General features: G+C 31.2%; 107 protein-coding genes and 1 riboswitch (1 of these 108 running past the window's edge). Of the genes, 48 read left to right on the forward strand and 59 right to left on the reverse strand.

What is annotated here, in order from left to right:
• Positions 1 to 217 precede the first annotated feature (217 nt).
• Positions 218 to 1,033, forward strand: coding sequence for a hypothetical protein (locus LX78_RS11195; protein ID WP_109682755.1), 816 nt, complete (start codon positions 218 to 220; stop codon positions 1,031 to 1,033).
• An 85-nt stretch (positions 1,034 to 1,118) separates the two neighbouring features.
• Here LX78_RS11195 and LX78_RS11200 read toward each other — a convergent pair whose 3' ends face one another.
• The 8 genes from LX78_RS11200 to LX78_RS11235 form a co-directional block, all read right to left on the reverse strand.
• Entirely contained in the window at positions 1,119 to 1,820 is a 702-nt protein-coding gene (locus LX78_RS11200) for a sulfite exporter TauE/SafE family protein (RefSeq protein WP_109682756.1), read from the reverse strand.
• A 104-nt stretch (positions 1,821 to 1,924) separates the two neighbouring features.
• Positions 1,925 to 2,371, reverse strand: a complete 447-nt coding sequence (locus tag LX78_RS11205) for a FixH family protein (protein ID WP_109682920.1) — start codon at positions 2,369 to 2,371, stop codon at positions 1,925 to 1,927.
• A 45-nt stretch (positions 2,372 to 2,416) separates the two neighbouring features.
• A complete protein-coding gene (ccoG, locus tag LX78_RS11210) occupies positions 2,417 to 3,841 on the reverse strand; it encodes a cytochrome c oxidase accessory protein CcoG (RefSeq protein ID WP_109682757.1) in 1,425 nt (474 codons plus the stop codon).
• 87 nt (positions 3,842 to 3,928) lie between these two features.
• Positions 3,929 to 4,804, reverse strand: coding sequence for a cbb3-type cytochrome c oxidase N-terminal domain-containing protein (locus LX78_RS11215; protein ID WP_109682758.1), 876 nt, complete (start codon positions 4,802 to 4,804; stop codon positions 3,929 to 3,931).
• Positions 4,801 to 4,986 carry a CcoQ/FixQ family Cbb3-type cytochrome c oxidase assembly chaperone gene (locus tag LX78_RS11220; protein ID WP_109682759.1) on the reverse strand — a complete coding sequence of 62 codons (186 nt, stop codon included), beginning with the start codon at positions 4,984 to 4,986 and terminating at the stop codon, positions 4,801 to 4,803. The genes LX78_RS11215 and LX78_RS11220 overlap by 4 nt, the downstream gene beginning before the upstream one ends.
• A 6-nt stretch (positions 4,987 to 4,992) precedes the next feature.
• Positions 4,993 to 7,182, reverse strand: coding sequence for a cytochrome-c oxidase, cbb3-type subunit I (gene ccoN / locus LX78_RS11225; RefSeq protein WP_109682760.1), 2,190 nt, complete (start codon positions 7,180 to 7,182; stop codon positions 4,993 to 4,995).
• 6 nt (positions 7,183 to 7,188) lie between these two features.
• Positions 7,189 to 7,380, reverse strand: coding sequence for a cbb3-type cytochrome oxidase assembly protein CcoS (gene ccoS, locus LX78_RS11230; protein WP_109682761.1), 192 nt, complete (start codon positions 7,378 to 7,380; stop codon positions 7,189 to 7,191).
• Positions 7,381 to 7,460: 80 nt separating this feature from the next.
• On the reverse strand, positions 7,461 to 9,836 hold the full coding sequence (locus LX78_RS11235) for a heavy metal translocating P-type ATPase (RefSeq protein ID WP_109682762.1): 2,376 nt from the start codon (positions 9,834 to 9,836) through the stop codon (positions 7,461 to 7,463).
• Positions 9,837 to 9,943: 107 nt separating this feature from the next.
• Between LX78_RS11235 and LX78_RS11240 the strand changes: the two genes are divergently transcribed.
• Positions 9,944 to 10,621: a Crp/Fnr family transcriptional regulator gene (locus tag LX78_RS11240; protein WP_109682763.1), complete on the forward strand. Its 678-nt coding sequence runs from the start codon at positions 9,944 to 9,946 to the stop codon at positions 10,619 to 10,621.
• Between the two features lies 1 nt (position 10,622).
• Here LX78_RS11240 and LX78_RS11245 read toward each other — a convergent pair whose 3' ends face one another.
• The 12 genes from LX78_RS11245 to LX78_RS11300 all read right to left on the reverse strand — a co-directional run bounded on the left by LX78_RS11245 (position 10,623) and on the right by LX78_RS11300 (position 29,653).
• On the reverse strand, positions 10,623 to 11,195 hold the full coding sequence (locus LX78_RS11245) for a YdeI/OmpD-associated family protein (protein ID WP_109682764.1): 573 nt from the start codon (positions 11,193 to 11,195) through the stop codon (positions 10,623 to 10,625).
• A gap of 4 nt (positions 11,196 to 11,199) precedes the next feature.
• On the reverse strand, positions 11,200 to 12,840 hold the full coding sequence (locus tag LX78_RS11250) for a M1 family metallopeptidase (RefSeq protein ID WP_109682765.1): 1,641 nt from the start codon (positions 12,838 to 12,840) through the stop codon (positions 11,200 to 11,202).
• A gap of 79 nt (positions 12,841 to 12,919) precedes the next feature.
• On the reverse strand, positions 12,920 to 14,185 hold the full coding sequence (locus tag LX78_RS11255; protein WP_109682766.1) for a nuclear transport factor 2 family protein: 1,266 nt from the start codon (positions 14,183 to 14,185) through the stop codon (positions 12,920 to 12,922).
• A gap of 192 nt (positions 14,186 to 14,377) precedes the next feature.
• Complete coding sequence (locus LX78_RS11260) at positions 14,378 to 16,186, reverse strand: acyl-CoA dehydrogenase family protein (RefSeq protein ID WP_109682767.1); 1,809 nt, start codon at positions 16,184 to 16,186, stop codon at positions 14,378 to 14,380.
• A 35-nt stretch (positions 16,187 to 16,221) separates the two neighbouring features.
• A complete protein-coding gene (locus LX78_RS11265) occupies positions 16,222 to 16,554 on the reverse strand; it encodes a four helix bundle protein (protein WP_281267912.1) in 333 nt (110 codons plus the stop codon).
• Positions 16,555 to 16,622: 68 nt separating this feature from the next.
• The gene (locus LX78_RS11270; protein ID WP_109682769.1) at positions 16,623 to 17,813 is read right to left on the reverse strand and encodes an acetyl-CoA C-acyltransferase; all 1,191 of its coding nucleotides are present in this window, start codon (positions 17,811 to 17,813) and stop codon (positions 16,623 to 16,625) included.
• A gap of 3 nt (positions 17,814 to 17,816) precedes the next feature.
• Positions 17,817 to 20,210 (reverse strand): 3-hydroxyacyl-CoA dehydrogenase/enoyl-CoA hydratase family protein, encoded by a 2,394-nt coding sequence (locus LX78_RS11275; RefSeq protein WP_109682770.1) that lies wholly within the window; start codon positions 20,208 to 20,210, stop codon positions 17,817 to 17,819.
• A gap of 22 nt (positions 20,211 to 20,232) precedes the next feature.
• Positions 20,233 to 20,691, reverse strand: a complete 459-nt coding sequence (locus LX78_RS11280) for a MarR family winged helix-turn-helix transcriptional regulator (RefSeq protein WP_109682771.1) — start codon at positions 20,689 to 20,691, stop codon at positions 20,233 to 20,235.
• A 120-nt stretch (positions 20,692 to 20,811) separates the two neighbouring features.
• Complete coding sequence (locus LX78_RS11285) at positions 20,812 to 22,581, reverse strand: AMP-dependent synthetase/ligase (protein ID WP_109682772.1); 1,770 nt, start codon at positions 22,579 to 22,581, stop codon at positions 20,812 to 20,814.
• A gap of 119 nt (positions 22,582 to 22,700) precedes the next feature.
• Positions 22,701 to 26,435, reverse strand: a complete 3,735-nt coding sequence (gene purL / locus LX78_RS11290) for a phosphoribosylformylglycinamidine synthase (RefSeq protein ID WP_109682773.1) — start codon at positions 26,433 to 26,435, stop codon at positions 22,701 to 22,703.
• 149 nt (positions 26,436 to 26,584) lie between these two features.
• Positions 26,585 to 28,432, reverse strand: coding sequence for an endonuclease (locus LX78_RS11295; RefSeq protein ID WP_109682774.1), 1,848 nt, complete (start codon positions 28,430 to 28,432; stop codon positions 26,585 to 26,587).
• 6 nt (positions 28,433 to 28,438) lie between these two features.
• On the reverse strand, positions 28,439 to 29,653 hold the full coding sequence (locus LX78_RS11300; RefSeq protein WP_109682775.1) for an RsmB/NOP family class I SAM-dependent RNA methyltransferase: 1,215 nt from the start codon (positions 29,651 to 29,653) through the stop codon (positions 28,439 to 28,441).
• 101 nt (positions 29,654 to 29,754) lie between these two features.
• Between LX78_RS11300 and LX78_RS11305 the strand changes: the two genes are divergently transcribed.
• Complete coding sequence (locus tag LX78_RS11305) at positions 29,755 to 30,798, forward strand: WD40/YVTN/BNR-like repeat-containing protein (RefSeq protein ID WP_109682776.1); 1,044 nt, start codon at positions 29,755 to 29,757, stop codon at positions 30,796 to 30,798.
• A gap of 26 nt (positions 30,799 to 30,824) precedes the next feature.
• Here LX78_RS11305 and LX78_RS11310 read toward each other — a convergent pair whose 3' ends face one another.
• The 7 genes from LX78_RS11310 to LX78_RS11340 all read right to left on the reverse strand — a co-directional run bounded on the left by LX78_RS11310 (position 30,825) and on the right by LX78_RS11340 (position 37,805).
• Positions 30,825 to 31,271 carry a sensor of ECF-type sigma factor gene (locus tag LX78_RS11310; protein ID WP_109682777.1) on the reverse strand — a complete coding sequence of 149 codons (447 nt, stop codon included), beginning with the start codon at positions 31,269 to 31,271 and terminating at the stop codon, positions 30,825 to 30,827.
• A 10-nt stretch (positions 31,272 to 31,281) separates the two neighbouring features.
• Entirely contained in the window at positions 31,282 to 31,779 is a 498-nt protein-coding gene (locus LX78_RS11315; RefSeq protein WP_109682778.1) for a hypothetical protein, read from the reverse strand.
• A 32-nt stretch (positions 31,780 to 31,811) separates the two neighbouring features.
• Positions 31,812 to 32,354 (reverse strand): RNA polymerase sigma factor, encoded by a 543-nt coding sequence (locus LX78_RS11320; protein ID WP_109682921.1) that lies wholly within the window; start codon positions 32,352 to 32,354, stop codon positions 31,812 to 31,814.
• Positions 32,355 to 32,633: 279 nt separating this feature from the next.
• Complete coding sequence (locus LX78_RS11325) at positions 32,634 to 34,484, reverse strand: ABC transporter ATP-binding protein (protein WP_109682779.1); 1,851 nt, start codon at positions 34,482 to 34,484, stop codon at positions 32,634 to 32,636.
• On the reverse strand, positions 34,484 to 36,214 hold the full coding sequence (locus LX78_RS11330) for a phospho-sugar mutase (RefSeq protein WP_185117712.1): 1,731 nt from the start codon (positions 36,212 to 36,214) through the stop codon (positions 34,484 to 34,486). Before LX78_RS11330 ends, LX78_RS11325 begins: the two co-directional genes overlap by 1 nt.
• A gap of 76 nt (positions 36,215 to 36,290) precedes the next feature.
• Positions 36,291 to 37,238, reverse strand: a complete 948-nt coding sequence (locus LX78_RS11335) for a glycosyltransferase family 2 protein (RefSeq protein WP_109682780.1) — start codon at positions 37,236 to 37,238, stop codon at positions 36,291 to 36,293.
• Between the two features lie 39 nt (positions 37,239 to 37,277).
• Complete coding sequence (locus tag LX78_RS11340; RefSeq protein WP_109682781.1) at positions 37,278 to 37,805, reverse strand: DUF4199 domain-containing protein; 528 nt, start codon at positions 37,803 to 37,805, stop codon at positions 37,278 to 37,280.
• A 177-nt stretch (positions 37,806 to 37,982) separates the two neighbouring features.
• Here LX78_RS11340 and LX78_RS11345 point away from each other — a divergent pair, with 177 nt between their 5' ends.
• Positions 37,983 to 38,234: a type B 50S ribosomal protein L31 gene (locus LX78_RS11345; protein WP_109682923.1), complete on the forward strand. Its 252-nt coding sequence runs from the start codon at positions 37,983 to 37,985 to the stop codon at positions 38,232 to 38,234.
• A gap of 134 nt (positions 38,235 to 38,368) precedes the next feature.
• The gene (locus LX78_RS11350; RefSeq protein WP_109682782.1) at positions 38,369 to 39,544 is read left to right on the forward strand and encodes a GlmU family protein; all 1,176 of its coding nucleotides are present in this window, start codon (positions 38,369 to 38,371) and stop codon (positions 39,542 to 39,544) included.
• A gap of 3 nt (positions 39,545 to 39,547) precedes the next feature.
• Here the strand turns inward: LX78_RS11350 and LX78_RS11355 are convergent, their stop codons facing one another.
• The gene (locus LX78_RS11355) at positions 39,548 to 41,128 is read right to left on the reverse strand and encodes an ABC transporter substrate-binding protein (protein ID WP_109682783.1); all 1,581 of its coding nucleotides are present in this window, start codon (positions 41,126 to 41,128) and stop codon (positions 39,548 to 39,550) included.
• A 54-nt stretch (positions 41,129 to 41,182) separates the two neighbouring features.
• Here LX78_RS11355 and LX78_RS11360 point away from each other — a divergent pair, with 54 nt between their 5' ends.
• Positions 41,183 to 42,031 carry a T9SS type A sorting domain-containing protein gene (locus LX78_RS11360; protein WP_109682784.1) on the forward strand — a complete coding sequence of 283 codons (849 nt, stop codon included), beginning with the start codon at positions 41,183 to 41,185 and terminating at the stop codon, positions 42,029 to 42,031.
• 90 nt (positions 42,032 to 42,121) lie between these two features.
• Positions 42,122 to 43,450 carry a tRNA (N(6)-L-threonylcarbamoyladenosine(37)-C(2))-methylthiotransferase MtaB gene (gene mtaB / locus LX78_RS11365; RefSeq protein WP_109682785.1) on the forward strand — a complete coding sequence of 443 codons (1,329 nt, stop codon included), beginning with the start codon at positions 42,122 to 42,124 and terminating at the stop codon, positions 43,448 to 43,450.
• Between the two features lie 37 nt (positions 43,451 to 43,487).
• On the opposite strand, the gene LX78_RS11370 is transcribed toward mtaB, so the two are convergent.
• Entirely contained in the window at positions 43,488 to 43,784 is a 297-nt protein-coding gene (locus tag LX78_RS11370) for an N-acetyltransferase (RefSeq protein ID WP_109682786.1), read from the reverse strand.
• A gap of 120 nt (positions 43,785 to 43,904) precedes the next feature.
• Here LX78_RS11370 and LX78_RS11375 point away from each other — a divergent pair, with 120 nt between their 5' ends.
• Together LX78_RS11375 and LX78_RS11380 are read left to right on the forward strand one after the other, a co-directional pair.
• Positions 43,905 to 44,579 (forward strand): alpha/beta hydrolase family protein, encoded by a 675-nt coding sequence (locus tag LX78_RS11375; RefSeq protein ID WP_109682787.1) that lies wholly within the window; start codon positions 43,905 to 43,907, stop codon positions 44,577 to 44,579.
• Between the two features lie 42 nt (positions 44,580 to 44,621).
• A complete protein-coding gene (locus LX78_RS11380; RefSeq protein WP_109682788.1) occupies positions 44,622 to 45,548 on the forward strand; it encodes a lytic transglycosylase domain-containing protein in 927 nt (308 codons plus the stop codon).
• A 54-nt stretch (positions 45,549 to 45,602) separates the two neighbouring features.
• Here LX78_RS11380 and LX78_RS11385 read toward each other — a convergent pair whose 3' ends face one another.
• A complete protein-coding gene (locus tag LX78_RS11385; RefSeq protein ID WP_109682789.1) occupies positions 45,603 to 46,172 on the reverse strand; it encodes a tetratricopeptide repeat protein in 570 nt (189 codons plus the stop codon).
• A gap of 1 nt (position 46,173) precedes the next feature.
• On the reverse strand, positions 46,174 to 47,058 hold the full coding sequence (locus LX78_RS11390; RefSeq protein WP_109682790.1) for a DUF6263 family protein: 885 nt from the start codon (positions 47,056 to 47,058) through the stop codon (positions 46,174 to 46,176).
• Between the two features lie 171 nt (positions 47,059 to 47,229).
• Here LX78_RS11390 and rpmH point away from each other — a divergent pair, with 171 nt between their 5' ends.
• From rpmH to LX78_RS11410, 4 genes are all read left to right on the forward strand, one after another.
• Positions 47,230 to 47,391 (forward strand): 50S ribosomal protein L34, encoded by a 162-nt coding sequence (gene rpmH / locus LX78_RS11395; protein ID WP_109682791.1) that lies wholly within the window; start codon positions 47,230 to 47,232, stop codon positions 47,389 to 47,391.
• Positions 47,392 to 47,501: 110 nt separating this feature from the next.
• The gene (gene carB, locus LX78_RS11400; protein ID WP_109682792.1) at positions 47,502 to 50,354 is read left to right on the forward strand and encodes a carbamoyl-phosphate synthase large subunit; all 2,853 of its coding nucleotides are present in this window, start codon (positions 47,502 to 47,504) and stop codon (positions 50,352 to 50,354) included.
• Between the two features lie 74 nt (positions 50,355 to 50,428).
• Positions 50,429 to 50,953 carry an ankyrin repeat domain-containing protein gene (locus tag LX78_RS11405; protein WP_109682793.1) on the forward strand — a complete coding sequence of 175 codons (525 nt, stop codon included), beginning with the start codon at positions 50,429 to 50,431 and terminating at the stop codon, positions 50,951 to 50,953.
• A gap of 2 nt (positions 50,954 to 50,955) precedes the next feature.
• Positions 50,956 to 51,738, forward strand: a complete 783-nt coding sequence (locus LX78_RS11410; protein ID WP_109682794.1) for a T9SS type A sorting domain-containing protein — start codon at positions 50,956 to 50,958, stop codon at positions 51,736 to 51,738.
• 51 nt (positions 51,739 to 51,789) lie between these two features.
• Here LX78_RS11410 and LX78_RS11415 read toward each other — a convergent pair whose 3' ends face one another.
• The 7 genes from LX78_RS11415 to LX78_RS11445 all read right to left on the reverse strand — a co-directional run bounded on the left by LX78_RS11415 (position 51,790) and on the right by LX78_RS11445 (position 57,926).
• Positions 51,790 to 52,494: a DUF3307 domain-containing protein gene (locus LX78_RS11415; protein ID WP_109682795.1), complete on the reverse strand. Its 705-nt coding sequence runs from the start codon at positions 52,492 to 52,494 to the stop codon at positions 51,790 to 51,792.
• Complete coding sequence (locus tag LX78_RS11420) at positions 52,491 to 53,105, reverse strand: SatD family protein (RefSeq protein ID WP_109682796.1); 615 nt, start codon at positions 53,103 to 53,105, stop codon at positions 52,491 to 52,493. The genes LX78_RS11415 and LX78_RS11420 overlap by 4 nt, the downstream gene beginning before the upstream one ends.
• Positions 53,106 to 53,197: 92 nt before the next feature.
• Positions 53,198 to 53,566 (reverse strand): 6-phosphogluconate dehydrogenase, encoded by a 369-nt coding sequence (locus tag LX78_RS11425; protein WP_109682797.1) that lies wholly within the window; start codon positions 53,564 to 53,566, stop codon positions 53,198 to 53,200.
• Positions 53,567 to 53,575: 9 nt separating this feature from the next.
• Entirely contained in the window at positions 53,576 to 54,898 is a 1,323-nt protein-coding gene (gene rmuC, locus LX78_RS11430; protein ID WP_109682798.1) for a DNA recombination protein RmuC, read from the reverse strand.
• A gap of 61 nt (positions 54,899 to 54,959) precedes the next feature.
• Positions 54,960 to 55,754: an ABC transporter ATP-binding protein gene (locus LX78_RS11435; RefSeq protein WP_109682799.1), complete on the reverse strand. Its 795-nt coding sequence runs from the start codon at positions 55,752 to 55,754 to the stop codon at positions 54,960 to 54,962.
• Positions 55,755 to 56,783 carry a FecCD family ABC transporter permease gene (locus tag LX78_RS11440; RefSeq protein WP_109682800.1) on the reverse strand — a complete coding sequence of 343 codons (1,029 nt, stop codon included), beginning with the start codon at positions 56,781 to 56,783 and terminating at the stop codon, positions 55,755 to 55,757.
• A complete protein-coding gene (locus LX78_RS11445; protein WP_109682801.1) occupies positions 56,784 to 57,926 on the reverse strand; it encodes an ABC transporter substrate-binding protein in 1,143 nt (380 codons plus the stop codon). It abuts the gene before it with no gap.
• 204 nt (positions 57,927 to 58,130) lie between these two features.
• Positions 58,131 to 58,335, forward strand: a riboswitch (cobalamin riboswitch).
• Between the two features lie 67 nt (positions 58,336 to 58,402).
• Between LX78_RS11445 and LX78_RS11450 the strand changes: the two genes are divergently transcribed.
• Positions 58,403 to 60,331, forward strand: coding sequence for a TonB-dependent receptor plug domain-containing protein (locus LX78_RS11450; protein ID WP_109682802.1), 1,929 nt, complete (start codon positions 58,403 to 58,405; stop codon positions 60,329 to 60,331).
• A 38-nt stretch (positions 60,332 to 60,369) separates the two neighbouring features.
• Here LX78_RS11450 and LX78_RS11455 read toward each other — a convergent pair whose 3' ends face one another.
• A complete protein-coding gene (locus LX78_RS11455; protein WP_109682803.1) occupies positions 60,370 to 61,791 on the reverse strand; it encodes a S41 family peptidase in 1,422 nt (473 codons plus the stop codon).
• A 134-nt stretch (positions 61,792 to 61,925) separates the two neighbouring features.
• Here LX78_RS11455 and LX78_RS11460 point away from each other — a divergent pair, with 134 nt between their 5' ends.
• Genes LX78_RS11460 through LX78_RS11475 form a run of 4 tightly spaced genes read left to right on the forward strand, consistent with a single transcriptional unit; the run spans position 61,926 to position 64,069 of the window.
• A complete protein-coding gene (locus LX78_RS11460) occupies positions 61,926 to 62,435 on the forward strand; it encodes an RNA polymerase sigma factor (RefSeq protein ID WP_109682804.1) in 510 nt (169 codons plus the stop codon).
• Positions 62,422 to 62,898 (forward strand): hypothetical protein, encoded by a 477-nt coding sequence (locus tag LX78_RS11465; RefSeq protein ID WP_109682805.1) that lies wholly within the window; start codon positions 62,422 to 62,424, stop codon positions 62,896 to 62,898. Before LX78_RS11460 ends, LX78_RS11465 begins: the two co-directional genes overlap by 14 nt.
• Before the next feature lie 23 nt (positions 62,899 to 62,921).
• The gene (locus LX78_RS11470; protein WP_245881521.1) at positions 62,922 to 63,521 is read left to right on the forward strand and encodes a DUF4252 domain-containing protein; all 600 of its coding nucleotides are present in this window, start codon (positions 62,922 to 62,924) and stop codon (positions 63,519 to 63,521) included.
• Between the two features lie 5 nt (positions 63,522 to 63,526).
• Positions 63,527 to 64,069 (forward strand): DUF4252 domain-containing protein, encoded by a 543-nt coding sequence (locus LX78_RS11475; RefSeq protein ID WP_109682806.1) that lies wholly within the window; start codon positions 63,527 to 63,529, stop codon positions 64,067 to 64,069.
• Between the two features lie 53 nt (positions 64,070 to 64,122).
• On the opposite strand, the gene LX78_RS11480 is transcribed toward LX78_RS11475, so the two are convergent.
• The 3 genes from LX78_RS11480 to LX78_RS11490 form a co-directional block, all read right to left on the reverse strand.
• Positions 64,123 to 64,359 carry a hypothetical protein gene (locus LX78_RS11480; protein WP_109682807.1) on the reverse strand — a complete coding sequence of 79 codons (237 nt, stop codon included), beginning with the start codon at positions 64,357 to 64,359 and terminating at the stop codon, positions 64,123 to 64,125.
• A gap of 4 nt (positions 64,360 to 64,363) precedes the next feature.
• Positions 64,364 to 65,707: an adenylosuccinate lyase gene (gene purB, locus LX78_RS11485; RefSeq protein ID WP_109682808.1), complete on the reverse strand. Its 1,344-nt coding sequence runs from the start codon at positions 65,705 to 65,707 to the stop codon at positions 64,364 to 64,366.
• A 97-nt stretch (positions 65,708 to 65,804) separates the two neighbouring features.
• Complete coding sequence (locus tag LX78_RS11490) at positions 65,805 to 66,368, reverse strand: adenylosuccinate lyase (RefSeq protein ID WP_109682809.1); 564 nt, start codon at positions 66,366 to 66,368, stop codon at positions 65,805 to 65,807.
• Between the two features lie 37 nt (positions 66,369 to 66,405).
• Here LX78_RS11490 and LX78_RS11495 point away from each other — a divergent pair, with 37 nt between their 5' ends.
• Both LX78_RS11495 and LX78_RS11500 read left to right on the forward strand, forming a co-directional pair.
• Positions 66,406 to 66,879 carry a heme-binding domain-containing protein gene (locus tag LX78_RS11495; protein ID WP_109682810.1) on the forward strand — a complete coding sequence of 158 codons (474 nt, stop codon included), beginning with the start codon at positions 66,406 to 66,408 and terminating at the stop codon, positions 66,877 to 66,879.
• A gap of 91 nt (positions 66,880 to 66,970) precedes the next feature.
• Positions 66,971 to 68,203, forward strand: coding sequence for a glycosyltransferase family 4 protein (locus LX78_RS11500; RefSeq protein WP_109682811.1), 1,233 nt, complete (start codon positions 66,971 to 66,973; stop codon positions 68,201 to 68,203).
• 1 nt (position 68,204) lies between these two features.
• On the opposite strand, the gene LX78_RS11505 is transcribed toward LX78_RS11500, so the two are convergent.
• From LX78_RS11505 to LX78_RS11515, 3 genes are all read right to left on the reverse strand, one after another.
• Positions 68,205 to 70,133 carry an adenylate/guanylate cyclase domain-containing protein gene (locus tag LX78_RS11505; protein ID WP_109682812.1) on the reverse strand — a complete coding sequence of 643 codons (1,929 nt, stop codon included), beginning with the start codon at positions 70,131 to 70,133 and terminating at the stop codon, positions 68,205 to 68,207.
• A gap of 23 nt (positions 70,134 to 70,156) precedes the next feature.
• Positions 70,157 to 70,654, reverse strand: a complete 498-nt coding sequence (locus LX78_RS11510) for a hypothetical protein (protein WP_109682813.1) — start codon at positions 70,652 to 70,654, stop codon at positions 70,157 to 70,159.
• A gap of 256 nt (positions 70,655 to 70,910) precedes the next feature.
• Positions 70,911 to 71,468 carry a thioredoxin family protein gene (locus LX78_RS11515; RefSeq protein WP_109682925.1) on the reverse strand — a complete coding sequence of 186 codons (558 nt, stop codon included), beginning with the start codon at positions 71,466 to 71,468 and terminating at the stop codon, positions 70,911 to 70,913.
• 146 nt (positions 71,469 to 71,614) lie between these two features.
• Here LX78_RS11515 and LX78_RS11520 point away from each other — a divergent pair, with 146 nt between their 5' ends.
• From LX78_RS11520 to LX78_RS11530, 3 genes are read left to right on the forward strand one after another with little or no spacing between them, the layout of a single operon-like run.
• Positions 71,615 to 71,950 carry a tRNA-binding protein gene (locus LX78_RS11520; RefSeq protein ID WP_109682814.1) on the forward strand — a complete coding sequence of 112 codons (336 nt, stop codon included), beginning with the start codon at positions 71,615 to 71,617 and terminating at the stop codon, positions 71,948 to 71,950.
• Position 71,951: 1 nt separating this feature from the next.
• A complete protein-coding gene (locus tag LX78_RS11525) occupies positions 71,952 to 72,866 on the forward strand; it encodes a bile acid:sodium symporter family protein (RefSeq protein ID WP_109682815.1) in 915 nt (304 codons plus the stop codon).
• On the forward strand, positions 72,863 to 73,894 hold the full coding sequence (locus tag LX78_RS11530) for a lysophospholipid acyltransferase family protein (protein ID WP_245881522.1): 1,032 nt from the start codon (positions 72,863 to 72,865) through the stop codon (positions 73,892 to 73,894). The genes LX78_RS11525 and LX78_RS11530 overlap by 4 nt, the downstream gene beginning before the upstream one ends.
• Positions 73,895 to 73,952: 58 nt before the next feature.
• On the opposite strand, the gene LX78_RS11535 is transcribed toward LX78_RS11530, so the two are convergent.
• Positions 73,953 to 74,342 (reverse strand): PUR family DNA/RNA-binding protein, encoded by a 390-nt coding sequence (locus LX78_RS11535; RefSeq protein WP_109682816.1) that lies wholly within the window; start codon positions 74,340 to 74,342, stop codon positions 73,953 to 73,955.
• Between the two features lie 134 nt (positions 74,343 to 74,476).
• On the reverse strand, positions 74,477 to 76,252 hold the full coding sequence (locus LX78_RS11540) for an ABC transporter ATP-binding protein (RefSeq protein WP_109682817.1): 1,776 nt from the start codon (positions 76,250 to 76,252) through the stop codon (positions 74,477 to 74,479).
• Positions 76,253 to 76,397: 145 nt separating this feature from the next.
• Between LX78_RS11540 and LX78_RS11545 the strand changes: the two genes are divergently transcribed.
• The 4 genes from LX78_RS11545 to yajC all read left to right on the forward strand — a co-directional run bounded on the left by LX78_RS11545 (position 76,398) and on the right by yajC (position 79,488).
• Positions 76,398 to 77,501, forward strand: coding sequence for a Glu/Leu/Phe/Val family dehydrogenase (locus tag LX78_RS11545; protein ID WP_109682818.1), 1,104 nt, complete (start codon positions 76,398 to 76,400; stop codon positions 77,499 to 77,501).
• 130 nt (positions 77,502 to 77,631) lie between these two features.
• Positions 77,632 to 78,576: a transcription antitermination factor NusB gene (gene nusB / locus LX78_RS11550; RefSeq protein ID WP_109682819.1), complete on the forward strand. Its 945-nt coding sequence runs from the start codon at positions 77,632 to 77,634 to the stop codon at positions 78,574 to 78,576.
• Between the two features lie 50 nt (positions 78,577 to 78,626).
• Positions 78,627 to 79,196 (forward strand): DUF1573 domain-containing protein, encoded by a 570-nt coding sequence (locus LX78_RS11555; RefSeq protein ID WP_109682820.1) that lies wholly within the window; start codon positions 78,627 to 78,629, stop codon positions 79,194 to 79,196.
• 4 nt (positions 79,197 to 79,200) lie between these two features.
• Positions 79,201 to 79,488, forward strand: a complete 288-nt coding sequence (gene yajC / locus LX78_RS11560) for a preprotein translocase subunit YajC (RefSeq protein WP_109682821.1) — start codon at positions 79,201 to 79,203, stop codon at positions 79,486 to 79,488.
• Positions 79,489 to 79,541: 53 nt separating this feature from the next.
• On the opposite strand, the gene LX78_RS11565 is transcribed toward yajC, so the two are convergent.
• From LX78_RS11565 to pepT, 3 genes are all read right to left on the reverse strand, one after another.
• Positions 79,542 to 80,138, reverse strand: a complete 597-nt coding sequence (locus LX78_RS11565) for a YdeI/OmpD-associated family protein (protein ID WP_109682822.1) — start codon at positions 80,136 to 80,138, stop codon at positions 79,542 to 79,544.
• Between the two features lie 17 nt (positions 80,139 to 80,155).
• Positions 80,156 to 82,228: a prolyl oligopeptidase family serine peptidase gene (locus LX78_RS11570; RefSeq protein ID WP_109682823.1), complete on the reverse strand. Its 2,073-nt coding sequence runs from the start codon at positions 82,226 to 82,228 to the stop codon at positions 80,156 to 80,158.
• A 79-nt stretch (positions 82,229 to 82,307) separates the two neighbouring features.
• Positions 82,308 to 83,549, reverse strand: coding sequence for a peptidase T (gene pepT, locus LX78_RS11575; protein WP_109682824.1), 1,242 nt, complete (start codon positions 83,547 to 83,549; stop codon positions 82,308 to 82,310).
• Between the two features lie 204 nt (positions 83,550 to 83,753).
• On the opposite strand from pepT, the gene LX78_RS11580 reads away from it, so the two are divergent.
• The 5 genes from LX78_RS11580 (at position 83,754) to LX78_RS11600 (ending at position 92,071) form a co-directional block, all read left to right on the forward strand.
• Positions 83,754 to 86,096, forward strand: a complete 2,343-nt coding sequence (locus tag LX78_RS11580; RefSeq protein WP_109682825.1) for a TolC family protein — start codon at positions 83,754 to 83,756, stop codon at positions 86,094 to 86,096.
• 12 nt (positions 86,097 to 86,108) lie between these two features.
• Entirely contained in the window at positions 86,109 to 87,197 is a 1,089-nt protein-coding gene (locus LX78_RS11585; protein WP_109682826.1) for an efflux RND transporter periplasmic adaptor subunit, read from the forward strand.
• A 5-nt stretch (positions 87,198 to 87,202) separates the two neighbouring features.
• Complete coding sequence (locus LX78_RS11590; RefSeq protein ID WP_109682827.1) at positions 87,203 to 90,316, forward strand: efflux RND transporter permease subunit; 3,114 nt, start codon at positions 87,203 to 87,205, stop codon at positions 90,314 to 90,316.
• Positions 90,317 to 90,319: 3 nt separating this feature from the next.
• Positions 90,320 to 90,991 carry a potassium channel family protein gene (locus LX78_RS11595; RefSeq protein ID WP_109682828.1) on the forward strand — a complete coding sequence of 224 codons (672 nt, stop codon included), beginning with the start codon at positions 90,320 to 90,322 and terminating at the stop codon, positions 90,989 to 90,991.
• 63 nt (positions 90,992 to 91,054) lie between these two features.
• Complete coding sequence (locus LX78_RS11600; RefSeq protein ID WP_109682829.1) at positions 91,055 to 92,071, forward strand: quinone-dependent dihydroorotate dehydrogenase; 1,017 nt, start codon at positions 91,055 to 91,057, stop codon at positions 92,069 to 92,071.
• A gap of 47 nt (positions 92,072 to 92,118) precedes the next feature.
• On the opposite strand, the gene LX78_RS11605 is transcribed toward LX78_RS11600, so the two are convergent.
• A complete protein-coding gene (locus LX78_RS11605) occupies positions 92,119 to 94,020 on the reverse strand; it encodes a T9SS type A sorting domain-containing protein (RefSeq protein ID WP_109682830.1) in 1,902 nt (633 codons plus the stop codon).
• Between the two features lie 126 nt (positions 94,021 to 94,146).
• On the opposite strand from LX78_RS11605, the gene LX78_RS11610 reads away from it, so the two are divergent.
• The 7 genes from LX78_RS11610 to LX78_RS11640 all read left to right on the forward strand — a co-directional run bounded on the left by LX78_RS11610 (position 94,147) and on the right by LX78_RS11640 (position 100,523).
• Positions 94,147 to 94,764 (forward strand): LysE family translocator, encoded by a 618-nt coding sequence (locus tag LX78_RS11610; protein WP_109682831.1) that lies wholly within the window; start codon positions 94,147 to 94,149, stop codon positions 94,762 to 94,764.
• A gap of 40 nt (positions 94,765 to 94,804) precedes the next feature.
• Complete coding sequence (locus LX78_RS11615) at positions 94,805 to 95,668, forward strand: hydroxymethylglutaryl-CoA lyase (RefSeq protein WP_109682832.1); 864 nt, start codon at positions 94,805 to 94,807, stop codon at positions 95,666 to 95,668.
• A gap of 173 nt (positions 95,669 to 95,841) precedes the next feature.
• A complete protein-coding gene (locus LX78_RS11620; protein WP_109682833.1) occupies positions 95,842 to 97,020 on the forward strand; it encodes a porin in 1,179 nt (392 codons plus the stop codon).
• A 107-nt stretch (positions 97,021 to 97,127) separates the two neighbouring features.
• Positions 97,128 to 97,655, forward strand: coding sequence for an FMN-binding protein (locus LX78_RS11625; protein WP_109682834.1), 528 nt, complete (start codon positions 97,128 to 97,130; stop codon positions 97,653 to 97,655).
• Between the two features lies 1 nt (position 97,656).
• Positions 97,657 to 98,151, forward strand: coding sequence for a hypothetical protein (locus LX78_RS11630; RefSeq protein WP_109682835.1), 495 nt, complete (start codon positions 97,657 to 97,659; stop codon positions 98,149 to 98,151).
• Positions 98,152 to 98,341: 190 nt separating this feature from the next.
• Positions 98,342 to 99,814 carry an IMP dehydrogenase gene (gene guaB / locus LX78_RS11635; protein WP_109682836.1) on the forward strand — a complete coding sequence of 491 codons (1,473 nt, stop codon included), beginning with the start codon at positions 98,342 to 98,344 and terminating at the stop codon, positions 99,812 to 99,814.
• A 55-nt stretch (positions 99,815 to 99,869) separates the two neighbouring features.
• Positions 99,870 to 100,523 carry a sterol desaturase family protein gene (locus tag LX78_RS11640; RefSeq protein WP_109682837.1) on the forward strand — a complete coding sequence of 218 codons (654 nt, stop codon included), beginning with the start codon at positions 99,870 to 99,872 and terminating at the stop codon, positions 100,521 to 100,523.
• Position 100,524: 1 nt separating this feature from the next.
• Here the strand turns inward: LX78_RS11640 and LX78_RS11645 are convergent, their stop codons facing one another.
• Entirely contained in the window at positions 100,525 to 101,109 is a 585-nt protein-coding gene (locus LX78_RS11645; RefSeq protein WP_109682838.1) for a phosphatase PAP2 family protein, read from the reverse strand.
• 62 nt (positions 101,110 to 101,171) lie between these two features.
• Complete coding sequence (locus LX78_RS11650; RefSeq protein WP_109682839.1) at positions 101,172 to 101,846, reverse strand: SIR2 family NAD-dependent protein deacylase; 675 nt, start codon at positions 101,844 to 101,846, stop codon at positions 101,172 to 101,174.
• A gap of 109 nt (positions 101,847 to 101,955) precedes the next feature.
• Between LX78_RS11650 and LX78_RS11655 the strand changes: the two genes are divergently transcribed.
• Genes LX78_RS11655 through LX78_RS11670 form a run of 4 tightly spaced genes read left to right on the forward strand, consistent with a single transcriptional unit; the run spans position 101,956 to position 104,811 of the window.
• Positions 101,956 to 103,155, forward strand: a complete 1,200-nt coding sequence (locus LX78_RS11655; RefSeq protein WP_109682840.1) for a CHRD domain-containing protein — start codon at positions 101,956 to 101,958, stop codon at positions 103,153 to 103,155.
• A gap of 59 nt (positions 103,156 to 103,214) precedes the next feature.
• Entirely contained in the window at positions 103,215 to 103,868 is a 654-nt protein-coding gene (locus LX78_RS11660) for a TrmH family RNA methyltransferase (RefSeq protein WP_109682841.1), read from the forward strand.
• Positions 103,869 to 103,905: 37 nt separating this feature from the next.
• The gene (locus tag LX78_RS11665) at positions 103,906 to 104,433 is read left to right on the forward strand and encodes an SRPBCC family protein (protein WP_109682842.1); all 528 of its coding nucleotides are present in this window, start codon (positions 103,906 to 103,908) and stop codon (positions 104,431 to 104,433) included.
• A gap of 3 nt (positions 104,434 to 104,436) precedes the next feature.
• Positions 104,437 to 104,811 carry a VOC family protein gene (locus tag LX78_RS11670; RefSeq protein WP_109682843.1) on the forward strand — a complete coding sequence of 125 codons (375 nt, stop codon included), beginning with the start codon at positions 104,437 to 104,439 and terminating at the stop codon, positions 104,809 to 104,811.
• A 36-nt stretch (positions 104,812 to 104,847) separates the two neighbouring features.
• Here the strand turns inward: LX78_RS11670 and LX78_RS11675 are convergent, their stop codons facing one another.
• The gene (locus LX78_RS11675) at positions 104,848 to 105,627 is read right to left on the reverse strand and encodes a carboxypeptidase-like regulatory domain-containing protein (RefSeq protein ID WP_109682844.1); all 780 of its coding nucleotides are present in this window, start codon (positions 105,625 to 105,627) and stop codon (positions 104,848 to 104,850) included.
• An 86-nt stretch (positions 105,628 to 105,713) separates the two neighbouring features.
• On the reverse strand, positions 105,714 to 107,576 hold the full coding sequence (locus LX78_RS11680) for a DEAD/DEAH box helicase (RefSeq protein WP_109682845.1): 1,863 nt from the start codon (positions 107,574 to 107,576) through the stop codon (positions 105,714 to 105,716).
• Positions 107,577 to 107,888: 312 nt separating this feature from the next.
• Between LX78_RS11680 and LX78_RS11685 the strand changes: the two genes are divergently transcribed.
• Complete coding sequence (locus tag LX78_RS11685) at positions 107,889 to 108,521, forward strand: YceI family protein (RefSeq protein WP_109682846.1); 633 nt, start codon at positions 107,889 to 107,891, stop codon at positions 108,519 to 108,521.
• 96 nt (positions 108,522 to 108,617) lie between these two features.
• Here the strand turns inward: LX78_RS11685 and LX78_RS11690 are convergent, their stop codons facing one another.
• Positions 108,618 to 108,989, reverse strand: a complete 372-nt coding sequence (locus LX78_RS11690; protein WP_146192577.1) for a hypothetical protein — start codon at positions 108,987 to 108,989, stop codon at positions 108,618 to 108,620.
• Positions 108,990 to 109,574: 585 nt separating this feature from the next.
• Positions 109,575 to 110,150, reverse strand: coding sequence for a non-canonical purine NTP diphosphatase (locus LX78_RS11700; protein ID WP_109682848.1), 576 nt, complete (start codon positions 110,148 to 110,150; stop codon positions 109,575 to 109,577).
• A 79-nt stretch (positions 110,151 to 110,229) separates the two neighbouring features.
• Between LX78_RS11700 and LX78_RS11705 the strand changes: the two genes are divergently transcribed.
• Positions 110,230 to 111,258, forward strand: a complete 1,029-nt coding sequence (locus LX78_RS11705) for a DUF4421 family protein (protein ID WP_109682849.1) — start codon at positions 110,230 to 110,232, stop codon at positions 111,256 to 111,258.
• Positions 111,259 to 111,266: 8 nt separating this feature from the next.
• On the opposite strand, the gene LX78_RS11710 is transcribed toward LX78_RS11705, so the two are convergent.
• Both LX78_RS11710 and LX78_RS11715 read right to left on the reverse strand, forming a co-directional pair.
• On the reverse strand, positions 111,267 to 111,491 hold the full coding sequence (locus LX78_RS11710; protein WP_109682850.1) for a VF530 family protein: 225 nt from the start codon (positions 111,489 to 111,491) through the stop codon (positions 111,267 to 111,269).
• Positions 111,492 to 111,501: 10 nt separating this feature from the next.
• Entirely contained in the window at positions 111,502 to 112,767 is a 1,266-nt protein-coding gene (locus LX78_RS11715; RefSeq protein ID WP_109682851.1) for a DEAD/DEAH box helicase, read from the reverse strand.
• A 170-nt stretch (positions 112,768 to 112,937) separates the two neighbouring features.
• Between LX78_RS11715 and LX78_RS11720 the strand changes: the two genes are divergently transcribed.
• The 3 genes in view from LX78_RS11720 to LX78_RS11730 are tightly spaced (at most 50 nt apart) and all read left to right on the forward strand, a layout consistent with a single transcriptional unit that may run on beyond the window.
• The gene (locus tag LX78_RS11720) at positions 112,938 to 113,174 is read left to right on the forward strand and encodes a hypothetical protein (protein WP_109682852.1); all 237 of its coding nucleotides are present in this window, start codon (positions 112,938 to 112,940) and stop codon (positions 113,172 to 113,174) included.
• Between the two features lie 3 nt (positions 113,175 to 113,177).
• Complete coding sequence (locus tag LX78_RS11725; protein ID WP_109682853.1) at positions 113,178 to 114,575, forward strand: TIGR00366 family protein; 1,398 nt, start codon at positions 113,178 to 113,180, stop codon at positions 114,573 to 114,575.
• 50 nt (positions 114,576 to 114,625) lie between these two features.
• Positions 114,626 to 115,343: the beginning of an AMP-binding protein gene (locus tag LX78_RS11730; protein WP_109682854.1), read on the forward strand. Its footprint extends 926 nt past the window's final position; 718 of the gene's 1,644 nt are visible here — the first part of the coding sequence; its start codon is at positions 114,626 to 114,628; the stop codon falls past the right edge of the window.

The raw sequence follows: 115,343 nt of genomic DNA on the forward strand, positions 1-115,343 counted from the left end.
AAGTCTAAATGCTTCACCGTGTATAGTAACCTTAATTCTCTCTTTTGTTCTTTCTGATTATTACTTAAATTTAGTGAATTACAAACTTAAGACGTATATAATCCATTGCTAGTGAGAGCCTACTTACGAAAATCCTCGCGGATTTTCTATTCGGTTTTTATTTGCTAAATTACGTGCTAAACCACGCAACGTATCATATACAAAACCGTTAGTGGCAATGATGAAAAAAATCCTGCAAATCATTATAATATCTGTTTATACTTCGAGTTTTTCGCAAGTTCAAATTGACACATCTGTTGTAAAATCAATAAGATATAAATGGTCGATAAGTAACAAAAAAAAAGATCCGGTACTTTTGACAATTTTAACGGAGTATAAAAGTGGATTTTACAAGAAAGACATTGTCAGAAATAATAATATGTCATTTACGACTATTTCGAAAGGAAAAATTTGCGACAAAAGAGAAGATGGTAATTCAAAAATTTATATTCATAAATCAAATTTTGGGCTTACAAAATTTCACTATGATAATTACCAAAACCTTGACAGTATTATCCTTTTGAAATATAATCCTGAATTAAAAAAAACTAAATTTATTGTAGAAAAGGAATACAAAAGAAAAGGCAAATTAAAATATATAATCGATAAATACAATGGTAAGAAAAATTACAAATACAATCAATTTGGGCAGTTAAAAACTATTGAACATTATAACACAGAATCAACTTTATATAAAATAAGTCATTACAAAAATGGCCTTTTAATTTCGGAAACAAAACCAAAATATAGGAGTGAGATTACATATGAATATAGTAAAGATAATAAGCTAATAAAAAAATCTGGTAGTTATACAGTAACACAATACGAATACAACGACTTCGGACTAAAAAAAATTGAAAGAATTTCTAGGAAAAATAATGTTGTGATGAACTATACTCTATACTTTTATAATGAAAATGGAACTTTAGAACGGAAAAAATATTTTGGTAAAAATGATCATTTAATTAATGATTTTATCTATGAATACAAATAACTGTACACAACAAAGAACTGAATTAAAATCAAGCTTCATTTTAGCAAGAACAAAACTTGTTTTACCAACACAATTAGTATTATTCTTATTCGCAATCCATGTCGCCTTCAACCATTTCAACAACTGGAGCAGGAGAGAGGTAAGGAATTCCTAATCCCAATCCACGAATAATAAATAGTAATCCTATAATAACAACAAAAACAGGAATAGCTTTTTGTATGCGTTGCTTGATAGTTGCATTTAAAAATTTACCTAAGTAAATAGCTGTTGTCATTAACGGAATGGTTCCTAAACCAAATAGAAACATATATAAACCACCTTGTATAGCACTTGCTGTAGCTAAAGAGCCAAATACTGCCATATATACTAATCCACATGGCAAAAAGCCGTTTAAAAAGCCAATAGTTAAAAAGGTATCTGCAGTTTTCTTTTTTAAAGCTTGACCTAATGCAGATTTTACTTTAGAGATAAGCTTATATATAGGTTTCGAGAAATTATATTTATTAAAAGTCTTTGTTGGAATTAATACAATTAAAATCATAATAACACCAATTACAATAGATAGTTGCTGTTGGATTCCAAAAATATATAAGCTTTTACCAACCAACCCAAATACAAGTCCAATCAAGCTATAAGCCAGTAGTCTCCCAAAGTGATACGTAAAAATTTGTATGATTTTTTTAAAAGAATGTGTTCTGTCTACAGGTAACATAAAGGCTATAGGACCACACATGCCAACACAATGAAAACTACCAAGAAGACCTAATAAAAGTGCAGACCAAAGCATGTTTTAGAAATTATATATTTGTATGTCAGGTCGAGCGCAGTCGAGACCTATTTTTTAATTAAATATTTAAATGACCTCTCGACTGCGCTCGAGAAGACATTAATTTAATACATAATCTCTTTTTTATATAAATAGGATGTTTCTTTATATTGCCAATCTACTTTCAAATTCCATCTGCCATCTAACAATTTATTGTTTGGAATAAGCATTTGGTTGTTGGAAATTGAAATTGGCATATCGAAATCTAATTTTTTATTGGATGTTCTGTATAAAGATACCTTTCCAGTAATATCTTGAGAGTCTAAATTTTCAGGAAAAGTGATTATTAAGCCATCTTCAGTCTTTTTCCAACTAATGTTTTCTGTTAATTTATTAGAATTTTCTTCTTTGTCTATCTCATCTTGAAACCCTAATTCTGCTTGATAGTATTCCTCAATAACCAAATCATGATCGTACTTGCTATCTGTATTCATTTTAATAATAAAATACATAATAAAGCTAATAAAGCATATAAAAGCAATAACAATTCCTGTTCCCCAATTTATTTTCATATTCATTTCCCACGAAAGTGGGAATCTTTTTAATTAAACTTTATTTTAATGATAACTTCTTGGTGCTAAAAAGTTAACTGTAGTGGTTTCAATTAATTCGTCTCCACTATAAACTTCAAGCATCAATTTGTTTTTATCTCCTTCAAGTTCTTTTTTATCAATTTCGATAAATAGTGTGCCTTCAGCTAAACCTTGCATTGGAACTTTAAATGTATTTGAATTAGATACCAGTTTTACTTCTCCTTTATATTTTCTAAGTTTAAAACTAACATCTTCAATTTCTCTACTAGTTTTATTTATTAATTTATAAGTAAATACATTACTAATAATATCTCCTTCTTTATGTTCGTAAAGTTGTCCAGGCAGCCTTAAAACAGTAGCTTCAACATCATTTCTTAATAATAACATACCAAAAAGAACACCAGTTAATATAACAAGAACAGCAATATAGCCTTTCATTCTTGGAGTAATACGGAACTTTTCTTTCTTTTCAATTTCGTCCTCACTGGCATATCTAATTAAACCTTTTGGAAGGTTAATACTTTCCATAATATGGTCACACTCATCAATACAAGCTGTACAGTTAACACATTCTAATTGTGTACCATTTCTAATATCAATTCCTGTAGGACATACATGTACACATTGTAAACAATCAATACAATCTCCATGACCTAGAGCTTCTCTATCTTCATTTTTTCTAAATTTCTTTCTACCACTTTCGCCTTCTCCTCTCTTATGGTCGTAGGCAACAATAATCGATTTGTTATCTAGAAGAACTCCTTGCAGTCTTCCATAAGGACATGCAATTATGCAAACTTGTTCTCTAAACCAAGCAAAAACAAAATAGAATACAGCAGTAAATATTAGTAGAGGAAATAGAGTTCCAGTATGTTCTAATGGACCATCTTTAATATATTGAATAAGTTTATCGCTACCTATCAAGTATGCTAAAAAGACATTAGCAATTATAAATGAAATAAGCAGAAATATAAACCACTTTAAGCTACGTTTCTTGATTTTTTCTGCATTCCAATGTTGTCTATCTAGTTTTCGTTGTTTGTTTCTGTCTCCATCTATCCAATATTCTATTCTACGAAAAACCATTTCCATAAATATGGTTTGAGGACAAATCCAACCACAGAATATACGCCCAAACCCAACAGTAAAAAGTGCAATAAAAATAACACCAATTATCATGGAAACTACAAACAGATGAAAATCTTGAGGCCAAAAAGGAAATCCGAATATATTAAAACGTCTTTCTAATATATTAAACATTAGAAATTGATTGCCATTAATTTTAATAAATGGTGAAGCTATAAAGAAAGCTAATAAGAAATAGCTAACTATTTTTCGGTATTCATAGAGTTTACCACTAGGTTTTTTTGGGTAGATCCAAGCACGTTTACCTTCCTCATTAATAGTGCCTATCGAGTCTCTAAACGACTCATTTTCTGGAATTTCCATAATACTAAATTATAGATTCAAGAATTAAGACATTTGGTTGGAAGATATGGTCTTAATTCTTGAATCTAGTTTTTAAAATCTTAAATTTTATTCTTTCCAAATCTCACCTTCTGCTTCTTTTGGTTTAGCAGGTGTGGTGCCTTTAAATTGTAAAAGATAACTTGATACTTGTGCAATTTCTGAAGGTTTTAAACTTTGCTTCCAGGCAATCATCCCTTTACCATTTCTACCTCCTTCTGAAACTGTTTTAAAAATACCTTTAATGTCACCACCAAGAATCCAATATTCGTCTGTTAAGTTTGGTCCAATACCACCTCCACCATCTGCCATATGGCAAGCAACGCAGTTGGCTTCATAAATAGCTTTACCATTACTTAAATCTGATGCACTAGTTAATAACTCTACAGTGTTAAAATCTACTAAATCTTTAGCCGTTTTTTTGTATTCTTCTATTGCAATTTTTGCTTCAGCATATTCTGTTTCTAATTCATCGTATTGGTTTTCACCATTAAACACTTCGAATCTCACTAAATAAACAACAGCAAAAACTATAGATGCATAAAAAGCATATAACCACCAAGGTGGTAAATCGTTATCAAGCTCACGAATACCATCATAGTTATGGTCTAATATAATTTCATGTTCTTCTTTAATAGGTTTTTGACCTAAGGATTTTTCATATAAAGATTTAATCCAAGTAATAAACTTTGGAGTTTTAGTTTCTTTTGCATCAAATCTTGCTTTACCTTTTTCATCTAAACTTTGGTATAAAATATTTTCTAATGCATTTACTATGGCTTCAATGGCAATTAATAGAAAAAGTACAAAAACCAAAAATAATAGTACCATGGGATACTCTATAAATGCAGGTTGTCTACCAGAATTGGCAAAGTATTCTACTAGTCCGAAAATGATAAAGAATACAACTGGTACTCTTACCCATGAAGGGATTAAATTTCTCATAATGTTTGGTCTTTTTGGTTATCTAATGGTATGTTACTTACTTCATTAATATAGTCTTTTTTAGCAGTAAAAACCCACCAAAAAAGCACTACAAAGAAAATGAAAAATATTAGTAAGGAAATGATTGGGAATATCTCTATTCCTGCAATACTTTCCATATGATTTTTTACAAATTTTAGCATGACTTGTTAGTTTTGAGTTGATGAAACTTCTACATCTTTAGCTTTAATATCTGTACCTAATCTTTGTAAATAAGCAATTAAAGCTACAATTTCGCGATTACGCATTTCAACAAAGTCTTCTCCTCCAGACTGCTTGTCTGCTTCATAAGTTTCAGCAAAATCTGGATCTGAATAAAGGTTTTTCTCAATTTGAGTCCCTTGATCTAACATATGTTGTTGTGCATTTGCTATATCTTCTTCAGTATATGGAACACCAAGTTTTACCATGACTTCCATTTTAGTTTCTGTATTAGATTTGTCGAGTTCGTCTCTAACTAACCATTGATAGGCTGGCATGATAGAACCAGAAGACGTACTTTGTGGATCGTACATGTGATTTAAATGCCAATTGTCTGAATATTTTCCACCTATACGATGTAAATCTGGTCCAGTACGTTTACTTCCCCAAAGAAATGGATGATCATAAACATATTCTCCTGCTTTAGAGTACTCTCCATAACGCTCTACTTCACTTCTAAATGGACGTATCATTTGCGAGTGACATCCAACACAACCTTCACGAATATAAATATCTCTACCTTCAAGTTCTAACGGAGTATAAGGTTTTACACTAGATATTGTTGGAATATTAGATTTCACCATAATGGTAGGTACAATTTGAACAATACCTCCAACTAAAATTGCTAGTGTAGCGTATATAGTAAGTTTTATTGGCTTACGTTCTATCCAAGTATGCCATCCTTCACCTGCAACACGTCTTTTAGATACATTTTGTAATGCAGCAGCTTCAGCTAATTCGTCTGTTACAACACTTCCTTTTCTTATAGTTACAATTACATTGTAAACCATGATTAACATTCCTGTTAAGAATAAAGTTCCACCAATAGCACGCATCCAGTACATTGGCATAATTTCAGAAACAGTTTCTAAAAAGTTTCCATAAACTAAAGTACCATCTGGATTAAATTGTTTCCACATACTTGCTTGTGTAAAACCTGCAACATATAGTGGTAACGCATACATAATAATACCTAAAGTTCCAATCCAGAAATGAAAGTTGGCTAATGCTAAAGAATGTAATTTAGTCTTAAATAGTTTTGGTATTAAGAAGTAAATCATTCCAAAGGTTAAGAACCCATTCCAAGCTAAAGCGCCAACGTGAACGTGTGCAATAATCCAATCTGTAAAGTGACCAATAGCATTTACATTTTTAAGTGATAACATTGGTCCTTCAAAAGTTGCCATACCATAACCAGTAATAGCTACTACCATGAATTTTAAAACTGGATCTGTACGTACTTTATCCCAAGCACCACGAAGGGTTAATAGTCCGTTTATCATTCCTCCCCAAGATGGCATTAATAACATAACAGAGAATGCAACTCCAAGGTTTTGAGCCCATTCTGGTAAAGCTGTATATAATAAATGGTGAGGTCCAGCCCAAATGTATATGAATATTAAAGACCAGAAGTGTATTATAGAAAGTCTATATGAATACACAGGTCTGTTCGCTGCTTTTGGAACAAAATAATACATTAAACCTAAGAAAGGAGTGGTTAGGAAAAATGCTACAGCATTATGTCCATACCACCATTGTACTAGAGCATCTTGAACACCTGCATAAACCGAATAACTTTTTAAACCACTTACTGGAAGCTCTAAACTGTTAAATATATGTAGTACTGCTACTGTTACAAACGTTGCAATGTAAAACCAAATAGCAACATATAGATGTCGCTGTCTTCTTTTAATCATGGTACCAATTAAATTAGCACCAAAAACCACCCAAACAATTGCAATTGCAATATCGAAAGGCCATTCTAATTCGGCATATTCTTTAGATGTTGTATAACCTAAAGGAAGCGTAATTGCAGCTCCAACAATTATTAATTGCCAACCCCAGAAATTTATTTTACTTAAAGTGTCGTTAAACATCCTAGCTTTTAATAATCGCTGAGTAGAGTAGTAAACACCTGCGAAAATAGCATTTCCTACAAAGGCGAAAATAACTGCATTAGTATGTAATGGTCTTAAACGACCAAAACTTAACCATGAAATACCATCGGTTAGATTTGGGAATAAAAACATAAATGCTAGTAGTAGACCTACCAACATTCCTACAACTCCCCAAAGCATCGTAGCATAAAGGAAATTTTTAACGATCTTGTTATCGTAATAAAACTGCTGTACTTCCATAATAGTTTAATTAGTCTTTTTTGGTTTTTTATTTGTTGTTTTAGTTTGTTCTTTTACAAGTTCATCATCAAAAAGCATTCTTACTGAAGGAGTATAACTATCATCAAACTGTCCACTTCTTACTGCAACAATAAATGCAATAAAAAACAGAACAGCGACTATAATACTGATACTTAATAAGATGTATATAACACTCATACCTATTTGAAGTTATAGCTCAAAATTACATTCGAGACTGTTTAAAAAACATGATTATTGTCATGTTTACCTATTTGTAATCATTCTAATTTTCTGCCTAATAAGTTTGTAGCAATAGTAGTAAATACTACAATGCTAATAGAACTTAAAGGCATTAATATGGCAGCAATTACAGGTGCTAATTGTCCAGTAACTGCAAAATAGAGTCCTATAATATTATAAATAAATGATAAAACAAAACTCCACTTAATTATTTTTATAGCACTTTTAGATGCTTTAATGTATTTATTTAATTTATTAAATTTTGAAGCATCTAAAATGGCATCGCAAGCAGGAGAGAAAACATTAACATTTTCGGAAATTGAAATCCCTACATTGCTTTGTGCTAAAGCTCCAGCATCATTAAGGCCATCGCCAACCATCAATACTTTGGCTCCTTCGGTTTGATGATATTTAATATACTCCAATTTATCGTCTGGTTTTTGATTAAATATGAGCTTAGTCTTCGAAGGTAATAATTTTTTTAGATTTTCTAGCTCTCCTTCATTATCTCCAGACAAAATTACTAAATCATAATCTTTTTTTAGTGTATTAAAGAGTTTAGAAATACCTTTTCTATAATTGTTGTAAAATGTGTATTTTCCTTTATAATTATTATTTGTGCTAATATGGACTGTTGTGTTTAACACTTTTGTGTCTGAAGTGTTTCCAACAAAACTAGCTGAACCAATTTTAATTTGATTGTTGTTATGGGATGCTTCAATGCCTTTACCCAAATGCTCTTCAAAATGATTTAATGTAATAATGTTGTGCTCGTCTAAGATATTATAAAGAATTCTACTTAATGGATGATTTGAGCCACGAAGCGTATTTTTTAAAAGTATTTCTTCTGAATTAGATAATGCTTCACCTTCATATGTTGCTGTACTTCTTTTATTAGTTGTAATGGTGCCTGTTTTATCGAAAATAATGGTATTTATTTCTGCTAATTGTTCAACTACCGAAGCATTTTTTACATAAAACTTAAGCTTTCCAAATATTCGTAATAAATTTCCAAATGTGAATGGTGCCGAAAGTGCAATGGCACAAGGACAAGCAATAATAAGTACTGCTGTAAAGACATTCATGGCTTTAGAAGCATCAAAATACAACCAATATGCTGTGGCTATAAATGCAATACTTAATACTGCAAAAGTAAATTTTTTACTTATAGAATTAGTTAATGTTGTAAAGCCATCTTCTTTGTTTTTACTAAACACATCGTTACTCCAAAGTTGTGTTAAATAACTTTGTTCAACTGTTTTTAGAACATCCATTTCTATAACTCCAGATGTTTGCTTACCTCCAGCAAAAAGTTTATCTCCAGATGTTTTCGAAACAGTTTCAGATTCGCCTGTAACAAAACTATAATCTATAGAAGCCTTGCCACTTATTAAAATACCATCTACAGGAATTAATTCTTCATTTCGTATAAGTAGTCTATCTCCTTTTTTAATATCGTAAACCTGAATTGGAGTTTCTTTTCCATCAGGAGAAACTTTAGTAACAGCAATTGGGAAATAAGATTTGTAGTCTCTTTCAAAAGATAGAAAGGCATAGGTTTTCTGCTGAAAAAAGCGACCTAATAATAAAAAGAATACTAATCCAGTTAAGCTGTCAAAAAAGCCAGACCCTAAATCGAAAATAATTTCAGCTGTACTTCTAATAAACAACACAGCGACTCCTAATGCAATAGGAACATCTATATTCAATAAATTTGAACGAAGTCCTTTATATGCAGAAGTAAAATAATCTTGAGCTGAATAAAAAACCACAGGAAGTGAAAAAGCAAACATGAGCCAACGAAACAAATGTTTGTATTGTTCTAACCAGAATTCGCCAACTTCAAAATACTCTGGAAACGATAAAAACATCACATTCCCAAAAGCAAAACCTGCAATTCCTAATTTGTAAATTAAAGATCTGTTTATCTGTTCTTTTCCAGTCTTATAATCGTCTAAACTTATGTAAGGTTCATATCCAATAGAGCTTAACAATAAAACAACTTCTTTTAACGAACTATTTTTAGTGGAATAGGTAATGCGTACATTTTTCTTTCCAAAGTTAACTTGAGAAGAGGATATGTTTGGGTTTAATTTATTGAGATTCTCTAGTATCCAGATACACGAACTACAATGTATATGAGGAATGTAAAGCGTTACAATTTGAATATAGTTATCGTTAAATTCAATTAATTTATCGATAATGTTTTGCTGATCTAGGAAGTCGTATTTGCCTTGAATTTCTTTTGGAATTGCTCCAGGTGAAGCTTGTAAATCGTAATAACATGTTAGGTCGTTTTCAGAGAAAATTTCATATACAGTTTTACAGCCATTACAGCAGAATGATTTCTCTTGAAAGATAATAGCTTGATTATTACAAGAATCGCCACAGTGGAAACACAAAGTATGTTCCATAATATTATTTGCTCATTTATACCTTTTGCAAAGGTTAAAAGATAGTAAGAATTTTGATATGATAATTGTCATGTTTTGATTAATTTTACAAAATATTCAAAACAGGTATGAGTAAGTGCGAACAATGTATTATCAGACAATTTAATTCTTTAAAATCTTTAACTAAAGATGATTTGATTAGAATAGCTGGTTGCAAAACTTCAAGAATTATCAAAAAAGGGGAAACCATTTTTGAAGAAGGAGAAACTCTAAATGGTGTTTACTGTGTTAGAGATGGTATCTGTAAGCTTTCTAAATTAAGTGCTAATGGTAAAGACCAAATTGTAAAATTGGTTGTAAAAGGAGATTTATTAGGTCAACGATCTATAATAGGAGAAGAAGCAGTTAACTTAAGTGCAGTTGCTTTAAACGATATGGAAGTTTGTTTTATTCCAAAATCTGAAATTATGGGAAGTTTAAAAAGTAATTCAGATTTTTCTATGGATGTACTTAAACAAATGGCTCACGATTTAAAAGAATCGGACAATATTATTGTAAACATGGCTCAGAAATCTGTAAAACAACGTTTAGCTGAAGCTCTATTATACATACATAAAAACTTTGGTGTTAATGAAGAAGGTATTTTAAATATAGTACTTTCTAGAGAAGATTACGCAAGCGTAGTTGGTACAGCTACAGAATCTGCCATAAGAGTTTTATCTCAGTTTAAAAAAGAAGGTTTAATTTCCACTTCAGGAAAACAAATTAAATTAGAAGATTTAGAAGGCTTAAATCGCGTAGAATAAATTACCAATTACCTCTACTTTTAATATTTGCTTCGCATAATTTTATTATTTCTACAATACGTTTTTGTCTAGTAGTTTCTCTCTTAGCTTGATTTAACCAATACAGATAGCTTTTTCTATACGAAGGTGCAAAATTTTGAAAATTTGTAAAAGCTTTAGGTGTTCTATTAAATGCTTTTTGTAATTCTAGAGGAATAATACCTTTTTCCACATCATCTAAAGCAGTCCAAGAGCCATTTTGTTTTGCTATTTTTATTTTTTCTAATCCACTTTCATGCATTAAGTTTAAAATAATAAGCTCTTTAATGTATTTTTTGTTTAATGCACTCCAAACACTTTTCGGGTTTCTAGGAGTAAAATATTGACGTCTTTTTCCATTTCCTAAACTTTTAACTGTAGAATCTATCCAGCCAAAACAGAGAGCTACTCTAACAGCTTCTTCCCAACGCATACTGTCTTTTTCATGGTCTACTTTATAAAAAATTAGGTAAATGCCACTTGTTGTTTTATGGTTTTGTTGCAACCAATTGCGCCATTCTGTATCAGTTTTAAAATAAATTTCAGGAATAGACAAACTACTAAAGTTTTAATGTATCAACATAAAAATCTGGATCTACTACAATATCTTCTCCTTCAATAGCCATGGTTTTCCATTCAGCATTTGGAAAAATCCATTGTTCTTTTTCATCAATGGTTACTTGAATTGGCATGTCGAATTTCTCAACAATGTTTATCCACCTATATTTTAATTCATTGTTTTCTATGGAATATTCTAATGTTGGAACTCGAGTATCTCTCAGATATTGATTGAAAAATTCGGTTAAATCAATTCCTGATTGTTGACTTATATAATCTTCAATTTGCTGTGTTGTAACCGTTTGATGATAAAAAGTTTTATTTAATCCACGTAAAATTTGTCGCCACTTTTCATCGTCTTCAATAAGCTGTCTTAAGGTGTGTAACATGTTTCCACCTTTAATATACATATCTCCAGAACCTTCTTTGTTAACGTTGTAATATCCAATTATTGGTCTGTCGTTTCTAATGCCTTTACGTGTGCCAATAACATATTCTGCACCAGCTTCTTTCCCGTAATAATATTCTACAAATAAATTTTCAGAGTAGTTTGTAAAACTTTCATGAATCCACATGTCTGCAATGTCTTTATAGGTAATGTTATTAGCAAACCACTCATGTCCAGATTCGTGAATAATAATGAAATCGAATTTTAAACCCCATCCTGTTCCTGATAAATCATTTCCTAAATAACCATTTTTATATTGGTTGCCATAAGTTACAGAACTTTGGTGTTCCATGCCTAAATAAGGTACTTCAACTAATTTAAAACCATCTTCGTAAAACGGGTAAGGTCCAAACCAATGCTCAAAAGCTTTCATCATTCTTGGTGCATCTTTAAAGTGATTTTTTGCCCTAACAAGATTGTCTCTTAGTACATAATAATCCATATCTAAAGGACCATTTTCACCTTCGTAGACTTCCGAAAAATGCACATAATCTCCAATATTTACATTCACACCATAATTATTAATTGGGTTGCTTACAAACCAATGGGAAGTAACAGTATTGTCACTTTGTTTTTCAATACTTCTTAATCTCCCATTAGACACATTTGTTAGATTCTTAGGTACATTGACACTAATTAGCATACTGTCAACCTCGTCGTACATATGGTCTTTATTTGGCCACCAAACACTAGCTCCTAAACCTTGACAAGAAGTTGCAATAAATGGAATGCCATTTTTATCTTCTTTCCACGAAAAACCACCATCCCAAGGAGCACGTATAGCTTCTTTTGGTTTCCCTTCGTAATACACATCAACAGATTGGATACTTCCTTTTTCTTGTTCTGCAATTAAAGTGATAAAATGGGCATTTCCATCATGTCTAACTTGTAATTCTTCACCATTTTGAACCACTTTGGTTATAATTAAGGGTTCTTGCAAGTCAACTTGCATTACAGAATAAGGCTTTAATACTGTATATTGAATGGTGTTTTTTCCAGAAATAGACTTTGTTTCAGGAGCAATTTTAACATCTAAGTGATAGTAAGTTAAATCCCACCATTCACGTTCTGGAGTAATGGTTCCTCTTAAAGTATCTTGATGTGTGAAATTATTTTTTTCAGTAAGTAGTTCTTGTCCTTTTATTGTGAATGAAAATAAGAATATAAAGGCAAAAAGAGGAAACGCATTTTTCATGTGAAATATTTTCCACTAAATTAATGAAAATAAAAAAAGCCGTTTCAATTTGAAACGACTTTTTATTTTACTACAGTAATTATTCTTTTGGATAACGGTTAATATCCTTATGTTGCCAAATAAGATTTACAACACTCCATTTCCCATCTAGTTTAATTAAATGTAAATATTCTACCCAATTATCTGAAACCAATTTAACATTAGCAATACGATTATAGATATCGAGTATGGTAATGTTATTAGTTGGATTAAATGGAAATTTTGTGTTTGATTTATTCCATGAAGTTGCAAATTCTATCATTTGAGCTTTAGTTGTTGCTTTAGCATATTCTTTTTTTGTAGATCTATCCCAACCAATACTAATCTTATTTAAACTATCATTCATGACTTCTTTCATTAAATCTGGTTTTAAATCTTGAAGGGCTATTAAATAACCAGTTGCTATTCTTTTAATTTCTAGAGAATCTTTTTGCGATGCTTTTGATGCTAATTCAATTTTAGAATTGGTTGGAATCTCTCTAACTCGAATTCGTTCTTTGTTCACATCAAATTGTTCAAGCTCAATATAGTTTCCAATGCTGTCGTATTTTTTCTCTCCATAAGCAAAACCCCATTGATTAGTTACTAAATTATTGTTTGCATCATGGTAACTGTAAGTTACATGGTTTCCATTGTCATCATATACATCTTGATAAGAAGCAGTTCCTTTATCATTATTTATAATATTTAATTTAGTATCTAAATTATAATGTGCTTTTGGTTGTCCTTTTTTATCTAATAAGATTCCAGTTGTTCCAAATTGAAAATATGGCGATAGAGGTACAGATTCGTTTTTTAAGTTAAATCTATTTTCTATTATTAACTTTTTGTGTTTTTCCCACTTATATTCTGCAATTCCCCAATTAGATTCCATAGGATTATTATCTACATCGTAAAATTGAAGCTTCGTTTTTAAACCTTTATTATTATATGTGTATACTTCTTTAAAGACATCTCTGTCGTTAGAGATACGTTTTCCATTTTTATCATAAAACACTCTAACTTCTTGCCCTTCTGGATAAGTTATTTCAACTTTATAAACGCCTAAGGAGGCTAAAGGATGTTGTCTTTCATAATAATAATGGTTATTTATAATCTCTGTGATTTTTCCAGAGTCATTATATTTAAATGTATAATGAGAAGTTGACTTAGCAGTTTCCTTGTTAATAGAATATGTTCCAGCTAAATCTATATAAGGAGAAACATGATTATATTTTAAGTGTCTAAAATATTTGGTTGAAGAATCGTTTTGTGAGTATAAAGTTGAAGTAATGCATAGTACTAGACATAATTTTAATAATTTCATGAGTGATTAATTTAATGTAATAATGTTTTGATTAAGATGAATTTATTCTAGATAAAATTAATTCTTCCAGTTCTGCACAATAATGGTACCAAAAATATTAACCAGTTTTTATCAACTTAATTTCTGAGTTTATTAAAAACAAAAAAACCGTTTCCCTAGAGAAACGGTTTTAACTTCTAACTAAACTTAATTTTAAAAGCAATATTTGTTTTCAGCTTTTACTTTCTCAGCAATAGCTTTACGTAAATCTACGATGTCTGGATAGTTTGCATATTTTACAAAACGTTTTAATCCCATAAGTAACATACGTTGTTCGTCTCCTTCAGCAAAAGAAATAATACTTTCTTTTCCATTTTTCTCTACGATTGAAACAGCATTATACAAGTATAATTTTGCCATTGCAATTTGTACAGCTTGAGCATCTTCTCCAAAACGCTTAGCATTTTTCTCAGTTCTTAGTATGGTTGATTCTGCCATATAGATTTCAATTAAGATATCTGATGCAGCAATCAACAATTGTTGATGACCATCTAATTCTGGACCGAATTTTTGTACAGCAGATCCTGCAACCATTAAGAAAACTTTCTTAAGCTTGGCAATCATCTCTTTTTCTTCAGCAAATAATTCAGAATAATCTGGCGTATCAAATGATGGAATTCCCATTAATTCATCTTGAACTTTTTGAGCAGGACCTAATAAATCTACATGACCTTTCATGGCTTTTTTAACAAGCATACCTACAGAAAGCATTCGGTTAATTTCGTTTGTTCCTTCGTAAATACGAGCAATTCTAGCATCTCTCCATGCAGCTTCCATAGGAGTTTCTTCTGAGAATCCCATACCACCAAAAATTTGAATACCTTCATCTGCAGCATTTTGAACATCTTCAGAAACAGCTACTTTTAAGATAGAACATTCAATAGCATATTCCTCTACACCTTTTAGTTCTGCTTCTTGATGTGTGTTTCCTGCAGCTTGACGCAATGCAATTCTATCTTCAATATTTTTTGCAGCTCTATATGTAGCCGATTCTCCTGCATAAGCACTTGCAGCCATTTCAGCTAATTTGTACTTGATAGCACCAAAATCTGCAATTGGCGTGTTAAATTGTTTACGCTCGTTTGCATATTGAACAGCAGTTGTTAGAATACGTCTTTGAGAATCTAAACAAGCTCCTGCTAATTTAATACGTCCAATGTTAAGTGCATTCATGGCAATTTTAAAACCTTCACCACGACCAGCTAACATATTTTCTACAGGAACAACAGTGTCGTTATAAAATACTTGACGTGTAGATGAAGCACGAATACCTAATTTGTGTTCTTCTTCTCCTAAAGTGATTCCGTTAGGATTTGCTTTATCGTATTCAACTATAAATCCTGTGATATTTTTATCGTTTTCAATACGAGCAAAAACAATCATTAATTGACAGAATCCAGCATTAGAAATCCACATTTTCTGACCATTAATTTTATAAGATTTTCCATCTTCAGATAGCGTAGCAGTTGTTTTTCCAGAATTGGCATCACTACCTGCTCCTGGCTCTGTTAAGCAGTATGAACCAAACCACTCACCAGTAGCTAGTTTTGGTACATATTTTTGTTTTTGTTCTTCGGTTCCATAAAGTGTAATTGGCATAGTTCCAATTCCTGTATGAGCACCAAAAGCTGTGCTGAAAGAACCAGTACCACTAGAAATGTAATCGCAAACCAATAGAGTAGATACAAATCCCATGTCTAATCCACCATAAGCTTCTGGAACTGCAACACCTAAAAAGCCAAGTTCACCAGCTTTCCCCATCACTTCTTCAGTTAAGGCATAATCTTTTGCTTCAAAACGAGCTTTATGTGCAATAATTTCTCGTTCGTTGAATTCTTGAACGGCTTCCTTCATCATTTTTTGCTCTTCTGAAAAATCTTCAGGAGTAAAAACGTCTTCGCATTTTGTTTCTTTAACTAAGAATTGACCTCCACGTAAGATGTCTTTTTCTGTTGCTTCCATATTGTTTTAAGATTTATAGATTCAAGAGTCAAGAATCAAGACGATGTTAGTCCAGATTTAAAACTTGATATCATTTTTTGTATTTGTTTTATTTTTTGTTCTAATTCTTTAAATTTTTCTTCAGAAATGTAACTTTCATTAAAAGCTACATTTAGTTGTGTTTCCCATTCGAATGCTGAACCTAAACTATGTTCTAAATAAGTAGCAAAATGTTTGTCTGAACTTTTACTTGTTCCTTCAGAAATATTAGAAGGAATTGATACTGCACATCTATTCATTTGACTCATTAACCCATAAGTTTCAAACTTTGGAAAACATCGAGTTAGTTTGTACGACTCTGAAACCAATTGCATACTTTCTGTCCAAATTTTTAATTTCTTGAAATTGCATCGTCTTTTATTTTCAGTCTTGGTTCTTGACTCTTTTCGTCTTGTTTCTACTTAAGGAATTCAAATATGCCACAAGCACCTTGACCAGTTCCTACGCACATAGTTACTGCACCATATTTACCTACCATATTTTGTTTACGCATTTCATCAAATAATTGGACAGATAATTTTGCTCCAGTACAACCAAGTGGATGGCCAAGTGCAATAGCTCCACCATTGACATTAATGATATCTGGATTTAAGTTTAATTCGCGAATAACAGCTAAGGATTGTGAAGCAAAGGCTTCGTTTAACTCAATAAGCGCTAAATCTTCTTGTTTTAAACCTGCTAATTTCAATGCTTTTGGAATAGCTTTTACAGGTCCAATTCCCATGATACGAGGTTCAACTCCAGCTGCTGCATAATTTACTAATCGCGCAATAGGTTCCAAACCTAATTCTTTAACCATATCCTCACTCATAATCATTACGAATGCAGCTCCATCACTCATTTGTGATGAGTTTCCTGCAGTTACACTTCCACCAGCAGCAAATACAGCTCTTAGTTTAGCTAAAGCTTCTTTGCTTGTTCCAGCTCTTGGACCTTCGTCTTTTGTTACAGTATAAGATTTTGTTGCTTTTTTACCGTTTTCATCAATATAAGTTTGTTCCACTTCAATAGGAACTATTTGATCTTGAAAACGATTTTCAGCTTGAGCCCTTAACGCTTTCATATGTGAATTATAAGCAAACTCATCTTGATCCTCACGCGATACATTAAACTGATTTGCAACAGCTTCTGCTGTATTTCCCATTCCCCAATAATAATCTTCATGACCAGCTTTAACTGTGTCGTAATTTAATTCTGGTTTGAAGCCTGTCATTGGAACAGCACTCATGCTTTCTGCTCCTCCTGCAATAATGCAATCTGCCATTCCAGCTTGAATTTTTGCTGATGCCATGGCAATTGTTTCAATTCCTGAAGCACAAAAACGATTGACAGTAACACCAGGAACATCCACGCTTTCTAGACCAATTAATGAAATAAAACGTGCCATGTTCAATCCTTGTGAGCCTTCAGGCATTGCGTTACCAACAATAACGTCATCAATGCGCTTCTTGTCTAAATTTGGCAATTCTTTCATCATGTGTTTGATGGTTTCTGCTGCCAATTCATCAGTTCTTTTAAAACGGAACACGCCTTTTGGTGCTTTACCTACGGCCGTTCTGTATGCTTTTACTATATATGCTTGTTTCATTTTTTAGTTTCTTAAAGGTTTACCTGTTTTCAACATGTGCTGAATTCTTTCTAATGTTTTTCTTTCAGTACAAAGTGATAAGAATGCTTCTCGTTCTAAATCCAATAAATATTGTTCACTTACTAAAGTTGGTTCCGATAAATCTCCTCCAGCCATGACGTAAGCTAATTTATTAGCTATTTTTTGATCGTGTTCGCTAATGTAATTACTGTCTTCCATAGAATCTGTTCCTACTAAAAACATTCCTAAGGCTTGCTTACCAAGTACTTTAACGTCTGTACGTTTTACAGGTTGCGTATAACCAGCTTCTGCCATAATTTTTGCGTAGGCTTTTGCCGTTGCAATTTGTCTGTCTTTATTAACGACTACCACATCTTTTCCTTTTTGAAGAATGCCTAAATCGAAAGCTTCGTATGCCGAAGTGGCTACTTTAGCCATTCCGATTGTTAAGAAATATTCTTGCAAAACATTTAATTTAACGTCACCTTTCTTGAAAGTATCAGAAGCTCTTAATGCCATTTCTTTAGAACCTCCACCTCCAGGAATCACACCAACACCAAATTCTACAAGTCCAATGTAAGTTTCGGCAGCTGCAACTACTTTATCTGCATGCATAGAAAGTTCACAACCTCCACCAAGTGACATGCCATGAGGCGCAGCAACTGTTGGAATAGACGAATAACGCATACGCATCATAGTATCTTGGAAATATTTTATGGCCATGTTAAGCTCGTCGTATTCTTGTTCGGCAGCCATCATGAAAATCATTCCAATGTTAGCTCCAACAGAGAAGTTGGCAGCTTGATTACCAATAACCAAACCTTGGAAATCTTTTTCAGCTAAATCCACAGCTTTATTTAAACCTGCAAGAACGTCTCCTCCAATGGTATTCATTTTAGATTGGAATTCGCAATTCAAAATACCATCTCCTAAATCTTCGATTACAACACCAGAGTTCTTAAATACTTCTTTAGATTTTCTAATGTTATCTAAAATGATGAATGCATCTTGACCTGGAATTTTTTCTTGAGACTTAGAAGGAATGTTGTAGAAATATGTTGCTCCATCTTTAACTGTGTAGAACGATTTATTTCCTGCAGCAATCATCTCATTAACCCAAGTATTAGGTTCTAAACCTTCAGCTTTCATTAATTCAATACCTTTTTCAACTCCAATGGCATCCCAAATTTGGAAAGGACCATGTTCCCAACCAAATCCAGCTTTCATAGCATCGTCAATTTTATAAAGTTCATCTGAAATTTCTGGAATTCTGTTGGCAACATAAGCAAACATAGCAGCGAAATTCTTTCTGTAAAATTCACCAGCTTTATCTTTTCCTGAAACCAGAATTGGAAAACGGTCAACAACCTTGTCAACTGTTTTGGTTAATTCTAGAGTTGCAAATCTTGCCGATTTTTTATCTCTATATTGAAGGGTATTTAAATCTAAGGTTTTAATAATTTTTCCTTCTTTCTTGTAGAATCCTTGACCAGTTTTACTTCCCAACCATTTGTTCTCCATCATTGTATTGATGAATCCAGGAAGTTTAAAAAGATCATGAGCCTCATCATTTGGGCAGTTGTCGTAAATCCCGTTAGCAACATGTACTAAGGTGTCTAGACCAACGACATCAACTGTTCTGAAGGTTGCCGATTTTGGACGACCGATTACTGGACCAGTCAATTTGTCGACTTCTTCAACCGTTAAATCCATTTCTTTTACTTGATGAAATAAACTTTGAATTCCAAAAATCCCAATTCTATTTCCAATAAAAGCAGGTGTGTCTTTAGCTATTACAGAAGTTTTTCCAAGGAATTTTTCACCATATTCATTTAAGAAGTCTAAAACATCTTGAGATGTTTTAGGTCCTGGAATAATTTCGAACAATTTTAGGTAACGAGCCGGATTAAAAAAGTGTGTTCCACAGAAATGTTTTTGGAAATCTTCACTTCTGCCTTCACTCATAAACTTAATAGGAATACCAGATGTATTTGATGTAATTAATGTACCTGGAGTTCTGTATTTTTCAAGTTTTTCGAAAACTTGTTTTTTAATATCAAGTCTTTCAACTACAACTTCCATGATCCAATCTACATCTTTTACTTTCGAAATATCATCATCTAAATTCCCAGTTGTAATTCTACTTGCAAAAGAAGTATGATAAATAGGAGCCGGTTTCGATTTTAAAGAAGCAGTTAAAGAATCGTTTACAATTCTATTTCTAACTACTTTATCTTCTAAAGTTAGACCTTTAGCTTTTTCTACATCGTTAAGTTCTCTTGGAACAATGTCTAGCAATAGCACATCTACACCAATATTGGCGAAATGACATGCAATACCACTTCCCATAATTCCGGAACCAATAATTGCTATTTTTTTTATGCGTCTTTTACTCATTTTATTCTAAATGATTTATCTATTAATAATTTGTGTTGTTTACTTCGTTGGTATAGATTTTTTTGTTAGTAACCAGATCGTTTATAGTGTCTGCTACTTCGTAAAATGTGTTTAATTTATCTAACGGAATATTTTTTCTAATAGCTTCGTTAAATTTTAAAACACGATCTCTAGAGTATCCTCTTTTCTCTTTTCCAAATTCAGTTAAATAAATTAATACACCTCGACCATCTTCTGGATTCGGTTTTCTTTCAATTAAACCACGCGTTTCCATGGTTTTTAATATTCTAGAAAGACTAGTGGCTTCCATGCCCATTTTTGGTCCAAGAGAGGTTGAAGGCGTTCCTTTTTCTGGATCTATACTTAATAAAGTAAATCCAGTTGCCATAGTACTTTCGAACTTTGAAGCTTCTTCATTGTACATTTTTTGAACTGCTAACCAGGTAGTTCGTAATACATAGTCTATGGTTTTTTCTTTCATATTTAGTGTTTATGAATTCCAAAGATAAGTAAAATTTACTATGCACGCATAATAAATTGTAAAAATTTATCATGGTAATGAGCAAAAAAAAACTCCTTAATAGAATAAGGAGTTTGAAGATTAAGGACGATATATTTTTTCTATAAGGTCTTTGTAAATTTCTTTAATAACCTTTCGTTTCATTTTCATCGTAGGAGTAAGATGACCATCTTCTATTGTCCAAGCATTAGGAGTTATTTCGAATTTTTTAATTTGTTCCCAATGACCAAACTTTTCGTTGGCTTCGTCTATTTCTTCTTGAATTCTGTCTCTTAATTTTTGGTTAGAAGCTATATCTTTATTAGAACTGAAGGATAGATTATGTCTTTTAGCCCATTCTTCTATAAACTCATAATTAACTTGAATTAATGCAGCAGGCATTTTCTCTCCTTCACCAATAACCATAATCTGCTCAATAAATCGAGATTGCTTGAATTGGTTTTCTAGAAGGGCAGGAGCAACATATTTACCTCCAGAAGTTTTAAACATTTCTTTTTTTCTATCAGTAATTTTCAGGAAACCATCTTTATCTATTTCTCCAATATCTCCTGTATGGAAATAATTATCTGTAAATACTTCGGCTGTTTTTTCTGAATCTTTATAATAACCTTTCATGACGTTTGGACCTTTTACTAAAATCTCACCATCATTAGCTATTTTTACTTCCACATTATCAATAACTCTTCCTACAGTTCCTATTCTAAAGCCACCATTACGCATATCGTTTACCGAAATCACTGGAGATGTTTCGGTTAAACCATAACCTTCCATAATTGGCATTTCGGCTGCAGCAAAAATTCTAGTAAGTCTTGGTTGTAAGGCTGCACTACCTGAAACCATTAAATCTAATTGACCACCTAATCCTTCTTTCCATTTACTAAAAATAAGCTTCCTAGCTAGTTTAAGTTGTTTTTCGTACCACCAACCATTGGCTCCATAAGGTTCATATTTTAAACCTAAATTTACAGCCCAAAAGAAGAGTCCTTTTTTAATAGTAGAAAGTTCACTTCCTTTTGCAACAATCTTATCGAAAACCTTTTCATATAATCTAGGAACAGCTGTCATTACATTTGGCTGTATCTCTTTTAAGTTATCACTCATTTTCTCAATTGACTCTGCAAAATAAACTTCTACACCACAATATTGATATAGATAAAGTATCATGCGTTCAAAAACGTGACAAACTGGAAGAAAACTTAAGGATTTTGAATTGCCATAATCAAAAGGTACACGTTTTTCACTATCTAAAACATTTGACACTAAATTATTGTGTGTTAACATAACACCTTTTGGTTTTCCAGTAGTTCCAGAGGTGTATATTAAAGTTGCTAGATCGTCTTTAGTGACAACAGCTTTTCTCTCTTCAACATCATTTTGATTACTAGTATCTTTTCCTAATTCTAAAACCTCTTTCCAGCTTTTTTCGTTTTTAACGTCATCAAAGGTGAAAATGCCTTTTAATTTCGTTTTGTCTTTTACCTTATTTAATTTTTCTAATATTTCAGCATCAGATACAAAACAATAAATTGCTTCAGAGTGATTTAAAATATATTCGTAGTCTTCTTTACAGATGGTAGGATAAATAGGGACATTTTGTGCTCCTGTCTGTAACACTCCAATATCGAGTACATTCCATTCGGTTCTATTTGTGGATGAAATGACTGCTATTTTATCGTTAGGCTTTATACCTAAGCGCAATAATCCTCTACTAATCGCATTTGCCTGATCAATATAGTCTTGAGTTGAAATGGATTGCCACTCACCTTGATATTTAGAAGTGAATGCTTTTTTTAGGTTATATGTTTCTAATTGGTATTGTGGTATATCAAAAAGTCGAGAGATTTCAGTCATCTTTATATGCGGTTTGAAGACTTGCAAATTATGAAAAAAAACTGATATTAAAATGACTCTACAAAAAAAGGAGCTTGAAATATCCAAGCTCCTTGATTAGTAATTAATTATGTTTTAATTTATTTGTTCTCAATCCATTTTCTAGCATTCACAAAAGCTTCTAACCAAGGCGAAACTTCGTCTTTTCTATTTTCAGGATAGTTAGCCCAATTCCATTGGAAGGTGGAACGTTCAATATGTGGCATGGTTACTAAATGTCTTCCTGTTTTATCGCACATCATAGCAGTATTGAAATCTGAACCATTTGGATTATTTGGATATCCTTCATAGCCATATTTTGCAACAATGTTGTAGTTTTCTTCAGACTCAGGTAAACTAAATTTACCTTCTCCATGAGAAATCCATACGCCTAATTCTGTTCCTGATAAAGTAGATAACATGATGGAGTTATTTTCTTGAATTTTTACAGAAGTAAATGAACTTTCGTGTTTTTTAGAATTGTTATGAACTAATTTCCCATGAACTTTATGTTCTGGATTTACCAATTCCAATTCCATCCAAAGTTGCGCACCATTACAGATACCAACAGAAAGGGTGTCTTCTCTTTTGAAGAAATTCTTTAAGGCTGTATTTGCTTTTTCGTTATATAAAAAGGCTCCAGCCCAACCTTTTGCAGAACCTAAAACATCTGAATTTGAAAATCCTCCAACAGCTCCAATAAACTGTATGTCTTCTAGAGTTTCACGACCAGAAATTAAATCGGTCATGTGTACGTCTTTGACATCGAAACCTGCTAAATACATGGCGTTTGCCATTTCACGTTCAGAGTTTGAGCCTTTTTCACGTAAAATGGCTGCTTTAGGTTTTACTCTTATCTCCTCGAGCGTAGTCGAGAGGTTATCAAGAGATCTCGACTGCGCTCGACCTGACAACACATCTTCTATTTTTCCTGTAAAATGTTTAGGAAAAATATATTGTAAAGGTTGCTTTTTATAATTATCAAAACGGTTTTGAGCTAAACCGTTAGCCGTTTGTTTTTGATCGAGTAGGAAGGATGTTTTGTACCAAACATCACGTAAACGTGAAACTGTTAAAGTGAAAACTTCATTGTTATTAATGAAGCTTAATACGTCGCTTTCTTGAACTTTTCCTATGTTGAAGAATTCAATATGAGCATCAGTTAATACTTGTTCAATAGAATCATCTTTTGATTGAAAAACAATACCAGCATTTTCAGAGAATAAGAGTTTTATAGAATCTTCTTCACCTAAATTGGTTAGGTCTAATTCAGCACCTAAATTAACATCAGCAAAACACATTTCCAGCAGTGTAGTAATTAAACCACCTGAAGCTACATCATGTCCAGCAACAATTTTATCTGTTTTAATTAAATCTTGGATGGTATTAAAAACTTTTTTTACAAAATTAGTATTTGTAATATCTGGAGTTTCATTACCAATAGCATTTAAAGATTGATTGAATGAACTTCCTCCTAGTTTAAAGTTGTCTTGAGATACATTTATATAATAGATATTACCTGCGTTTTTTTGAAAAACAGGCTCTACAACTTTGGAAATATCGTTACAGTTGCCAGCAGCAGAAATAATAACTGTTCCGGGAGAAATAACATCTTCATTAGGATATTTTTGTTTCATGGAAAGCGAATCTTTACCAGTTGGAACATTAATCCCTAAATCGATAGCAAATTCTGAAACTGCTTCAACTGCTTCATAAAGTCGTGCATCTTCACCTTCATTTTTACAAGGCCACATCCAGTTTGCAGATAGCGATATACTTTGTAAACCATCTTTTAAAGGTGCCCAAATAATGTTGGTTAACGATTCTGTAATAGCATTTCTACTTCCAGCTTTGGGTGATATTAATCCAGAAATTGGTGCATGACCAACAGAAGTAGCAATACCTTCTTTTCCTTTATAATCTAAAGCCATAACACCACAATTATTTAATGGTAATTGTAAAGGTCCAGCACATTGTTGTTTAGCAACTTTCCCACCAACACAACGGTCTACTTTGTTAGTTAGCCAGTCTTTACAAGCCACAGCTTCTAACTGTAAAACTTGCTCTAAATAAATATGGAAATTCTTAGATTTATAACGAGGGTTCTTATATTTTCTTACAACTGTTTTGTCTGTCATGATGGTTTTAGGAGAGCTACCAAACATATCTTCAAGAGCTAAATCCATTGGTTTTTCGCCAGTAGCTTTAGATTCAAAAGTAAATCTGTTATCACCTGTAACATCACCAACAGTGTACATTGGTGAACGCTCACGTTCTGCAATTTTATTTAGTGTATCAATATGTTTTTCGGCAATAACTAATCCCATTCTTTCTTGAGATTCGTTGCCAATAATTTCTTTTGCTGAAAGAGTTGGGTCTCCAACTGGCAATTTGTCTAAGTCGATTTTACCTCCAGTATCTTCAACTAATTCCGATAAACAATTTAAATGACCACCAGCTCCATGATCGTGAATAGAAACAATAAAATTTTCATCACTTTCTACCATGCCACGAACAGCATTTGCTGCACGTTTTTGCATTTCTGGGTTTGAACGTTGTACAGCGTTTAGTTCAATTCCTGAGGCAAATTCTCCTGTATCTGCAGAAGAAACAGCAGCGCCTCCCATTCCAATTCTGTAGTTTTCACCACCAAGTATGACTATTTTATCGCCTACTTTTGGAGTATCTTTTATTGCTTGTTCCGCTTTTCCGTAGCCAATACCACCAGCTTGCATGATGACTTTATCGTATCCTAATTTTCTGGCTTCAGATATGCTTGAAGATGAGTTTTCTTCGTGTTCAAAAGTTAAAACGGAACCACAAATAAGTGGTTGTCCAAATTTATTTCCAAAGTCTGATGCGCCATTACTCGCTTTTATTAAAATATCCATTGGTGTTTGGTACAACCAAGGTCGTGCTTTCATTTTTTCTTCCCAAGGACGTGTTTCTTCTAATCTGGAATAAGACGTCATGTACACAGCTGTTCCAGCTAGTGGTAAAGATCCTTTTCCTCCAGCCAATCTATCGCGTATTTCACCACCAGAACCTGTTGCAGCTCCATTAAAAGGTTCAACTGTTGTTGGGAAATTATGAGTTTCTGCTTTAAGAGAAATAACAGAGTCAAATTCTTTTATTTGATAATAGTCTGGTTTATCTGCTGTTTTTGGAGCAAATTGCTCTACCCTTGGACCTTTTACAAAAGCAACATTGTCTTTGTATGCTGAAACAATATCGTTAGGATGCTGTTTAGAGGTTTCTTTTATTAATTTAAAAAGTGATGAAGGTTTTTCTACACCATCTATTACAAAAGTTCCATTAAAGATTTTATGACGACAGTGTTCTGAATTTACTTGTGAAAAACCAAACACCTCAGAATCTGTTAATGGTCTCCCTATTTTTTTTGAAACATCTTCTAGATACGTTACTTCTTCGTCACTTAATGATAATCCTTCTGCTTGATTGTAAGCTGAAATATCTTCAATATTAAGGATTGCTTCAGGTTGTATGTTTATAGTAAATGATTCTTGATTCAATCCATCATATTTTTCAGAAATCATTGGATCAAAATCTTTGAAGTCTTCAGAAATTGCTTTAAATTCTTCAATTCTGATGATGCCTTCGATTCCCATATTTTGGGTAATTTCAACAGCATTCGTACTCCAAGGAGTAATCATGGCTGCACGAGGACCAACAAAAAAAGCATCCAGAGATGCTTGTTCTATTTTTGGCTGATTGCCAAATAACCACACTAATTTAGAGGTAGTTTCAGTTGATAATTCTTTTGTTGCTTGAACAGCAAAAATTTTACTGTTTTGGTTTCCGAAGAAATGAATCATTATGTATAAGTTAGATTATGTTGTTTTTTATAAAGTGCAAATTTACTTTTTTTCAATGTAATTATTACTATTTAAATTATTGAAAATTTTGAGTTATTCACGCTGTTATTAACTAAAAAAAAAGCGACTCGTTAAAGTCGCTTTCATATTTATCTTTTTATAAGTTTCTTACTTATAGTTGAATTATCTTGAGTTAGTTTCAGAATATACACACCAGAGTTGAGGTTGTCTAACTGAATGCTTTGAGACTGCTGTATAGTTTTAGTAAAAACTCTTTTTCCTAAAATATTGTAAATCTCAACCTGAGTTTCTTTAGAATCATTAAACTGAATGTTCAAGATGTTAGAAACTGGATTTGGATAAATTGTAATGTTATTTAAATGGTAATCGTTTACGTTTAAGTCTGTATAACACGTCCAAGATAAATCGTCAAAAACGACTCTATTACTTGTTACACTATTGCCATCGATTACAATAGTAACATTATCTTCAATATTTATATTTGGAATAGTTGTAGTTTGAATAACATCTTGGTCTCCATAAATTATAGTGCCAACTACATTGCCGTTTACTTTTAAATTGAAAGTACCACCTGAACCTCCAAACACACGTTTTGTAGTTACGGTAAGACTACCAATACCTCCAGAAGTAGTTGGAGCAGTAAGGCTTCCGTTTCTAATTGTAATGGCTCTATTAGTTAAAGTCTGGTCTGTTCTTGCATCTGTTGCTATCCAGTTTCCACCTTCATCACCAGTCCAATTTCTTGTTTGATAGCCACCATCATTTGCTGGAATATTTTCAAAAGTTTCTGCTAAACAATTAACACCTACGCCATTGTTAGTGGTAGTTTCACAAGCTTGATTACTAAATCCAGATTCATTTCCAGTGGCATCTTTTGCTTTAATTGTAAAGCAATATTCGGTATCTGGATCTAGACCTGTTACAGTAAATGTATTTGTAGTTGAATTATAGCTATTTGTTCCATCTATATAAATATCATAAGAAGCTACTGCTATATTATCTGTAGAGGCAGTCCATGTTAAATCTATAGATATATCTGTTGGGTTAGAAGCGACAAGGTTTGTTGGGTCTGTAGGAGCTTCTGTGTCTGGAGTTGGGTTCCAAATTAGTGCTACCCAGTCTTGATGATCTACAAATGGGTTTCTATTACCTTGGTGATTGTAGTAAATGTTATTGTTTCTATCTTGTTCTTTTTGAGAAACAGGATCCATTTCATGCCAAGTCATTAAAATACTTAAAAAGGTATCGTCAAGTACTTTGTCTGAACTACCATCAAACATGTCATATGCTCCCCAATTATCAATTTGATTTTCATAACGGGTTGCAAAATAAAAATAGATACGAGCTATGTCTCCTTTAAATTCATCTATAGGTTCGAAAACAGTTCCTGTATAACCAGAAGAATAACCAGAATTTAAGTTTCCACCTAGTTTAGATCCATTTGAGGTTGGATTTGTAATACCACTTTGAGATGCTAAATTGTTATCATCAACTCTTCCAAAAGGGTAACTTCCTCTAAAGCCATTGACACGACCATCTGTTGGCATAAGAATATGCGCATCACTTTTCATTGGTGGTGCCTCACTAAAAACTGATTGTGGAATAACATGTTCCTTATTATAGCAATCTCCTTCATTGGTATAATTCCCACACTCATCTGATGTTGGGGAGAAATTATAAGGGTCATTAGGCGTATTATCGCCATCGTTAGGAATTTCAGAATATATATCTAAAATTGTATAACTACCAGAAGGTGGATTTATTATAGATTGATCATAATACAAATCAAGATCATAATTAGAAATAAAACCATCCATGGCATTGTAACCTTGATCGTTATGATTATTAATAATATTATATAATTGTGTTTTTAATGTGTAACCAGTTCCAGTTGCAGTATCGTAATAACCAGTTGGAATTTGAGCAAATGTTGTAGCTGAAATTAATAATAATAGTAAGGTGTAAAATTGCTTCATTTGTTTTTATTTTTTCTTTTCTAATAAGGCCATGTAAAATCCGTCAAATCCTGATTTGTGAGAAAAGACACTTTTATCTTTTACAAAAGTAAAATCTTTTCCCATTTCTGATGTTAAAAAAGCATCCACTTGATTTTTGTTTTCTGAAGGTAATATAGAACATGTAGCATAAACCATTTGTCCACCTGTTTTTACCATTCTCGAATATTGTTGAAGGATTTCTTGTTGTGTTTTTTTAATATTTTCTATAAATTCTGGTTGCAATTTCCATTTTGCATCTGGATTTCTACGTAATACTCCTAATCCTGAGCATGGAGCATCTATAAGCACACGATCTGCTTTATCGTATAATTTTTTAATGACTTTAGTTGAATCTATATGTCTTGGTTCTATATTATGAGCACCATTTCTTTTAGCTCTTCGTTTTAATTCTTTTAATTTATTGTCATAGATGTCTAAAGCGATAATCTGGCCCTTATTCTCCATAAGAGAAGCCAAGTGCAATGCTTTTCCTCCAGCTCCAGCACATGCATCAACCACACGCATTCCAGGTTCTACATTTAGGAATTCTGCTACTAATTGAGATGAGGCATCTTGTACTTCAAAATGACCATTCTGAAAAGCTTCTGTAGAGAAAACATTTGCACGTTCTTTTAGTTTTAAGGCATTTGGATAGTCTTTTAAAAATTCGGTTTCAATGTCTAAATCGAATAATTCTGATTGTAGTTTTTCTTTAGTTGTTTTAAGAGTGTTTACTCTTAAAACAACATCTGCCTGCTCGTTTAAAGCAGCTATTTCTTTAGTCCAAACGGCTTTGCCTAGTTCTTTTTCTCCTAATTTGTCTAACCAATCTGGAATGGATTCTTTGAATTTTCTAATCTTTGAAAGTTCGTCAAAACGTCCTTTAATTTTTCGTGTTGGTGTGTTTTCAAAATATTTCCAATCTGGTAATTTAATACCTCTTAAAGTAGCCCAAACTGCAAAAATACGCCATAAGTCTTCCCGACTGTAAGGTTCCTTAACTTCCGCAATTTCAGCGTACAGACGTTTCCATCTAACTATTTCGTAGGTTGTTTCTGCAACAAAAGCTCTATCTCTAGCTCCCCAACGTTTATCGCGTTTTAATAACTGCTGGATAACTTTATCTGCATATTTTTCTTCATTGAAGATTAAAGTTAAACCATCAATAGTTGCAAAACATAAATTCCTGTGTAATCTCATTTTAATTTTATAAGCCTGCAAAGTTACGTTAATTGCCTCGAATTCACGAATGTTTTTATTATTTAGATGAATAGACTTATCTTTCCTCAAAAATTTATAAAATGAGATACTTTATTTGTTTTGTTATATGTAGTGGATTATTGATTTCTTGTGAAGAAAAGCAGTCTTTTATTCCTAGAGATTTTAATTCAATAGAAATGGAAACTATTTTAGAAGATTCTTTGTTAAGTATTCGAGCTATTGATATTTTAGATGATGAAAGTTTGTCTTTTGCTGCTAATTACGGAACTTATGGGTTATATAATCCATCTAAAAAAAGCTGGCAAGTATCTAAACAAGAATATGATTCGTTGCAACTTGAATTTAGATCTGTTGCCCATAACTCATCTGATTTTTTTATGTTGAGTGTTGGCAGCCCTTCTATGCTGTTTAAGACAGGGAATCAAGGCAGTATGGATTTGGTTTATTTTGAAGAACACCCAAAAGCTTTTTATGATTCGATGGCTTTTTGGAATGACCAAGAAGGAATTGCTATTGGTGATACTACAGATAATTGTTTGAGCATAATAATTACAAGAGATGGTGGAAACACCTGGAAGAAACTATCTTGTAATGAATTACCTTCAGGTAAAGCTGACGAAGGTGCTTTTGCAGCTAGTAATACAAATATTGCTATTATAGGTGATAATACTTGGATAGCAACAACTGCAGGAAGAATTTATTATTCTAAAGATAGAGGCTTGAATTGGGAAGTATTTGAAACTCCAATAGTTAAGGATAAAGAGACAGAAGGTATCTATTCAATCCATTTTTATGATGACATGAATGGTTTTGCAATAGGAGGAGATTATACCAATCCTGATGACAATTTAGCTAATAAAATGAAGACTGTAGATGGAGGGAAAACATGGCAATTAGTTGCAGAAGGACATACTCCTAGTTATAGAAGTTGTGTGCAATATATTCCAAATAGAGAAGGGAAGGAGCTTGTATCTGTTGGTTTTAATGGTATTGATTTTAGTAATGATGGTGGTAATTCTTGGAAAAGTTTAAGTAAGGAAGGCTTTTATACCATTCGATTTTTAAACGATAGCGTGGCTTATGCTGCAGGACAAAGAAGGATAAGTAAATTAACTTTCAAATAAAAAAAAGGAGCCAATTGGCTCCTTTTTTATGGTTTTGATTTTCCTTCAGGACGATGTCTTTTTCTATACTCTTCAAACATTTTACGTTTAAAACTTTCTTCGGCTTCCCGTAATTTAATTATTTTTTTAGAGGTTAACACGCTCTTTAATTCAGACATATAGTTTCTGTTAAGTTCGTAGCGTGTTTTAGCTAATGCTTCCATGTCGTCAATTATTTTTTTAGCGTCACTCTCTGTTAAGGTCTCAAAATCGATGTTTTTTCTTTTTTCATGAATTTCACTACGAAGTTTATCTTGCTCGTTTTCATAAGTGTTGTAGATAGGCCAGAATTTTTCAGCTTCAGGAGTAGTTAAATCTAATGCTTCAGTTATGTAAGCAATTTTAAGGGTTTTTATTTTTTCGTGTTTATCATTTTGCGAATATGTTGTTAGAGATACAACTAATGCAAAAAGAGTTATAAGTATGTTTTTCATAGCTTTATTATTAGTCTGTATATAAGTCGTTAAGTTCTAAATTATCGTTTATATAATCTTGTATGGTTTCATCAGAAAAGTCAATGTCATAAAAGCTTTCATCAATAAAATCTGTATTATTAAATAAGGAAGCTAATTCTTCATCATCAAGATTTTCATTTAAAATATAATTTTCTACAGCTTCTATGTCAAGTGAGTCGTAACTAGATTTACTTTCGAAAACAGATAAGTTAAACATTAATACTATTGCTGCTGCTACACTTGTTACTGTAACTATTGTGCGTTTTGAGAATAATGAAAAAACTTTACTTTTCTTGTTTTCTTGTAATTTATTTAAAAGTGTGTTTTCTAAAGTATCAAAGTAAGTGTCGGGAACTTTAAACCCAGTTTCTTTTATTTTTTCCTTCAGTAAAGTATTACTTATTATACTGTCTTCTAAATTAGAAAAATAGTTATCAGGAGTCTTAAATCCTGAATTTGTTATGTTATGTATTTTGCTTTTTTTCATCTATTATATAGACTCTTTTAATTTTTAAAGGTTTAATTATTACTTAAGTAGGCTTCTATTTTTTTTACTGCTATGTGGTAAGAAGCTTTTAAAGCTCCTTCGCTAGTTTCTAATATTTGTGACATGTCTTTATATTTAATATCCTGAAAATATTTCATATTGAATACTAATTGTTGTTTCTCTGGTAAAGTTGTAATAGCTTGCTGTAATTTATACTGAATTTGGTCTCCTTCAAAATATACATCTGCTTTTAGATTATCTATGGCAAATTGTTGAAATTCTTCGTTTGTAATTTGTAATTGTTTAGCTCTTTTTTTTATAAAGGTTAAAGATTCGTTAGTTGCAATTCGATACATCCAGGAATAGAGTTTGCTATCTCCATTAAAGTTATGAATATTTTTATAAACTTTAATAAAAGTGTTTTGGAGGACATCGTCTGTATCGTCATGAGATTTAACAATATTACGAATATGCCAATATAAACGTTCTTTATATAGAGACACTAACTCTCTAAACGCAGTTTCTTTATTGCTGTTTGATTTTAGTTGTTCTAAAAGATTTGATTCCTCAGTCACATACATATTTTAATGTTAGACACTTCAAAATACTAAAAGTTTAATGTAAAAAAATGTTAAAAAGTTAAATAGTTGTAAATCAACACAATAAATTATAAAACATCGATAAACTGCATGAATAAAGCGATGAGTAACATTTTTTATTTGGTTTATCTAAATATTTGTTTTATGTTTACATCAACCAACCTACTTATTTGTTAGTTTTCCCCAAGTCTAACAATAGCAAAAAAGGACAATACGTAAGTGTTGTCCTTTTTTAATTTATATAATTTAATGTTTTTATGAGTCAAAGCTTTGCATATCCACAAGCTTTTTATAGATTCCATTTTTAGCAATAAGCTCGTTGTGTTTGCCTTGTTCGGCAATTTCACCTTTTTGCATCACGACTATTGTGTCTGCATTTTGAATGGTAGATAATCTATGTGCTATTACAACAGATGTTCTGTTTTTCATCATGTTTTCTAAAGCTACTTGCACTAAGCGTTCGCTTTCAGTGTCTAATGCTGAGGTTGCTTCGTCTAGAACCATTATTGGTGGATTTTTTAATACAGCTCTAGCAATACTTAATCGCTGTTTTTGTCCTCCAGATAGTTTGTTTCCCGAATCTCCAATATTAGTTTCAATTCCTTTTGGTAAGTCTTTTACAAATTCCCAAGCATTAGCAATTTTTAAGGCTTCAATAACTTCTTCGTCTGTAGCATCTTCTTTTCCTAATAGAATGTTATTCTTAACTGTGTCGTTAAATAGAATGGAATCTTGAGTAACCAATCCCATTAAGCCACGAAGCGAATGGATGTTCATATCCTTGATGTCAATACCATCTATTTCTATATTTCCTTCGTTTACATCATAAAAACGAGTTAACAAATTGGCTATGGTGCTTTTTCCGGAACCAGATTGTCCAACAAGAGCAACAGTTTTTCCTTTAGGAACTTCAATTGAAAAGTTCTTTAAGACGTTATCATCTTCGTATCTAAAATCGATATTTTTTATAGATATACTTTCGTTAAAGTCCTCTTTTATAATGGCATTTTCTTTAGAATCTATGGTGTTTTCTTGTTCTAGAACTTCAAAGACACGTTCGGCTGCTGCCAATCCATTTTTAACTGAATATGACGCTTTAGAAATAGCTTTTGCTGGAGTAAGAATATTATATGCTAATCCCATATAAGCCAAAAATGCAGCACCAATTAATACAGGTTCTCCATTTGGTAGTTTTTCTATTAATACCATTTGTCCTCCATACCATAACAAAGTTGCAATAGTAATAATCCCTAAAAATTCACTTAAAGGTGAAGCCAAAATATTTTTGTTTCCAATATTATTTGCTAATGCTAAAATTCTATTTACAGATCCTTGAAATTTCTTTATAAACGTATTTTCGCCATTGTAACTTTTAATAACTTTTAAACCACCAAGAGTTTCTTCAACTAAAGAAATAAAATAACCAGATTCTCTTTGTGCTTCCGTAGATTTTGCTTTTAATGATTTTCCAATTTTAGAAATAATAAACCCAGAAATAGGAATAAAAATAAAGACAAATAAAGTTAGCTGAACACTAATCTTAAACATGAAAAAGATGGTGAAAATAATAGTTAAAGGCTCTCTTACTATTAATTCTAATATGGCAAAGAAGGAATGTTGTACTTCTCCCATATCTCCAAGTATTCTAGCCATAATATCTCCTTTTCTTTTTTCTGAATAAAAACCAACAGGAAGAGAGATAATTTTTTTAAACATCTTTAGGCGTAAATCTTTAAGAACACCATTTTTTAAAATCATTAAATTATAAGAAGCTAAGTAGCCAAAAAGATTTTTAAATAAGAAGGTTGAAATAACTAAGCAAATAACAAGTAAAAGGGCATATTTTGGACCTTCTGTTTTTGTTAGTTCTGAAATGTAAAAATACAGGAGGTCTTTTCCATAGCTAGTAATTTCGAAGATAGTAGTATATTGAGGTTTACTTGGTATATCTTCAGTTTCACCAAAAAGCACCTGCATCATAGGAATAAGTGCTATAAAAGAAAGAGAGCTAAATAATGCGTAAAGAATATTAAATACAATGTTCCATATAATGTTGCCTTTATATGGTTTTGTAAATGGGATTATTTTCTTTAAATTCTGATCCATTAGTTTAGTTTCATGTCATTTATAATGGCATCGATTTTAGTTTCTAGTTGTTTTTCGGTTTCAATAAATGCCGAAACAGATTCTAATTTTGTATTTGCACTAATATAGAACTTAATTTTTGGTTCTGTACCACTTGGACGTAGTGCTATCTGGCTTCCATCTTCAGTATAATAAATTAACACATTAGATTTTGGAATAGCAATATGCTCTTCAGTTCCAGTAATTGGATTTTTAGCTATAGAACTTTGATAATCTTCAATTTTAACAACTTTCGAATTATTAATGACTGAAAGTGGTTTTTTTCTGAAATCAATCATCATTTGCTTAATTTCTTGAGCACCTTCAATTCCTTTTTTTGTTATAGAAATTAGGCGTTCTTTATATAGTCCATGAGATACATAAAGTTTGATTAACTCATTATAAAACGAACTTCCGTTAGCTTTAGCTTGAGCTGCAATTTCGCAAGCTAGTAAAGTAGCTGTAACAGCATCTTTATCTCTAACAAAATCGCCAACCATAAATCCGAAACTTTCTTCGCCACCACCAACAAAGTCTAGTTCTGGGAAGTCTTTAATCATTTTAGCAATCCATTTAAAACCAGTTAAACCAATTTTGCACTCCACACCATAAGCATTGGCAAGAACTTTCATCATAGGAGTTGAAACTATGGTAGAACCAATAAACTCTTTCCCTTTAATTTTTCCGTGAGATTGCCATTGTTTTAACAAGAAATCAGTCATCATTAACATGGCTTGATTTCCATTTAGCAAAGTCAATTCTCCATTAAAATCTCTAACAGCCACACCAACACGATCGCTGTCTGGATCTGTGCCAATTACAATGTCTCCTTGAACTTTATTTGCTAAATCTATAGCCATTTTAAGCGCTTCTGGTTCTTCAGGATTAGGTGAAGCTACAGTTGGGAAATCGCCATTTGGTTCTGCTTGTTCTTTAACTATATGAAGATTGTTGTAACCTGCTTGTTTTAATGTTTCAGGAATAATGGTAATAGAGGTTCCGTGTAACGAGGTAAACACAACGTTTAAATTATCTTTAGCTTGTTGAGGTGTATTAAAACTTCCGTTTTTAATAGAAGCTTTTATAAATACATCGTCTACTTCCTTTCCTATATAATGGATTAAAGTTTCGTTTGCTTCGAATTTAATTTCAGAATAATCTAAGTTATTTATTTCGTTTATTATTTCTGCATCTTGAGGTGGCACTAATTGACCACCATCTTGCCAATATACTTTATAACCATTGTATTCAGGTGGATTGTGTGATGCTGTTAAAACAATGCCACAATGGCAATCTAAATGTTTTAAAGCAAAGGATAATTCTGGAGTTGGGCGTAAATCTTCAAATAAATATACTTGAATGTTATTGGCTGAAAAAACATTGGCAACAAGTTTAGCAAGCGATTTACTATTGTGTCTGCAATCGTAAGCAATAGCAACTTTTAGTTTTTTGTTAGGGAATGATTGATACAAGTAATTGCTTAAACCTTGTGTGTTCTTACCTAAGGTGTATTTATTAATTCTATTAGTGCCAATTCCCATGACGCCTCTCATGCCACCAGTACCAAATTCCAAATTTTTATAAAAACTTTCTTTAAGCTCTTTTGGGTTGGTAGCAATTAATTTTTTTATATGTGCTTGTGTATCATTATCAAAAGCTGGTGTTAACCACGTATTTACTCTTTCTAATAATTCAGGTTCTATGTATATCATGTTTAAAAAAAATGTGATGCAAAAATAAGTAATTCAAAAAAGATAAGATGAAATTACCACTAATTAGTTTAAGGTTTTACAAATTCAATTCGTCTTTAATTAAATAGCGTTTTTTGTCTTGTTTGGTTCTTAAAATAATTTCACCTAAAAATCCAGCTACAAAAAATTGCGTTCCAATTATCATGGTTACTAAAGCGATGTAAAATTGTGGACGTTGTGTTATTAATCTTCCAAAAGGATTTAAAAATAATTTATCTATACCAAGATATATAGCAAATGCAAAACCAATGGCGAACATTAAAACACCAAGTGCGCCAAATAAATGCATAGGTCTCTTGCCAAAACGTGATAAAAACCAAATGGTGATTAGGTCTAAAAAGCCATGTATAAATCTATCCATTCCAAATTTAGTAACTCCATATTTTCTAGCTTGATGTTGTACTATTTTCTCTCCAATATTAGAAAAGCCTGCATTTTTAGCTAAAACAGGAATGTATCTGTGCATTTCTCCATTTACATCTATGTTTTTAATTACATCTTTGTGGTAAGATTTTAAGCCACAATTAAAGTCATGAAGCTTAACACCAGAAGTTTTACGAGCTGCGTAATTAAATAATTTTGAAGGAAGGTTTTTAGAAATTACAGAATCGTAGCGTTTCTTTTTCCAGCCAGAAACCATGTCATATTTGTCTGAAACAATCATATTGTATAGCTCTGGAATCTCTTCTGGATTATCTTGAAGATCTGCATCCATTGTTATTACAACGTCTCCTTGGGCTTTTTCGAACCCTGCATGTAAAGCCTGAGATTTGCCAAAATTTTTAAGAAACCGAATCCCTTTAACATTAGTGTCTTTCTTTGCTAAATGCTTTATTGTTTTCCAAGAATTATCTGTACTACCATCATCGATAAAAATGATTTCATAAGAAAAAAGATTGGATTGCATAACATTTGCAATCCAATCATGTAATTCGTTTAATGAGTCTTGTTCATTAAGTAGTGGTATAACTACTGATATATTCATGAAATTGTTTTAAAATCGCTTTTAGCAAAAATAGAGAATTTATTCAGTTTCAGGATTATTTTTCTTAACTATTAAAGCAACAATAAGCCCAAAAATACTATAAAATAATAGTCTCCAAACATAAGCTTTTAATTGTTCAACTAGAGCAAAATTGTTTTTCTTTTCGGCTTCCAAAAGTGCTTCTTGAATAACTTCCTGAGGTGCGCCAAAGCCTTCCATAGCTTCTTTAGTCATGATAAGAATTTCTTCATTTAAAAATTGAGCTGCATCTGGATCAACAAATGTAAAAATCACAATTCCTATAATAGTAGCAATAAAACTCCCTACAGCTACAGTAATAAAATAAGCGCTAAAAGCTTGTTTAAAACTTAGAAACCCTTGTTGTTGTTTAAATTTTATAGCTGAATAAGCACCAAGGCCTAATGCTAATAAAAATAAAGGAATACCAACCCACCATTTAGTAAAAAGCTCTAAATTTAGTGCGTACATTAAAACTGTAATTACAGATAATATAAGACCTAAAATAAGACCGTTATTAATTGATAACGTTTTTAAAGATTTTTCCATTTTTTATGTTTTGTTTAGTTAAATTTATAGAAAGTTAGTAAACAAATATAGGAAAACGTTACAGCTTTTTTTGGAAAATTTATAAATCTTAAAAAAATAAAAACAAAAGTATTGCTCATTTGTAAAAATTCCTTAAATTTGCACCTCGAAAATAGTATACAATAAAAGCAATTAGTGATGAAAAAAGATATACATCCAGAAAATTATAGAATAGTAGCCTTTAAAGATATGTCTAACGACGATGTATTTTTAACTAAATCTACTGCTAATACAAATGAAACTTTAGAGGTTGATGGTGTAGAATATCCATTAGTAAAAATGGAGATTTCTAGAACATCTCATCCATTTTATACTGGTAAATCTAAATTAGTAGATACTGCTGGTCGTATTGATAAATTCAAAAACAAATACGCTAAATTCAAAAAATAATTTAGTTCAACAATATATATTAAAGCCTTCGGATTTTTTTCGAAGGCTTTTTTTGTTTCTTTAATTACCTTACTTTTGATTATATAATTTTTTGTTTAAGAAAAAACCTTAAACATCTAACTTTAATCATTCTCATGAACTATATACTTTTCGATGGTCCTTCACGTAATAATTTACTGCCATTTACATATACACGTCCAGTTGCAGATATAAGAATAGGTATTTTAACCATTAGAGAAAAATGGGAAACATATTTAGAGTTTACAACCACAACAGTAACAGAAGAATATTTGTCAGACAAGTATCCAATGGTTGAAATGGAAGAGAATGTTATGATTAATGCTTCATTTTTACCAAATCAGGAATTAGTAGAAATGATAAAAAACCTGGAGACTAACCAGGCTATTTTTAAGGACGAAGATGTTATTGCTTTTTTTACAAAAAACACACAGGAAGATATAGATTTGGATAGTTATGAAGCTATTGAGTATCATGAAAATGTTTTGAAAATTGAACACACTTGGGATATTTTTTCTAAAAATGGTGAAGCCATTCTGGAAGATTTCGAATTACTAACTAATAACAGAAAATCTCAACCAATTCCTGCAACTGTTAACACTATAAAGGCAGAATCTATTTTTATTGAAGAAGGCGCCAAATTGAATTTTGTAACTCTTAATGCTACAAATGGCCCAATTTATATTGGAAAGGATTCAGAAATTATGGAAGGCAGTTTGATTCGTGGGCCTTTTGCATTATGTGAAGGTGCAACAGTGAAAATGGCTGCTAAAATTTATGGACCTACAACTGTTGGTCCATTTAGTAAAGTTGGAGGAGAAGTAACCAATTCAGTCATTTTTGGGTATTCAAATAAAGGACATGATGGATATTTAGGGAATTCTGTAATAGGTGAATGGTGTAATCTTGGTGCAGACACTAATAATTCTAATTTAAAAAATAATTATGCAGAAGTAAGACTTTGGGATTATCAAACGGAAAGTTTTGCTAAAACAGGATTGCAATTTTGTGGACTTATGATGGGAGACCATAGTAAATGTGGTATCAACACTATGTTTAATACAGGAACTGTTGTTGGTGTAAGCGCCAATATTTTTGGAAGTGGTTTTCCTAGAAACTTTGTTCCAAGCTTTTCTTGGGGAGGAAGTAATGGTTTTACAACATACTTAACTAAAAAAGCTTTTGAAGTTGCCCAAGTAGTTATGTCTAGAAGAGATATTGAATTCTCAGAACAAGATGCAGCAATTATGGAACATATTTTTGAGGAGACAAAAAAGTTTAGAAGAAACTAATCTCTAATTTTTTTTAACGTATTTCAATTCCAATAAATTAATTGGATTAATACCAAGACCCTCAATGTTTTTTCTTGTAAATCTTACTACTTCATCATAGAATAAAGGTACAATTGGAGCTTCTTGCATGATTAGGCTATCCATTTTTGTATATAAAGATTCTCTTTGTAATGTATTTGTTTCTGTAAATGCTTGTTGGTACCATTCATCGAATACATTGTTTTTAAAATGCGTATAATTTGGTCCATTTGGCGCAAAATTATTACTGTAATAAAGTGATAAATAGTTTTCAGCATCAGGATAATCAGCAACCCAACTAGCTCTAAACATATCTAGTTTCCCATTGGCTTTGGCATCTTTTAAGGTAGCTGCAGGAATAACATCAACATTTACTTGGAGTCCAATTTTCTGTAATTCACGCTGAATATATTCACAAAAACTTAAGTAGTTACTAGTAGTAGTAATTGTTATTTCAGGATTTTGAATGCCAGATTCAGTTTTAAATTGCTCAATTAATTGCTTTGCTTTTTCAGGATGATAAGTAAATCCAATAGATTCACTATAACCTGGTAACCCTTTAGGAATAAAACCTCCATTTGCAGGAATACCTATACCATTTCTGAGGTAAATCATCATTTTTTCTCTATCAAAACCATAATTTATAGCTTTTCGGATTAATGAAGATTGAATTTCAGGAATACTGGAATCCATAAAAAAAGCAAGGTATTCTGTGTTTAAGTATGGACTTCTTAACATATTTACATCTTTTAAATATGATTCTTTAAGGTTTCCATTAGCTGTTAAAATTTCATCTTTATAAGAAGCGTCTAAACCTGAAACATAATCAATATTGCCTTGAGCAAATTGTAGAAATTCACTTTGTTTATCTGGTAGAAAAGTAATGGAAACAGCTTCTAAAAAAGGTAATTTATTTCCATTCTTGTCTTTTTCGAAGTAATTATTGTTTTTTCTAAATACTAATTTAATATTTTCTTCCCATCTTTTAAATTTAAAGGGACCAGTTCCAATAGGATTAGAACGAAAATCACTTTTATAATGTTCCACAATTTCTTTAGGAACAACAGAACAATATTTCATAGTAAGTAGTCCTAAAAATGCTGGAAATGGTTGTTTTAATTGAAATTGAAAAATGGTGTCATTTATTGCCTCAAATTTTTCAACTTTATTTAAAACCCAACTACCTGGAGAAGCAATTTGTTTATCTAGTAAACGGTCGAAACTATATTCAAAATCTGATGCAATTACAGTTCTGGTTGAATCTTTTCCAAATAAAGCATGTTTATGAAAAAGAACATCGTTTCTTAATGTAAATGTATAAGTAAGAGCATCATCAGAGAGATTCCATTTTTTCGCGATGCATGGTTTAACATTTAATTTATTGTCCATTTGAACCAACCCATTAAAAATCTGATTAACTGCCCAAATATCTGCATTGTCTTTAGCAAAAGCAGGATCTAGGGAACCTATATTCTTGTGTTCATTATATTTAAATACGGATTCAAAGTCTTCATTTTTATTGGTACAAGCTACAAGAAGTAAGAAAAACAGATATTTAAATTTCATTTATTAGTAAAATAGTTTATATTTATTCGTTTTTAACACAAAATTTTTAAAATTATGAAAAAAAATTACATTCTTTTTTTATTTATGGTATTATTTGTTTGGGTTGGTCAAGCTCAAATAGTTTTAACACAATCTAATGACCCTGTAGGCGTCACAGATGGAGGTGTGGCTTGTTGGTCTTCAGGTTCTGGAGAGTATAGAGAAAACTCTTTTTATAGAGCATATAATTTAGCGGACTTTTCTGTTACTGAAGATTTTCAAATTAGTTCAGTAGAATATGGACAAGGTGCTGCAGACGATGGTAAAGTAATTACGGTTAATATTTATACTGCAAGTTCAGATGATTTAACTACAGCTACTTTAACTCTTATTGAAACTGCAACACATACGTCTAGTTCAGCAGATGATTTAACATTGATTTCTGTACCTATTTCAGCAACCATTCCTGCAGGATCAACAATAGCATTCGAAGTAATGGCTGGAGATAGTGGAACCAATATTGGAGAAACTTTCTTTCCTGGTATTAATGCAGGAGGAGAGAACGATGATAGTTATATCAAATCTGAAGGTTGTAGTATAAATACTCCTTCAACATTATCATCAATTGGTTTTGGAGACAACCAATATGTCATGAATGTTGTTGGTGATGTTTTAGGTGTTGAAGAATTTTCTTTAGAGAATAGTGTTTCTATTTTCCCAAACCCTACTAGTAATATTATTACAATTGATACTTCAAATAAAATTACTGTTAATAGTTTAGAGTTATATAATATTGTTGGCAAGCAAGTTATTAAAACAAACAATGTTAGCACTTTAGATTTATCAGAACTAAGTTCTGGAGTATATATGCTAAGAGTAATAACTGATTCTGGAACATTAACTAAAAAAATTATTAGAAACTAATTTAGATAATACCGAATATATAAAAAAGAGCGCTTTATTTAAATAAAGCGCTCTTTTTGTTTAATTTTGCAGCGTTTTATAATTCAAATTATGCTTAAAAAAAGGGTCGCATTTTACACACTAGGTTGTAAGCTCAATTTTTCGGAAACATCAACAATAGCTAGAAATTTTCAAAACGAAGGGTTTGATCGCGTTGATTTTAAAGAAGTTGCAGATGTTTATGTTATTAATACCTGTTCTGTTACTGATAATGCCGATAAACGCTTTAAAACCATTGTAAAGCAAGCTCAAAAATTAAATCCAGAAGCTTTTGTTGCAGCTGTGGGTTGTTATGCCCAATTAAAACCTCATGAATTAGCTGATGTAGATGGCGTAGATTTGGTTTTAGGAGCTACTGAGAAATTTAAAATTACCGACTATTTAAATGATTTAACGAAGAACGATTTAGGAGAAGTACATTCTTGCGAAATTGAAGAAGCAGATTTTTATGTTGGGAGTTATTCCTTTGGAGATAGAACAAGAGCTTTTTTAAAAGTACAGGATGGTTGTGATTACAAATGCACCTATTGTACAATTCCTCTTGCAAGAGGGATTTCTAGAAGCGATACATTAGGCAATGTTTTAAAAAATGCAGAAGAAATTTCTAAAAAGAATATAAAAGAAATTGTACTTACTGGAGTTAATATTGGCGATTATGGTAAAGGCGAATTTGGCAATAAAAAACATGAACATACATTTTACCAATTAGTTAAAGAATTAGATAATGTGGATGGAATAGAAAGATTGCGTATTTCTTCTATTGAACCAAATCTTCTAAAAAACGAAACGATAGAGTTTGTTTCAAAAAGTAATTCATTTGTACCTCATTTTCACATTCCTTTACAAAGTGGTAGCAACCAGATATTAAAGTTAATGCGTCGTAGATACTTAAAAGAATTGTATGTAGATCGTGTAGATAAAATAAAAGAAGTCATGCCTCATGCATGTATAGGTGTTGATGTTATAGTTGGTTTTCCAGGTGAAACAGACGAATTGTTTTTAGAGACCTATAACTTTTTAAACGATTTAGATATTTCCTATTTACATGTATTCACTTATTCTGAAAGAGATAACACCTTAGCTGCTAGTATGAATGACGTTGTGCCAAAAAACATAAGAACCAAAAGAAGTAAAATGCTAAGAGGTTTATCAGCAAAAAAGCGTCGTGCATTTTACGAAAGTCAGCTAAATACTAAAAGAAAAGTCTTATTTGAAAGCGAGAATAAAGAAGGGTATATTCAAGGTTTTACTGGAAATTATGTAAAAGTAAAAGCGCCTTGGAATCCAAGGTTAGTAAATACCTTACATGAAGTAGAGCTTACTAAGATAGACGAAGATGGCTTGGTAAGGTTAGAATTTATAAAAGAACTAGCAGTATAAAAAAAATCCGAAGTTTTAGCTTCGGATTTTTTATGATTTATATTCTTACACCTACTGGAAGCATACGTTTATATTTTCTATTCTTTCGAACAAATTTTGCAATTTCAGGACTAGTAGGAACAACGCTTAAATTACGTTCTTCAATATCCTTAAAAACGATTACTAAAAATTCATTTTGAAATTCTTCAGAATTAATTTCATCTGGAATAATAAGTTTGGTTAAAAAAATCTTTCGTTCTTGTAATGAATATTCAATCTTAGCTAAAGAATCGTCAATTTTTAATTCATACTGGCGTAAAAAGTCATTATCCACAAGTTCAGATGCTTCAATCATAATAAGAATGTTTTTTATTTAAAAGGAATTTTAGGAGTCAGCACTATTTTTCAATAGTTTTGTAACGCAAATTTACGAAAAAATATTGTAAAAAATCATTATTTGCCTACTTAAAAGCTTATGAGTCAAGATATCATACACGTTTATTTTATGCCAGGAATGGCTGCAAGTTCTTTGATTTTTGAAAACATAAAATTACCAGAGAATCAATTTCAGATGCATATGTTAGAATGGATAATGCCTTCTGAGAATGAGACCATTGAGCATTATTCAAAGCGAATGACAGAACATATTAAGCATGAAAATGTGGTGTTAATTGGTGTGTCTTTTGGAGGAATTATAGTTCAAGAAATGAGTAAGCTAATTAAATTAAGAAAGCTCATTGTTGTTTCAAGTATTAAAACAAAGCATGAATTACCAAAAAGAATGAAACTAGCCAGAATAACTAAGGCATATAAAATAATGCCTACAAGTCTAGTAAATAATATAGATGCTTTGGCAAAATATACTTTTGGAAAAACTATAAAAAAAAGAATTGCTTTATATAGAAAATATCTTTCTGTTACTAATAAACAATACATAGATTGGGCATTGAAGCAAGTTATTTGCTGGAATCAAGATAAAAGTATTCCTGAAGCCATACACATTCATGGAGAAAAAGATGCTGTTTTTCCTCATCGTTGTTTAGGAGACTGTATCACTGTTAAAGGAGGTACACATGTTATGATTATCAATAAATATAAGTGGTTTAACGAAAATTTGCCAAAGTTAATTTTAGATGAAGATTTGGCTTAAAATTTGCTGTAAATTTCATAAATTTATAAAAACAATTTAAAGATGAAATGGGTTAAGAATGTATTCGCTTTTTTTGGGTTACTAAGCATAACAATGCTATTTGTATATGCATTGCAAGATGCACCTACAGACGAGAATTTTGAAAAAAAATTAATTAACGACTATAACGTCTATGCACTTCAAATTCCAGACCATCTTGACTTTGCTGGAGAAGCATTGCCTTTAGATAATCCAGACATTTATGAGCGTATGGATAGAGAATTATTGGTAAATACCTATTGGCAATCTAACGGGTTGTTAATGTTTAAACGAGCACATAAATATTTTCCTATAATAGAACCAATTCTAGAAAAAAATGGAATTCCAGAAGATTTTAAATATTTGGCAGTTATAGAAAGTGGATTAATGAACGTAGTCTCTCCTGCTGGTGCAAGAGGCGTTTGGCAAATAATGCCAAGTACAGGAAGAGAATATGGCTTGGAAATAAATGATAATGTAGATGAACGTTACCATTTAGAAAAATCTACTGAAGTAGCTTGCGAATATTTAAAAAAATCTAAAGAACAACTAGGTTCTTGGACTTTAGCTGCTGCTGCTTATAATGCTGGAAACGCTGGTGTTTCTAGAAGACTAGAAGAACAAGATGTTAAAGATTATTACGATTTGCTTTTAGGAGAAGAAACAGGTAGGTATTTATTTAGAATTGTTGCGTTAAAAGAAATTTTAAAGCATCCAGATAAGTATGGTTTCAATTTTAGAGAGAAAGATTTATATACTGAAGTACCAACTTATAAAGTTGAAGTAGATACTGCTGTAACAGATTTTGCTGCTTTTGCAAAAGGATTTGATATTAATTACAAGATTTTGAAAATTCATAACCCTTGGTTAAGGGAACCAAATTTGAATAATAAATCAAGAAAACAGTATTTTATAGAAATTCCAAAGGAAGGATATTATAAAGAGAATTAAAAAAGAAAGCCTTAACAAATTTGTTAAGGCTTTCTTTTTATAAATAGATATTTATTAACGGCGTCTTCCACCTCTTTGCTGGTGTCCACCAAAATGTTGATTAGGCATTTGAGCTTTTTTCATATTGTCCTTCATCATTTTTATCTGCTCATCTAGCATGTTTCTTTTGTCAAGTTTCTGGGCTTCTTTAAGAAGGATATTTGCTTCGTTTTTTCTACGTTTACTAAATGCAATTCCTGCTAAATTTAATTTTGCCATAGCCATATCATGATCCATAGATAAACCTAAAGTTACTGCTTTCTTAAAGTATCTCTCAGCTTCATTCATGTTTTCTTGCGAAACCATAATACCATGTAAATAATAAAAATAACCTTGTTGTTTTTTTACAAGCGCACTTTCAGGATGTTTTATTTTATCCAACCATTTTTTAGCTCCTACAAAATCTTGTTTTCGTAAACGCATAAAGGCAAGTAAGATAAATTCATTCTTAAAATAAAGAAAAATAAATATGGTAGACAAAAGAAGAAACATAATACCATTTCCTATATAACTTTCAGTAAAAAGATAGATAGCATAAGCAATTATTAGTCCAGCAATTATTAATTTAAATACTTTATTGTACATATTATTTAATTTTAAATGTTGTTTTAGATGTTATTTTTGTTGGTATTTCTACGTTGCTCATTTGTTTCATAACAGTTACTCCTTCTGTATTAGAAGTTACTGTTATAAGTTGAGCAAAACCAGTTTTTTTATTTGCAATAATGCTTGTGTCTTGAGTCCCTTTTAATGTCATGATATGGGAATCTTCTTCTGCAATCAAAGACACATTGCTTTTTGCAGATAATTCAATGTTTTTACTCCAGTCTTTTAATGTCCAGTTATTTTCTGCAATTAAGTCTCCAGTATATTTATTTGTCCAATGGTCACCTACAATTACTTTTTTTGTAGGATAGAAGTATGTCATTTGTTCAAAGCTTCTAGAAAGGCTTTCGCTACCAAATTCTTTCTTCATGGCTTCAACCATAAGTTCTTTAGTAAATTCATCGGTAATTCCAGCATCAGAAATCATTTTATTAATCATGGCTTCTGTTCCAGTTATTTTTTTTATTTCACCAGTTTTCAGCATTTCCATTTTTAAGGTCGATTTTGTTAATCCTGAAAATATTTTTGCTTCTAAATCGTCTTCTTTTATGTCGTTATTGGTGTCAATATTCATTAATTCTCCATAAATATTTGATGTAGACTTTAATTTAAACCTATTAAATTTGAAATTTATTATATAAGAACTATCTGTAATTGCCTTAACAATAAATGTAAAATCACCTTCTAAATGATTAGTCATTTCATGTTTAGAGTCTTCCATGTTTTGAACTATATCTTGTGCAGAAGTTTGTGTAACTGTCATGTTATCACCTATATTAAGATTGTATTCTAGAGTATTTTGGCTATAAAGAATACTAGATAATAGCAAAAAGGAGTAAGATATTTTTAGAACTAATTGGTTCATTAAACAAGGTTTGATTTTGGAGTACAAAGAAACTAAATTTTTATTGAAAAAATATTTTTAAAATAAGGTTTGTCAAATAAAAAAGGGTTTGTATATTTGCGCTCAGTTTTAGACAAAGTGTTAAAACAGATTGTTTAGATATAATAAAGAAGATTTTAAAAACATAAGACAATGCCAAAAAGAACATTTCAGCCATCAAAAAGAAAGAGAAAGAATAAACATGGCTTTAGAGAAAGAATGGCTTCTGCCAATGGTAGAAAAGTACTTGCTCGTAGAAGAGCTAAAGGAAGAAAGAAAATATCTGTATCTTCTGAAGCTAGACATAAAAAATAATGATTAACAATTGTTGATATATAAAAGGTGTTACTTAACGGTAACGCCTTTTTTTATATCTAGTATTTTTTAATTTTGCAAACACAACTATAACCATATAATATTTAAAAATGCCTAAAAATTCAAACCTTAAATCTATATTAATTATTGGTTCTGGCCCAATAGTCATTGGTCAAGCATGTGAATTTGATTATTCAGGAACTCAAGCATTAAGATCCTTAAGAGAAGATGGAATTGAAACTGTTTTAATAAATTCAAATCCAGCAACTATTATGACTGATCCTTCTATGGCAGATCATGTGTATTTGTTGCCTTTAACTACAAAATCTCTGGTTCAAATATTAAAAGAACATCCACAAATTGATGCTGTTTTACCAACTATGGGAGGACAAACTGCTTTAAATTTATGTATTGAAGCAGATGAAAAAGGCATTTGGGAAGATTTTGGTGTTGAAATTATTGGTGTTGATATTGATGCTATTAATATAACAGAAGATAGAGAACAGTTTAGAGAATTAATGCTAAAAATAGGCATTCCAATGGCACCTCAAGCCACTGCAACATCTTATTTAAAAGGTAAAGAAATTGCTCAGGAATTTGGTTTTCCTTTAGTTATTAGAGCTTCGTTTACTTTGGGTGGAGCAGGAGCATCCTTTGTCTATAAAGAAGAAGATTTTGATGAATTATTAACTCGTGGATTAGAAATTTCTCCTATTCATGAAGTTATGATTGATAAGGCCTTGATTGGTTGGAAAGAATATGAACTTGAGCTATTACGTGATGCTAACGATAATGTAGTTATTATCTGTTCTATTGAAAATATGGATCCAATGGGAATCCATACAGGAGACTCTATAACAGTTGCTCCTGCAATGACTTTGAGTGATAGAACCTATCAAAAGATGCGTGATATGGCAATTCATATGATGCGAAGTATTGGAGATTTTGCAGGTGGTTGTAATGTGCAATTTGCTGTTAGTCCAGATGAAAATGAAGATATTATTGCAATTGAAATTAATCCACGTGTATCTCGTTCTTCAGCTTTAGCAAGTAAAGCTACTGGTTATCCTATTGCAAAAATAGCAGCTAAATTAGCTATTGGTTATCATTTAGATGAGTTAGATAATCAAATTACAAAATCTACTTCAGCTTTATTTGAGCCAACATTAGATTATGTAATTGTAAAAATACCACGTTGGAATTTCGATAAATTCGAAGGAAGTGATAGAACTCTTGGGCTTCAAATGAAATCTGTTGGTGAGGTTATGGGAATTGGACGTTCGTTTCAAGAAGCGCTTCATAAAGCTACACAATCTCTTGAAATTAAGCGAAATGGTTTAGGAGCAGATGGAAAAGGTTATAAAGATTACGACCAAATTATCAGTAAATTAACTTATGCAAGTTGGGACAGAGTTTTTGTAATTTATGATGCCATCCAAATGGGAATTCCTTTAAGCAGAATTCATGAAATTACTAAAATAGATATGTGGTTCTTAAAGCAATATGAAGAATTATACTTGCTTGAAAAAGAGATATCCACTTTCAAAATAGATACTATTCAAAAAGATTTGTTGTTGGAAGCTAAACAAAAAGGCTATGGTGACAGGCAAATTGCACACATGCTAAATTGTTTAGAAAGTCAAGTGTATAACAAACGTGAAGAATTAGGTGTTAATCGTGTTTATAAATTAGTAGACACGTGTGCAGCTGAGTTTAAAGCGCAAACACCTTATTATTATTCAACGTTTGAAAGTGATGTAGAGACTACAGATGGAAAGCGTTTTGCAGATAATGAAAGCGTAGTTCCAGATAAGAAGAAAATTATTGTACTTGGTTCTGGTCCAAATAGAATTGGTCAGGGAATCGAGTTTGATTACTGTTGTGTACATGGTGTTTTAGCAGCTGCTGAATGTGGTTACGAAACAATAATGATTAACTGTAACCCTGAAACGGTTTCAACCGATTTCGATACAGCTGATAAATTGTATTTTGAACCAGTTTTCTGGGAACATATCTACGATATTATTAAACATGAAAAACCTGAAGGTGTTATTGTACAGCTTGGAGGTCAAACAGCATTAAAACTAGCCGAAAAGCTAGATAGATACGGAATTAAAATTATTGGAACAACTTATCAATCTCTTGATTTAGCAGAAGATAGAGGTTTGTTTTCAAATTTACTTAAGGAAAATAATATTCCTTACCCTCAATTTGACATAGCAACAACAGCAGACGAAGCAGCTGCAATTGCTGATGTTTTAGATTTTCCTATTTTAGTTAGACCATCTTATGTTTTGGGAGGTCAAGGCATGAAAATTGTAATTAATAAGCAAGAATTGGAAGAGCATGTTGTCGATTTGTTAAGACAAATGCCAGGAAATCAATTGTTATTAGACCATTATTTAGATGGAGCAATAGAAGCAGAAGCAGATGCTATCTGCGATGGTGAAAATGTTTATATCATTGGTATAATGGAGCATATTGAACCATGTGGAATCCACTCTGGTGATAGTAATGCTACTTTACCACCTTTTAATTTAGGTGAATTTGTGATGCAACAAATTAAAGATCATACAAAAAAGATAGCTCTAGCTTTAAATACTGTTGGTCTAATTAACATTCAGTTTGCTATAAAAGACGATATTGTATATATAATAGAAGCCAATCCAAGAGCTTCTAGAACAGTGCCTTTTATTTCTAAGGCATATGGTGAGCCTTATGTTAATTATGCTACAAAAGTTATGTTAGGAGAGAAGAAAGTAACCGACTTTAACTTTAATCCTCAATTAAAAGGCTATGCTATTAAGCAACCTGTTTTCTCTTTTAATAAATTTCATAATGTGAATAAAAAGCTAGGTCCAGAGATGAAAAGTACTGGAGAAAGCATTTTATTTATTGAAAGTTTAAAAGACGACGAATTTTATAATTTATACTCTAGACGTAAGATGTATTTGAGCAAATAATGGTTTATTCGACAAAACGTATCTTATAATTTGTTAATAATTATTACTTTAGCATAAGAAATCGAATCTATTACATGAACCGAAAACTTGTTTTATTGATTGGTTGTTTTTTAGCAACGGTTTTTGTTTTTGCTCAAGATAATATTTTTGATGTTGCTCGTTCTGGAACAGTTGAAGAAATTAAACAATTAATGTCTATCAATCCTGACACTATTAATGTTATTAATGATAGAGGTTTTTTTCCTTTAACGCTATCCTGTTATAATGGAAATGAAGCTGTTGGATTATTTTTAATAAATCACGTTAAAAATATTAATGGAGATAGTAAATATGGCACACCATTAATGGCAGCTGTATTTAAAGGACAAGTTACTTTGTCTCAGGCCTTGTTAGAAAAAGGTGCAAACCCAAATATTGCTGATGTTAATAAAACAACACCTTTGCATTATGCCGTTTTATTGAATAATGAATCGTTGATTTATCTTTTAATGGATTTTAACGCTGATGCAACATTAAAGGACAGTAGAGGAAAAACAGCTTTAGATTATGCTTTAATGGACAATAATAAAAAGATTATAGAATTATTAGAAAATAAATAATTATGAAAAAAATTACTTTATCCTTTATTGGAATTTTTACACTAATAACCTCACTTACTTTCAGTCAGACGTATTCTACAGGTGTTATCGAATTGCTCAATGATGGTAATAATTTATATACAGCACAAATAGAAGTTACAACTAGCTTGGTAACATTAACCTTAAGTGGTCCTGATAATAAATATTTAGGATTGGGTTTTGATGCTATGAGTATGACAGCTGGAAAAGATGTTGTTATTTGGTTAAACGATGGCACTTTTAAACTTACAGACAGATCTTTTTTAGGTGTTGGAGCAGAACCTGCGTTAGATGTGGAACAAGATTGGACTATTATCTCTAATACTAGCTCTGGTGGACAAAGAAATGTGGTAGCTACAAGATTACCAGATACAGGAAATTCAGATGATTTTGTATTTTCAACTTCAGCTTCTTCAATAGATTTAGTTTGGTCGTTTGAGGATACGTCTTCTTATACTTTAGGTTGGCATGGTATATTAAATAGAGGAATGACTAGAGAATCATTTACACTAAGTGCTCCAAGTTTAACTAAAACAGATTTTAAAATTTATCCAAATCCAGGAAAAACGTATCTAAATATTCATTTACCTGAATTTAATGCTGATGCTTACCTTGAAGTTTTCGATATCTTAGGTAAAAAAATATATGCAAATACACTTGGTGCTATAAATAATAGAATTTCAGTCTCTAAATGGCCTACAGGAGTGTATATAGTTAGGGTAACTTTAGGAGAACAATCTATTACCAAACGGTTTATAAAACAGTAGTTTTATTTTATATATTATATTTAAACCATCAGATTTCTGATGGTTTTTTTATTAGATTAAATAGAGGTAGCCTATTCCTGTAAGTATAGCAATACCAAAACTAATTAGTGTTCCTATTAAAATATATTCGGTTAGTTTTCGGTGTTTACTTTCTTTTAAATCACCAAATCTAAATACAGATTTAGCAGTTATTAAAAAACCAACAGCTTCCCAATGATTTGTAATAATAAATATGAAGACGAGCAAACGCTCTAACATGCCAATATATCTTCCAGCATCTTCTAATGATTCGTTTCCACTTGTTAGCTTTTCAATATTCCATTTACTAAAAATAGTCATCATGAGTATGGAAACTGGTTGGGTTAGAAAGAGCACACAAGTAATAAGCAATAAGGTGCTTTCTGTAAAAAAAGATTCAGAAGTAAATTGATTATCTGTAAAGAGATAATAAGCTGTAAAAATAACTATAATATGAAGGATTTGATCTAGAAAGAACCATAAACGTCTTGTTTTTTTCTTTTGAAATATCAATTTGCTTGCATCTATTATATAATGAGTTATTCCTATGGTAAGTATTATTGGCCAAAGAGTTACATCCCAGAGTATTAAAAACAGTAAGGCAATATGTATGGCTATATGTGCATAAAGTATGGGTGATTTTAATTTCTTTTTTTCTTTTTCTTTTACAGTTTTTTTAGATTGAAAAACAAAATCACCAATTAAATGAGCCAAAAAAAGTTTGATTAAGAGTATCATAATGTCAATTTAGCTAGTTTACTTTTATACATTTGGTTTAACTCCAAGATTTCATCTAGATTAGCACGTTTCATTCGTTTACTTACAGCATCTTGACTAATACCAATTATTTCTGCAATTTCTTGTTGAATTTTACTTGGATGATTTAAATGAACTTTTACAATTTCGGCAGAATTCGATGTCCAATTATCCATTCCAATTAAAGCTAATTTAAAGTATAAATTTAATTCGTTGTCTAAATTATGATTATTAGTTTTAATTTTTAGGTTTAGCTTTTCTCTTTTCAAGAATTCTATTAACGTTCCTGAGTTTTGAAATGCCGTTCCGTTGGATTCGGTAACATTATTGCCTTCAAAAGTCTTGTTCCCAATGCCTATTGCCATCCGTACATCCAGACCTTTAATTGTTTTAATACATGCTTTTATATAAACTGCACTTATAAAACTCTGTAGATAATCTCTAACTTCTATTTGAAAACTATCTCCTCTATAGATATCCCAATAGTGTGAGTCTGGTTCTAATTTGGATAGAGCTTGTTTTAAGGTTTCTAACCATATATCAGGCTGCGTATCTCTAGATTTAATAATATCTCCTGTTATAACACTAGTCATAATTGTTTTATTCCTTTTAAGTGGAATAAGTAAATATATGCCATTTATATGGAATAAACAATTATATTCCTTTAAAAAGGCATATTTTTAAATTATAAGCGTCTGTTGCTTCTTTCTAGGTCTTCTTCGACTTTGGTGATAAAGTACTTGGTGTCACCTAACCAGAAAAACGTTTTATAACGCTCAAAATAATGGAGTTTTACATATTTTCCTTGTAAGCGTTGTAAATCGGAAATAACTTCTTTTTTACTATTTTCAACAGAGAACATGAACATCTGTCCTTCTGATACTCCTTGGCTTATTTCACCTTCCCAAGTTTTAATAAGCACACCTTTATTACTAAATTTAACTAATTCGCCAGCACGAATTCCTTCACTATAAGTTGCAAAATAAATGAATGCAAAATATCCAGATAAAGCTAGGACAATAATAACTAAGAATTTTATTAGAAATTTTTTCATAATATAATTTTATTCTTCATCATCTTCAGCACGTTTTAAAATGCTTTCCGGAAGAGATTTTTTTGCTTTTGCTCCTAATTTTTTCAATTTTTGAACACTAGTAATTAGGTTTCCTTTTCCTTCAACTAACTTATTCATTGCCGAAGAATAATCTTTTTTTGCATCGTCTATTTTTTTGCCAACTCCAGTTAAATCTTTGACTAGTCCTTCAAATTTGTCGTAAAGCGCTCCTGCTTGTCTTGCAATTTCAATAGCATTTTGTTGTTGTTTTTCATTATTCCACATCGTGTCTATAGTTCGAAGCGTAGCTAAAAGTGTAGAAGGTGTAACAATAACAATGTTTTTTTCGAATGCTTTATTATATAAAGAGTTATCTTCATTAATTGCAATGGCAAAAGCAGGTTCAATAGGAACAAACATAAGCACAAAATCTGGTGATTCTATATCATATAAATCTTCATATTTCTTCTCAGATAGTTGATCAACATGTTTTCTTATAGAGTTTACATGTGCTTTTAAAAATTGAGGTCTATTTTCTTCATCAGCATTAACATAACGTTCATAATCTGTTAAAGATACTTTACTATCAATAATCATTCGTTTATTGTCAGGAAGGTGCAATACCACATCTGGAAGCACACGAGAACCATCTGAAGTTGTAAAACTTTGCTGTACAAAATATTCTCTGTCTTTTTCTAATCCAGATTTTTCTAAGACTCTTTCAAGCACTAATTCTCCCCAATTCCCTTGCATTTTACTATCGCCTTTTAAGGCTTTGGTTAGGTTTGTGGTTTCTTTTGTCATTTGAAGATTTAGGTCTTTTAATCCTAACAATTGTTCTTTTAAAGCCGAATGCATGCTAATGCTTTCTTTTTGTGAGTCTTCTACTTTTTTCTCAAAAACCTGTATTTTCTCTTGTAATGGGTTTAATATTTGCTTGATATTTTCTTTATTCTGAAGTGTAAACTTTTCAGATTTTTCATCAAGAATTTTAGTAGCTAAAAGTTCGAAGTCTTTACGTAATTGTTCTTGTTGTTTTGCAAGTTCTTCATCACGTTTTAAGTTTTGTTGCTGTAGGTTTTCGTATTCGGTATTTCTTCTTGTTAATTCTGAATTTAGAAACTCTTTTTCACGACGAATCTCATCACGTTCACCTTCAATTTTAGACACATTTTGTTTAAGCTCGTCAATAGTTGAATTTAACTGATTTTGACGTTCTTCTAGAGTGCTTTGCTCGCCTTTGCTTTTAAGCTTAGTTATGGTTATGCCAAGATAAGTACCAATACCACCAGAAATTATTATAGCTAGAATGAGAATAAGACTGTCGTTCATTTAAATATAGTTGATTCTCAAAGATACATTACTTGTCCTGTAAGTCAAAGCAAAAAATCGCTTACTTTTTAACTCTAAAACTCCCAGTTTGCTCATCAAAAATTATTAAATCTTGAGGAAAAAGCGCATTAAAAGTCCCGTTTGAAATGAGGTTGCAAGGTTGATCTGTAATAACATCATTTTTGGTCATAACTATCATTTTGTCACAAAGTTGAATAGCTAAATCTATTTCGTGTGAGGAAAATAGGATGGTTTTATTAGTTTCTTTAACTAGTTTTTGAAGGAGTTTTAGAATATAAGCTTTGTGATACATGTCTAAATGTGTGGTTGGTTCATCTAGAATAATCAAATCAGTATCTTGTGCTAATGCACGAGCAATTAATACTTTTTGAAGTTGTCCGTCGCTTAATTCAAAACACTTCTTGTGTTTTAAGATTTCAATATTTGTTAGCTCTAAAGATTGATTAACAGTTTCTATATCTTCCGTAGATAAATTACCAACCCAATTGGTATAAGGATGTCTTCCTAAAGCCACCAATTCGAAAACTGATAGATTTTTTGAGGCAATAGGGTCTGTTAAAACAAGGCTCATGGTTTTTGCCAGTTCACCAGAAGTGTATTCAGAAAGTAATTTACTATTTATAAAAATCTTGCCATTTAAACCGTTCTGGACATTTGTTAACGTGCGTAACAAAGTAGATTTCCCAATACCATTAGCTCCAACCAAACCAATAAGTTCACCTTTGTGCAATTCAATATTAATGTTTGAAGCAATAACAGAATCAGTTTTTTTAGATTTGTAACCTATAGAAAGATTCTGTGTTTTTAATATGTTATGTTGGTTAGCTTTATCCATTTAAAATATCATTTTACGTTTTCTAACTAATAGCCAGATAACCACTGGAGCTCCAATTAATGATGTTATGGCATTAATTGGCAAGGTATAATCACTTGTTGGTAATTGAGCAATACTATCGCAAATTAGCATGATAATAGATCCAAATAAAAAGACTGCTGGCAATAATATCTTATGGTTTGATGTATTAAAAACCTGTCTGGTAATATGAGGAATTGCCAAGCCTATAAAAGCAATTGGACCTGCAAAAGCTGTTATGGTTCCAGCCAATAAGCTGGTAGCAATAATAATAATGAAACGACTTTGTTTGATATTTAGGCCTAAGCTTTTTGCATAATTTTCACCTAATAATAAAGTGTTTAACCCTTTAATAGAAATAATACTTAGTAATAGACCTAAACAATAGATAATAAAAAAGATAAAAACCTCATTCCAAGATAAATTTCCCAAACTACCAAATCCCCAAAAAATGTATTGTTGTAATTGTTCAGCAGAACTAAAGTAGGAAAGAACACTTACCACAGCTGCTGTAATGCTACCAAACATCAAACCTATAATAAGAATGGCCATGGTGTCTCTTACTTTTGATGAAACAACCAAAACTGCTAAAAGCACTAAAAAACTCCCCAAACTTGCAGCTATTACTATAGTCCATTTAGAAACTAAAAGTGTTGCAAAAACACCTCCAAAAATTCCAGATCCTAAAATAACTAAGGCAACACCTAAACTAGCTCCAGAACTAATACCTAGAACAAATGGTCCAGCTAATGGATTCCTAAATAGCGTTTGCATTAATAATCCAGAAATGCCTAATCCAGAACCAACCAGAATAGCAGTTATTGCTTTTGGTAATCTGTAATCCTGAATGATGTATTGCCAATTATCATTCTCAATGGTACCCAAGAAGCTATTAAAAATTTCTTTTGTTGGAATTGAAACTGAGCCCAAACTAATATTCAGAAAAAAACAAATAATCAATAGGAAGATTAATGCTATGAATGAAAGTGTATATGTGTTTGTTTTAGGCAATTAATCTAGGGGTTTAAAAAAGTAAGGTTTATAATTATTTAAAAGTTCTGGATGGCAGATTTTAATGATATCTTTCAAGACTAAATCTGGTCTTGCAATACCTAATTCGTAATATAAAACACCACCAGTTTTTCCTGTTGTATTTGCAATCGTATAAATTGTTTTATTTTTAAAAGCATCAAATTTTGTGTAATGCTGATTTGCTTTTTCTAATGCTTCATAAGATGTGTAATACGAAGGATTAATCCAAATTTCAGCATTTTTAGCTCTTTCAAAAACAACTTCAAAATTTAGTGAGATACTACCAGTTCCTTCTGTTTCATTCCAAAGATAATTTACATTTGCATCTTTTAAAATTTGTGCTTCTGTACTAGTGCCATTAGGTAAATACCAAATGTCTTTGTGCATAGCTCCACTTAAAACGCTTGGTTTGTTTAGAGCATTTGAAGCTAAAGATTTTGCTTCTAAATAATTTTTTTCAATCGATTTAAAAATGGAATCAGCCTTTTGTGCTCTATTATAGAGCACACCAAAAAACTTAATCCATTCGGCTTTTGCTAAAGGCGAATGTTCCACCCAATCGCCATTATAAATTACTGGAATACCAGATTTTTTAATGGTTTCAAACGTTTTGTTATTGCCATCAATTCCAAAACCAACTACAACATCTGGTTGTATTTCAAGTAAAACTTCAGTATTAATGCCTTCATTTTTACCCAATTCTCTAATGTTTCCATTATCAATTCTTGTTCTTGTTTTTTCAGATGAAATATAATCTGTTCCAGGAAAACCTACTAAGGTTTCTTCAACTTCTAAAAGTTCTAAAGCAGGAATGTGAGTGGTTGAAGTCACAACCATTTTTTCTATAGGAATAGTAATAACACCATCAAAATCATCCTTATTTAATGTGATTTTCGAAGCCATGTTTTTTTGTACTAAAGCATAACGATATGTTTTATCAGATTTTGGCCAAGGACTTTTTATAGTTAATGTGCTGAAATTTTCATGATGAGTTATATCAAATCCTTCAGAATAAGATAAATTACTCGTAGCTACATCTAATTTTACAGGATGCTGTATTTCCTTGTCCTTGCAATTAAATAGTAGAATGAAAACACTAATAAAAATAAATCTAGAAATCATAAATTATGTAACATTTGTAACTGTCTAAATATACTTGAGGTTTTAATTTTGTAAAAAACGTAACCATGAGAGACGGTTCAAATTTAACAATATATATAGTAGCAGGAATTATAATATTCCATTTTTTAATTGGTTTTATTTATCTTATTTATAAACTGAATAAGAAAAAGTAAATTTTCCTCAGATATGCTTTTAATTTCAATTACTTTTGTAGAGAATTTTGGTTCTTATCAAATTTATTTGATGGATTAAAAGGGAATCTGGTGCGATTTTTATAATCAATTCCAGAACTGTTCCCGCAACTGTAGGCTATAAAGCTTCATGTAAAACTTCAAGTCACTGGATTATTTCTGGGAAGACATAACATGAAGACGCAAGTCAGGAGACCTGCCATTTTCAACAAAAAATAAGTCAAACTTTCGGGACAAAAGTTAGGTGTGATTTTCATGCTATTCTCGAGTAATTATTAGTTAAAAATGAACAAAAAAAACTATTTTTTTGGTGTACTTTGTAGTATGTCATTATTTTCTGTTGCACAGCAACAAGTAGATTCTACTCCTGTAGAAAAATTAGAAGAAGTGGTAATAACAGATTCTAAATTTGATTTAAATCGAGAAGATTCTGGAAAGGTTATTACCAAAATCACACAGAAAGAGTTGGAACAATTACAAGGAAAATCGATTGCTGAAATTATTAATACCACAGCAGGTATTGAAATTAATGGTGCTAACAGTAATGCTGGTCAAAATTTGAATTACTATGTTAGAGGAGGAAAAAACAGACAGGTATTAATTTTAATCGATGGTATAGCTGTTTCTGACCCTTCACAGATAGCAAACGATTACGATTTGCGTTTATTGAATGCCAATCAGGTTGAATCTATAGAAATATTAAAAGGAGCTTCAAGCACATTGTATGGTTCTGGTGCAGCAACTGCTGTTATAAATATAAAATTAAAGGAGGCCTCTAAAAAGGCTATATCTGCAAACTTTAGAAGTATTTTTGGAACCAATCAATCTCAAGAAGATAACAACTATAACATCAATAATTTTCAAAATAATGTTTCTGTAAATGGAACTATTAATAAGTTTAGCTATTTAGCGAGTTTTGGAAATCAATATACCGATGGATTATCTGCTCTTGCAAGTGGAACAGAACCAGATGCTTTTAATTCTATCAATGGAAACCTGAAGTTGGGTTACATCTTTTCTGATGCTTTTAAAATAAACATATACGGAAGCATGGATAAATTTAAAGCCGATTTTGACGATGGTTTTTCTGGAGTAGATACAGACGATCTTTCAACTACAAAACAACAACGCTACGGACTTTCGCCTGAATACACATATAATAATGGAAGTGTTACATTAAACGCTGCTTATAACAAAGTGGAACGAGACATAGAATCCAGTTATCCTGCGATGTTTAATGCAGAAAGCTTTAATGGAGATTTATATAATAAATACAATTTTAGCGATAAATTTTACACTGTTTTAGGAGTCAACTTTCAACAAAACAATATGGAGAGTTTTTCTATTCCTTATGGTGGAACAGATTTCGAACAAGGTATTAATCCAGACAATGCCGAATATACCAATATCGATCCTTATGCGAATGTGGTTTATGTTTCAGATTTTGGTTTGCATGTTAATGCTGGAGCTCGTTTAAATAATCATAGTGAATACGGAAATCATCTAGTTTATAGCTTAAATCCTTCATTTACAAAGAACTTCAGTTTTGGTTATTTAAAAGGTCTAGCAAGTTACAGCACAGCTTATATTACGCCTTCATTGTATCAGCTTTTTGATCCTTTATATGGAAACACCAATTTAAAACCTGAAGAAAATGCTACGTTTGAAGTTGGAGCAGAAATTCAATTGAAAGATAAAGCAACTATAAGTGTGGTATATTTTAATAGGGAAGAGGAGAATTTTATCGATTTTGTATACTTAGGTAGTTGGACTTATCAATATCAAAATGTGGATGAAAAATTTACGGCAAGTGGAATTGAATTTGTTGCAGATTACAATATAACAAAAACGTTGAAGCTAACGGCTAATGCTACTTATACGCAGGTAGATGAAGATTTAAGCTTAAGAATTCCTGAGTTTAAAGTGAATGGTTTATTAGGATATCAAGTATGTGAAAACACCTTTATGAGTTTATCATATCAGTTTACAGACGATAGAACAGATTCGTTTTATAACGATTTAACCTATATGAATGAAGAAGTGAATTTAAAAAGTTACAATCTGTTAGATTTTTACATCAGTCATAACATTTTAGATAATAAAATGAAACTTTTTGCGAATCTCACCAACATTTTTAATGAGGGTTATCAAGAATTGTATGGCTATTCTACAAAAGGTAGAAATGTGAATATTGGATTTAGTTTAACTTTATAGAATATAAAAAAAGCCACTTACTAGTGGCTTTTTTATTATCAATCAACATACATTTGATTTTTTGTTAAAGTAAAATCCTTACTGTCGCCAACAACTTCCATGTTGCTATACGGTTGCAAGGAAATCCGACCAGTATCAATAATATGCTGTAAAGCAATGGCTAATAAAGTTTCATCTGGATTACCTAGAACACCTAAGTTTCCATAGTTTTCTGAAGCTATAATGTCTGGATCTAATCCATTGTTATAATCTGTATAACCAACAGTATTTAAAGTTTTTAATACCAATGGCTGCATGGCATAGGTATGAATTGGATTTATATCACTATTACTAAAATCTGGTGAATCGTAAAGAGTTATAGAAGCTTGATATTTCCCAGTTGTTGTTCCACCAATTTGCACCACGTCTATATAAGGATTTAAACAGTTTATTACCAATTCGCTAGCAGAAGCTGTGCTTTTTGTTGTTAAAACATAGACTTTTGCTAATTGCAAACTGTTTAAAGAGATTCCATCGTCATTATCTGTAAAATTATATATTAAATCATTTGGATCTATTTGACTTTGAATCTCGCTATTCCATTGTTGTGTAGCAAAAGTCTGTCCAGTAAACTGTCCAGTTATCATACTAGACAATAAAATAGCTGTATTTACCGAGCCTCCAGAGTTATACCTTAAGTCCAAAACTAAATTCTGAATGTTTTGAGATTGAAAATAATTAAAGGTTTCGTTTAATTGCGAATCGAAATCTCTTGTAAAACCATTATACATTAAATAGCCTACATTTTGGTTGTCAACTTCTAAAATCTGTTTTATAAAAATAGGATTTTCAGTATATGGTGTTTTTGTTAGGTTGATACTTTGGTTGGTTGGTTCAATAGAGTCATCGTCGGTTTCTGGAGTCCCATTATCGTTATAGGTTGCTAGGTTTATAGTATAATTATTCGGACTTAATAAGGTTCTGTAATTATCTAAATTTAATGAAGTTCCGTTTACAGCATGAAAGATTAATCCTCTTTGCAACCCTTTGTTTTCAGCGTCTGTGTTTGGTAACACATAACGTACATAACCAAAAACTTCAGAACTTGTGCTTGAAAAACGAACCAAGCCAAACTCCATTCCGTTGTTATAAGTAGTTCCGTTAAGCTGCTGTTGCAATTCAATATAATTATCTGTTATCCAACTAAACCTATCAATGGTTGGTCTTTGGTAGATTAGGCTTTCAAATAAATCTTCAGGAGAAGAAAAACTGTTTAAAAAACTTTCATATTCAGAATCATTAAATCTATCATTAGCTAAATCAGGCACGTTATCTTTATATAGATAATAGGTATTTAAGCCCTTCCAGACAAAATCGTTTAAATCTCTAGTAGAAACAGGATTGTCGTCCAAGTCTTCAAAACATCCAATAGTAACAAAAGATAATATAAATAATATGAATAATAATTTTATAGATTTCATAGTGGTTTAGCAACTTTTTCAGTTTAAAAATACTTACTTTATCTTAGATTAAAAATATTTTTGTAACAAATCAATAAATGTATCGTCGTAATAATAAGCAGGCATAAACCAACTGTAGAAAACCAAACAAAACTATGACACAGGCAGAATTTTTAAATATTGTCATGCCATTTAAAGATAAAGTCTTTCGCTTAGCGAAACGCTTATTAGTTTCGAAAGAAGAAGCTGAAGATGCTACGCAAGAAATTTTGTTAAAACTGTGGAATAATAAAACAAAAATTGAAGAATATAAAAATGTGGAAGCATTTTCTATGACGATGACTAAGAATTTTTGTTTGGATAAATTAAAATCTAAACACGCACAAAATTTAAAAATTGTACATAGTAATTATCAAGACAATAACACGTCTTTGCAGAAGCAGATTGAATTAAACGATAGTGTTAATTGGGTAGCAAAAATAATAGAGGATTTACCTGAACAGCAAAAAATGGTTATTCAATTACGAGATATAGAACAATACGATTTAGATGAGATTGCACAAATGTTAGACATGAACAATACAGCAGTAAGAGTAGCCTTATCTAGAGCAAGAAAATCAATAAGAGAAAAATTAACTAATACGCATAGTTATGGTACTAAATAATATAGAAAAATTACTTGAAAAGTACGAAAACGGTGAAACAACCCTAAAAGAAGAGCAGCAGTTAAAAAGCTATTTTTCTCAAGAAACTGTAGAGCCTCATTTAGAAATGTACAAACCTATGTTTGCCTACTTTTCAGTAAATCAGAAAGAAACGTTTACCAAAGCCGTTCCATTAAAAACTAAGAGAAGCTTTAATTACAAATGGATTTCGGTTGCAGCAGTAGCAGTTCTTATGTTAGGTTTCTATTTTAGTATGCCTATGTTTCAACAAGAAGAAGATTTAGGAACTTACGATGATCCAATGTTGGCTTATAACGAAGTAGTTAAATCTTTAGAGTTAATTTCAAGCAGTTTAAATAAAGGAACTGAAAAAGTGGGTTATTTAAATGGCTTAAATAACGGTGTTTCTAAGGTTGGTTACCTTAATGAAATGGAAAATTCAACCAAAATAATTTTTAAATAAAACAATATCAAAAAACGAACAAAATGAAAACAACAAATAAATTAAAAACAAGTAAAATGAAGAATAAAGCAATCCTTTTCTTAATGGCAATCATGTTATTTCCATTAACATCTATGGCACAAGATATTTTCTCTAAGTACAGCGAAAATCCAGATGTAACGTATGTGTCTATTAAACCAAAAATGTTTCAAATGTTAGCTAAAATGGATATCAATTCAGACGATCCTGAAGCTCAAGAGTACATTAATATGGTAAACAGTATAACAAGTTTTAAAGTTATAACTACAGATAACAAAGCTATTTCAGCTGATGTTTCTAAATGGGTTCAATCTCGTAAAAGTTCACTTGAGGAATTAATGGAAGTTAAAGATGATGGTGTTAATATGACTTTTTATGTAAAACAAGGCAGAGATGAAGATCATGTAAGCGAATTTCTAATGTTTGTAGATGGTTTAAGTGCCATTACTAAAGATGCAAATATTAATATGAATGGTGAAAAACGTGAGTTTGAAACGGTTGTGGTATCCTTAACTGGAGACATCGATTTAAATCAAATCTCTAAGCTTACACAGAAAATGAACATTCAAGGAAGTGAGCATTTAGATAAAAAAGGTAAAAAATAAGAACTATGAACTCATCAATCAAAAAGTTATTATTCAGCTTACTAGCATGTATTGTGCTAGTAAGCTGTAATAATGGCGAATCTCTACAAACTTATTTTGTAGATAACCAGGAGATGCCAGATTTTCTATCGGCAGATCTACCTACTACAATTGTGAAAATAGATGAATCTACTTTATCTAAAGATCAAATAGAAGCTTATAATTCTGTAAAGAGATTAAACTTTTTAGGTTATAAGATTAAAGAAAACAATCTAGAGGACTATACTTTAGAACTTTCTAAAGTGAAATCTATTTTGAACAATAAAAAGTATAACGACCTTATAGAATTCAACGATAAAGCAGCTAAAGTGGTTGTTAAATATATTGGAGATGACGATACAGCCGATGAGTTTGTTGTTTTTGCAAGCTCGAAAGATATGGGTTTTGGAATAGTAAGAATTTTAGGAGACAACATGCGTCCTGAAAAAATGGCAACTCTTGTTGATGCGTTGCAAAATGCAGATTTCGACGAGTCTCAACTAAATGGAATTACAGATTTTTTTAAATAAATAGTTAGTTAAAGTTAAGTGTAAAAAAGGCTTCTATATTTAGAAGCCTTTTTTTATATATTATCGTTACTAAAAACATTAGGACTGCTTTTGCTGTCCTCAAACTCATTTGTAACAGCATCTTTTTCTTCAATAGGTTTTTGCATTACCAGATTGACAACTATCAATACAAATAGCAAGGCAAGAACAGCTATAATGACATAATTATCTAAAATCCCAAGAATTCCAGAAATTGAAAAACCAAAAACAACTATGGCACAAAGAATAAGAGATTGTTTGTCTGTAAACATAAGTTTAAATACCAGTGTAATTACTTGGCGTTATAGATTTTAATTCTTTTTTTATTTGATCTGAGACCTCTAAGGTATCAATAAAATTTGAAATAGATATTTTGTTGATTATTTCGTTTGTTCTAGTAAGTCCTTTAAGAGCTTCATATGGATTCGGATAAGCCTCACGACGTAATATGGTTTGAATAGCTTCTGCTACTACAGCCCAATTATTTTCTAAATCTTCAGCAAATTTACTTTCGTTTAAAAGTAATTTATTCAAACCTTTTAAAGTAGATTTAAAACCAATAAGCGTATGCCCAAAAGGTACGCCTACATTTCGTAAAACAGTACTATCTGTTAAATCACGTTGTAATCTAGAGATTGGAAGTTTGGCAGATAAATGCTCAAAAACAGCATTTGCTATTCCTAGATTGCCTTCACTATTTTCAAAATCAATCGGGTTTACTTTATGTGGCATAGCAGAACTACCAATTTCACCAGCTTTAATCTTTTGTTTAAAATAATCCATAGATACATAAGTCCAAAAGTCTCTGTCTAAATCTATAATTATTGTATTTATACGTTTTAAACAATCAAACAAAGCAGCCATATGGTCGTAATGCTCAATTTGTGTTGTAGGAAATGAATGTTGCAATCCTAATTTTTCTTGAACAAATTTATTACCAAAAGCTCTCCAGTCAATATTTGGATAAGCTACTTTATGTGCATTAAAATTACCAGTTGCTCCACCAAATTTCGAAGCACTTGGGATATCGTTTAGTAAATTAAATTGTTCTTCTAATCTAACAACAAACACAGCAATTTCTTTTCCTAATCGCGTAGGAGAAGCAGGTTGACCATGTGTTCTTGCTAACATTGGAATGTTTGCCCACTCTTCAGATAATTCTTTTAGTTTTTTATGTAGAATAAAATATTCAGGAACATATACATTGTTCATAGCCTCCTTAATACTTAATGGAATGGCTGTATTGTTAATGTCTTGAGATGTTAATCCAAAGTGGATAAATTCTTTATATTCTGAAATGCCTAAAGCATCAAATTTATCTTTTATAAAATACTCAACAGCTTTTACATCATGATTAGTAACTTTTTCAATCTCCTTTATAGCTGAAGCATCTATAGGTGTAAATTTTTTATAGATAGCACGTAACTCATCAAATAATTTAGAATTAAAAGATTCAAGCTGAGGTAAAGGTTGCTCGCAAAGAGCAATAAAATATTCAATTTCTACTTGTACACGATATTTTATTAATGCTTCTTCCGAAAAATAAGGAGCTAATTCGTTTACTTTATTTCTGTAACGTCCATCAATAGGAGAAATAGCATTAAGAGGTGATAAAGACATGTTCTGTGTTGTTTTTAGAAGATGCAAAGATAAGAAAATGATTTGCTATAGACGATTTATGATTTATGAATTTTGAAGATATTTAATTATTGCTAAGCTACTTTTTTACCTTTTTTATAATATGTTTAGCTCTAGCTTTAAATCCGGAACTCTGCATTTGGAAATCGCGTTCTAAAATCATAACTAATTCAGGATGAATCCAATCAATATCTCTACCAAGTAAATAAAGTGAATTCATAGAATAAGCTTTTGGAGCAATCTTCTCATCGTTAATCATATAATCAAAACACAATTCTACAATTCGATCAATATGAGTGGGTTTTAGTGCAGATTGAATTTTATTTTCTTGTTTAGAATAAATAGCTTTTACTAAATATTCACATATTTTGGCAACAGGTCTTACTGCAGAATCTAAATGAACCTTATGCATATTTAAAGTAAAGACATCTAAATGAGGAATAATAGCTTCTAACTTTTCATTGCACATAAACTCTAAAACCCAAGCAGCTCTACAGGATATTTTATCATTAACCATAAATAAGATTTCTAGTAATTCTGGTAATAAATCAGGATTATTTATAACAAGATTAGCGTAATACTGTCGTTTTTCACGTGAGTGATTTACATAATTTAATTCGTTATAAAGTTGGTCTTTTGTCACTATTAATTCTTATTTTTAATATCTGAAATTAATTAAAATGAAAACTACAAAAAAAATATTATTAGGCTTACTAATTGTATTCATTATTGCTCAATTTTTTGGTCCAGAAAGAAATGAAGGAGAATTAGCTTCGGTAGATGCTTTTTTAGCTGAAACAAATCCACCAGAAAACATTCAAGCTATATTAAGAGAAAGCTGTTTTGATTGTCATAGTAATGTTACCAGATACCCTTGGTATAGTAATATTACTCCAGTAAATTATTGGATGGCAGATCATGTAAAGCATGGAAAAAAGCATTTTAATATGTCTAATTGGGAAGGGAATTCTGTAAAGAAAAAAGACCATAAGCTTGAAGAGCTTATAGAAATGGTTGAAGAAAAAGAAATGCCACTGCCTTCTTATACTTGGACTCATACAGAGGCTAAACTGTCTGAAGCTCAAATTCTGGATATAGTAGAATGGGCAAAACAAGTTCGTTTTAAATATAGTTTAGTGCCAAAGCCAGAATAATTTTCAAATTCCAAAAAAAATAAATAACAAGTTCCAATTTAATATGAATACTTTGGAATTTAGAAATTGACAATTGAGGTTTTAGATTTTTATGGATAAAAATTTACTTATTATAGGATTTGTTTGGCCAGAACCTAATAGTTCTGCTGCTGGCAGTAGAATGTTACAACTTATTGACTTATTTAAATCCGAAAATTACAACATTACTTTTGCAACTCCATGTTCTAAAAGTGACAATGCTTTTAATCTTGAAACGATAGAGGTAAAGCAGGTGTCTATTGAATTGAATCATTCTAGTTTTGATGATTTTATAAAAAAACTTAATCCAAATGTTGTTTTGTTCGATAGATTTATGATGGAAGAACAATTTGGCTGGCGAGTTACAGAACAATGTCCAAATGCTTTACGTATTCTAGATACAGAAGATTTGCATGGCTTACGTAAAGGAAGACAATTAGCATTAAAGGAAGGAAAACCATTCAATTTAGAATATTTGTTTAACAATACTTCAAAACGAGAAATAGCAAGTATTTATAGATGCGATTTAAGTTTGATTATTTCTGAAGCAGAAATGGAAATTCTTAAATCAGACTTTAAAGTGCCAGATACACTTCTGTGTTATTTACCCTTTATGATTGAAAAAATTTCAAAGGCTGAAATAAAAAAACAATCAGGTTTTAATTCAAGACAACATTTTATAACCATTGGAAATTTTCTTCATGAACCAAATTACAATGCAATTTTATATTTAAAAGAAACGATTTGGCCTTTAGTTAGAAAGCAGTTACCTAAAGCAGAGTTGCATATTTATGGAGCTTATGTATCTCAAAAAGTAAATCAGTTGCATAATCAAAAAGAAGGCTTTTTAATTAAAGGTTTTGCTGAAGAAGTTTCTAAAGTTATGCAAGAAGCAAAAGTATGTTTGGCTCCTATACGTTTTGGTGCAGGATTAAAAGGAAAATTAATTGATGCCATGCAACATGGAACCCCTTGTGTAACAACAAATATTGGAGCAGAAGGAATGTTTGGTGAGTTTGAGCCCAATGGTTTTATAGAAGATAATCCACAAGAATTTGCAGACAAGTGTGTTGCTTTATATGAGAATGAGATACTTTGGAATGAAAAGCAACAAAACGGCTTTGAAATTATCAATAAGCGTTTTCAAAAATCTGTATTTCAATCAAAATTTTTAATACAAATCCAATCTATAGAAAAAGATTTAGAAACACATCGTTTAAACAACTTTACTGGACTAATGCTTCAGCATCAAATTATGCAAAGCACTAAATATATGAGTAAATGGATTGAAGAGAAGAATAAATGATTTATTGTAGGACTGGGTTTTCAATATGATTTAAGTTCATGAAATTATAAAAAGTTTTATCCTTTATTCTATTAGCAAAATACATTTTCATACTCCCTTTATTTTTTACTTCAATTTCTCCTCTATATTCACATGTAATAGCATCTTTAATTAACTGATATGTGTTTTCAGCGATATTTATTTTTCCTGGTTCTGATGTAGATTCCATTCTAGAAGCTACATTAACAGTATCTCCCCAAATATCATAAGCAAACTTTTTTGTGCCAACAACACCAGCTACAACTGGTCCAGTATTAATACCTAAACGAATGTCAAAATGAGCGATATCTTGATTCATTGAGTTTTTAGTTTCCTCAACAAATTGAATAATTTCAAAAGCTGCTAATGTTATTTTAATTGCGTGATCTTTTGTTGGAAAAGGAAGCCCACCAGCACACATATAAGAATCGCCAGCAGTTTTAATTTTTTCAAGCTTGTACTTTTCAATTATGGTATCGAATTTTGAAAAATAGAAGTCAACACTTTTAACTAATTTTTCAGGAGTAAGATTCTCAGAATAGCTAGTAAAGCTTTTAAAATCGGTAAACAAAACACTTGCAGATTCAAAGCGCTTGGCTTTTACTTTCCCTTTTTCTTTAAGCTCTTTTGCTGTTTCTTCTGGAAGGATGTTTAGTAGTAGGTTATCTGATCTATTTCTTTCTTCTTCAATAATTAATTTGGTTTTACTTATATACTTATTGCGTCTGAATAATCCCAATGCTATCAAAGCAATAAGAAATAAAGCAATAATTGTAGCTATAGCTAAATTTTGTCGATTTTTCTTTTGCTGACTTAATAAATCCAATTCAAATTGTTGGTTCAATTGTTTTTGAGTCAGTAAATCAACTTCTGACTGTTTTTGAGAAATCTCATAATCTGTTCTTAGCTCAGCAATTTTTTGTACTTTTTCAATATCGGAAATACTATCTTTTACTGCAGTATAGTTTTTATAATGGATTAATGACTTTTTAAAGTTACCAGATTTTTCATATAATTTAGATAATTGTAGATTTGCATCGCATATTTGCTCTTTCAAACTATACTTGTCTGCTAATTCAAGACTTTTTTTTGAATAGTTTAAAGCTTCATTCCAATTGTTTTTTGATAAATATATGTCTGACATATAAGTGAGATATACTGAAATTGGGTAGTAAAGCTCCAACTGTTCCATGATATTTATAGCTTCATTAATATTTGCTTCAGCTAAATCATCCTTTCCTTGTTCCGCATAGACCATTCCCATATTTCCTAAAACAAATGCATTACCTTCTAAAGAGTTTAATTTTCGAAATATGAGTCCAGATTCCATAAAATGTTCTATTGCTAGATCATATTCATTATTCATAAAATATTCATCTCCCAGATTAGACAATCCATTAGCAAAATTTAATGAATCTCCTTCTTTTTTTAATAAATCTATTCCAATTTTATAATACTGAATAGCATTATCATGATTTCGCATGATAGAATAAACATCAGCTATAGAAATATTTGCTAGACCTAAATCGCGATCAATTTTATTATTAGCAGCAATGTTTGCTGCTTCAAAATAACTCTCTAGAGCCTGAGTTAAATCACTTTTTAACCTTAAAGAGGTGCCTTTATGTAAGTAACCAAGAAATAGATAATCACTAGAATTTATAAGTTTGGCATTTTCAATGAGTTCTAAACTATATAGTAATTTTTTTTGTGGATCTGGATGATTTTGTGCTAGTTCTTTTAAAATAGAAATTTTTTCATGATTTTCATAGCCATTCATTCTATAAACAGACTCTAAACTATCAGAAAGTGTAATATTCTGGCTGATACTATTTATTGAAAAGCAATAAAAACCTATAACTAAACAGGCCTTTAATGTTTTAAGGGAATGAAATGTTGTATAAAATATCATTTTGTAAATAGAACTTAAGACTGTTAAGGTTTGACAGTAATTTTAGGGTCTATATTAAAAGTTCCATTTCGTTTAGAACCATTATTATACACAGTAAACTTAATAGTATACTTTTCCATCTGGCCATTAGTTCCTAATTGTACAACACCTAAAACTTCTTCAGGAGATTGATTATTCCCATTTAAGACATTTGTTCCAAAAACATTGTCACCACCATGATAGTTAATGGATTTTACATTTACTACATCTGTTCCTGGATTAGAACTTGAAACTCCTCTCCAGATAATGGTGTCTCCAGCACTAACCGTAATGTTAAAATCTTCAATATTACCTTCAGAGGTAGTAATATCCATATCAGGAGATTCAGAAGTGAAATAACATACATCTAATTTGTTTTGACGTGTAATTTGATCTGTATCAACATGAATGGTTACATAATGTACTTGTTGAGCAAATGAGTTTGTAATTCCAAAAAACAAGATAGCAACAAGTGTTTGAAATAATCGGTTAAAATTTTTCATTTTAAAATATTTAGTTGGTTAGATGTATTTTGCAAAATTTAGCAAAATTAATATAGCATTTACCTAAAGAAATAGATTTAAGTGCAGTATAATAAAAAAGGGGAGTGCATAATATAAAATGAAATATAGTAAATAATAACTTACAAAAAAAACATAATTCACTCTAAGTCTTGAATTTATGCAAAAAAATTAATCACAGTCCTAAGTGAATATGAGTTTTATAAAGGAAAATTGATTGAAGCTAAACTTCTTCAAGTTATTCTTTCCACTTTATATTACATCCAATACTTGGTTTTTGAATAGCAGTATTTTCCTTATTTTCAATAATACAATTTAATGCATGACGTATATCTGTTCCAGTTACTGGAATATTATTTCCAGGCCTTGAATCGTCTAGCTGACCTCTATAAGTTAATTTTAAATCTTGGTCAAATACATAGAAATCTGGAGTACAGGCTGCATCATAGGCTTTTGCTACTTCTTGAGTCTGATCGAATAAGTATGGAAAAATAAAACCTTGTTCAATAACATTCTCTTTCATTTTATTAGGAGCATCTTCAGGATAATTTTCAATATCATTACTAGAGATAGCAATAAAATTAACACCTTTACTTTTATAGTCTTTTGCTAGTTTACTTAGCTCGCTATTTACATGTTTTACAAAAGGACAATGGTTACAAATAAACATAATAACGGTTGCGTGGATTCCTTTTAATTCTCTTAAAGAATATTTTTTTTCAGTTACTGTATCCACAAGATTAAAAGAAGGAGCTTGAGTTCCTAAAGGAAGCATGTTTGAAGGTGTTCTTGCCATATTTATATATTTTAAATAATAACCTACAATTTTATAATCAATATTCCAAATAGACAAGAATTAGTTTGATATACTTATATTGCAAAAACATATAGCTATCAAACTATATATTATAAAATATTAACCAACCAATTTAACTGTTTAAAATGAGTGATGTCATTCAGTTTGACGACTTTGTAAAAGTAGATTTACGCGTAGGAACCATCTTAGAGGTTTCAGATTTTCCAGAAGCAAGAAATCCAGCCTATCAATTAGTTATTGATTTTGGAGATTTAGGAATTAAAAAAACATCAGCACAAATAACCACACTTTATAAAAAAGAAGATTTGTTAAATAGACAAATAGTTGCTGTGGTAAATTTTCCAAGTAAGCAAATAGCTTCTTTTATGAGTGAATGTTTGGTTTTAGGAGCTGTAGATGGAAAAAATGTTATTCTTTTAAATCCTGAAACAAAAGTTAAGAATGGATCAACTGTAGCATAGTATGTTAGAACTAGATAGCGTAAAAATAAATTTCGATAGTCAAGGTCTTTGGGTTTTAAATGTAGCCCTTGCAGTTATTATGTTTGGAGTAGCTTTAGGAATTAAATTTGATGATTTTAAGCGCTTATTAAAACAGCCTAAACTTGTTTTAATTGGTGTATTACTCCAGTTTGTATTATTGCCTTTTATCACTTATCTGTTAATTGTTATAATAAACCCAATGCCAAGTATCGCTCTTGGAATGATGATGGTTGCTGCATGTCCAGGTGGAAATATTTCAAATTTCATGACGCATTTGGCAGATGGAAATACGGCATTATCCATAAGTTTAACTGCAGTTGCAACGTTTATTGCAGTGTTTATGACTCCTTTTAATTTTCAGTTTTATGGAAATTTATACGAACCAACATCGTTGCTACTTCAGCAAGTTGAATTAAATCCGTTTGAACTTTTAGAATTAGTGACTTTAATCCTTGGACTACCATTAATTGCAGGTATGCTTTTTAGAGCTAAATATGAAAAACTAGCGATTCTATTATCAAAAAGGTTAAAGCCTCTTTCTATTTTAGTTTTTATTGTTATTGTCATTATTGCCTTTACAAATAATTTAGACGTATTTAACAACTATGCACATCATGTGGTAGGTATTGGAATAATACATAATTTATTGGCTATTTTACTCGGATTTACTATTGCCAAAGCTTTTAATTTATCTTTCGAAAATCAAAAAACCTTAGCTATAGAAACAGGAATCCAAAATTCTGGGTTAGGCTTATTGTTAATCTTTACTTTCTTCAATGGGTTAGGAGGTATGGCAATTATGGCTGCATTTTGGGGAATTTGGCATATTATTTCAGGCTTGATAATTTCATATTATTGGTCTATAAAAGAGAAAAAAATAATTGAAGTCTATTGAAAAATATTTGGTTACATACAGTTAGAATATATTTAAGGATTGGACTGTTCTTTTATTATAAAAAGATTGTTGTTGTTAAAGAAAACCAGATTCCTAAAAACAAGCCTATTTTATTTCTGTCAAACCACCAAAATGCATTAATAGATGCTTTATTAATAGCCACAACATCTGGTAGATTTTCTTATTTTTTAACACGTGCTAGTGTGTTTAAAAAGTCTGTAGTTTCTAAATTGTTACATAGTGTAAATATGTTGCCAGTTTATAGAATAAGAGATGGTTGGAGTTTAATAAGTAAGAATAACTACATCTTTAAAACCTGTACAGAAAAACTTAAAAACAATCAGGCAGTTGCTCTGTTTCCTGAAGGGAATCATCATATTAATAGAACAGTTAGGCCTTTAAGTAAAGGGTTTACAAGAATTATTTTTGAATCTTTAAACACATATACAGATTTAGATTTGCAATTGGTTCCAATAGGTATAAATTATCAACACGGAATAAATTTTGGAGATAGTGTGGCTTTGTATTATGGTTCACCTATTTCTGCTAGGGATATGGTTTCTAATTTTTCAAGTGAAGAAATTGTCGTATTAAGACAAACAATGCAAGAAAAGATTAAGAATCTAACAACACATATTAATAATGATGTCTATAATGAAACTATAACAAAATTAAACGCTTTAAATGTGGATTATTTAAATCCAAAAGCTGTAAATAGGTGTATAGAAACAAACTTTCAACATTGTAAAACACTCCCAAAACAGAGTAAAAGTTGGCTAAAACAGTTTTTTAAGGGTTTGTTAATTATAAATTTGTTTTTGCCTTTTATAATCTGGAAATATTATATTAAACCAAAAATTAAGGAAGTTGAATTTATAGCTACTTTTAGGTTTGCCATAGCAATAAGTTTAGTCCCTATATGGTTGTTACTATGTTGTTTTGTTTTAGCCTCCAATTTTGGGTTGATATATGGAATAGCTTATGTTTTAAGCGTTTTAATTATCACTTTATTAAGTGTCAAACTTTAAAATAAAGCATAAAAAAAGCCATTACATTGTAACGGCTTTAATAATATTATTATATTTTCTAGATATCGTCGAAATCTACATCTGTAAACTTCTCTGTTGAAGTGTCTTCAGCTTTAGTTTCAAATGAATTATTATCAGATTCATATTCTTTTTTGAAATCTTTCTGATGACGTTCGCTTATAACTTCATCACCTTTTTCATTAATAATATAATCTGTCATTTCTTGAAGAATGCTATTGAATTCAGAAAAATCTTCTTTGTATAAATAGATTTTATGTTTTTTATAATGAAAAGATCCATCATCGTTTGTAAATTTTTTGCTTTCAGTTACAGTTAAGTAGTAATCTCCAGCTTTTGTCGATCTAACATCAAAGAAGTAAGTTCTTCTTCCTGCTCTTAATACTTTAGAAAAAATCTCTTCTTTCTCCATCATATCATTATTATTCATAATCGTATTGTTGTTTAAATAGTTTTTCAAAAATCTAAAAAAAACATTTACCAACCAACAATTTATGATATTTCTTTTAGACTAATTGGTTTTATTATATCAGTCAGTAATTATTATTAGTGAAAATGAAGCAATTAACTATTAAGATTGTCTGTGTTAGAAGTCTCGCTAAGTTGTTTTAAATAAAGGTGTTTATAATAACCATCTACATTTATTAATGCTTCATGACTTCCAGACTGGACTATTTTCCCTTCGTCTAGAACAATTATTTTATCAGCATTCTTTGCAGAAGATACTCTGTGACTAACAATAATAGTTGTTTTTCCTTTAGACAGGTTGTTTAAATGATTAAGTATTTTCTCTTCAGTTTCAGTATCGACAGCAGATAAAGAATCGTCTAAAAGTAGAATTTTTGGATCCTTAATAATTGCTCTAGCAATAGAGATACGTTGTTTTTGTCCTCCAGAAAGCGTGATGCCTCTTTCGCCTAGAATGGTTTCGTAACCTTTATTAAAGCCTATAATGTTTTTATGAACTTGAGCATATTTTGCAGCTTGAATAACCTCTTCATCTGTTGCATCTTCTTTTCCAAATTTAATGTTGTTATTAATAGTATCTGAAAACAAGAAAGCATCTTGTGGCACATAACCTATACTGTCTCTAAGGCTTGTTAAATTTAGTTTGTCTATAGGTGTGTTGTCTATAAGTAATTGTCCTTTTTCAATATCGTAAAGTCTGCCAATTAAATCAAGGATTGTAGATTTCCCAGAACCAGTTTTACCGATAATAGCTAGAGACTTCCCATGTTCTAATGTGAATGAAACACCTTTTAAAGCCTCAATATTGGTATCGCTATAGGTGAAATGAACATTTTTAAATTCGATGTTTCCAGTTATATCTGAAGGTTCTATAGTTGGATTTGTAATATCAGGCGTTATTTTTAAAAACTCATTAATACGTTTTTGCGAAGCTTCAGCTTGCTGAACAATAGAGGTAACCCATCCAACAGTAGCCACAGGCCAAGTAAGCATGTTGACATAAATAATAAATTCAGCAATGGTTCCAAGGCTTTCAATTTCGCCATTTATATATTGTAACCCACCAACGTAAATTACTATTAAGTTACTAATACCAATTAATAAAATCATCATTGGAAAAAATAATGAGCTTACTCGAACTAAACTAAGTTGTTTTTCTTTGCTTGTTTGAGATAACTCGTTAAAATCAGCCGAAGTTTGCGCTTCTATACCATAAGCTTTAATTATTGAAATTCCACTAAACGATTCTTGTGTAGATGAAGACAAATGCGATAAATATTGCTGGACTATGGTACTTCTTTTATGAATTTCTTTACTTAATTTATAAATTATAACGGATAATATTGGTAGAGGAACTATAGTATAGAGAGTTAATGAAGGTGCTTCATTAAACATGTAAATTAAAGCAATAACAAAAAGAGTAACTGTATTAATACTATACATAATTGCAGGACCAACATACATTCTAACACGACCAACATCTTCGCTAATTCTGTTCATTAAATCTCCAGTCCTGTTATTTTTGTAGAATTTTAAAGACAATTTTTGGTAATGCTGATAGACTTCATTTTTTAAATCGAATTCAATATATCTCGATATGTTTATCAAAGTCTGACGCATAAAAAATGTCAGGATACCAGCTATAATAGCTGCACCAATAATATATAAAATAATTTCACCTAGTTCAGATTGAATGGTTCTGTTGCTTGTAACTAGATTGTTTTTATAATTCTCGACTACTACAAATATATTTTTAACCAGTCTAGGTGTAAAAAGGAGAAAAATTCTAGCAACTATCGTTATTAATATGCCAATAATTAGTTGCCCTTTATACTTTAGAAAATATTTATTTAGGTGTTGTAATTCTTTCATTTAACTTTCGAGAACAGATAAAGTTTTTAACAATTTAGCTTTTTAGCTTATATAATTTGGGTAAACCTTTATAATGGATTAATTTTGCACGTTGTTTTTAAAATAATAATAAAAACACAACCTATAACTTTAAAAATATATTAAAATGGTTACAGACGTTATTAAAGCAAACGAACTTCATAAAGTAGATCCAGTTTTTGGTCAACTTTCATTCGATAATCATGAGCAAGTTGTGTTTTGCAACGACAAAGATACAGGATTAAAAGCAATAATTGGAATTCATAATACAGTATTAGGTCCAGCTCTTGGAGGTACAAGAATGTGGAATTATAGTAATGAATGGGAAGCTTTAAACGATGTTCTTCGTCTATCTAGAGGAATGACATTTAAGTCTGCTATTACAGGTTTAAACCTTGGAGGAGGAAAAGCTGTTATTATTGGAGATGCTAAAACTCAAAAAACACCAGAATTAATGAAAAAATTTGGTGAATTTGTTCACTCGTTAAGTGGAAGATATATTACTGCAGAAGATGTTGGAATGGAAACGTCTGATATGGATTTAGTAAGACAAGTAACACCTTATGTAACTGGAATTTCGGAAGAAATTGGTGGAGCAGGAAACCCTTCTCCTATTACAGCGTATGGTGTTTTTATGGGAATGAAAGCAGCTGCTAAATTCAAATTTGGTTCAGATGTTTTAGAAGATAAAAACATATTTGTTCAAGGTATTGGTAATGTTGGTGAAGCTCTAGTTGAGCATTTAGTAGACGAAGGAGCTAAAGTAACCATAGCAGATATCAATCAAGAGCGTCTAGAAGCTATTAGAAAGAAATATGGTGTTACTATTTATGGTGGAAGCGATTTGTATTCTGAAGACATGGACATTTACGCACCTTGTGCACTTGGAGCTACTATAAACGATGATACTATTTATAAGTTAAAAGCTAAAGTTATTGCTGGAGCAGCAAACAACCAATTAGCTGTTGAAGAAAAACATGGAAAAATTCTTCAAGAAAGAGACATTGTTTATGCACCAGATTTTTTAATTAATGCAGGTGGTATTATTAATGTTTATGCAGAGTTAGAAGGTTACGATAAAAAAGAAATTATGCGTAAAACAGAAAATATTTATAACACTACGTTAGAAATATTAACAAATGCTAAAACACATAATATTACAACAAACCATGCAGCTTTAAATATTGCTCAAAATAGAATTGAGACAAGAAAAAAAGAGAATAAGAGATAATTCTTTAAAATAATATTATTTTTGCAAGGCGAGAGTTACAAAACTTTCGCCTTTTTAATTGAAAGTAAGTTGTTATTTCTAAAATGGAAATTTCAAAAAATAAATTAAAACATTAAAGTTCTTTGTACATATGCTTAACAGAAGACATATTAGAATAAAAGTCATGCAAACTATTTACTCCTTTAAAGGAAATGAAAGTGATAGTTTTGATAAAGAGCAAAAGTTCTTATTATATAGTCTAGATAATATTTACAATCTGTATTTATTATTAATGTCTTTACTAATCGAAGTTCAGAAAAGAGCAGAAGACCACCTAGAAAAATCTAGCAAAAAACATTTAGCAACAAAAGAAGAGAAGGATCCAAATAAAAAGTTGGTTAATAACGAAGTGCTTGTTTTACTAAAAAACAATATCCTTCTTCAAGATGAATTAGAACAACGAAAAATTAATAACTGGGATTTAGACTCAGAGTATATTGAAGTTATTTTTCGTGAAATTTTAGCAAGTGATTTGTATGCAGAATACATGCAAACTAAAACATCCTCTTTTAACGAAGATAAAAAGTTTGTAATAGATGTTTTTAGCGATATCATTGCACCAAACAATAAGCTTTACGATTACCTTGAGGATAAAAACTTAACTTGGATAGACGATTTACCAGTTGTAAATACAGCTATTTTAAAATTACTACGCAAAGTAAAACCACATTCTTTACCTAATTACTTTTTGCCTAAATTATACAAAGATTTAGAAGATAAAGATTTTGCTTTAGACCTGTTTAAAAAGACAATTTTAAACCAATCTAAGTTTAAAGAAATAATTCAAGAAAAAACTCAAAATTGGGATACAGATAGAATAGCAAGTTTAGATATAGTATTGTTAAAAATGGCTATTTGCGAAATACAAAAATTCCCATCAATTCCAGTTAAAGTAACCATAAATGAATACTTAGAAATTGCTAAAGAATACTCAACACCTAAGAGTAGTATTTTTATAAATGGTATTTTAGATAAGCTTATTAAAGAATATCAAGAAAGCGATACTTTAAATAAAACTGGTAGAGGGTTGATGTAATTAGAAATATTTATTACTTTTACAAACTTAATTTAAAAAATAAATTTATTATGAAAAAAGCAATCTTAGGGTTAACAGCTCTATGTTTAATAGCATTTACTTCTTGTAAGGAAGATGCTTCAAAGAAAATTAATGAAGAAAATGTTGCTGTGGCAGCAGAAAGAGATGCTAATTCATCAAAATTTCCAGTAATTACATTTGACAAAACAACTCATGATTTTGGTGAAATAGAGTCAAAACAAAATGTTGAAACTGTTTTTAATTATACAAATACAGGTGATTCTCCTTTAGTAATTACAGATATTAAAAGTTCTTGTGGTTGTACAGTTCCTCAAGACTGGAGTAAAGAGCCTTTAAGTCCTGGAGACAAAGGTCATTTTACTGTAAAGTTTAATGGTACAGGTGCTAATAAAGTATCTAAAACAGTTACCATAACCGCAAATACTGAAACTGGTAAAGAAACTGTAACTATTTCAGCTTTTGTTAAGCCAGATCCTAATGCTCCTGTAAAAGCTCAGGCTCAAGCACCAGCAATTGGTGGAGCAATGGCAGCACCTGCAGCTGGCGCACCAAAAAAATCTAGTACACAACCTGGTCACGAAGGTCATAACCACGATTAATTAAATGGGAGAAGGAATTAGTAGTTTTTTGCCGTTTATATTAATGTTTGTAGTCGTGTATTTCTTTATGATTGCACCACAAATGAAACGTCAAAAAAAAGAAAAAAAGTTTGCTGCCGAATTAAAACGTGGCGATAAAGTAATTACCAAAAGTGGAATGCATGGTAAAGTTGTAGAATTAAACGATTCTGATGCTAGCTGTGTTATTGAAACATTAGCAGGTAAAATAAAATTTGATAAATCTGCTATTTCAATGGAAATGAGTCAGAAATTGAATCCACCAAAAAAGTAATTTACTTTTATAATATAAGCAAAAAAGCCACTTTATTAAGTGGCTTTTTTAATTTAACAATTCTTGTACTTGTCGTGTAAACCAATTCCATTTAAAATCATTGGCGTAATTTTTTCTAACCTAGACAACTTAGTTTTTTCTTGTTTAGCTGTTTCTATATAATCGCAATATTCTCTTTGTTTTCCAGGAGTAAGGGCATTAAATGCCTTTTGGAAATTTTTGTTGTTATCTATTGCTTTCTGTAACTCTTTAGGAATAACAACTGTTTTTCCTTTACGTTCAGGTTTTAGCTCTTTTCCTAGTTTCTGATTTTCAATCGCTTCTTCTACATAAGCTAGAACTATATTTTTATCTATCTCATTAATTGATTCGAAACGCATCTGCCTTAATGCTTTGGTTTTTTCTTGAGCATTTACTAATAAGTTTTGTTCATCTTTTAAAAACACACCATTAAAAAACCAAATACCAAAATGATTTTTAAAAGCACCAAGTCCAATAACATTCTTCCCATTAAGTGAATACACTGGAGCACTCCATTTAACCGTTTCTTCTAATTCTGTATTATTAATTAGATCTCTCAAAATAGTTAGTTCCTCTCCAAAATGGGAATTGTTTTCTATGTATTCTTCAACTGAATAGACTTTTTTCATGATTTAGTTCATTTATATTATTTCAACTTCATCAACAAATATGAAAACGTTAACGCGTCCGATTTTGCACTTTGCTCATTTGTTGAAGAACCAGCATGACCACCTTCGGTATTTTCATAATAATAGGTTTTGTAACCCATGTCATTCATTTTAGCCACCATTTTTCTAGCATGACCAGGATGCACTCTGTCATCGCGAGTAGAAGTGCCAAAATACACTTCTGGATAGTTCATGCCTTCTTTTAAATTCTGATAAGGTGAGTATTTTTTAATGTATTCCCATTCTTCAGGAAGATCCGGATTTCCATATTCTCCCATCCAACTTGCTCCAGCCAACAATTTGTTGTAGCGTTTCATGTCTAATAAAGGGACTTGACAGACTATTGCATTGTATAAATCTGGACGTTGTGTAAATGCTACACCTACTAATAAACCACCATTACTTCCTCCCATAACTCCTAAATGTTTTGGAGCAGTTACTTTTTTGGTAATTAAGTCTTCGGAAACAGCATATAAATCGTCGAATACATTTTGTCGTTTTTCTTTGACGCCATCTTGATGCCATTTTGGACCAAATTCGCCACCTCCACGAATATTTGCTAAAACAAAAACACCACCTTTATCTAACCATGATACTCCAAATGTTGCTCCATAAAATGGTCGTGAGGAAACTTCAAATCCACCATAGGCAAATACAAGGGTTGGGTTTGTACCATCATTTTTTATGTCTTTGGCAGCTACCATAAAATATGGAATCATGGTGCCATCTTTTGATTTGGCTTTGTATTGTTTTATCTCATACTTGCTAGCATCAAAAAATGCAGGTAAAGACTGGTAAGCTTTAAAAGTATTGTTACTTGCATCGGCTGAATACAAAGTTGAAGGTGTTATAAAATTTTGGAAATTAAAAAAGTATTTGTCAGATAGATCATTTGTACTAACTATTGAAATGGTTCCAAAATCTGGTGCCTTTACTTTTTCATTGCTCCAAGTTCCATTGTTGAAGGAATAGATATATAATTGACTTGTAACATTACTTAAAAGGTCGATAAGTAATTTGTTTTTAGTTGTTGATACTCGAGAAATACTTGAAAATTCATCTGGTTCTATAATGACTTGAATGTCTTTATTACCTTTTAGTAATTCTGTGAAATTAAGACTTATAAGTGTTCCAGTTTTATAAGTTTTTGTATTGACTGTCCAATCCGATTTCAATTTTAAAATCAGTTGATTGTTTAAAATACCATTTGTACTAGCATCTTCAGGAATATCTAAAGCGATTGCTTTATTATTCCTCCAAACAAAAGTCTTACCAGTATAAAAGTCTATGGACTGTCTAACCATAGTATATGCTTTCGAGCCATCTCGTAACACATAACCGAAAACTTGTACATTAGTCGTGTCACCTTCAAAAATCTGTTGAGCATCTTTAAGTGGTGTTCCACGTTTCCAAAGTTTTACTTGTCTTGGGTATCCTGAAGTTGTTAAAGTACCTTTGCCAAAATCAGTTGTAATAATCAATGTGTTTTCATCTACATAACTTGATGAGCCTTTAGATTCATCTACTTTAAAACCATATTCTAAAAATTGTTTTGAATTAACATCAAACTCTTTAGTAACCACAGCATCTCCACCACCTTTAGAAAGTCTCACTAAAAAACGATTGTAATCAGGATATAAACCACTACTACCTTTATAAACCCATTTTATATCATCTGCTTCAGAAAGCGCATCTATGTCTAAAAGTGTTTCCCAAACAGGGTTTCCATTTGTGTAATCTTTTAATAAGCTTCTTCGCCAAACACCTCTAACATGGTCCTTGTCTCTCCAGAAATTATAGACGTAATTCCCTAGAATAGATGGATATGCAATTCTTTCAGTAGAATTATAGATTGCTAAACTTTTATCATAAATATCTTGGAAATCTTTTTCGGCACCCAATTCTTCAATTGTTGCTTTGTTTTGTGTCTCAACAAACTCCAGAGCCACTTTACCGTCAACTTCTTCTAGCCAGAGGTATTTGTCTTCTTGCGCTTGACTGATTTGGCTTATTCCGAGTATTACCATCAAAACTAAATTGAGTTTTTTCATATTTGTTTTTTAATCTATTTGTTAATTTAGTGTGTTGCTAACAAAACATTTATCTGCCAACAACTAGACAGGAATGTGGTTAGCCTTTTTTTATAGCCGTTAATTCAGCAATCTTACAAATTACTTCAGTGGCTTTCATGATGCTTTCAACAGGAACATACTCGTAACGACCATGAAAATTATGTCCACCAGCAAAAATATTAGGACAAGGCAAGCCCATATAACTCAACTGCGAACCATCTGTACCACCACGAATGGCTTTAATTAAAGGTTTTATGCCTAATTGTTTCATAGCTTCTTCAGCAATATCTACAATGTGCATTACAGGTTCCACCTTTTCTTTCATATTAAAATATTGATCTTTTATTTCGGTAGTAATAACTTCTCTTTCGTATTGCTCATTAATATCGTTAGTCAGCTTTACCATAACTTCTTTTCTAGCTTCAAAGTGGCCTCTATCATGATCTCTTATAATATATTCCAGAACAGTTTCTTCAACTTCACCATGAATAGAATATAAGTGAAAAAAGCCTTCGTAACCTTCTGTATGTTCTGGAGTTTCCATTCTTGGTAAGGAATTTATAAACTCGGTTGCGATATACATAGAATTAACCATTTTACCTTTTGCATAACCAGGATGTACTATTTTTCCTTTTACTTTCACAACTGCACCTGCAGCATTAAAATTTTCGTATTCTAGTTCGCCAACTTGGCTGCCATCCATTGTGTAGGCCCAATCTGCTCCAAATTTTTTAACATCGAATTTATGCGCGCCACGACCAATTTCTTCATCTGGAGTAAAACCAACTCGAATAGTACCATGCTTAATTTCAGGATGATTAATTAGATATTCCATAGCAGAAATAATTTCACAAATACCTGCTTTATCGTCTGCTCCAAGAAGGGTTGTTCCGTCTGTTGTAATTAATGTTTGTCCTTTGTAAAGTAATAAATCTTCAAAATAATCTGGAGATAAAATAATATCTTCATCTGCATTTAAAACAATGTCTTTTCCATTGTAATTTTCAATAATTTGTGGTTTTACATTCGCTCCAGTAAAATCTGGAGAGGTATCAAAATGTGATATAAAACCAATGGTTGGAACTTCATGATTAACATTGCTAGGTAATGTAGCCATAATGTATGCATTGTCATCTATAGTAACGTCTTGCATTCCAATAGCTTTTAGTTCTTCAACTAGTTTGTTAGCTAAATCCCACTGTTTAGCTGTACTTGGAGTGGTATCAGACTTAGGGTCAGATGCTGTATCAATAGTTACGTAACTTATAAATCGATTAATAATGTGTTGTTTGTTTAACATTTTTATGTTTTTAAAAAGAAAATTAGTGTTAGTTTAGATTTTCAAAAGTACCATTTAATTTTGAAATATGGGTTTCAAATTTATCTGTAAAATCTGCTTTTACGTTGTAAATACTAGCAATTCGATGAAAATAAATAACCATATAATTTGATTCTAATCATTTTAGAATTAATTTTAACCACTTAAGTTAAAAAACTGTTGAAAATGCGCTTCAAAATATGTGTCTTCTTTTTATTTTTTATTACAGTAACAAGTTTTAGTCAGACTAAAGTTTATGATATAGGTTTTTTGCTTGATAAAAGCAGTAATGCTATAGATGTGAGATTAAATGATCTTGAAAATGAAATAAAGGCTGTAATAGGTGAAGATGCTATAATCCAATATTCAGATGCAAATAGACTTATTAATGATTTTGATATTGACTTGGCGTTAAAAAATTATCAAACCCTACTTGATAATGAAACAGACATTATTATTGCTTTTGGGACTTTAAATAATTTAATGTTGACTAAACAAGGCAATTTTCCAAAACCAACTATTTTATTTGGAAACGTGAGTCAAGATTTAATTGATAAGCCTCATTTTAATAACTTAAAATCTATTGAAAATTTTACAGCTATTATTACGCTTCAGTCTTATGAAGAGGATTTAGAATTGCTTAAGGAATTAGTTAACCCTAGAAAAGTAGGTGTCTTAATAGAAGAGTCGTTTTTGAATTATGGGAATATTGATAGTACTGTAGAAAAACTAGAGAGTAAATTAGATTTAGAATTAGAAGTGATTCCATTTGCTTCAGTTGATGATATATTGAATAATCTAGACGAGATGGATGCCGTATATTTATTAGGAGGTTATTATTTTTCTGATTCTGATATTCACAAATTAGCTGATGCTTTAATTGATAGAAAAATTCCTTCTTTTACAACAACACCTATAAATGATGTTGAACTAGGTTTATTGGCAACAAGCCATGATCAGACAGAGGTTAATCAGTTTTTTAGACGAATTGCACTTAATGTAGAATCCATTATTAATGAAAAAGAATTTCCAGAAATAGCTTCATTATTAGAGCTAGATAAAAAGTTAACAATAAATATTAATACAGCCAATAAGTTAGGTCTACATTTAAAGTATAGCTTAATTGTTACTACTAATATAATAGGTGATGCTACAGATTTAGTTGCCGATAAAAAATATACGCTGGTTGATGTAATGCAAGAGGCCATTGAAGAAAATTTGCAACTTAAGACTAACAAGCAAGATGTTCTTATTTCAGAAAAAGACACACAACTAGCAAAAAGCGAATATTTACCAGATGTATTTGTTTCTGCAACTGGAGATTATGTTGATCCAGAGTTGGCAGAAACTGCCAATGGACAAAGTCCTGAATGGTCTACTGCTGGTAATGTAACGCTGAACCAAACAATATATTCACAAGCTGCTAGTGCTAATATAACCATACAAAAAGCCTTACAACAAGCACAACAAGAAAACTATAATAGCGAAGAATTAAATACTATTTTTTCTGCTTCGGGAGCTTATTTTAATGCACTTATCTATAAGGCAAATTATAAAGTTCAAAGTCAGAATTTAGATTTAACAAAAACCAATTTACAAATAGCAACCCACAATTTTGAAGCAGGATTAACAGGTAAATCAGATGTGCTACGTTTTAGAAGTGAGTTGACGCAGAATATACAAGATTTGATTATAGCTCTTAATAATATGGAGCAAGGGTTTTACGAATTAAATAAAGTTTTAAATAATCCAATAGATAGTAAAATAGATGTTGAAGACACAGAATTGCTAGAAGGATCGTTTCAAGGTTATATTTATAGACAATTAGCAGAATTTTTAGATAGCCCAGAATTAAGGAAAACATTTGTAGATTTTTTAATTCAAGAAGCACTTGAAAATGCTCCGGAATTAAAAGCTTTAGATTATAATTTAATAGCAACCGAGAGAGCAGAAAAACTGTATAGTGTAGGTCGATTTATACCAACTCTTGGATTACAAGGGCAATACAATTACACCTTTAATCGTACTGGAGCAGGAAGTACATTTCCAACGTTCTTAACACCTCCACCTAATGGTTATTATTATGTTGGCGTAAACTTGTCTTTGCCAGTTTTTAACCAAAACAAACAAAATATAAACAAGCAAATAGCTACCATACAAAGTGATCAAATAAATTTAAGTAAAGATGATTTGAAGTTAACTATAGAAAAGAGCATTAATGATGCAATTTTACAATTGGTTAATGAAATTTCTAATATCGAGTTATCTAAAGTGTTTGAAGAGACATCCAAAGAAGCGTTAGAGTTAACACAAACATCTTATGCAAATGGAGCAGTAAATATTGTACAACTACTAGATGCTCAAAACAATTATTTAGAAGCTCAATTGTCAGTATCTACAGCAACATATAATTATTTATATGGCTTGATGGAACTAGAGAGATATTTAGGAACTTATTTTCTATTACAAACTGAAGATGAACATGCTGAATTCTTACAACGCTTTATAGAATTTACAAATAACAACTAATTAGCAATGAACATGAATATTAAATTATTGAGTAAAACATGTAGTATTTTAAGTTTCTTATTACTCTTAAATTGTGGAAAGAAAGAAGAAGCACCTGAGGTAGTTTTACGACCAGTAAAATATGTAGAAGTGTCTTATTTGGGTGGAGATGTAATTAGAGAATTTAGTGGAACAGCTAAAACTGAAAAAATTATTAATTTAAGTTTTAGAAATACAGGAATTATTACAGAGTTGAATATGAAATTAGGTCAAGAAGTCAAAAAAGGAGACCTTCTGGCTAAACTAGATAATGTTCAGGCTCGCTTAAACTATGAATCTTCAATAGAATCAAAAAACAGTGCAGAATCACAAATGATTACTGCCAAATTAAATCTTAATCGTATTAGAACATTATATGAAAAGGGAAGTTCCTCATTAAGCGATTACGAAGATGCTAAAAATTCATATAGAACTGCTGTAGCAAGTTTTGAATCCTCTAAGCGTAGTGTGTCCATTCAGCAAGAACAAATAAGTTATGGCTATTTATATGCACCAAAAGAAGGTGTAATATCTTCTGTAATCTCTGAAATTGATGAAAATGTTAACCCAGGACAAGTAGTTGGTGTTTTAAATGCTGGTTCTGCCATAGAAATTTCAATAGGTTTACCAGAATCTGTTATAAATAAAGTAAAGAAAGACATGCAGGTTAAAACTAGTTTTACGGCTTTACCTGGCGAAACTTTTAATGCTAAAGTTACTGAAGTATCACCAGCATTGGATAGTAACTCCTCAACATATCCAGTTACAGTTATGATATTAGAATCTGATTCTCGAATAAAAAGTGGTATGGCAGCCAATGTAACTTTTGAATTTTCTGTAGATCGCTCCATAGAAAAAAAATTAGTTGTACCAGCAAGTTCAGTTGGTGAGGATGGTGAAGCACGATTTGTATTTATTTTGGATGGAGATGAAAATATAGCAACAGTAAAAAAACAACCAATAACTATTGGGAAATTAACTCCAACAGGATTTGAAGTAGAATCTGGGTTGTCTATTGGACAAAAAGTTGCCACTGCTGGATTACAAACTTTGTTAGACGGACAAGAAGTAAAACTTAATTAAAACAGATGAATTTAGCCAAGTTTTCAATTGAACGCAACAGAATCACTTTTATGATTCTAGGAACTATAATGCTTATGGGATTGTTTCTTTATCAATCCTTACCAAGAGATAGTATGCCACCTTATACAGTACGCGTTGCTAATATTGTTTCAAGTTTCCCAGGATCAAGTCCAGAACGCGTAGAGCAACTAGTAACAGACGCTGTTGAGAAGGTAGCTCAAGAATTACCAGAATTAAAAGAACTTACTAGTACCTCACGTTCAGGATTATCAGTCGTTACAGTAGAATTGAAAGATGAGGTTAAACCTGAAGACTTGCAGGCTGTTTGGGATAGATTAAGACGAAAGTTAGATAAGATACAAGGCCTCCCATCAGGTGTTAAACCAGATTTAGATGATGATGGTATTGGTGATGTTTATGGAATTGTGGTTGGATTAGTGATAGATGGTTTTTCATATGCAGAAGCTAAAGATTATGCAGACGATATTAAAGATGATTTAATAAAACTAGATTTAGCTGCCAAGGTAGAATTTGGAGGAAATCAAGAAGAACGTGTATTTATTGAGTTTGATAACACACGTTTAAAAGAATACGGTTTGTCTTCATCAAAACTTCAATCTATTATAAGTTCTACAAACATATTAAGTTCAGGTGGTCAAGTTAATTTAGGAGACGAACGTATTATTTTAGAACCAACAGGAAATTTTAATTCGGTTGAAGATATTAATAACATGCTGGTTCCTGTGGGAGATGGTTCTCAAGTAGTAAATTTAGGAGACATTACCACTGTAAAAAAAGGATATATTGATCCTCCAAAACAAATTGTTTCTGTTAATGGCAAAGATGCTATTTCCATGCATGTTAGCTTAAAAGAAGGAGCGAATGTTATTCAATTAGGGACAGATATAAATACAGTAATTAATAAATGGGAACGTATTTTACCAGTTGGTCTAGAGTTACAAAGATTAGCCTCTCTAGATACTTATATAGACGATAAAATTAGCGCTTTTATTGTAAACCTATTACAGTCTATAGTAATTGTGTTAATTGTCATGTTAGTATTTTTAGGTTTTAGAACAGGTGGAATTATAGCAAGTCTAATCCCAATGGTAACTATTATGACTCTTATGATTATGGGAGTTATAGGTATGGGACTTAATCAAGTAACATTAGCAGCATTAATTATGGCTCTTGGTATGATGGTAGATAATGCCATTGTAGTTGCAGAAACCATAATGGTTAAAATGGAAAATGGAATTAATGCAAAGGATGCTGCAGTGCAAGCCTGTGGAGAATTGTTTACACCATTATTAATTTCTACGTTAACAACATCTGCTGCATTTATGGCCTTTTATTTAGCTCAATCTACAATGGGAGATATTATGGGACCAATATTTGTAGTTATATCGATTGCACTATTATCATCTTGGATTCTTGCTCTAACTGTAATAACGCTTATATGTTTCCTCTTTCTTAAAGTTGTTCCAAAATCAGAAAAAAAACTATCTTTAGTAGATAAAACAATTAATAACTTAAAAGAGTATTATAAAAACCTAATTCTTTGGGCTTTAGCTTATAAGAAGTCTGTTATTATTGGAATTGTTGGCTGTCTTATTTTAGCACTTTATGGATTTAGTTATATAACATTTATATTTTTTCCAGATAGTGATAGAAATATGGTTACTGTTGATATTAATTTACCTCAAGGTACTAAAATTGAAGCAACTAAAGAAGTAGTAAAGAAAATAGAGGAGTATATTTTTTCAGATTTAGTTGTTACTGATGCGCGTCCAGATGGCGTAACAGACTGGTCTTCTTATGTAGGGAAAGGACCAGAATCTTATGATTTAGGATATTCTCCAGATGAACCAGATGATAGTTATGCTCATATGCTTGTAAATGTGTCTAACGCTACATATAATAATTTAATTGTTGAGAAAATTGATGCCTTTAGTTTTAATAATTTTCCAAATGCTGATGTTAAGGTTGGATTATTAGCTGGAGGAGGAGGAGGAGTTCCAATAGAAATAAAAATAATAGGAGAAAATCCTGATATTCTTGCAGAACTATCTGAACAAACAAAACAAGAACTTTCGAGGATTATTGGAACCAAAAATATTAAAGATGATTGGGGACCAAAAACTAAAAAATTTGTAGTTAATATAGATCAGAATAAAGCGCAATTAGCAGGTGTAAATAGTCAAGATATTGCAACTTCTTTACAAACAGTCTTAGATGGTTTTCAAACAGGAGAGTATCGTGAGGATGATAAGTCTATAGCTATAATGATGAGAAGTGATGCAAGTCAACAGCAATCTCTAGCATCAATTGAAACCTTAAATATATATGCTCAAAGTTCTGGTAAAAGTGTACCTCTTCTTCAAGTAGCAAGCATAATTCCTGAATGGCAATATGCTAAAATTAAACGATTAGATATAGATAGAACTATAGTTGTTAGTAGTGAATTAACTCCAGCTGGTAATGCTTCTGCAATTATGACAGAAATAACACCTTGGATTCAAGAGGCTTCAAAATCATGGCCAGAAGGATATACCTACAAGTTTGGAGGCGATGCAGAAAATACAGCCGAAAATATGGAAGCTGTAACTGCCTATTTACCGTTATCTGGCTTTATCATTATATTACTACTAATTATTCAATTTAATTCTGTTAGAAAAACAATATTGATTGCAGCTACCATTCCATTAGGTATCATTGGTGTTTCTATTGGGTTACTTGTATTTCAAGAACCATTTGGATTTATGCCATTTTTAGGAGTTATTTCTTTAGCTGGAATAGTAATTAATAATGCCATTGTATTGTTAGATAGAATTCAAATTGAAGAAACAGAGATAAAAAGACCTATTCAAGATGCTATTATTGCCGCATGTTTACAAAGGTTTAGACCAATTTTATTGGCCACATTCACTACAGTACTTGGTTTAATTCCTTTATATTTAAGTGGAGGTGAAATGTGGGAAGGTATGGCTGTTAGTATTATGGTTGGGCTTCTTTTTGGAACAGTTATTACACTATTGTTTGTTCCGTCTTTATATAGTATTCTTTTTAAAGTAAGCTATAAAGATTATAAATTCGATGAATCCATAATGGAAGACTAATTTATGAACTTTGAAAGGCTATATACATATCGTTTTGAATTATTTTTTTTTAGTCTTATAGCTATTCTATTTGGATCATTACTTTTTCCAAAAGTTCTATTTGCTGAAATTATTTCACATATATTATTTTTAGTAAATATATCTTCTGGATATGTTATTTTTTCTAAAAGGCGTAAACAATCTAAAATAAGTATTTTATTGTTTTTTTTAGCTCTATCCGTCTTTTTATATAGGTTTGTAGGTAATAATACCAATACTACAATAGATTATATTAAAGTTTCAATTTACTTTATTTTTTACACTTTAATTACTTTCGAAATTATTAGACAAGTATGGCAAGCAAAAGAAGTTAATAAAAAAGTCATTTTCGGATTAATGAGTGGTTACGTATCTATTGGTCTTTTGGGTTTTTTTGTTTTTTTTAGTATTGAATTAGCTGCTCCCAATTCTTTTAATGGATTGGTTGAAGGAGCTACAATAACTAATAATATTGATAGCCTTATTTATTATAGTTATATAACTTTAATGACAATTGGTTATGGAGATATAACCCCAATTTCTGATATAGCTCAAAAAGCAACAATGTTTTTTGCCATGATGGGACAGTTTTATATGGTAATAGTTACTGCAGTTGTTGTTGAAAAATATATTAGACATTCGCATTTAAAAGAATAATTTCTACTTAAATAATTAATTAAGTTATTAGAATTGTATTTTTGTATTTTCAAAAATATATTCATGTACAAACTTATATTACGACCAATATTTTTTCTTTTCGATCCAGAGAAAATTCATCACTTTACGTTTTCAATGATTCGGTTTTTTAATAAAATTCCTTTTGTTTCTAATATCTTTAAGAGTATTTATACTGTTGAAAATGTACGTTTAGAAAGAGAATTATTCGGATTAAAATTTAAAAACCCAGTTGGTTTAGCAGCTGGTTTTGATAAGGACGCTAAATTATATAATGAACTTAATAATTTTGGTTTTGGTTTTATTGAAATTGGTACGCTAACACCAAAACCTCAAGAGGGAAATCCTAAAAAACGTTTATTTAGATTAAAATCAGACTCAGCTATTATTAACAGAATGGGTTTTAATAATGGTGGAGTTGTAGAGGCTGTTGAGCGTTTAAAGCAAAACAAAGGTGTGTTAATAGGAGGCAATATTGGTAAAAATAAAGTAACTCCCAACGAAGAGGCAGTAGAAGATTATAAAATATGTTTTCATGCCTTATTTGATTATGTCGACTATTTTGTGGTGAATGTAAGTTCGCCAAACACACCAAACCTTAGAGAACTTCAAGACAAAGAACCCTTAACGAGACTTTTACAGACTTTAAAAGATTTAAATGCTAAAAAAGTCTCACCAAAACCAATTCTATTAAAAATCGCACCAGACTTAACAGATAGTCAATTAATGGATATTATAGATATTGTTAAGGAAACTAAAATAGATGGCGTTATTGCCACTAATACAACTATTTCTTGTGAAGGCTTGACTAGTAAAAATAGAACAGAAACAGGAGGATTAAGTGGAAAGCCGTTAACAAATCGCTCTACTGAAGTAATCAGATTTCTTGCCGAAAAAAGTAATAAGGCATTTCCAATTATTGGAGTAGGAGGTATTCATTCTGTAACTGATGCTTTAGAAAAAATAGATGCAGGAGCCGATTTAATTCAGCTTTATACAGGTTTTATTTATGAAGGGCCTAAACTAATTAAAGATATTAATAAGGCGCTTTTAAAAGAGTAAAAAAAAGCACTCCAATGGAGTGCTTTTTTTATATAAATTATGTTTTCTTAAAGTTTAATAAACTTCTTGATGAATTTGAATCCATTAGATTCTAACGATAAAAAGTAAGTTCCAGAAGCCATATTTGAAACTTCAATTTTTTCATTTTCTAAATGCCCATTCATTATTTCTTGACCTAGAATATTCATAATTCTATAAGATACATCAGTTTGTGAAGAGGATAGTTTCACATTTAAAATATTGTCATTTACAGGATTTGGAAAGATTCTAACCGTTTCTTCATTAAAATTACTAATAGATAATGTGCCATTTATACTAATATCATCAATAGCAACATCACTATTAAAACTAGTACCTCTAATAGCTCTAAAACGAATTCTAATAGTTTGACCTGCATAAGAAAATAAATCCACTTGTCTCTCTAAAAATGCATCTGCATTTGTGGATTGTTGCTGACCTACTATTGCTGTTGTTACATCGTTTACAAATCCAGAACCAGAATCTATATCGACATGAAGTTCTCCCATAGAACTACCAAACATGTGATAGTAAAATGATAAAATAGCATCTGAATAATTTATATCAATACATGGAGACGTATATTCTGCTACATCACCTGAACTTGATCCAGAAGCTTCTGTGTAAATATATAGTCCATCTCCAGCTGGAGAATTATCTCCTGTTGGTCCAGTACTACCAGAAAGTGTTGTACCAGCGTTTAGTGTCCAAACAAATTCTGAACCTGATGTAGCTGTTGCTTTCCAACCATCTGCCTGTAAATTAGTAAGCGCATTAAAATCTCTATCCATTGGAAGATTAGTAGAGGCACCTACTTGTATATATTCAGATTCACTTTTTGTAATAGAAGATGTTGCATTATAAACAGTTAAAGTAACATCATAAAATCCTGGTGTATTATATGTATGACTTGGATTTTGTGTTGTATAATCTACAACATTATCTCCATCAACATCCCATTCCCAAGAAGTAGCACCAACACTATTATCTGTAAAGTTAACAGTTAAAGAGTTTGTACAGGTTTGTGTATTATTAGCAGTAAAATCTATATTAAAGCTAGCACAATTAAAATTGTTTCTGGTTGTTTGAAAAGTTGCATATAATCTAGCATATTGCTGTGGAGAAAAATAAGTTCTACAAGGCTTTCTAGAATAAGACATCACGTTGCTAGGGTCTGGAACATAAGTGTCTCCATTAGCATCCGTATCTGTACCAATATAAACACATGATGAGGTTACATTAGAATAAGATAATGTTGGGTCTGCAGGAGTATCACATAAATAATCTCCATCAGTTGTACAGTTAGAACCATCAACTAATTCAGTACCACCATTATGTGTATGTCTTAAGCTAAAAAAGTGTCCCATTTCATGTGCAAGAGTACTTCCATTTAATGCACAAGAATTAACCATGATTATAGTATCTGGACCACCTGGATAATATGCATAACCACAAACAGAACTTCCAGAACTAGCTCTAGTAGCACTATTTGCAAAATAGATATTTATTAATCCAGTTACATTATAGGCAGCTGTCATTGCAGCTTCATCAGAATCAATAAAATCGTAATAAGTACTATTGTCTATATAGTTAATACCATCACATAAATAAAAATTCATGTTTGCATTGGCATAGAATGCATTCATAACATTCATAGCATCGTTTAATTGCGTTACAGTTAAACCTCCAGTTCCACCAGTTGTTCTTATAACATGTGCTTTTACTGGAATAGAAGTAACAGATTGACGAGTACCTATATTCTTTAAATATTCTTGTTCAAATTGTATTATCTGCTCTTTGTTATTCTCGTAAAATTCTAAAGATTCAGGGGTTTCAATAACACCACATTCAGATATTTCTTGAGAAAATACGCTGTTTTGAAGTAGAATAAAGAAACAGAAAGTAAGTGCTAACTTTGTAATGTTTTTCATGTTTTAATTATTTATTATTTTAAGCTAAAATAAACATTTAAGATTAAAAGAGCTTTTTTACAAGAATTAAAAAGACACTAACAATACTATTATTATCCCTATTTTTACAAAAAAAAATTAAATACACTGAATTACGACCTTTTAATTTCGTTTGTTTTTGCAACGTCAGCATTAGCAATTTCTCCAGGACCAGATAATATTTATGTGCTTATGCAAAGTATGAGTCATGGGAAGAAATTTGGCTTAGCTACAGTTTCTGGATTAATTTCCGGATGTTTGGTACATACAACACTCGTAGCATTTGGCGTGTCGGTACTTATTAAAGAAAACGAATATATATATCTAATAATTAAACTATTTGGAGCTACTTATTTATTGTATTTAGCTTATAAAGTCTTTAAAAGTGATTCAGAATTAAGTTTGAATTCTAATCATGTTAAAAAGAAAACCTTAAGTCAATTATTTAAACAGGGTTTTTTAATGAATGTTTTAAACCCTAAAGTGTCGTTATTCTTTCTGGCTTTATTTCCTGGGTTTCTTTTTAGTAATTCTCTTAGTCAAGTAACTCAATTCTATGTTTTAGGTCTTTTGTTTATGGCAGTTTCATTTATTATTTTTTCTTCAATAGCATTATTAGCAGGAACCATTTCCAGTTATATGAAAAAGCATCATCAAGTAGGACTGTTTTTTAAATGGCTACAAATTATTGTGTTTGTAGGTATTGCAGTTTTCATCTTGCTTTAAAGAAAATAATACTATTTTTACATTTCCAATGTCAATATAAATGTTAGACAAAATTAAAGTTATTGAATGTCCACGTGATGCCATGCAAGGCATTAAAGCCTTTATTCCTACCGAAAAAAAAGTACAATACATTCAGTCTTTATTACGTGTTGGTTTTGATACTATAGATTTTGGAAGTTTTGTTTCTCCAAAGGCTATTCCTCAAATGGTTGATACTGCTCAAGTTTTAGAGCAATTAGATTTAAGTACAACGGAAAGTAAACTGTTGGCTATTATTGCAAATACTCGAGGAGCTCAAGATGCTTCTGTGCATCAACAAATAGATTACTTAGGTTATCCTTTTTCTATTTCTGAAAATTTCCAAATGCGAAACACGCACAAAACTATTGCACAATCTGTAATTACTCTAAGTGAAATACTTGAAATAGCTGATAAAACAAATAAAGAAGTTGTTGTTTATATTTCAATGGGTTTTGGAAATCCTTATGGAGACCCATGGAATGTTGACATAGTAGGAGAGTGGACAGAAAGACTTTCAAGAATGGGAGTAAGAATACTCTCTTTAAGTGACACTATAGGTAGTTCTAATCCTGAAAACATTAGCTATTTGTTTTCTAATTTAATTCCTAAATATCCTGAAATAGAGTTTGGTGCACACTTGCATACCACACCAACTACTTGGTTTGAAAAAGTGGATGCTGCTTATAATGCAGGTTGCAAAAGATTCGATGGAGCTATTCAAGGGTTTGGTGGTTGCCCAATGGCAAAAGACGAATTAACTGGAAATATGCCAACCGAAAAACTACTTTCCTATTTTACACAAAAAAAGGTATCTAACCTCAATGCTCTCAGCTTTGAAAGCGCTTATAACGAAGCAACCAAAATTTTTACTGCTTACCATTAATTTTTTTCTTCCCTAATTTTCATGTTTTCAGCATGTTAAAATTTTTGTTAAAATATTATTTAAATTTAATCTAAATAAACTTTGTGTATTTAAAATCCTATACTATTTTTGCCGACGAATTAATTCACTATTTAAAACAAGTCTAAATAAAAATAATACTTAATTACCCAAAAATGAAAAATGTTTTATTAGTAGTAGCCTTATTAATTTCAGCTATTACATTTTCCCAAACAGTACCAGATTCTTTATATACAAATCCACAACAACAACAAAATTCAGCACAACGTATCTTATCTGGTAATGTGAGTTCTGGAGTTACAGTAGGAGGTTATGGAGAAATTACATATAATCAGCCAGAAGGCAATAATGGCGAGCTAGACGTACAACGCTTGGTCTTATTATTTGGTTACAAATTTAGCGATAAAGTCCAATTTGTTACAGAAGTAGAATTTGAGCATGTGAGCGAAGTTTTTGTTGAGCAAGCTTTTTTACAATATAGTTTAACAGATAATTTAAATCTACGTGGAGGTTTAATGTTAATTCCAATGGGAATTATAAACGAATATCACGAACCTACAACCTTTAATGGTGTGGAGCGTCCAAGTATGGATAAGAGTATTGTACCAACAACTTGGAGAGAAATTGGAGTAGGTGTTGCAGGTAAAATTGATGATGCTTCATTACGCTACCAAGCATATATTTTTACAGGTTTTGCTTCAGTAAATGGGTCAAAATTATTGGGAGGTAAAGATGGTTTACGTAACGGAAGACAAAAAGGAATTCAATCTACTGTAGATTCACCTAACTTTTCGGCTAAATTAGATTATTATGGTTTACCAGGATTACGTTTAGGATTATCTGGATATGTTGGCCGTTCGCAAGCAGAAGACGATGTTGAAGAATTAGATGGCTCAAGTGTTGGTCTTTCAATGGTTGGTCTTGATGCACGTTATGCTTACAAGCGTTTATCTGCTCGTGGACAATTTGTGTACTCAGGTTTAACAGATACTGAAGCTTATAACGAATTATATTACGATTTGGAAGCTGATCCAACTCAAGGGTTAGGAAGCGCTATGCAAGGTTGGTATTTAGAAGCAGCATTTAATTTATTACCACTAACTAAAAAACAACAGTTATATGCCTTTGCACGTTATGAAGATTACGATACTAATGCAAAAGTAAAAGGAGACCTTTTAGTTAATGATGCATATAATAGAAGCGATTGGACATTAGGGTTAACTTATAAAATTACTCCAGGCGCTGTTGTTAAGGCAGATTACCAGTTTAAAAATGATGCAACAAATAACAGTTTGCCTAATCAATTAAACTTTGGAATAGGTGTTTGGTTCTAAAACAAGAATTAGTTTTTAATTGTTCTATAGCTAGAGATGACGTAAAATTCACTCTAGCTATTTGACATTTTAGTTGGTATCACTAAACATTTAAATATCTTTGCATAATGAATTTAAACCACACCATAATTTTATTTGTTTTTTTAGCACTTCAAGTAATTGGTTTGCCAAAAAATATCCAAAAGAAAGTAGATAAAGAGATTTCTGAAACGTTTAAAACTGAAACTTTTAAATTTGAATCTTTTAGTGTGCCACAAGATATTTCGAAACAATTACCTTCCAAATTTGAAGCAGATAACTTCTTTCAAATTTTTGAAAATAACAAGTTAATTGGATATGCCTATGTTTCTGAAGCACCAAGTAAAACAGATGCATTTGATTATTTAGTTTTATTAGATACTGAGCTCGTAGTACTAAATACAAAGATTCTAATTTACAGAGAAGATTATGGAGGAGAGATTGGTAGTAAGCGATGGTTAAGACAATTTGTAGGCAAAACGCAGAACGACGATTTAAGATATGGAGATAATATTATGGCTATTTCTGGGGCAACTATTTCTGTAAGATCCATGACAACTGCTATGAATAATTTATTAAAATCTTTAAAAATTCTTCATTCAAAAAACATAATTTAATATGCAACTAAATGGCTTAATATACTCATTCCCAAAAGAAATAAAGTTCTTAATTGCAGCATTTATTATTGTGTTAAGTATTGGTTTTTATACAGGATTGCTTTTTGTTGGCGAAACATCTACAGCAAATCCAAATGGTATTGAAGAACAATATTTAGGAAATGAATTTAATGAAGAAGCTACTGTTATGAAATTCAAAAAAAGCGAGCAAGAAATGCTTACTTTGGTTCATAATCATATTCTATCTATGTCAATTATTTTCTTTTTAGTTGGTGTAATTTTAAGCACAACCAAGCTAAATATGAAACTTAAACTGTTTTTAATTGTCGAGCCTTTTCTATCTGTTATCTTAACATTTGGAGGCCTGTACTTGCTTTGGACTGGACTGCTCTGGATGAAATATATTGTCATGTTTTCTGGAATTTTAATGACACTTACATTCACCCTTTCAATCTTAATAATTTTGTTCCAATTATTAAATAAAAAAGAATCATAAGTATTTATTTTTTCTATAAAAAGCAATTCTGTTTTTAGCCGTAATAATAAGTAAATAATAAAGAATTGATTTGTCTTAAATACCTTAAGAGTTTATTGAAAATCTGAATAAAAATAATTTAAGAATAAGTTAAAACTTAATTCCCTATAAATATTGTATATTTGCACGCAATTATAAATGTAATTGCAATATGACATCACATTCAAACAAAATTGTAGGAGAAGGACTAACTTACGACGACGTCCTATTAATTCCAGCTTTTTCAGAAGTCTTACCTCGAGAAGTCAATATTCAATCAAAATTCTCTAGAAACATTACTATAAATATTCCAATAGTTTCAGCTGCTATGGATACTGTTACAGAAAGTGCTATGGCTATTGCTATGGCTCGTGAAGGTGGAATTGGTGTACTTCATAAAAATATGACGATTGCACAACAGGCTAACGAAGTTCGTAAAGTAAAGCGTGCTGAAAGTGGTATGATTACAGACCCTGTTACTTTAACCATAGATGCAACAGTGCTTGATGCTAAACAAAATATGGCAGAACATGGTATTGGTGGTATTCCAATTGTGGATGACCAAGGTTTTTTAAAAGGTATTGTAACCAATAGGGATTTGCGTTTTGAAAAAGATGGCGAAAGACCAATTGTTGAAGTTATGACTAGTGGTAGATTAGTAACAGCACCAGTTGGAACGTCTTTACAGCAAGCTGAAGTCATTCTACAAGAACATAAAATTGAGAAATTATTGATTGTCGATGATAATTATAAGCTAGCAGGTTTAATAACCTTTAGAGATATTACAAAACTTACTCAAAAACCCATTTCAAATAAAGATGTGTTTGGTCGTTTGCGTGTAGCTGCTGCTCTTGGAGTAACTGCAGATGCTGTAGAGCGTACCGAAGCTCTAGTGAAGTCTGGTGTAGATGCAGTTATTATAGATACAGCTCATGGTCATACAAAAGGAGTTGTTGCAGTGCTTAAAGAAGTAAAAGCAAAATTTCCAAAATTAGATGTCATAGTTGGAAATATAGCAACTGGAGCAGCTGCAAAATATTTAGTTGAAGCTGGAGCAGATGCTGTAAAAGTTGGGATTGGTCCTGGTTCTATTTGTACAACTCGAGTAGTTGCAGGAGTTGGATATCCTCAATTTTCAGCAGTATTAGAAGTTGCAGCAGCCATTAAAGGATCAGGAGTTCCTGTAATTGCAGATGGTGGAATTAGATACACAGGAGATATCCCAAAAGCTATAGCAGCAGGTGCGGATACGGTTATGTTAGGTTCTTTATTAGCTGGAACTAAAGAAAGTCCAGGTGAAACAATAATATACGAAGGAAGAAAATTTAAGTCTTATAGAGGCATGGGTTCAGTAGAAGCCATGAAACAAGGAAGTAAAGACAGATATTTTCAAGATGTTGAAGACGATATTAAAAAATTAGTTCCAGAAGGCATTGTTGGTCGTGTCCCTTATAAAGGTGAATTATACGAAAGTATTCATCAGTTTGTTGGTGGCTTAAAAGCTGGAATGGGTTATTGTGGTTCCAAAGATATTAACACACTACAATCAACAGGACAATTTATAAAAATTACAGCTTCAGGTATTAATGAAAGCCATCCTCATGATGTTACAATCACTAAGGAATCTCCAAACTATTCTAGATAGTTTACATTAGATTTTATTTTTTTTTATAATTTTGCAACATCAAATAAAACAAATTATGAAACCAGAAGTTACTACTGATTTTCAGACTGGTCAAGCAGAAATATTTAAGAATCCAATCTTGGAGCGTTTAACCAAAACAGATCCAATATCTAATATTATTGTTTATGGTTTGGTCATAGCTTTTTTAGTTTATTTAGCTATTGTCGTGAAAGATTTAAGTGTTTTATCTTTTATAGGTTTGTTTGTTTTTGGCTTATTTTTCTGGACATTTGCTGAGTATATGCTGCATCGCTATGTGTTTCATTGGGTAACAGAAGCTAAATGGTCTCAAAGATTTCACTTTATTATGCATGGAGCTCATCATAACTTTCCAACAGATAAAGATCGCTTGTTAATGCCACCAGTTCCTGGTATTATTTTAGCATCTTTTTTATTCGGAATTTTTTATTGTGTTTTTTGGATTATTGGCTACTCATCTTTAGTTTATGGATTTTTTCCAGGATTTTTTGTAGGTTATTTAATGTACTCATTTGTTCACAGAGCAACTCATGTTATGCGTCCTCCTAAAAGATTTAGAGATTTATGGCATCACCATAGTTTGCACCATTATAAGTATCCAAATAAGGCTTTTGGTGTATCTAATACTTTCTGGGATAAGGTGTTTGGTACAATGCCTCCAAAAAAGGATAAGAGAGTTTCTTCAAAATAAATTAAAACTCATATTTAAAAGTAAGAAGGTATTGCTTGTTTCCTGAGTAAAACCCAACATTAATCTTGTTTTTTTCGTATGGTTTGGTAAAAATATACGTGCTGCCAATGCCAATGGCTGCACCTCCAAGAACATCCCAAATGTCATGCCATCCATCAGGACCTTCCATTCTGCTTATGCCAACAATGGTAGCTAATACATAAGCCCATTTTCCATATTTCCAGCCATAACGTCTTTGTATAAAAGAAGCACCACTAAAGGCTGAGGTTGTATGTCCAGATGGAAAAGCATCGTATAGATTTCTATCTTCTGGTCTTTCCTTTTTTACTATTTTTTTTAATGCATGAGAGATTACAAATCCTGTAGCATAAGAAAAAGCAAATTGTTTACTTCCTTGCCAGTCTTTTTTGATAATAGTAGTTAGTCCAGCAGCAACAGGAAGAGCTATTTGTAAAAAATCTCCTGTATCTTCTAAAACATATTCCCATTTTTCATGTGTACTGTTTGGGTTAGGGTCTACAGATTGAGCATAAGAAAAATTAACTAAGTTTATAAAGAATAGTAATATGGTGATTATTCTTAGCATGAATGAGAAACTAGTTAGTAACTTTAAAACTCAATTTTTATCTTTTATATTGTATAAAGGTATTAAGAAAAAAGCTTTATAAGTTTTTTTACTCCTTCAGTTGCAGTTTCAGGAATCACTACTATTCTATTATTATTTACTTTGGCCGGTTTTGGGTCTATATAATAAATTGGAATATGTTGTGGTACAAAATCTATCAGACTAGCTGCTGGATATACTTGCATAGATGTACCAATTATAACAAGAATATCGGCAGTTTCGCATACTTTTATAGCTTCATCCATCATTGGTACAGCTTCACCAAACCATACAATGTGAGGTCTAATTTGGTAACCTTGTTTACATAAATCTCCAAGTAAAATATCTTTCTTCCAATAAAAAATATCTAGTTCGTTATAACAACTTCTTGCTTTTTGTAATTCGCCATGTAAATGAATAATCTGAGAGCTACCTGCTCTTTCGTGTAAATCATCTACATTTTGAGTAACTATAGATACTTTGTATTTAGATTCAAATTTAGCCAAAACTCTGTGTGCCTCATTAGGTTCTACTTGTAAAAGTTGTTTTCTTCGTTGGTTATAAAAATCTAAAACCAATTCTGGGTTTTTAGCAAACCCTTGTGGAGATGCTACTTCCATAACATCGTGTCCTTCCCAGAGACCATCTGCATCTCTAAAAGTTTTAATACCACTTTCAGCACTTATTCCTGCTCCTGTAAGTACAACTACATGTTTCATTTTTCAAGATTATATTTATACATTCTTAAAATAAAATAGAAAAGGTCTACAACTAGACTTTAAAAATTTATATATTATGTGTAATATTACAAATAATTTAATACTGATTATGAAGAAAAATTTTAAGTCTCTATTTTTAGTTTTGCCACTAGTTTTATTTTTTAGCTGTAGTGGAGATGATAATATTACTCCAATTCCTTCAAGTCAAATATCTAAAACCTTTGCTTTAGGTTCTATAGATGATAATAGTGTAACTGGAACTGCAAAGTTTATTAAAAATGAAGATAACTCTACGACTGTGGAATTAGATTTTACAGCAATTCCAACAGGAGGCTCTCATCCAGCTCATATTCATTATAATACTGCAGCCGAAGGTGGAGGTATTGCAATTACATTAGGAACAGTAAATGGAGATACAGGATTTAGCTCCATTACTTTTACAACGTTAGATGATGGAACTCCAATAACATATGATGAATTAATGAGTTTTGATGGCTATATAAATGTTCATGAAAGTGAAACTCAATTAAACATTATTGTGGCACAAGGCGATATTGGTCAAAACGAATTAACAGGAGTTTCTAAAACATACTCGTTAGGAGAAAAAGATATTCCTGGGATTTCTGGAACGGCTGTTTTTTCTGAACGTGAGAATGGAGAAGCTCTTGCTGTTATTCAATTATCAAACACCATTTCTGGTGAGATGCATCCAGCACATATACATAATAATACAGCTGTTGAAGGTGGAAATATTGCCTTCACTTTTAATCCTGTTGATGGAGATACAGGTAAAAGTGTCACTAATGTGTCTCAACTAGACGATGCAATTTCATTCTTATATTTAGATGTAGTTGATTTTGATGGTTATATAAATGTACATGAAAGTGACATGACTCTTGGAACTATTATAGCTCAAGGAGATATTGGTCAAAATGAGCTTACTGGAGAATCTATTGTATACCTTCTAAGCGAAGTAGATATGTCTGGAGTTAGTGGAAGAACTACTTTTTATGGAAGAACCAATGGTGAAGCATTAGCAGTAATAGAATTGCAAAATACTCCAATAGATGGAGTGCACCCAGCCTATATATATTCGAATGATGTGGCTACAACAGGAGATATTATTTTTACTTTTAATCCAGTAGATGGAAATACAGGAATAAGCCAAACAAATCTTGCAGTTTTAGATAATGATACTGTTTTTGGTTTTGAAGATGTATTAGGTGTTAATGGTCATATTAATGTTCATTTAAGTGAAATTTTAATAAACATGATTATTGCTCAAGGTAATATTGGCTCTAATGATTAATTCAAATTATAATTGAATTAAAAACCTGATGTTTTATCAGGTTTTTTTATTTTTATTACATGGTAGATTTAAAACTATTAGCATATTTAGAAACCTATTTAACAGAAAATAGAAGATTGCGTTTCGATACCGTTTTAAGCCAACGCACAAAACATTTTACAGTTGCTACAGAAGATGTCTATCAATTACATAATACAAGTGCTGTTATTAGAAGTTGCGATGTATTTGGAATTCAAGAAGTTCATATTATTGAAGAAACAAATACTAAACGTATAGATAGAGAGATTGCAATGGGAGCTCAAAAATGGGTGGATTTACATAGGCATCATTCTGTAAAAGACAGTATCAAAGACTTAAAAGGAAAAGGTTATCAAATAGTTGCTACAACTCCACATACAACAGACTGTTTGCTTCATGAATTCGATGTTTCTAAAAAGTCTTGTTTTTTCTTTGGAAGGGAAACCCAAGGTTTGTCTCAAGAAGTTCTAGATCAAGCAGATTGTTTTTTAAAAATTCCTATGTATGGTTTTACTGAAAGCTTAAATATTTCCGTTTCTGCAGCAATTATACTACAGCATGTTACAACTAAATTAAAACAAACGGATATTTCTTGGCATTTAACACTAGAAGAGCAACAAGAAAAACGATTGGATTGGATAAAAAAGACCATTAAAAGTTACGATGAGATTGTAGAGCGTTTTTACAACCAATAATTTTTGTAAATTTATTGAAACTAACAAACTAATAATCATGATTGTTTTATACATATTACTCGGACTTATAGGTATTATAATTCTATTGGCTTTAATAGCGCCAAAGAAATATGAAGTAAATAGGAGTGTTATTATCGACAAATCTCTTCCAGAAGTATTTCAATATTTAAAATTTGTAAGAAATCAAGATCATTGGTCTCCATGGAAAAAGAAAGATCCAAACATGAAACAAGAATCTGTTGGTACAGATGGAGAAGTTGGTTTTATAGCTAAATGGGAAGGAAACAAACAGGTTGGTACTGGAGAACAAGAAATACTTCATATAGAACATAACGAACAAATTAAAACACAATTACGCTTTTTAAAGCCTTGGAAATCTGTTTCAGATGCTTATATAAAAGTAACAGAAGTAGATACAAATCAAACCAATGTAACTTGGGGATTTACAGGTAATAATCCAGTACCAATGAATATTTTTATGCTCTTTTTTAATTTTGAAAAAGCAGTAGGAAAAGATTTTGAAGAAGGTTTAGCTAGCTTAAAAGAGATATTAGATAAACAATAAATTATGAAGCATAACATGGTAGGTTGGTTTGAAGTTCCAGTTAATAACATGGAAAGAGCTAAAAAATTTTATGAAACAGTTTTTAAGGTAGAAATTTCTATTCAAGATTTTGGAGGTATTTTAATGGGTTGGTTTCCAGATAGAGGTAATGTTCCTGGAGCCCAAGGAACTCTAATTAAGCAAGACACTTATGTACCAAGTCAAGAAGGTACTTTGGTTTATTTTGTTAGTGAAAATGTACAAAATGAATTAGATAGAGTAGAAGCTGCTGGAGGTTCTATTTATCAGCCAAAAACGCAAATCTCACCAGAACATGGTTATATGGCAGTTTTTATAGATACTGAAGGCAATAGAATTGCATTACACTCAAGAGCATAAAAAAAGCGAAAGATTATCTTTCGCTTTTATATTTTTTTAAAGTCTTCCTTTATTTTTACTCCTGCTCAATACTTTATATTCTTCGTAACATTCGCTAATAGCATCTAATATTTGAAGATCGTTAGCTGTTTGAATAAAGCTTTTAGAATAATTACATTGCCTAATTATTTCATCTAAATCTGCACGATCTACTTGTAATAACGCTGTAAGCATCTCTCTGTCAAATCTATTAGCAAGAAGGGTTCTAATTTCATCATCTTGCTTCATTTGTTTTAACTTACGCATTTCGTTTGGCTGTTTTCCAAACATACTATACAAAAAATCGGCAGGATTAAAAACAGCTCCTAGAACTCTAGTTACTGCATTGGTTGATGAACCTCCAGCTTCATAACCCGTTTGAAGACCAGAAATATTATATCTATAATTCGTGTTTATAGGTACTTGTTTAATGTCTACTTCTAGAAATCCAGTTAGTTTAAATTCGTTAATAACAACTTCTTCTAAAGCAAATGCTAATTCTGTTAATTGAATGGTAGAACTACCAAATTTAATCCAGTCATTAGTAACACGTACTTTAATCGATTTAAAACCTAAATAAGAGAAATGTAGTGTGTCTGTAGCTTTTGCTTTAATTTCAAACTCACCTCTAGCATTTGTAGTAGTTCCTTTAACTTGGTTTAAGTTAACAATATTGACACTTTCTAAAGGGACTCCTTCAGAAGCATTAATAACAACTCCTTTTACAGTTGTGTCTTCTTGACCAAACATAAAAGAGCTTATTAAAATAAGCATAATAAGGAGCAGTTGTTTCTTCATTTAAGCAATATTGGGTATAAAAGTACTAAACTAAACGATAATACATTTAAGTATCTTATATTTTGACTTAAAATTAACAAATAAGTTTAACGTCTAGAACGTCTTGGTCTGTCTGAACTTGACACAGAGTCCGAACGTCTAGAACGCGATTCGCTACTTGAAGAACTTCGTCTGTCGCTTCTATTGCCTTCACTTCTTGAACTCGAGCGTCTATCGCTTCTATTACCATCGCTTCTAGAGTTAGAACGTCTATCTCCTCTAGGCTTATCATCGCTACGTCTTCTGCTTCCTCCACCATCACGACGTCTTTTATTTCTACTAGTTCCACGACCTTTATCTTCGCTAATTTCAACATTAACAAAGCGTCCATCGTGTTTATAATCTGTAAAGAATGCTAATACTTTTTCCTGAAGCTCTTTTTCTGTATTAAAGAATGAAAAACTTTCTTTAACATCTACTTTAAAGACATCGTCTCTTCCTAGTTCCAGAACTTCTTTTAAGAAATCTTTCAATTTCATCCAATCGTATCCATCTTTTCTACCTACGTTTATAAAGTAACGAGAATCGTTAGAGTTGCTTCTATAGTCTCTTCCACCACTATCTCTATCTTCACCACGTGACGTGTCTGAAACATTTAAGTTTTTAGTTTTCTGATAGTAATTAAAGAATCTTGTAAATTCTACAGAGAAGAATTTTTTAATTAATTCGTCTTTAGTAGTATCTTCAAATAAGTCGTTAATACTATCTAAATACTTATCAATTTCATGATTGATTTCTGTATTATGAATTTTATTAGCAAGCGACATTAATTGAACTTCGCAAATTTCCATTCCATCTGGAATTTCTTTTAATTCGAATTTCTGATTAATAATACGCTCAATACTTTTTATTTTTCTTACTTCACTTTTAGAAACAATAACCATGGAGATACCTGTTTTACCAGCACGTCCTGTTCTTCCAGATCTATGTGTGTAAATTTCTGGCTCATCTGGTAATTGGTAGTTGATTACGTGTGTAATATCGTCTACATCAATACCACGAGCAGCAACATCTGTAGCAACCAACATTTGTATTTGTTGATTTCTAAAAGATTTCATGACTAAATCACGTTGGTTCTGACTTAAATCGCCATGTAAAGCTCCTGCACTATAACCATCTTCAATTAAGTTTTCGGCTACTTTTTGAGTATCGCGTTTTGTACGACAGAAAATTACAGAGAAAATATCTGGATTTGCATCTGCCAAACGTTTTAAAGCTTGGTATCTGTCTCTAGCATTCACTAAATAATACTCATGAGAGACTTGATTGGTACTTTCATTTTTATTTCCAACAGTAATTTCCTGTGGACTTTTCATGAATTTTTTTGCAATTGTAGCAACTTCTTTAGGCATTGTTGCTGAAAATAGCCAAGTGCTTTTGTCTTCTGGTGTATGCGATAAAATATCTGTTATATCTTCTTTAAAACCCATGTTTAGCATTTCATCGGCTTCATCTAAAACAGCGTACTGTATTTTAGAGATATCAACCAAACGTCTACTAATCATATCTTTCATTCTACCAGGAGTAGCAACAATAATTTGTGCGCCACGTTTTACTTCACGTGCTTGATCTGTAATGCTAGAACCACCATAAATGGCAACAACGTTAAGGCCTTTACAATATTTACCATATTGTTTCATCTCGTTTGTAATTTGCAAACAAAGTTCGCGAGTAGGAGACAGGATTAATCCTTGAGTTGTTCGGCTATCAATATCAATTTTTTGAAGCATAGGAAAGCCAAAAGCAGCAGTTTTACCTGTTCCTGTTTGTGCTAATGCAACTAAATCTGTTTCACTTTCTAATAAAATTGGGATTGCTTTTTCTTGGACCTCACTTGGTGTTTCAAAGCCTAAATCTGTAATTGCGTGTAATAGATCTTCATTAAGACCTAAATCTTGGAATGTGCTCATTCGTGTTTAATAAGTAATCGATTATGTTTTGTAGTGTTACAAAAGAAGTGAATCGACATACTTAAACCTAAACTTCTAGTAACACATCCTCACTCTGAGGAATTTTCAAGGTGCAAAGGTACGTATTTATTTGAGATTTCAATATAGAGACTATAAGAATCTTTAAATTAGGAGTTTAGGCTCTATTTTTTATAATCTATAAAAGAAACCAATTTGGGTTTCAAACACATAAATTTGCACTTTTTTTGCATTTATTTGACAGATTTAAAAAGATACTCAACTTATATTCGTAGAAATAATAAATATCATATCATGAAGAAAATAAAAAATATAGTATGGTCATTGGTTGCCTTATTAATTATTATTGTTGTTAGTGGCTATACTAAAAGCACTTCGGTTTTACCAAAAAATGAAACCGTTATATTGAAAGAAACTAATCAAATTCAGACTATTAATTTGTTTGTAACACATGGACATTGCAGCACACCTTTTAGTGGAATTGTTGAGAATTTAAAAGTCGATGTTCCTAAAAGACTTGACTTTGGTAATCCTCTTGAAAACATGGAAATCTCTTTTGAAGTAAACCCAAACACGTTTAATGTATGTGCTGGAGACGAATTAACAGAAAGAGTAAAAACACCTGGATTATTTATTAACGAGAAAAAAGATAACATGATTTTCAAATCCACTCAAGTTTATACTATGGGACTTGATTGGTATCAGGTTAATGGTAAATTGTCAATAAAAGGAGTAGAAAAAGATGTCAAGTTTTTTGTGTCTGGTATTAGAGATCCAAAGGACACGATGGCTAGTTCTCTAGTAGTAGAAGGACAAATGAATTTACTTGATTGGGGAATTGATTATGATAAAATTGTTTACGGTAAATCAGATTCTGTTCCAACAAAATGGATGCATATTAATATGAAGATTGATCTGTCTTCTTAATCGAAAATGGAAGTTTAATTGATAAAAATAAGCAATTTTTATACTTGATGTTGTAGGTAGTTATTTATTCAATGCGAATCTAGTTCCATCTTAAACTCATTCAATTTCTTCGTAATCAGTTATTAATACAGGTAGTGTTTCTTTGTCTGAAATTTGAATATTCTGAATAGTTGTGATATTTGGTTTACAAAAAAGATATTTATCTTCAGAAATCTTAATAGCAGATTTTAGTCTTGTTTCAATCACATAGTTCTTTGTTTTTAATAAAATTTTCTTGAATTCTATGTCATTTTTACTACTAATCAAAACTATTAAATCTTTTGAAATATAATTATAAGCTGTATAAACATAGTAATAATCAATATAGGATACATTCAATACTTTGACAACTTTTGTTTGACAAAAAGCAATATTACTGAATAGGAATAAAAGAAGGATTAATGTTTTTTTCATAAGTGTATTTTTCATTACCTATAACAGTTTTGTATATGATTAGTGGTGTGATTATGCAAATAATTTAGTAAATAAAAAACAGATGGAAAATCTACGAGATTTTTCGTAAGAAGACTAGAACCAAGTAATAAAATATATACGTTGTTTTTTACCGTATTTTATCAAATTTACTTGTTTTGGAAAACACGTGTCACAACTAATATTAGACCTACAATGAAAACAGTAGTAAAAATAATCTTGTTGTGTTTTGCTAACCAATTAGGAAGAAAAATATCAAAATTTTCTTTTTGAGAATCCGAGTATTTACGTGCAAGTAAAGTTAGAGGACAAAACATTTTAAAAACTAGTAAAACAAATCCTTCTCCGATTATTAATCCGATTCCGATCCACGTGAAAGTATTAACTCGATTAGTAATTCCTGAATATAAAATGTAAAATATTACAAATACAAAAAAAGCCCAGATTATAGTATGGATTAATTTTATTGCTAGCAGCTTGTCTGATTGATTCATACGTTCATAACTCATATGGTGTACAACTCGTTATATAAACTCAAATATAGCTTATTAACAATTAATTTTTTTGACAGAAATACATTAATCACATCTTATTAAGATAATCAACTAACTGTTTTACTGCTTTTCCACGATGTCCAATTTTGTTTTTTTCATCTAAAGAAATTTCAGCAAAGGTTTTTGTGAAACCTTTGGCTTTAAAAATTGGATCGTAACCAAAACCTTGTTTACCATGCTTTTCAGTGGTAATTTCTCCTTTACAAATACCTGTAAAAGTATGTAATTTCCCATTTAAATAAAGTGCAATAACAGTTTTAAACTGGGCTTTTCTATTTGTGGATAAATTAAGTTCATCTAGAAGTTTATTCATATTATCAGTAGCATCACGTTGTTCTCCTGCATAACGTGCAGAATACACTCCAGGTTCTCCATTTAAGGCTTCAACTTCTAAGCCAGTGTCATCTGCAAAACAATCGTATCCATAATGCGTTTTAATATATTCTGCTTTTTGTATTGCATTACCTTCTATGGTGTCTTGGGTTTCTGGCACATCTTCAAAACAGCCAATGTCTTGTAAACTAAGGAGGTTTATTTTTTTTGGAATTAAACTTTGTACTTCTTTTAGTTTATTTAAATTATTGGTGGCGAAAACAAGTTGCATTTTAATTGAATTAGTGTAATTTTAGATTTTTATGATTTGTTCAATATAAACAGACACAAATTTAGTTTTTTTAAATTACATGGTTAATAGAATCTTCCTTCTTGTTTTGTCATTTATTGTTTCGTTTTCTGTACAATCTCAAATAATAAAAGAAAGTGATTCTTTGATAAAAGATAAAGAGTCTTTAAGTGTCTTGCAAATTGTAGATTCACTATTTATAGATCATAATATAAAAAACTATTCACTTCGCTTATTTACAAATTACAAGGTTAAAAAGTTTAACATTCGAAACGATAATTCAAAATTACAGTATGTGCCTAATAATAAGTATGGCGTAGGTTTTGGATTTGCTAGTAGTAAAGTTTTAATTGATATTGCCTTTAATTTAAAGACAAATAAGGAAGAAATTACGAATCGATTTGATGCTCAAGGCACATTAATTGTTGGGAAACACCATTATGTAAATGGCTTTCTGCAGTTATATAAAGGGTTTAATGTAAAAAACGATTTTAATGAGCCTAGTGTGTTTAGAAGTGATATTAAATCTGTTACAGTAGGATTTAATTATCTATTTACTTTATCTGAAATTGAATTTTCGTATTCGCTTTTAAAAGCAGGTTTAGCTAAACGAAATAAAAACGTATACATAACAGGTGGACTTGGATTTTTTGGTGTTTATGATTCCTTTTCAGCTGATAGTGATATCATGCCAGAGAATGGTGAGTTGTATTTTAATGAGCAAGCACACATAAAAAGATATAATAGTGCTGCAGTAGGAGTTTTAGGAGGGTTTTTATCGGTTTTTATGTTGCCTAAAAACTTTATTGCATCTTGTAATATAATGCCAGGAATTGCCCTAATGAATAAAAAAGTTGATTTAGAGGATGATAACTATAGACCATCTAATCCCATGCTTTATAAATTAGATTACACGCTAGCTTTAGGATATAATGCAAAGCGCTATTATATAACTTTAATTTATGCAGATGGTTTGTATTCAACTAGTTTAGACTATGGAAATAAGTACGTGTTTAGTCTTACTAAAGCGAAATTAGCTTTTGGTTATAAATTAGGTGTGAATAAATTGAAAAAACGCGATAAACACTAACAAAGTCTTTATCTTTTATTTTTCAACATGTTTAAATACATGTTTTCTACTTTAGTTCTTGCCCAAGGTGTACGTCTTAAAAATTTTAAACTAGATTTTACAGAAGGATTATCCTGGAAACAACGAATATTTATCTTGAGTCCCATATATTCCCAGCCATAATGTGCTTCAAGATCTGTAACTATTTGTTCCAGTTTCACACCATGTAAAGGATTGTTAGGTTGTGTTTCCATTAACAGCTATTTATCGTCTATTATTTCTTTTTGGTCGCCTAGATTGATCAGATTTCTTAGAGTTTTGAGGATTTCTTTTAGGCTTATTGTTGGAACGTTGAGATCTTCCTCCACCTTGTTTTTTAGGTTCTGTTGAAGCATTTGGATCTGGTTCAAAACCTTCTAAAATTTCTTTAGGAATTTTCATTCCAACTAACTTTTCAATATCTCTTAAATAAGTTGTTTCGTCGGCACTTACCAACGAAATAGCTTCACCACTGGCTCCAGCACGACCTGTTCTACCAATTCTATGAACGTAATCTTCAGAAATATTTGGGAGTTCGTAATTAACCACGTGTGGTAATAATGGAATATCAAGACCACGAGCAGCTATATCTGTTGCTACTAAAACACGAACACTTCCATTTTTAAATCCTGCCAAAGCTTTTGTTCTTGCTCCTTGGCTTTTATTTCCATGAATTGCTGCTGCCGAAATTCCAGCACTAATCATTTTTTTACAAAGTTTGTTAGCTCCATGTTTAGTTCTTGTAAAAACTAAAACTTGTTTCCAATTCCCATCAGAAATTAACTTGATAATTAAATCAGATTTTTTACCACTAGCAACACGATATACTTTTTGATTAATAGCATCTACAGTAGAATTTTCTGGAGTAGCTTCAACTTGAACAGGATGATGTAAAATGCCATTTGCTAATTTTCTAATGTCTTTCGAAAAGGTAGCAGAAAACATTAAATTTTGACGCTTTGCAGGCATCATACCCATAATACGTTCAATATCACGTAGAAAACCCATATCAAGCATTCTATCTGCTTCATCTAAAACCAGTATTTCTACTCTTTTTAAAGATAATATTCCTTGATTTTCTAAATCGATTAATCTTCCAGGAGTGGCTACCAAAATATCGATACCTTGACGTATAGTTGCAGCTTGTGGTTTTTGATTTACACCACCAAATATAACAGCACTTCTTAGGTTTAAAAACTCGCTATATTCTTTAACATTCGCATATACTTGAGCAGCTAACTCTCGCGTTGGAGTTAAAACTAAAGCACGAATTGGTCTGAATTTAGATTTTTCTCTTTCTGAAAGAATATGAAGCATAGGTAAAGTAAAACCAGCTGTTTTTCCGGTTCCAGTTTGTGCTGACGCTAAAACATCTTTTCCTTGTAAAATTGGAGGAATGGCTTTAAGTTGAATAGGAGATGGTTCATTATATCCTTTTTTGCTGATAGCTTTAAGAATTGCTTCAGAAAGGCCTAATGTGTTAAATGACATATAAATTGTTTATGAAGCAACAATTTAATGTATAAGTTACTTCTTTAAGTTGGCGCAAAGGTACAGTTATTTTATTGGTAGCTCGAAATTTATCAGCTGAAAACTTAATTACAGAATTATTTAACTTGAAATTTCAAATATTTATCTAATTTTAGGGATATTAGCATTTAATGAAAGAATCTTTTATTTTAGAGGAGTCCGAAAGAAACGCGTCTGGAGTCCAAAACAAATTTGATTCAGATTTAATGTTAATTGGTAAGCTTAAAACTATAAACTATAAATTAGTAGTAAGTTGTCAATTAGTTGATGTAAATGATGGCACTCAAATTTTGGGAGACAAAATAATTTATGATAACAAACAACGATTCATAGAATTGAAAAATCAATTAAACGTTTCAGAAAATTAGAGCATGATAACCAAACTAGGAGAAAAGTTCAGTTACCTCTTTTTAAAATACATGCCAGATGCCTTTGTGTTTGCTATTGTATTAACTTTGATTTCGGCATTAGCTGCTTATTTTCTGGTAGATGCTTCCTTTATTACAATTCTTTCTTCATGGTATGATGGTTTTTTCGATTTGCTGGCATTTGCTATGCAGATTATATTAATTCTAGTAACAGGATTTAGTATTGCTTTATCACCAATTATCGGAAAAGGCATTGACAAAATCACTCAATTTATTAACACACCAAAACAGGTTTATTTTTTTGTTGTATTTATTGGTTTATTATTAAGCTTAGTTAGTTTTGGATGGATTGTTATTACTGGTGTTTTAGCTAGGGAATTAGCCTTACGTGTTAAAGGAGTTAACTATCCATTTTTAATTGCTTGTGTTTATGTCTCAATGTGTGGTTGGGTTACAGGCTTATCAAGTACAATTCCTTTATTATTAAATACAGAAAACAATTATTTAATTGAAACTGGTGTTTTAAGTAAAACCATACCAACATCTTATACATTAAACTCATATTTAAATTATAGTATTATAGCTTCGTTTTTAATCATTATGCCTTTGTTTATGATGTTTGTTGGCTCCAAAATAAAACATACAAAAGAGCTTAAGGATTTATGTAACACTAATGAGTTAGATGTAAAGAAGAGCATTGAAGAAGAGGCTTTAAGTATGAAATTACCTTTTAAGGCCTATTCAGATAATTTTAATAATAGTTTTATTCTTCAAGGGTTGGTTGTGATTATGGGCTTTTCCTATATCATATATTATTTTATAATTAATGGAATGGATCTCAATTTTAATATTATGATTTTCATTTTTATTATTTTAGGATTATGCTTGCATAAAACCCCTTTGCGTTATGGAATAGCTATGCAACGATCTAGTAGAAATATTTCTGGCATTCTATTTCAATACCCATTTTATGCTGGAATTATGGGTGTCATGATTTATACAGGATTAGGAGAATACCTTGCTCAAGGTTTAGCCTCTATTGCGACAATAAACACTTATCCTTTTTATGCATTTCTAACAGGAGGCTTAGTAAATTTTGCAATCCCATCTGCAGGTGGTGAGTTTGCAGTAGTTGGACCTAGCATTATTTCTGCAATCCAGGAAATTGGGAGAGGGCTTCCAGATTTTCAGGTTACTTCTATGATTTCTAGAGCTTCATTGGCTATTGCTTATGGTGAGTCTCTTTCAAACTTATTGCAGCCTTTTTTTCTTTTACTTATTGTTCCAGTAATGGGAGTTGGAACTAAACTTCAAGCAAGAGATGTCATGGGTTATTTAGTTTTGCCATTCTTTTTATTATTTTGTATCCAGGCATGTTTGGTTTTATGGATGCCATTATAAAACATAACTAAAACTTTTGTATCTTTAAAAAATCAAGCCAATCAAAATTTATGTCAGATTTTCAATCTCCTCTTGAGGCTTTCTTGTATTGGGAAGCAAATTCACCTAATCAAGTTTTTTTAAAACAACCTGTTAATGGCAAAATGGAAACTTATACATTTGCTGAGGCAGGTAATGAATCTAGAAAGATTGCAAAAGCTTTACAAGCATTTAATTTGCCTGAACGAAGTCATATAGCCTTATTGTCTAAAAATTGTGCCCATTGGATGATGGCAGATATTGCTATTATGATGGCTGGTTATGTATCTATTCCTATTTATCCAACCCTAAATCAGGATTCTATTCAGCAGATATTGGAGCACAGCGATTCGAAAGCTATCATTATTGGAAAATTAGACAATTATGCTACCCAAAAATCTGGAGTTAAAGACATTCACAAAATATGTGTTGGTATGTACAATGAAAACGATGGAGAATTATGGGAAGATATAATAAAAAGCACACAACCATTAGAAACTATTACATTACCTAGTCAGGATCAATTGCACACTATTATTTATACGTCTGGAACCACTGGAACTCCAAAAGGAGTTATGCACACTGTTGGTAATTTTATTAGAAGTGCTAGTATTATGAAACAAGTCATGGGTCTGCCACATGGATCTCGATTTTTCTCCTATTTACCATTAGCTCATGTAGCAGAACGTATGGGAATTGCAACACATGGCTTTGTAATTGGAGCAGAATTTTCATTTCCCGAATCATTAG

The organism is Xanthomarina spongicola (genome assembly GCF_003148645.1).
In the GTDB taxonomy this organism is placed as follows: domain Bacteria; phylum Bacteroidota; class Bacteroidia; order Flavobacteriales; family Flavobacteriaceae; genus Xanthomarina; species Xanthomarina spongicola.

Excerpts from the sequence above, each read along its gene's own strand:
- LX78_RS11195 (WP_109682755.1), top strand. The coding sequence starts at position 218 with ATGATGAAAAAAATCCTGCAAATCATTATAATATCTGTTTATACTTCG.
- LX78_RS11200 (WP_109682756.1), bottom strand. The coding sequence starts at position 1,820 with ATGCTTTGGTCTGCACTTTTATTAGGTCTTCTTGGTAGTTTTCATTGT.
- LX78_RS11205 (WP_109682920.1), bottom strand. The coding sequence starts at position 2,371 with ATGAAAATAAATTGGGGAACAGGAATTGTTATTGCTTTTATATGCTTT.
- ccoG (WP_109682757.1), bottom strand. The coding sequence starts at position 3,841 with ATGGAAATTCCAGAAAATGAGTCGTTTAGAGACTCGATAGGCACTATT.
- LX78_RS11215 (WP_109682758.1), bottom strand. The coding sequence starts at position 4,804 with ATGAGAAATTTAATCCCTTCATGGGTAAGAGTACCAGTTGTATTCTTT.
- LX78_RS11220 (WP_109682759.1), bottom strand. The coding sequence starts at position 4,986 with ATGCTAAAATTTGTAAAAAATCATATGGAAAGTATTGCAGGAATAGAG.
- ccoN (WP_109682760.1), bottom strand. The coding sequence starts at position 7,182 with ATGGAAGTACAGCAGTTTTATTACGATAACAAGATCGTTAAAAATTTC.
- ccoS (WP_109682761.1), bottom strand. The coding sequence starts at position 7,380 with ATGAGTGTTATATACATCTTATTAAGTATCAGTATTATAGTCGCTGTT.
- LX78_RS11235 (WP_109682762.1), bottom strand. The coding sequence starts at position 9,836 with ATGGAACATACTTTGTGTTTCCACTGTGGCGATTCTTGTAATAATCAA.
- LX78_RS11240 (WP_109682763.1), top strand. The coding sequence starts at position 9,944 with ATGAGTAAGTGCGAACAATGTATTATCAGACAATTTAATTCTTTAAAA.
- LX78_RS11250 (WP_109682765.1), bottom strand. The coding sequence starts at position 12,840 with ATGAAAAATGCGTTTCCTCTTTTTGCCTTTATATTCTTATTTTCATTC.
- LX78_RS11255 (WP_109682766.1), bottom strand. The coding sequence starts at position 14,185 with ATGAAATTATTAAAATTATGTCTAGTACTATGCATTACTTCAACTTTA.
- LX78_RS11260 (WP_109682767.1), bottom strand. The coding sequence starts at position 16,186 with ATGGAAGCAACAGAAAAAGACATCTTACGTGGAGGTCAATTCTTAGTT.
- LX78_RS11270 (WP_109682769.1), bottom strand. The coding sequence starts at position 17,813 with ATGAAACAAGCATATATAGTAAAAGCATACAGAACGGCCGTAGGTAAA.
- LX78_RS11275 (WP_109682770.1), bottom strand. The coding sequence starts at position 20,210 with ATGAGTAAAAGACGCATAAAAAAAATAGCAATTATTGGTTCCGGAATT.
- LX78_RS11280 (WP_109682771.1), bottom strand. The coding sequence starts at position 20,691 with ATGAAAGAAAAAACCATAGACTATGTATTACGAACTACCTGGTTAGCA.
- LX78_RS11285 (WP_109682772.1), bottom strand. The coding sequence starts at position 22,581 with ATGACTGAAATCTCTCGACTTTTTGATATACCACAATACCAATTAGAA.
- purL (WP_109682773.1), bottom strand. The coding sequence starts at position 26,435 with ATGATTCATTTCTTCGGAAACCAAAACAGTAAAATTTTTGCTGTTCAA.
- LX78_RS11295 (WP_109682774.1), bottom strand. The coding sequence starts at position 28,432 with ATGAAGCAATTTTACACCTTACTATTATTATTAATTTCAGCTACAACA.
- LX78_RS11300 (WP_109682775.1), bottom strand. The coding sequence starts at position 29,653 with ATGAGATTACACAGGAATTTATGTTTTGCAACTATTGATGGTTTAACT.
- LX78_RS11305 (WP_109682776.1), top strand. The coding sequence starts at position 29,755 with ATGAGATACTTTATTTGTTTTGTTATATGTAGTGGATTATTGATTTCT.
- LX78_RS11310 (WP_109682777.1), bottom strand. The coding sequence starts at position 31,271 with ATGAAAAACATACTTATAACTCTTTTTGCATTAGTTGTATCTCTAACA.
- LX78_RS11315 (WP_109682778.1), bottom strand. The coding sequence starts at position 31,779 with ATGAAAAAAAGCAAAATACATAACATAACAAATTCAGGATTTAAGACT.
- LX78_RS11325 (WP_109682779.1), bottom strand. The coding sequence starts at position 34,484 with ATGGATCAGAATTTAAAGAAAATAATCCCATTTACAAAACCATATAAA.
- LX78_RS11330 (WP_185117712.1), bottom strand. The coding sequence starts at position 36,214 with ATGATATACATAGAACCTGAATTATTAGAAAGAGTAAATACGTGGTTA.
- LX78_RS11335 (WP_109682780.1), bottom strand. The coding sequence starts at position 37,238 with ATGAATATATCAGTAGTTATACCACTACTTAATGAACAAGACTCATTA.
- LX78_RS11340 (WP_109682781.1), bottom strand. The coding sequence starts at position 37,805 with ATGGAAAAATCTTTAAAAACGTTATCAATTAATAACGGTCTTATTTTA.
- LX78_RS11345 (WP_109682923.1), top strand. The coding sequence starts at position 37,983 with ATGAAAAAAGATATACATCCAGAAAATTATAGAATAGTAGCCTTTAAA.
- LX78_RS11350 (WP_109682782.1), top strand. The coding sequence starts at position 38,369 with ATGAACTATATACTTTTCGATGGTCCTTCACGTAATAATTTACTGCCA.
- LX78_RS11355 (WP_109682783.1), bottom strand. The coding sequence starts at position 41,128 with ATGAAATTTAAATATCTGTTTTTCTTACTTCTTGTAGCTTGTACCAAT.
- LX78_RS11360 (WP_109682784.1), top strand. The coding sequence starts at position 41,183 with ATGAAAAAAAATTACATTCTTTTTTTATTTATGGTATTATTTGTTTGG.
- mtaB (WP_109682785.1), top strand. The coding sequence starts at position 42,122 with ATGCTTAAAAAAAGGGTCGCATTTTACACACTAGGTTGTAAGCTCAAT.
- LX78_RS11370 (WP_109682786.1), bottom strand. The coding sequence starts at position 43,784 with ATGATTGAAGCATCTGAACTTGTGGATAATGACTTTTTACGCCAGTAT.
- LX78_RS11375 (WP_109682787.1), top strand. The coding sequence starts at position 43,905 with ATGAGTCAAGATATCATACACGTTTATTTTATGCCAGGAATGGCTGCA.
- LX78_RS11380 (WP_109682788.1), top strand. The coding sequence starts at position 44,622 with ATGAAATGGGTTAAGAATGTATTCGCTTTTTTTGGGTTACTAAGCATA.
- LX78_RS11385 (WP_109682789.1), bottom strand. The coding sequence starts at position 46,172 with ATGTACAATAAAGTATTTAAATTAATAATTGCTGGACTAATAATTGCT.
- LX78_RS11390 (WP_109682790.1), bottom strand. The coding sequence starts at position 47,058 with ATGAACCAATTAGTTCTAAAAATATCTTACTCCTTTTTGCTATTATCT.
- rpmH (WP_109682791.1), top strand. The coding sequence starts at position 47,230 with ATGCCAAAAAGAACATTTCAGCCATCAAAAAGAAAGAGAAAGAATAAA.
- carB (WP_109682792.1), top strand. The coding sequence starts at position 47,502 with ATGCCTAAAAATTCAAACCTTAAATCTATATTAATTATTGGTTCTGGC.
- LX78_RS11405 (WP_109682793.1), top strand. The coding sequence starts at position 50,429 with ATGAACCGAAAACTTGTTTTATTGATTGGTTGTTTTTTAGCAACGGTT.
- LX78_RS11410 (WP_109682794.1), top strand. The coding sequence starts at position 50,956 with ATGAAAAAAATTACTTTATCCTTTATTGGAATTTTTACACTAATAACC.
- LX78_RS11415 (WP_109682795.1), bottom strand. The coding sequence starts at position 52,494 with ATGATACTCTTAATCAAACTTTTTTTGGCTCATTTAATTGGTGATTTT.
- LX78_RS11420 (WP_109682796.1), bottom strand. The coding sequence starts at position 53,105 with ATGACTAGTGTTATAACAGGAGATATTATTAAATCTAGAGATACGCAG.
- LX78_RS11425 (WP_109682797.1), bottom strand. The coding sequence starts at position 53,566 with ATGAAAAAATTTCTAATAAAATTCTTAGTTATTATTGTCCTAGCTTTA.
- rmuC (WP_109682798.1), bottom strand. The coding sequence starts at position 54,898 with ATGAACGACAGTCTTATTCTCATTCTAGCTATAATAATTTCTGGTGGT.
- LX78_RS11435 (WP_109682799.1), bottom strand. The coding sequence starts at position 55,754 with ATGGATAAAGCTAACCAACATAACATATTAAAAACACAGAATCTTTCT.
- LX78_RS11445 (WP_109682801.1), bottom strand. The coding sequence starts at position 57,926 with ATGATTTCTAGATTTATTTTTATTAGTGTTTTCATTCTACTATTTAAT.
- LX78_RS11450 (WP_109682802.1), top strand. The coding sequence starts at position 58,403 with ATGAACAAAAAAAACTATTTTTTTGGTGTACTTTGTAGTATGTCATTA.
- LX78_RS11455 (WP_109682803.1), bottom strand. The coding sequence starts at position 61,791 with ATGAAATCTATAAAATTATTATTCATATTATTTATATTATCTTTTGTT.
- LX78_RS11460 (WP_109682804.1), top strand. The coding sequence starts at position 61,926 with ATGACACAGGCAGAATTTTTAAATATTGTCATGCCATTTAAAGATAAA.
- LX78_RS11465 (WP_109682805.1), top strand. The coding sequence starts at position 62,422 with ATGGTACTAAATAATATAGAAAAATTACTTGAAAAGTACGAAAACGGT.
- LX78_RS11470 (WP_245881521.1), top strand. The coding sequence starts at position 62,922 with ATGAAAACAACAAATAAATTAAAAACAAGTAAAATGAAGAATAAAGCA.
- LX78_RS11475 (WP_109682806.1), top strand. The coding sequence starts at position 63,527 with ATGAACTCATCAATCAAAAAGTTATTATTCAGCTTACTAGCATGTATT.
- LX78_RS11480 (WP_109682807.1), bottom strand. The coding sequence starts at position 64,359 with ATGTTTACAGACAAACAATCTCTTATTCTTTGTGCCATAGTTGTTTTT.
- purB (WP_109682808.1), bottom strand. The coding sequence starts at position 65,707 with ATGTCTTTATCACCTCTTAATGCTATTTCTCCTATTGATGGACGTTAC.
- LX78_RS11495 (WP_109682810.1), top strand. The coding sequence starts at position 66,406 with ATGAAAACTACAAAAAAAATATTATTAGGCTTACTAATTGTATTCATT.
- LX78_RS11500 (WP_109682811.1), top strand. The coding sequence starts at position 66,971 with ATGGATAAAAATTTACTTATTATAGGATTTGTTTGGCCAGAACCTAAT.
- LX78_RS11505 (WP_109682812.1), bottom strand. The coding sequence starts at position 70,133 with ATGATATTTTATACAACATTTCATTCCCTTAAAACATTAAAGGCCTGT.
- LX78_RS11510 (WP_109682813.1), bottom strand. The coding sequence starts at position 70,654 with ATGAAAAATTTTAACCGATTATTTCAAACACTTGTTGCTATCTTGTTT.
- LX78_RS11515 (WP_109682925.1), bottom strand. The coding sequence starts at position 71,468 with ATGGCAAGAACACCTTCAAACATGCTTCCTTTAGGAACTCAAGCTCCT.
- LX78_RS11520 (WP_109682814.1), top strand. The coding sequence starts at position 71,615 with ATGAGTGATGTCATTCAGTTTGACGACTTTGTAAAAGTAGATTTACGC.
- LX78_RS11525 (WP_109682815.1), top strand. The coding sequence starts at position 71,952 with ATGTTAGAACTAGATAGCGTAAAAATAAATTTCGATAGTCAAGGTCTT.
- LX78_RS11535 (WP_109682816.1), bottom strand. The coding sequence starts at position 74,342 with ATGAATAATAATGATATGATGGAGAAAGAAGAGATTTTTTCTAAAGTA.
- LX78_RS11540 (WP_109682817.1), bottom strand. The coding sequence starts at position 76,252 with ATGAAAGAATTACAACACCTAAATAAATATTTTCTAAAGTATAAAGGG.
- LX78_RS11545 (WP_109682818.1), top strand. The coding sequence starts at position 76,398 with ATGGTTACAGACGTTATTAAAGCAAACGAACTTCATAAAGTAGATCCA.
- nusB (WP_109682819.1), top strand. The coding sequence starts at position 77,632 with ATGCTTAACAGAAGACATATTAGAATAAAAGTCATGCAAACTATTTAC.
- LX78_RS11555 (WP_109682820.1), top strand. The coding sequence starts at position 78,627 with ATGAAAAAAGCAATCTTAGGGTTAACAGCTCTATGTTTAATAGCATTT.
- yajC (WP_109682821.1), top strand. The coding sequence starts at position 79,201 with ATGGGAGAAGGAATTAGTAGTTTTTTGCCGTTTATATTAATGTTTGTA.
- LX78_RS11565 (WP_109682822.1), bottom strand. The coding sequence starts at position 80,138 with ATGAAAAAAGTCTATTCAGTTGAAGAATACATAGAAAACAATTCCCAT.
- LX78_RS11570 (WP_109682823.1), bottom strand. The coding sequence starts at position 82,228 with ATGAAAAAACTCAATTTAGTTTTGATGGTAATACTCGGAATAAGCCAA.
- pepT (WP_109682824.1), bottom strand. The coding sequence starts at position 83,549 with ATGTTAAACAAACAACACATTATTAATCGATTTATAAGTTACGTAACT.
- LX78_RS11580 (WP_109682825.1), top strand. The coding sequence starts at position 83,754 with ATGCGCTTCAAAATATGTGTCTTCTTTTTATTTTTTATTACAGTAACA.
- LX78_RS11585 (WP_109682826.1), top strand. The coding sequence starts at position 86,109 with ATGAATATTAAATTATTGAGTAAAACATGTAGTATTTTAAGTTTCTTA.
- LX78_RS11590 (WP_109682827.1), top strand. The coding sequence starts at position 87,203 with ATGAATTTAGCCAAGTTTTCAATTGAACGCAACAGAATCACTTTTATG.
- LX78_RS11595 (WP_109682828.1), top strand. The coding sequence starts at position 90,320 with ATGAACTTTGAAAGGCTATATACATATCGTTTTGAATTATTTTTTTTT.
- LX78_RS11600 (WP_109682829.1), top strand. The coding sequence starts at position 91,055 with ATGTACAAACTTATATTACGACCAATATTTTTTCTTTTCGATCCAGAG.
- LX78_RS11605 (WP_109682830.1), bottom strand. The coding sequence starts at position 94,020 with ATGAAAAACATTACAAAGTTAGCACTTACTTTCTGTTTCTTTATTCTA.
- LX78_RS11615 (WP_109682832.1), top strand. The coding sequence starts at position 94,805 with ATGTTAGACAAAATTAAAGTTATTGAATGTCCACGTGATGCCATGCAA.
- LX78_RS11620 (WP_109682833.1), top strand. The coding sequence starts at position 95,842 with ATGAAAAATGTTTTATTAGTAGTAGCCTTATTAATTTCAGCTATTACA.
- LX78_RS11625 (WP_109682834.1), top strand. The coding sequence starts at position 97,128 with ATGAATTTAAACCACACCATAATTTTATTTGTTTTTTTAGCACTTCAA.
- LX78_RS11630 (WP_109682835.1), top strand. The coding sequence starts at position 97,657 with ATGCAACTAAATGGCTTAATATACTCATTCCCAAAAGAAATAAAGTTC.
- guaB (WP_109682836.1), top strand. The coding sequence starts at position 98,342 with ATGACATCACATTCAAACAAAATTGTAGGAGAAGGACTAACTTACGAC.
- LX78_RS11640 (WP_109682837.1), top strand. The coding sequence starts at position 99,870 with ATGAAACCAGAAGTTACTACTGATTTTCAGACTGGTCAAGCAGAAATA.
- LX78_RS11645 (WP_109682838.1), bottom strand. The coding sequence starts at position 101,109 with ATGCTAAGAATAATCACCATATTACTATTCTTTATAAACTTAGTTAAT.
- LX78_RS11650 (WP_109682839.1), bottom strand. The coding sequence starts at position 101,846 with ATGAAACATGTAGTTGTACTTACAGGAGCAGGAATAAGTGCTGAAAGT.
- LX78_RS11655 (WP_109682840.1), top strand. The coding sequence starts at position 101,956 with ATGAAGAAAAATTTTAAGTCTCTATTTTTAGTTTTGCCACTAGTTTTA.
- LX78_RS11660 (WP_109682841.1), top strand. The coding sequence starts at position 103,215 with ATGGTAGATTTAAAACTATTAGCATATTTAGAAACCTATTTAACAGAA.
- LX78_RS11665 (WP_109682842.1), top strand. The coding sequence starts at position 103,906 with ATGATTGTTTTATACATATTACTCGGACTTATAGGTATTATAATTCTA.
- LX78_RS11670 (WP_109682843.1), top strand. The coding sequence starts at position 104,437 with ATGAAGCATAACATGGTAGGTTGGTTTGAAGTTCCAGTTAATAACATG.
- LX78_RS11675 (WP_109682844.1), bottom strand. The coding sequence starts at position 105,627 with ATGAAGAAACAACTGCTCCTTATTATGCTTATTTTAATAAGCTCTTTT.
- LX78_RS11680 (WP_109682845.1), bottom strand. The coding sequence starts at position 107,576 with ATGAGCACATTCCAAGATTTAGGTCTTAATGAAGATCTATTACACGCA.
- LX78_RS11685 (WP_109682846.1), top strand. The coding sequence starts at position 107,889 with ATGAAGAAAATAAAAAATATAGTATGGTCATTGGTTGCCTTATTAATT.
- LX78_RS11690 (WP_146192577.1), bottom strand. The coding sequence starts at position 108,989 with ATGAAAAATACACTTATGAAAAAAACATTAATCCTTCTTTTATTCCTA.
- LX78_RS11700 (WP_109682848.1), bottom strand. The coding sequence starts at position 110,150 with ATGCAACTTGTTTTCGCCACCAATAATTTAAATAAACTAAAAGAAGTA.
- LX78_RS11705 (WP_109682849.1), top strand. The coding sequence starts at position 110,230 with ATGGTTAATAGAATCTTCCTTCTTGTTTTGTCATTTATTGTTTCGTTT.
- LX78_RS11710 (WP_109682850.1), bottom strand. The coding sequence starts at position 111,491 with ATGGAAACACAACCTAACAATCCTTTACATGGTGTGAAACTGGAACAA.
- LX78_RS11715 (WP_109682851.1), bottom strand. The coding sequence starts at position 112,767 with ATGTCATTTAACACATTAGGCCTTTCTGAAGCAATTCTTAAAGCTATC.
- LX78_RS11720 (WP_109682852.1), top strand. The coding sequence starts at position 112,938 with ATGAAAGAATCTTTTATTTTAGAGGAGTCCGAAAGAAACGCGTCTGGA.
- LX78_RS11725 (WP_109682853.1), top strand. The coding sequence starts at position 113,178 with ATGATAACCAAACTAGGAGAAAAGTTCAGTTACCTCTTTTTAAAATAC.